The 115,343-nt window shown below is 47.0% G+C and carries 103 protein-coding genes, 1 other RNA gene and 1 pseudogene (2 of these 105 cut by a window edge); 74 read left to right on the top strand and 31 right to left on the bottom strand.

Annotation, left to right across the window (positions count from 1 at the left end):
• The 9 genes from gap to RCO25_RS11110 all read left to right on the top strand — a co-directional run.
• On the top strand, nt 1–435 hold the 3' end of the coding sequence (gene gap / locus RCO25_RS11150; protein ID WP_308996226.1) for a type I glyceraldehyde-3-phosphate dehydrogenase. Its footprint begins 570 nt before the window's first position; only the last 435 of its 1,005 coding nucleotides appear in the window; its start codon lies off the left edge, out of view; the stop codon is at nt 433–435.
• Between the two features lie 174 nt (nt 436–609).
• Entirely contained in the window at nt 610–1,794 is a 1,185-nt protein-coding gene (locus RCO25_RS11145; protein ID WP_308996225.1) for a phosphoglycerate kinase, read from the top strand.
• A 40-nt stretch (nt 1,795–1,834) separates the two neighbouring features.
• Nucleotides 1,835–2,593 carry a triose-phosphate isomerase gene (gene tpiA, locus RCO25_RS11140; protein ID WP_308996224.1) on the top strand — a complete coding sequence of 253 codons (759 nt, stop codon included), beginning with the start codon at nt 1,835–1,837 and terminating at the stop codon, nt 2,591–2,593.
• Nucleotide 2,594: 1 nt separating this feature from the next.
• Nucleotides 2,595–4,136 carry a 2,3-bisphosphoglycerate-independent phosphoglycerate mutase gene (gpmI, locus tag RCO25_RS11135; protein ID WP_308996223.1) on the top strand — a complete coding sequence of 514 codons (1,542 nt, stop codon included), beginning with the start codon at nt 2,595–2,597 and terminating at the stop codon, nt 4,134–4,136.
• 31 nt (nt 4,137–4,167) lie between these two features.
• Nucleotides 4,168–5,460: a phosphopyruvate hydratase gene (gene eno / locus RCO25_RS11130; RefSeq protein ID WP_308996222.1), complete on the top strand. Its 1,293-nt coding sequence runs from the start codon at nt 4,168–4,170 to the stop codon at nt 5,458–5,460.
• A 141-nt stretch (nt 5,461–5,601) separates the two neighbouring features.
• Nucleotides 5,602–6,369 carry a sugar phosphate isomerase/epimerase family protein gene (locus RCO25_RS11125; RefSeq protein WP_308996221.1) on the top strand — a complete coding sequence of 256 codons (768 nt, stop codon included), beginning with the start codon at nt 5,602–5,604 and terminating at the stop codon, nt 6,367–6,369.
• Nucleotides 6,370–6,468: 99 nt separating this feature from the next.
• On the top strand, nt 6,469–6,705 hold the full coding sequence (gene secG / locus RCO25_RS11120; RefSeq protein WP_308996220.1) for a preprotein translocase subunit SecG: 237 nt from the start codon (nt 6,469–6,471) through the stop codon (nt 6,703–6,705).
• A gap of 170 nt (nt 6,706–6,875) precedes the next feature.
• The gene (gene rnr, locus RCO25_RS11115) at nt 6,876–9,845 is read left to right on the top strand and encodes a ribonuclease R (RefSeq protein WP_374992095.1); all 2,970 of its coding nucleotides are present in this window, start codon (nt 6,876–6,878) and stop codon (nt 9,843–9,845) included.
• A 259-nt stretch (nt 9,846–10,104) separates the two neighbouring features.
• Nucleotides 10,105–10,305: a cold-shock protein gene (locus RCO25_RS11110; RefSeq protein WP_028609190.1), complete on the top strand. Its 201-nt coding sequence runs from the start codon at nt 10,105–10,107 to the stop codon at nt 10,303–10,305.
• 100 nt (nt 10,306–10,405) lie between these two features.
• Here RCO25_RS11110 and RCO25_RS11105 read toward each other — a convergent pair whose 3' ends face one another.
• On the bottom strand, nt 10,406–11,134 hold the full coding sequence (locus RCO25_RS11105) for a copper homeostasis protein CutC (RefSeq protein WP_308996219.1): 729 nt from the start codon (nt 11,132–11,134) through the stop codon (nt 10,406–10,408).
• 136 nt (nt 11,135–11,270) lie between these two features.
• On the opposite strand from RCO25_RS11105, the gene smpB reads away from it, so the two are divergent.
• The 4 genes from smpB (at nt 11,271) to RCO25_RS11085 (ending at nt 13,242) form a co-directional block, all read left to right on the top strand.
• Nucleotides 11,271–11,750, top strand: coding sequence for an SsrA-binding protein SmpB (gene smpB, locus RCO25_RS11100; RefSeq protein WP_308996218.1), 480 nt, complete (start codon nt 11,271–11,273; stop codon nt 11,748–11,750).
• A gap of 293 nt (nt 11,751–12,043) precedes the next feature.
• Nucleotides 12,044–12,408, top strand: a transfer-messenger RNA (tmRNA) gene (ssrA, locus tag RCO25_RS11095).
• A 146-nt stretch (nt 12,409–12,554) separates the two neighbouring features.
• Entirely contained in the window at nt 12,555–12,848 is a 294-nt protein-coding gene (locus RCO25_RS11090; RefSeq protein WP_308996217.1) for an AbrB/MazE/SpoVT family DNA-binding domain-containing protein, read from the top strand.
• A gap of 1 nt (nt 12,849) precedes the next feature.
• The gene (locus RCO25_RS11085; protein ID WP_308996216.1) at nt 12,850–13,242 is read left to right on the top strand and encodes a type II toxin-antitoxin system death-on-curing family toxin; all 393 of its coding nucleotides are present in this window, start codon (nt 12,850–12,852) and stop codon (nt 13,240–13,242) included.
• 83 nt (nt 13,243–13,325) lie between these two features.
• Here RCO25_RS11085 and RCO25_RS11080 read toward each other — a convergent pair whose 3' ends face one another.
• On the bottom strand, nt 13,326–13,529 hold the full coding sequence (locus tag RCO25_RS11080) for a hypothetical protein (protein WP_308996215.1): 204 nt from the start codon (nt 13,527–13,529) through the stop codon (nt 13,326–13,328).
• Nucleotides 13,530–15,439: 1,910 nt separating this feature from the next.
• On the opposite strand from RCO25_RS11080, the gene RCO25_RS11075 reads away from it, so the two are divergent.
• The 5 genes from RCO25_RS11075 (at nt 15,440) to RCO25_RS11055 (ending at nt 24,969) form a co-directional block, all read left to right on the top strand.
• Nucleotides 15,440–16,984 (top strand): TIGR02677 family protein, encoded by a 1,545-nt coding sequence (locus RCO25_RS11075; RefSeq protein WP_308996214.1) that lies wholly within the window; start codon nt 15,440–15,442, stop codon nt 16,982–16,984.
• Nucleotides 16,985–17,020: 36 nt separating this feature from the next.
• Nucleotides 17,021–18,238, top strand: a complete 1,218-nt coding sequence (locus RCO25_RS11070; RefSeq protein ID WP_308996213.1) for a TIGR02678 family protein — start codon at nt 17,021–17,023, stop codon at nt 18,236–18,238.
• 15 nt (nt 18,239–18,253) lie between these two features.
• Complete coding sequence (locus RCO25_RS11065) at nt 18,254–22,432, top strand: TIGR02680 family protein (protein ID WP_308996212.1); 4,179 nt, start codon at nt 18,254–18,256, stop codon at nt 22,430–22,432.
• A complete protein-coding gene (locus RCO25_RS11060) occupies nt 22,429–23,823 on the top strand; it encodes a TIGR02679 domain-containing protein (RefSeq protein ID WP_308996211.1) in 1,395 nt (464 codons plus the stop codon). The genes RCO25_RS11065 and RCO25_RS11060 overlap by 4 nt, the downstream gene beginning before the upstream one ends.
• 192 nt (nt 23,824–24,015) lie before the next feature.
• Nucleotides 24,016–24,969 carry a DUF3800 domain-containing protein gene (locus tag RCO25_RS11055; protein ID WP_308996210.1) on the top strand — a complete coding sequence of 318 codons (954 nt, stop codon included), beginning with the start codon at nt 24,016–24,018 and terminating at the stop codon, nt 24,967–24,969.
• Between the two features lie 254 nt (nt 24,970–25,223).
• Here the strand turns inward: RCO25_RS11055 and RCO25_RS11050 are convergent, their stop codons facing one another.
• Together RCO25_RS11050 and RCO25_RS11045 are read right to left on the bottom strand one after the other, a co-directional pair.
• Complete coding sequence (locus RCO25_RS11050; RefSeq protein ID WP_308996209.1) at nt 25,224–25,637, bottom strand: type II toxin-antitoxin system death-on-curing family toxin; 414 nt, start codon at nt 25,635–25,637, stop codon at nt 25,224–25,226.
• Nucleotides 25,627–25,890: an AbrB/MazE/SpoVT family DNA-binding domain-containing protein gene (locus tag RCO25_RS11045; protein WP_308996208.1), complete on the bottom strand. Its 264-nt coding sequence runs from the start codon at nt 25,888–25,890 to the stop codon at nt 25,627–25,629. The genes RCO25_RS11050 and RCO25_RS11045 overlap by 11 nt, the downstream gene beginning before the upstream one ends.
• A gap of 189 nt (nt 25,891–26,079) precedes the next feature.
• Here RCO25_RS11045 and RCO25_RS11040 point away from each other — a divergent pair, with 189 nt between their 5' ends.
• Nucleotides 26,080–27,786 carry an SWIM zinc finger family protein gene (locus RCO25_RS11040; RefSeq protein ID WP_308996207.1) on the top strand — a complete coding sequence of 569 codons (1,707 nt, stop codon included), beginning with the start codon at nt 26,080–26,082 and terminating at the stop codon, nt 27,784–27,786.
• Between the two features lie 256 nt (nt 27,787–28,042).
• Nucleotides 28,043–28,999 (top strand): copper amine oxidase N-terminal domain-containing protein, encoded by a 957-nt coding sequence (locus tag RCO25_RS11035; protein ID WP_308996206.1) that lies wholly within the window; start codon nt 28,043–28,045, stop codon nt 28,997–28,999.
• A gap of 359 nt (nt 29,000–29,358) precedes the next feature.
• On the opposite strand, the gene RCO25_RS11030 is transcribed toward RCO25_RS11035, so the two are convergent.
• The 4 genes from RCO25_RS11030 to RCO25_RS11015 all read right to left on the bottom strand — a co-directional run bounded on the left by RCO25_RS11030 (nt 29,359) and on the right by RCO25_RS11015 (nt 35,834).
• A complete protein-coding gene (locus RCO25_RS11030; protein WP_308996205.1) occupies nt 29,359–33,252 on the bottom strand; it encodes an endo-1,4-beta-xylanase in 3,894 nt (1,297 codons plus the stop codon).
• 387 nt (nt 33,253–33,639) lie between these two features.
• Nucleotides 33,640–34,269 (bottom strand): YfbR-like 5'-deoxynucleotidase, encoded by a 630-nt coding sequence (locus tag RCO25_RS11025; RefSeq protein ID WP_308996204.1) that lies wholly within the window; start codon nt 34,267–34,269, stop codon nt 33,640–33,642.
• A 239-nt stretch (nt 34,270–34,508) separates the two neighbouring features.
• Nucleotides 34,509–35,390 (bottom strand): DNA-primase RepB domain-containing protein, encoded by an 882-nt coding sequence (locus RCO25_RS11020; RefSeq protein ID WP_308996203.1) that lies wholly within the window; start codon nt 35,388–35,390, stop codon nt 34,509–34,511.
• 153 nt (nt 35,391–35,543) lie between these two features.
• A complete protein-coding gene (locus tag RCO25_RS11015; protein WP_308996202.1) occupies nt 35,544–35,834 on the bottom strand; it encodes a type 2 periplasmic-binding domain-containing protein in 291 nt (96 codons plus the stop codon).
• Here RCO25_RS11015 and RCO25_RS11010 point away from each other — a divergent pair.
• Nucleotides 35,817–36,983, top strand: a complete 1,167-nt coding sequence (locus tag RCO25_RS11010; protein WP_308996201.1) for an MFS transporter — start codon at nt 35,817–35,819, stop codon at nt 36,981–36,983. The two genes, RCO25_RS11015 and RCO25_RS11010, sit on opposite strands and share 18 nt — an antisense overlap.
• Nucleotides 36,984–37,047: 64 nt before the next feature.
• On the opposite strand, the gene RCO25_RS11005 is transcribed toward RCO25_RS11010, so the two are convergent.
• Together RCO25_RS11005 and RCO25_RS11000 are read right to left on the bottom strand one after the other, a co-directional pair.
• A complete protein-coding gene (locus RCO25_RS11005; RefSeq protein ID WP_308996200.1) occupies nt 37,048–37,758 on the bottom strand; it encodes a DUF4386 domain-containing protein in 711 nt (236 codons plus the stop codon).
• A gap of 165 nt (nt 37,759–37,923) precedes the next feature.
• On the bottom strand, nt 37,924–38,970 hold the full coding sequence (locus tag RCO25_RS11000; protein WP_308996199.1) for a CapA family protein: 1,047 nt from the start codon (nt 38,968–38,970) through the stop codon (nt 37,924–37,926).
• A 192-nt stretch (nt 38,971–39,162) separates the two neighbouring features.
• Here RCO25_RS11000 and RCO25_RS10995 point away from each other — a divergent pair, with 192 nt between their 5' ends.
• From RCO25_RS10995 to RCO25_RS10965, 7 genes are all read left to right on the top strand, one after another.
• Nucleotides 39,163–40,266 carry a UDP-N-acetylmuramoyl-tripeptide--D-alanyl-D-alanine ligase gene (locus RCO25_RS10995; RefSeq protein ID WP_308996198.1) on the top strand — a complete coding sequence of 368 codons (1,104 nt, stop codon included), beginning with the start codon at nt 39,163–39,165 and terminating at the stop codon, nt 40,264–40,266.
• A 188-nt stretch (nt 40,267–40,454) separates the two neighbouring features.
• Nucleotides 40,455–42,272: a cache domain-containing sensor histidine kinase gene (locus RCO25_RS10990; RefSeq protein ID WP_308996197.1), complete on the top strand. Its 1,818-nt coding sequence runs from the start codon at nt 40,455–40,457 to the stop codon at nt 42,270–42,272.
• 33 nt (nt 42,273–42,305) lie between these two features.
• Nucleotides 42,306–43,826 (top strand): response regulator transcription factor, encoded by a 1,521-nt coding sequence (locus RCO25_RS10985; protein ID WP_308996196.1) that lies wholly within the window; start codon nt 42,306–42,308, stop codon nt 43,824–43,826.
• A gap of 115 nt (nt 43,827–43,941) precedes the next feature.
• Complete coding sequence (locus RCO25_RS10980) at nt 43,942–45,231, top strand: ABC transporter substrate-binding protein (RefSeq protein ID WP_308996195.1); 1,290 nt, start codon at nt 43,942–43,944, stop codon at nt 45,229–45,231.
• Between the two features lie 69 nt (nt 45,232–45,300).
• Nucleotides 45,301–46,182: a carbohydrate ABC transporter permease gene (locus RCO25_RS10975; RefSeq protein ID WP_308996194.1), complete on the top strand. Its 882-nt coding sequence runs from the start codon at nt 45,301–45,303 to the stop codon at nt 46,180–46,182.
• Nucleotides 46,179–47,003 (top strand): carbohydrate ABC transporter permease, encoded by an 825-nt coding sequence (locus tag RCO25_RS10970; protein ID WP_308996193.1) that lies wholly within the window; start codon nt 46,179–46,181, stop codon nt 47,001–47,003. The genes RCO25_RS10975 and RCO25_RS10970 overlap by 4 nt, the downstream gene beginning before the upstream one ends.
• A 76-nt stretch (nt 47,004–47,079) precedes the next feature.
• Nucleotides 47,080–48,015: a glycoside hydrolase family protein gene (locus tag RCO25_RS10965; protein WP_308996192.1), complete on the top strand. Its 936-nt coding sequence runs from the start codon at nt 47,080–47,082 to the stop codon at nt 48,013–48,015.
• 92 nt (nt 48,016–48,107) lie between these two features.
• On the opposite strand, the gene RCO25_RS10960 is transcribed toward RCO25_RS10965, so the two are convergent.
• Nucleotides 48,108–48,893 carry a sugar phosphate isomerase/epimerase family protein gene (locus tag RCO25_RS10960; protein WP_308996191.1) on the bottom strand — a complete coding sequence of 262 codons (786 nt, stop codon included), beginning with the start codon at nt 48,891–48,893 and terminating at the stop codon, nt 48,108–48,110.
• Nucleotides 48,894–49,017: 124 nt separating this feature from the next.
• On the opposite strand from RCO25_RS10960, the gene RCO25_RS10955 reads away from it, so the two are divergent.
• A complete protein-coding gene (locus RCO25_RS10955) occupies nt 49,018–49,845 on the top strand; it encodes an AraC family transcriptional regulator (protein ID WP_308996190.1) in 828 nt (275 codons plus the stop codon).
• A gap of 61 nt (nt 49,846–49,906) precedes the next feature.
• Here RCO25_RS10955 and RCO25_RS10950 read toward each other — a convergent pair whose 3' ends face one another.
• Both RCO25_RS10950 and RCO25_RS10945 read right to left on the bottom strand, forming a co-directional pair.
• The gene (locus tag RCO25_RS10950; protein ID WP_308996189.1) at nt 49,907–50,293 is read right to left on the bottom strand and encodes a carboxymuconolactone decarboxylase family protein; all 387 of its coding nucleotides are present in this window, start codon (nt 50,291–50,293) and stop codon (nt 49,907–49,909) included.
• Between the two features lie 75 nt (nt 50,294–50,368).
• Nucleotides 50,369–51,073: a Crp/Fnr family transcriptional regulator gene (locus RCO25_RS10945; protein WP_308996188.1), complete on the bottom strand. Its 705-nt coding sequence runs from the start codon at nt 51,071–51,073 to the stop codon at nt 50,369–50,371.
• A 323-nt stretch (nt 51,074–51,396) separates the two neighbouring features.
• Here RCO25_RS10945 and RCO25_RS10940 point away from each other — a divergent pair, with 323 nt between their 5' ends.
• Nucleotides 51,397–52,020 (top strand): hypothetical protein, encoded by a 624-nt coding sequence (locus RCO25_RS10940; RefSeq protein WP_308996187.1) that lies wholly within the window; start codon nt 51,397–51,399, stop codon nt 52,018–52,020.
• Between the two features lie 70 nt (nt 52,021–52,090).
• On the opposite strand, the gene udk is transcribed toward RCO25_RS10940, so the two are convergent.
• Nucleotides 52,091–52,726, bottom strand: a complete 636-nt coding sequence (udk, locus tag RCO25_RS10935) for a uridine kinase (RefSeq protein ID WP_308996186.1) — start codon at nt 52,724–52,726, stop codon at nt 52,091–52,093.
• A 119-nt stretch (nt 52,727–52,845) separates the two neighbouring features.
• On the opposite strand from udk, the gene msrA reads away from it, so the two are divergent.
• Together msrA and RCO25_RS10925 are read left to right on the top strand one after the other, a co-directional pair.
• Nucleotides 52,846–53,523, top strand: a complete 678-nt coding sequence (msrA, locus tag RCO25_RS10930; RefSeq protein ID WP_308996185.1) for a peptide-methionine (S)-S-oxide reductase MsrA — start codon at nt 52,846–52,848, stop codon at nt 53,521–53,523.
• A gap of 106 nt (nt 53,524–53,629) precedes the next feature.
• Complete coding sequence (locus tag RCO25_RS10925) at nt 53,630–54,550, top strand: aldo/keto reductase (RefSeq protein ID WP_308996184.1); 921 nt, start codon at nt 53,630–53,632, stop codon at nt 54,548–54,550.
• A 116-nt stretch (nt 54,551–54,666) separates the two neighbouring features.
• Here the strand turns inward: RCO25_RS10925 and hflX are convergent, their stop codons facing one another.
• The 3 genes from hflX to RCO25_RS10910 form a co-directional block, all read right to left on the bottom strand.
• Nucleotides 54,667–55,932 (bottom strand): GTPase HflX, encoded by a 1,266-nt coding sequence (gene hflX, locus RCO25_RS10920; RefSeq protein ID WP_308996183.1) that lies wholly within the window; start codon nt 55,930–55,932, stop codon nt 54,667–54,669.
• A 541-nt stretch (nt 55,933–56,473) separates the two neighbouring features.
• Nucleotides 56,474–59,422, bottom strand: a complete 2,949-nt coding sequence (locus tag RCO25_RS10915) for a DEAD/DEAH box helicase (RefSeq protein WP_308996182.1) — start codon at nt 59,420–59,422, stop codon at nt 56,474–56,476.
• Nucleotides 59,419–60,621 (bottom strand): hypothetical protein, encoded by a 1,203-nt coding sequence (locus tag RCO25_RS10910; protein WP_308996181.1) that lies wholly within the window; start codon nt 60,619–60,621, stop codon nt 59,419–59,421. Before RCO25_RS10910 ends, RCO25_RS10915 begins: the two co-directional genes overlap by 4 nt.
• A 231-nt stretch (nt 60,622–60,852) precedes the next feature.
• Here RCO25_RS10910 and RCO25_RS10905 point away from each other — a divergent pair, with 231 nt between their 5' ends.
• From RCO25_RS10905 to RCO25_RS10885, 5 genes are all read left to right on the top strand, one after another.
• Complete coding sequence (locus RCO25_RS10905) at nt 60,853–62,109, top strand: ATP-binding protein (protein WP_308996180.1); 1,257 nt, start codon at nt 60,853–60,855, stop codon at nt 62,107–62,109.
• Between the two features lie 126 nt (nt 62,110–62,235).
• Complete coding sequence (locus RCO25_RS10900) at nt 62,236–62,466, top strand: DNA-binding protein (RefSeq protein WP_308996179.1); 231 nt, start codon at nt 62,236–62,238, stop codon at nt 62,464–62,466.
• Nucleotides 62,467–62,596: 130 nt separating this feature from the next.
• Nucleotides 62,597–62,866 carry a hypothetical protein gene (locus RCO25_RS10895; RefSeq protein WP_308996178.1) on the top strand — a complete coding sequence of 90 codons (270 nt, stop codon included), beginning with the start codon at nt 62,597–62,599 and terminating at the stop codon, nt 62,864–62,866.
• A 347-nt stretch (nt 62,867–63,213) separates the two neighbouring features.
• Nucleotides 63,214–63,399 (top strand): hypothetical protein, encoded by a 186-nt coding sequence (locus RCO25_RS10890; RefSeq protein WP_308996177.1) that lies wholly within the window; start codon nt 63,214–63,216, stop codon nt 63,397–63,399.
• 708 nt (nt 63,400–64,107) lie between these two features.
• Nucleotides 64,108–64,779, top strand: coding sequence for a polysaccharide deacetylase family protein (locus RCO25_RS10885; RefSeq protein WP_308996176.1), 672 nt, complete (start codon nt 64,108–64,110; stop codon nt 64,777–64,779).
• 117 nt (nt 64,780–64,896) lie between these two features.
• On the opposite strand, the gene RCO25_RS10880 is transcribed toward RCO25_RS10885, so the two are convergent.
• Both RCO25_RS10880 and RCO25_RS10875 read right to left on the bottom strand, forming a co-directional pair.
• On the bottom strand, nt 64,897–65,907 hold the full coding sequence (locus RCO25_RS10880; protein ID WP_308996175.1) for a GtrA family protein: 1,011 nt from the start codon (nt 65,905–65,907) through the stop codon (nt 64,897–64,899).
• Between the two features lie 37 nt (nt 65,908–65,944).
• Nucleotides 65,945–66,811 carry a phosphodiester glycosidase family protein gene (locus RCO25_RS10875; RefSeq protein ID WP_308996174.1) on the bottom strand — a complete coding sequence of 289 codons (867 nt, stop codon included), beginning with the start codon at nt 66,809–66,811 and terminating at the stop codon, nt 65,945–65,947.
• Between the two features lie 209 nt (nt 66,812–67,020).
• Between RCO25_RS10875 and RCO25_RS10870 the strand changes: the two genes are divergently transcribed.
• Nucleotides 67,021–67,326, top strand: a complete 306-nt coding sequence (locus tag RCO25_RS10870; protein ID WP_308996173.1) for a hypothetical protein — start codon at nt 67,021–67,023, stop codon at nt 67,324–67,326.
• Nucleotides 67,327–67,538: 212 nt separating this feature from the next.
• Nucleotides 67,539–67,928, top strand: a complete 390-nt coding sequence (locus RCO25_RS10865) for a hypothetical protein (RefSeq protein WP_308996172.1) — start codon at nt 67,539–67,541, stop codon at nt 67,926–67,928.
• Nucleotides 67,929–68,023: 95 nt separating this feature from the next.
• Here RCO25_RS10865 and RCO25_RS10860 read toward each other — a convergent pair whose 3' ends face one another.
• Together RCO25_RS10860 and RCO25_RS10855 are read right to left on the bottom strand one after the other, a co-directional pair.
• Nucleotides 68,024–68,311, bottom strand: a complete 288-nt coding sequence (locus RCO25_RS10860; protein WP_308996171.1) for a helix-turn-helix domain-containing protein — start codon at nt 68,309–68,311, stop codon at nt 68,024–68,026.
• A gap of 27 nt (nt 68,312–68,338) precedes the next feature.
• A complete protein-coding gene (locus RCO25_RS10855) occupies nt 68,339–68,527 on the bottom strand; it encodes a hypothetical protein (RefSeq protein WP_308996170.1) in 189 nt (62 codons plus the stop codon).
• Nucleotides 68,528–68,740: 213 nt separating this feature from the next.
• On the opposite strand from RCO25_RS10855, the gene RCO25_RS10850 reads away from it, so the two are divergent.
• The 7 genes from RCO25_RS10850 to RCO25_RS10820 all read left to right on the top strand — a co-directional run bounded on the left by RCO25_RS10850 (nt 68,741) and on the right by RCO25_RS10820 (nt 73,279).
• Nucleotides 68,741–69,214, top strand: a complete 474-nt coding sequence (locus tag RCO25_RS10850) for a GNAT family N-acetyltransferase (RefSeq protein ID WP_308996169.1) — start codon at nt 68,741–68,743, stop codon at nt 69,212–69,214.
• 44 nt (nt 69,215–69,258) lie between these two features.
• A complete protein-coding gene (locus RCO25_RS10845) occupies nt 69,259–70,215 on the top strand; it encodes a phosphotransferase enzyme family protein (protein ID WP_308996168.1) in 957 nt (318 codons plus the stop codon).
• A gap of 124 nt (nt 70,216–70,339) precedes the next feature.
• Complete coding sequence (locus RCO25_RS10840; RefSeq protein WP_308996167.1) at nt 70,340–70,630, top strand: hypothetical protein; 291 nt, start codon at nt 70,340–70,342, stop codon at nt 70,628–70,630.
• 228 nt (nt 70,631–70,858) lie between these two features.
• Nucleotides 70,859–71,167 (top strand): hypothetical protein, encoded by a 309-nt coding sequence (locus RCO25_RS10835; protein ID WP_308996166.1) that lies wholly within the window; start codon nt 70,859–70,861, stop codon nt 71,165–71,167.
• Nucleotides 71,168–71,442: 275 nt separating this feature from the next.
• Nucleotides 71,443–71,910, top strand: a complete 468-nt coding sequence (locus RCO25_RS10830; RefSeq protein WP_308996165.1) for an NUDIX hydrolase — start codon at nt 71,443–71,445, stop codon at nt 71,908–71,910.
• 145 nt (nt 71,911–72,055) lie between these two features.
• Nucleotides 72,056–72,598, top strand: a complete 543-nt coding sequence (gene pyrE, locus RCO25_RS10825; RefSeq protein WP_308996164.1) for an orotate phosphoribosyltransferase — start codon at nt 72,056–72,058, stop codon at nt 72,596–72,598.
• Between the two features lie 141 nt (nt 72,599–72,739).
• The gene (locus RCO25_RS10820; protein WP_308996163.1) at nt 72,740–73,279 is read left to right on the top strand and encodes a MerR family transcriptional regulator; all 540 of its coding nucleotides are present in this window, start codon (nt 72,740–72,742) and stop codon (nt 73,277–73,279) included.
• 100 nt (nt 73,280–73,379) lie between these two features.
• Here the strand turns inward: RCO25_RS10820 and RCO25_RS10815 are convergent, their stop codons facing one another.
• On the bottom strand, nt 73,380–75,203 hold the full coding sequence (locus RCO25_RS10815; RefSeq protein ID WP_308996162.1) for an APC family permease: 1,824 nt from the start codon (nt 75,201–75,203) through the stop codon (nt 73,380–73,382).
• A gap of 200 nt (nt 75,204–75,403) precedes the next feature.
• Nucleotides 75,404–75,805, bottom strand: a complete 402-nt coding sequence (locus tag RCO25_RS10810) for a LysM peptidoglycan-binding domain-containing protein (protein WP_308996161.1) — start codon at nt 75,803–75,805, stop codon at nt 75,404–75,406.
• 241 nt (nt 75,806–76,046) lie between these two features.
• Here RCO25_RS10810 and RCO25_RS10805 point away from each other — a divergent pair, with 241 nt between their 5' ends.
• The 3 genes from RCO25_RS10805 (at nt 76,047) to RCO25_RS10795 (ending at nt 77,912) form a co-directional block, all read left to right on the top strand.
• Nucleotides 76,047–77,033 (top strand): cation diffusion facilitator family transporter, encoded by a 987-nt coding sequence (locus RCO25_RS10805; RefSeq protein WP_308996160.1) that lies wholly within the window; start codon nt 76,047–76,049, stop codon nt 77,031–77,033.
• Nucleotides 77,034–77,152: 119 nt separating this feature from the next.
• Nucleotides 77,153–77,704 (top strand): uridine kinase family protein, encoded by a 552-nt coding sequence (locus tag RCO25_RS10800; RefSeq protein ID WP_308996159.1) that lies wholly within the window; start codon nt 77,153–77,155, stop codon nt 77,702–77,704.
• A gap of 22 nt (nt 77,705–77,726) precedes the next feature.
• Nucleotides 77,727–77,912: a hypothetical protein gene (locus RCO25_RS10795; protein WP_308996158.1), complete on the top strand. Its 186-nt coding sequence runs from the start codon at nt 77,727–77,729 to the stop codon at nt 77,910–77,912.
• Between the two features lie 43 nt (nt 77,913–77,955).
• On the opposite strand, the gene RCO25_RS10790 is transcribed toward RCO25_RS10795, so the two are convergent.
• The 3 genes from RCO25_RS10790 to pyk all read right to left on the bottom strand — a co-directional run bounded on the left by RCO25_RS10790 (nt 77,956) and on the right by pyk (nt 80,372).
• Entirely contained in the window at nt 77,956–78,330 is a 375-nt protein-coding gene (locus tag RCO25_RS10790) for a hypothetical protein (RefSeq protein WP_308996157.1), read from the bottom strand.
• A 154-nt stretch (nt 78,331–78,484) separates the two neighbouring features.
• Nucleotides 78,485–78,781, bottom strand: a complete 297-nt coding sequence (locus RCO25_RS10785) for a hypothetical protein (protein ID WP_308996156.1) — start codon at nt 78,779–78,781, stop codon at nt 78,485–78,487.
• A gap of 175 nt (nt 78,782–78,956) precedes the next feature.
• Nucleotides 78,957–80,372, bottom strand: coding sequence for a pyruvate kinase (pyk, locus tag RCO25_RS10780; RefSeq protein WP_308996155.1), 1,416 nt, complete (start codon nt 80,370–80,372; stop codon nt 78,957–78,959).
• 105 nt (nt 80,373–80,477) lie between these two features.
• Here pyk and RCO25_RS10775 point away from each other — a divergent pair, with 105 nt between their 5' ends.
• From RCO25_RS10775 to RCO25_RS10750, 5 genes and pseudogenes are all read left to right on the top strand, one after another.
• Nucleotides 80,478–81,260: an AraC family transcriptional regulator gene (locus RCO25_RS10775; protein ID WP_308996154.1), complete on the top strand. Its 783-nt coding sequence runs from the start codon at nt 80,478–80,480 to the stop codon at nt 81,258–81,260.
• Between the two features lie 387 nt (nt 81,261–81,647).
• A complete protein-coding gene (gene thrS, locus RCO25_RS10770) occupies nt 81,648–83,561 on the top strand; it encodes a threonine--tRNA ligase (protein WP_308996153.1) in 1,914 nt (637 codons plus the stop codon).
• 295 nt (nt 83,562–83,856) lie between these two features.
• Nucleotides 83,857–84,681: a MetQ/NlpA family ABC transporter substrate-binding protein gene (locus RCO25_RS10765; protein WP_308996152.1), complete on the top strand. Its 825-nt coding sequence runs from the start codon at nt 83,857–83,859 to the stop codon at nt 84,679–84,681.
• A gap of 73 nt (nt 84,682–84,754) precedes the next feature.
• Nucleotides 84,755–85,791 (top strand): annotated as a pseudogene (locus RCO25_RS10755) (methionine ABC transporter ATP-binding protein).
• Nucleotides 85,781–86,455 carry a methionine ABC transporter permease gene (locus RCO25_RS10750; protein ID WP_308996149.1) on the top strand — a complete coding sequence of 225 codons (675 nt, stop codon included), beginning with the start codon at nt 85,781–85,783 and terminating at the stop codon, nt 86,453–86,455. Before RCO25_RS10755 ends, RCO25_RS10750 begins: the two are co-directional and overlap by 11 nt.
• Before the next feature lie 36 nt (nt 86,456–86,491).
• On the opposite strand, the gene RCO25_RS10745 is transcribed toward RCO25_RS10750, so the two are convergent.
• Complete coding sequence (locus RCO25_RS10745; protein ID WP_308996148.1) at nt 86,492–87,976, bottom strand: DHA2 family efflux MFS transporter permease subunit; 1,485 nt, start codon at nt 87,974–87,976, stop codon at nt 86,492–86,494.
• A gap of 268 nt (nt 87,977–88,244) precedes the next feature.
• Here RCO25_RS10745 and RCO25_RS10740 point away from each other — a divergent pair, with 268 nt between their 5' ends.
• From RCO25_RS10740 to RCO25_RS10725, 4 genes are all read left to right on the top strand, one after another.
• A complete protein-coding gene (locus RCO25_RS10740) occupies nt 88,245–89,168 on the top strand; it encodes a PLP-dependent cysteine synthase family protein (protein WP_308996147.1) in 924 nt (307 codons plus the stop codon).
• A 1-nt stretch (nt 89,169) separates the two neighbouring features.
• The gene (locus tag RCO25_RS10735) at nt 89,170–90,303 is read left to right on the top strand and encodes a bifunctional cystathionine gamma-lyase/homocysteine desulfhydrase (protein WP_308996251.1); all 1,134 of its coding nucleotides are present in this window, start codon (nt 89,170–89,172) and stop codon (nt 90,301–90,303) included.
• A 129-nt stretch (nt 90,304–90,432) separates the two neighbouring features.
• The gene (locus RCO25_RS10730) at nt 90,433–91,560 is read left to right on the top strand and encodes a copper amine oxidase N-terminal domain-containing protein (RefSeq protein WP_308996146.1); all 1,128 of its coding nucleotides are present in this window, start codon (nt 90,433–90,435) and stop codon (nt 91,558–91,560) included.
• 214 nt (nt 91,561–91,774) lie between these two features.
• Entirely contained in the window at nt 91,775–93,352 is a 1,578-nt protein-coding gene (locus RCO25_RS10725) for an ATP-binding protein (protein ID WP_308996145.1), read from the top strand.
• A gap of 237 nt (nt 93,353–93,589) precedes the next feature.
• On the opposite strand, the gene RCO25_RS10720 is transcribed toward RCO25_RS10725, so the two are convergent.
• On the bottom strand, nt 93,590–94,411 hold the full coding sequence (locus RCO25_RS10720) for a hypothetical protein (protein WP_308996144.1): 822 nt from the start codon (nt 94,409–94,411) through the stop codon (nt 93,590–93,592).
• Nucleotides 94,412–94,573: 162 nt separating this feature from the next.
• Nucleotides 94,574–95,380: a DUF6597 domain-containing transcriptional factor gene (locus tag RCO25_RS10715; RefSeq protein ID WP_308996143.1), complete on the bottom strand. Its 807-nt coding sequence runs from the start codon at nt 95,378–95,380 to the stop codon at nt 94,574–94,576.
• Between the two features lie 137 nt (nt 95,381–95,517).
• On the opposite strand from RCO25_RS10715, the gene RCO25_RS10710 reads away from it, so the two are divergent.
• The 6 genes from RCO25_RS10710 to RCO25_RS10685 all read left to right on the top strand — a co-directional run bounded on the left by RCO25_RS10710 (nt 95,518) and on the right by RCO25_RS10685 (nt 100,805).
• The gene (locus tag RCO25_RS10710; protein WP_308996142.1) at nt 95,518–95,967 is read left to right on the top strand and encodes an SRPBCC family protein; all 450 of its coding nucleotides are present in this window, start codon (nt 95,518–95,520) and stop codon (nt 95,965–95,967) included.
• A gap of 152 nt (nt 95,968–96,119) precedes the next feature.
• Nucleotides 96,120–96,899, top strand: a complete 780-nt coding sequence (locus tag RCO25_RS10705; protein ID WP_308996141.1) for a Cof-type HAD-IIB family hydrolase — start codon at nt 96,120–96,122, stop codon at nt 96,897–96,899.
• A 430-nt stretch (nt 96,900–97,329) separates the two neighbouring features.
• The gene (locus RCO25_RS10700) at nt 97,330–98,064 is read left to right on the top strand and encodes an ABC transporter ATP-binding protein (RefSeq protein ID WP_308996140.1); all 735 of its coding nucleotides are present in this window, start codon (nt 97,330–97,332) and stop codon (nt 98,062–98,064) included.
• Nucleotides 98,065–98,077: 13 nt separating this feature from the next.
• On the top strand, nt 98,078–99,307 hold the full coding sequence (locus tag RCO25_RS10695) for an ABC transporter permease (RefSeq protein WP_308996139.1): 1,230 nt from the start codon (nt 98,078–98,080) through the stop codon (nt 99,305–99,307).
• A gap of 112 nt (nt 99,308–99,419) precedes the next feature.
• The gene (locus RCO25_RS10690) at nt 99,420–100,355 is read left to right on the top strand and encodes a DUF5667 domain-containing protein (RefSeq protein WP_308996138.1); all 936 of its coding nucleotides are present in this window, start codon (nt 99,420–99,422) and stop codon (nt 100,353–100,355) included.
• Between the two features lie 189 nt (nt 100,356–100,544).
• Nucleotides 100,545–100,805, top strand: coding sequence for a GNAT family N-acetyltransferase (locus RCO25_RS10685; protein WP_308996137.1), 261 nt, complete (start codon nt 100,545–100,547; stop codon nt 100,803–100,805).
• 155 nt (nt 100,806–100,960) lie between these two features.
• On the opposite strand, the gene RCO25_RS10680 is transcribed toward RCO25_RS10685, so the two are convergent.
• Both RCO25_RS10680 and RCO25_RS10675 read right to left on the bottom strand, forming a co-directional pair.
• On the bottom strand, nt 100,961–101,608 hold the full coding sequence (locus RCO25_RS10680; RefSeq protein WP_308996136.1) for a class F sortase: 648 nt from the start codon (nt 101,606–101,608) through the stop codon (nt 100,961–100,963).
• 168 nt (nt 101,609–101,776) lie between these two features.
• Nucleotides 101,777–103,138: a copper amine oxidase gene (locus RCO25_RS10675; protein WP_308996135.1), complete on the bottom strand. Its 1,362-nt coding sequence runs from the start codon at nt 103,136–103,138 to the stop codon at nt 101,777–101,779.
• Nucleotides 103,139–103,275: 137 nt separating this feature from the next.
• Here RCO25_RS10675 and RCO25_RS10670 point away from each other — a divergent pair, with 137 nt between their 5' ends.
• The 10 genes from RCO25_RS10670 to RCO25_RS10625 all read left to right on the top strand — a co-directional run.
• The gene (locus tag RCO25_RS10670) at nt 103,276–104,094 is read left to right on the top strand and encodes a protein-glutamine gamma-glutamyltransferase (RefSeq protein WP_308996134.1); all 819 of its coding nucleotides are present in this window, start codon (nt 103,276–103,278) and stop codon (nt 104,092–104,094) included.
• A gap of 262 nt (nt 104,095–104,356) precedes the next feature.
• On the top strand, nt 104,357–105,553 hold the full coding sequence (locus RCO25_RS10665) for a copper amine oxidase N-terminal domain-containing protein (protein WP_308996133.1): 1,197 nt from the start codon (nt 104,357–104,359) through the stop codon (nt 105,551–105,553).
• Between the two features lie 26 nt (nt 105,554–105,579).
• A complete protein-coding gene (locus RCO25_RS10660) occupies nt 105,580–106,260 on the top strand; it encodes a response regulator transcription factor (protein WP_308996132.1) in 681 nt (226 codons plus the stop codon).
• A complete protein-coding gene (locus RCO25_RS10655) occupies nt 106,257–107,633 on the top strand; it encodes a sensor histidine kinase (protein WP_308996131.1) in 1,377 nt (458 codons plus the stop codon). Before RCO25_RS10660 ends, RCO25_RS10655 begins: the two co-directional genes overlap by 4 nt.
• A 71-nt stretch (nt 107,634–107,704) precedes the next feature.
• Nucleotides 107,705–109,897 carry an MMPL family transporter gene (locus RCO25_RS10650; RefSeq protein WP_308996130.1) on the top strand — a complete coding sequence of 731 codons (2,193 nt, stop codon included), beginning with the start codon at nt 107,705–107,707 and terminating at the stop codon, nt 109,895–109,897.
• 119 nt (nt 109,898–110,016) lie between these two features.
• Nucleotides 110,017–111,371 (top strand): IS1182 family transposase gene (locus tag RCO25_RS10645; protein ID WP_308996129.1). Its coding sequence is split into 2 segments (ribosomal slippage): nt 110,017–110,584 and nt 110,584–111,371, totalling 1,356 coding nucleotides; the frame shifts between segments, so codons are not numbered across the junction.
• A gap of 682 nt (nt 111,372–112,053) precedes the next feature.
• The gene (locus RCO25_RS10640) at nt 112,054–113,040 is read left to right on the top strand and encodes an oxidoreductase (RefSeq protein WP_308996128.1); all 987 of its coding nucleotides are present in this window, start codon (nt 112,054–112,056) and stop codon (nt 113,038–113,040) included.
• 54 nt (nt 113,041–113,094) lie between these two features.
• On the top strand, nt 113,095–113,901 hold the full coding sequence (locus tag RCO25_RS10635) for a helix-turn-helix domain-containing protein (RefSeq protein WP_308996127.1): 807 nt from the start codon (nt 113,095–113,097) through the stop codon (nt 113,899–113,901).
• Nucleotides 113,902–114,009: 108 nt separating this feature from the next.
• The gene (locus tag RCO25_RS10630; protein WP_308996126.1) at nt 114,010–114,987 is read left to right on the top strand and encodes an ABC transporter substrate-binding protein; all 978 of its coding nucleotides are present in this window, start codon (nt 114,010–114,012) and stop codon (nt 114,985–114,987) included.
• A 4-nt stretch (nt 114,988–114,991) separates the two neighbouring features.
• Nucleotides 114,992–115,343: the beginning of a FecCD family ABC transporter permease gene (locus RCO25_RS10625; protein WP_308996125.1), read on the top strand. The gene runs 677 nt beyond the window's last position; 352 of the gene's 1,029 nt are visible here — the first part of the coding sequence; the start codon lies at nt 114,992–114,994; its stop codon lies off the right edge, out of view.

Below are 115,343 nucleotides of genomic sequence, written 5' to 3'. Positions count from 1 at the left end.
CACAAAGACTTGCGCCGTGCTCGCGCAGCTGCTGAGAACATCATTCCTTCTTCCACAGGCGCAGCAAAAGCTGTTTCACTTGTTCTTCCTGAGCTTAAAGGTAAATTGAACGGTATGGCAATGCGCGTTCCTACGCCTAACGTATCTGTAACTGACCTTGTTGCTGAGCTTAAAGTTAACGTAACAGTAGAAGAAGTTAACGCAGCATTTAAAGAAGCTTCTGAAGGTCCTCTTAAAGGCATCTTGAACTACAACGAATTGCCGCTTGTATCAAGCGACTACAATAGCGACCCTGCTTCTTCCACAATCGATGGTCTTTCGACTATGGTTGTTGAAGGCAACATGGTTAAAGTTATTTCATGGTACGACAACGAGTGGGGCTACTCGAACCGCGTAGTTGATCTTGCTGCTTACATCGCAAGCAAAGGTCTGTAAGCAAAGAAGGCGGACGGACCCGCGGCTTTCGCGCATGCGGAGCACAGGTCTTTGATTTGCGGCTTCTAGGAGACGTAAATCATGGGGGCGTTTCTTCTTTGAAGGAACGCCCTTCTTTTTTTTGTGGTTCAATAGCCATGCCTTTCCATAACACATTTTCGGGAGGTTTCATTGATGAATAAGAAAAGTGTACGTGATGTAGCAGAACTAGCTGGTAAACGGGTATTTGTTCGCGTTGATTTTAACGTGCCGCTTGAGGATGGTAAGATTACGGATGACAAGCGTATTCGTGAAACGCTTCCTACGATTAACTTCCTAATCGAAAAAGGCGCAAAAGTGATTCTTGCAAGCCACCTTGGCCGTCCGAATGGTCAAGTAGTAGAAGAGCTTCGCCATACGGCTTCCGCTGCGCGTTTGTCCGAGCTTCTTGGCAAGCAAGTAACGAAAGCTGATGAAGCTATCGGAGAAGCAGTTGAAGCACAAGTTGCCGCTTTGAACAACGGTGATGTATTGCTGCTTGAAAACGTACGTTTCTACGAAGGCGAAGAGAAAAACGATCCAGAACTCGCTAAAGCATTCGCTAAGCTTGCTGATCTGTTCGTAAACGACGCTTTCGGCGCCGCTCACCGCGCTCACGCATCAACAGAAGGCATCGCACATATCCTGCCTGCGGTATCGGGTCTGCTTATGGAGAGAGAGCTTGAAGTTCTAGGCAAAGCATTGAACAACCCTGAGCGTCCTTTCACAGCAATTGTTGGCGGCTCTAAAGTAAAAGATAAAATCGCAGTTATCGATAAAATGTTAGAAATTGCCGACAACGTTATTATCGGCGGCGGCTTGTCTTATACATTCTTTAAAGCGCAAGGCCATGAAATCGGTAAATCGCTCGTTGATAACAGCAAATTGGATTTGGCGCATGAGTTCATAGAGAAAGCAAAGAAACTCGGCAAAAACTTCTTGATTCCGGTAGATATCGTTGTTACTGACGATTTTAGCGCTAACGCTAACACGCAAATCGTAGACGTTGACAGCATTCCTGCTGATTGGGAAGGCATTGACATCGGTCCGAAAACGCGCGAGATTTATGCGGATGTTATCAAAAACTCGAAATTGGTAGTTTGGAACGGACCAATGGGCGTATTTGAAATCGAGCCATTCTCCCATGGTACAATAGCAGTTGCTAATGCATGCGCAGAGACTACTGGCTACTCCGTGATCGGCGGCGGCGATTCTGCTGCGGCAGCTGAGAAATTCGGTCTTGCTGACAAAATGGATTTCATCTCGACAGGCGGCGGCGCTTCCCTAGAGTTTATGGAAGGTAAAGTACTTCCAGGCGTTGTGGCACTTAACGATAAATAATAATTTTTACAAAAATAAAATGATATGAGGAGGATTACGCATGAGCAACAGAAAACCGATTATCGCAGGTAACTGGAAAATGTTCAAAACAGTATCCGAAGCTGTAACATTTTTCTCCGAAATTAAAGGCAAGGCTGAGGTTGATGGTGTAGAGAGCGTCATTTGCGCGCCTTACACAACGCTACCGGCGCTTGTTGAAGCAGCAAAAGGCACTTCGATCGCAATCGGAGCGCAAAACGTTCACTTTGAGGACAATGGTGCATTCACAGGTGAAATCAGCGGAGTAATGTTGAAGGATCTTGGCGTAAAATACGTTATTATCGGTCATTCCGAGCGCCGCGCTTATTTCGCGGAATCGGATGAGATCGTGAACAAAAAAGTTCATGCTTCCTTCAAAAATGGCTTGCTTCCTATCGTTTGCGTAGGCGAGAAGCTGGAAGAGCGTGAAGCTGGACAAACGAAGGACGTATGTAAAGTGCAAACGGAAGCGGCCTTCCAAGGCGTATCCGCAGCACAAGCGGCAGAAGTCGTTATCGCATACGAGCCAATTTGGGCAATCGGAACAGGCAAATCCTCTACTTCCGAGGACGCGCAGGACGTTATCGGATACATCCGCGGCGTTGTTGCAGGTCTTTATGATCAAGCAACTGCAGATGCGGTTCGCATCCAATACGGCGGCAGCGTAAAGCCTAACAACGTAGCTGAATATATGGGTCAAGCAGACATCGACGGCGCACTTGTCGGCGGCGCGAGTCTTGAGCCTGCATCCTATATCGCACTGGTCGAGGGGGCCAAGTAAGATGGCTGCTCCAAAACCTGTTGCGCTCATTATTCTCGACGGCTTCGGCTTGCGCGATGATGTTACCGGCAACGCCGTTGCACAAGCAAAAAAACCAAATTACGATCGTTATTGGTCGACTTATCCGCATACGACACTAACGGCATCCGGCGAAGCGGTCGGATTGCCTGAAGGGCAAATGGGCAACTCCGAGGTTGGCCACTTGAATATCGGCGCAGGCCGTATCGTATATCAGGATTTGACCCGAATCAGCAAATCGATCCGCGACGGCGAGTTTTACGATAATGAAACTATTCTTGGCGCTGTGCGTCATGTAAAAACAAATAGCAAGAAGCTTCATCTGTACGGTTTGCTTTCGGACGGCGGCGTACACAGCCATATTGAGCATTTGTTCGCTTTGCTGGATCTAGCGAAGAAGGAAGAGCTTGAGGAAGTTTACATCCATGCTTTCTTGGATGGACGCGATGTGTCTCCGGACAGCGCGAAAGGTTACTTAGAACGCCTGCAGGCGAAGATTGAAGAGGTTGGTGTAGGCCGTATTGCAACGGTTCAAGGCCGTTATTATGCAATGGACCGCGACAAACGCTGGGAGCGTACAGAGAAGTCTTACCGTGCAATGGTATACGGCGAAGGCCCTCAATATTTCGATCCGATTCAAGCAGTAGTTGAATCCTACGAGAAATCGGTTTATGATGAATTCGTTATGCCAACGGTTATTGTGGATGGAGAAAACAAGCCGGTTGGTCTTGTGGAATCCGAGGACGCCGTTATTTTCTTTAACTTCCGTCCTGACCGTGCGATTCAATTGTCGCAAGTATTCACAAACGAGGACTTCCGAGGCTTTGACCGCGGCGTGAATCATCCAGTTAATCTGTATTTCGTTTGTTTGACGCTATTCAGTGAAACTGTAGGCGGATTCGTTGCGTATTCACCAAAGAACCTTGATAATACGCTTGGCGAAGTACTCGTGCAAAACAACAAGACACAACTACGCACTGCAGAAACGGAAAAATATCCGCATGTTACGTTTTTCTTTAGCGGCGGACGCGACCATGAGCTTCCTGGCGAAACTCGCGTGCTTATTAATTCCCCTAAGGTCGCAACGTACGACCTGAAGCCGGAAATGAGCGCTTACGAGCTTGCAGAGTCCACGGTACGCGAGATTGAATCAGACAAGCATGACGCGATTATCCTAAACTTCGCTAACCCTGATATGGTTGGTCACTCCGGCATGCTGGAGCCTACGATTAAAGCGGTTGAAGCGACGGATGAATGCCTTGGCAAAGTAGTGGAAGCAGTACTTGCCAAAGGCGGCGTTTGCATCATTACGGCTGACCACGGTAATGCTGATATGGTATTTGACGAGAATGGCCGTCCGTTTACGGCGCATACGACGAATCCTGTTCCGCTTATCGTAACGAAAGCAGGCGAGACGCTTCGCGAGGGTGGCATTCTTGCCGATATCGCTCCGACGCTTCTTGATCTTCTTGAACTGGCGAAGCCAAGTGAAATGACTGGCATTACATTAATCAACAAGAATTAAAAATAAAACTTTAAAAGGAGTGTTTTCTCTCATGTCAATTATCGTTGATGTATATGCACGCGAAGTGCTTGATTCCCGCGGGAATCCAACTGTAGAAGTAGAGGTTTCTCTTGAGTCCGGCGGCAAAGGCCGCGCAATCGTTCCATCCGGCGCTTCCACTGGCGCATACGAGGCTGTTGAGCTTCGTGACGGCGACAAATCCCGTTACCTAGGTAAAGGCGTTTTGAAAGCTGTTGAAAATGTTAACACTGAAATCGCTCCTGAAATCATCGGTTTGGACGCTCTTGACCAAGTAGCAATCGACCGTAAAATGATCGAGCTTGACGGTACGCCTAACAAAGCGAAGCTGGGCGCTAACGCGATTCTAGCTGTATCGATGGCAGTCGCTCGCGCAGCTGCTGACGCGCTTGATGTGCCTCTTTACACTTACCTTGGCGGATTCAACGCTAAAGTGCTTCCAGTTCCAATGATGAACATCATCAACGGCGGCGAGCACGCTGACAACAACATCGACGTTCAAGAATTCATGGTTCTTCCTGTCGGTGCTGAAAGCTTCAAAGAAGCGCTTCGTATCGGCGCTGAAATCTTCCATAACCTGAAAGCTGTATTGCATGACAAAGGTCTTAACACAGCTGTTGGCGACGAAGGCGGCTTCGCTCCTAACCTTGGTTCGAACGAAGAAGCAATTACAACAATCATCTCCGCTATCGAGCGCGCAGGCTACAAGCCAGGCGTTGACGTATTCCTCGGTATGGACGTTGCTTCCACTGAGTTCTTCAAAGACGGTAAATACGTGCTTGCAGGCGAAGGCAAATCGTTTACACCTGCTGAGTTCGTTGACCTTCTTGCTTCATGGGCTGACAAATACCCAATCATTACAATCGAAGATGGCTGCTCCGAAGACGATTGGGATGGTTGGAAATTGCTTACTGAGAAGCTTGGCGGTAAAGTACAGCTTGTTGGTGACGACCTGTTCGTTACGAACACTGAGCGCCTTGCTGACGGTATCGACAAAGGCGTGGGTAACTCGATCCTGGTTAAAGTTAACCAAATCGGTTCGCTTACTGAAACTTTCGATGCAATCGAAATGGCAAAACGCGCAGGCTACACAGCTGTTATCTCTCACCGTTCAGGCGAGAGCGAAGACAGCACAATCGCTGACATCGCTGTAGCTACAAACGCTGGCCAAATCAAAACAGGCGCACCGTCCCGTACGGACCGCGTTGCAAAATACAACCAATTGCTTCGCATTGAGGACCAATTGGGTTCAACTGCTCAATACGCAGGCAAATCAGCATTCTACAACTTGAAAAACTTCAAATAAGACGCATTTTATTTTGCGGCTTATGGAGAAGGGTATGTCCAATCAATCGGGCATGCCCTTCTTTTTTTAACCTGATAGTTCGATTATGGATGTAGGACATAATAAACAAGTAAAGGATTATGAGATTAGGCGGTGTAGAGCGTGGCGAAACCGGTTGTTGGCATACAGATGTACTCTCTTCGGGATCAGACCGAAATTGATTTTTTGGGCACGCTGGAGAAAGTATCCAAGATAGGTTACACGGCTGTCGAATTTGCAGGTTTTTTCAAAACTCCGGCTATCGAGTTAAAAAGCAAGCTAAAGGAGCTCGGGTTAACCGCGCCCTCTGTACATGTGCCATTAAACTTTAGTGATTCCAAGCATATGGAATCTGACTTTGCCGGCCAAATCGAATATGCCAAGGAGCTTGGCGTGTCTTACATTATTACGCCTTGGGCACCGCTCCCCGAACAGCCAAGCAAAGATAACGTGAAGTATTTAATTGATGTGTTTACGAAATGCGCGCAGCAGGTAAGGGCTGCAGGCATGCAGTACGGGTATCACAATCATGAATTCGAGTTTAAGTTAGTGGAAAAACAGCCGATAATCGATCAGCTATTGTCTGGCATACCGACGGAGCTCATGATGATGGAATTCGATTTGGGCTGGGTTCATATCGCGGGTTATAAGCCGGCTGACTATTTGAAGAAATATAAAAGCCGGGTGCCTTTAGTCCATTTGAAGGATTTCTCCAAAGGTTTGAGGGATGCGGAAATCGGCCAAGGTGAGGTAGGCTATTCACAGTTACTTAGTGAATTGGAGCCGGCAGGCGTAGCCTATATGTTTGTTGAGCAGGAGCAGTTTGCATCGAGCTCGCTTGAAAGCGCGGCTAACAATTATAAATTTCTAAAAGAGCATGGGTTTGCATAAAAGGCCGTACAATGGGGTTGTACTATTGTAATTTGTGCCCAGCTATGGTACACTCGATTTACGTGTTTTTACGGAGCTCCTATGCTGGAGGTGGAATGAATGGATATCTTATTGAAGATCGTGCTCGTTATATTTTCTGTCGGCCTGATTGCTGTTGTATTGCTGCAAAAGGGTAAGAGTGCAGGCTTGTCCGGAGCGATTACGGGCGGTGCTGAGCACCTGTTCGGCAAACAGAAAGCGCGCGGTTTGGATTTGTTCTTGCAGCGTTTGACAGTGGCACTGGCAGCTGGCTTCTTCATATTAGCGCTTGTTGTATCTTACTTCGTAAAACAATAACGTACACACACGCAGAAAGCGAGGATATTCCTCGCTTTTTTTGTATTTTCATCATAATCACGGATGCGCGGGTTCCATTTCGTGTATACTACATGGTATATGATAATCTATCAACCTGTTGCAAGCGAAGCTAGAGTATTTGAACAGGTTTCTGAGGAGAATAAATAATAATGACCAATCACGAGCAGGAACTGCTTGATTTTATGAAAGAAACGGCTTATAAGCCGATGACTTACCAAGAGCTTGAGAAGCATTTTGGCATTGAGGGAGCTGCGGAGTTCAAGGAATTCCTTAAGCTGCTCAACAAGCTGGAGGATGAAGGAAAGATCATACGGACACCGAATGACCATTACGGCGTGCCGGAACGGATGAATTTATTGCGCGGCAAGCTGCAGTCGCATGCGAAGGGCTTCGGTTTCCTGATTCCGGATGAGAAAGATCACGGCGACGTGTATCTGCACGCGAATGATCTGAAGAGCGCGATGAACGGCGACATTATTCTCGTTCGGGTCACTTCAAGGAGCGAGCATGGCGGACGTATGGAAGGCGAGGTCGTCCGTATTGTCGAACGGGCTGTAACGCAAATCGTCGGTACGTTCGAGGATCACGAGGTTTATGCTTTCGTCGTGCCGGATGACAAACGGATTAACCGCGATATTTTTATACCTAAAGGCGGTTACCAAGGCGCAGTTTCGGGCCAAAAGGTCGTAGTGAAAATTGTTTCATATCCGGAAGGACGATCTGCGGCTGAAGGGGAAATTGTCGAAATTTTAGGACATAAAAACGACCCGGGCGTCGACATTTTGTCGATTATTCGCAAGCATCAGCTGCCGGAGGGTTTTCCGGATGAAGTAATGGGTGAGGCTGAGGCAGCACCGGATTCCATCACGGATGAAGAAATCGTGCAGCAAGGTAGGCGAGATCTGCGCGGAGAGGTCATTGTTACCATAGACGGCGAGGACGCCAAGGATCTGGATGATGCCGTGCATGTGAAGCGGTTGGAGAACGGCAACTATTTGCTGGGCGTACATATTGCTGACGTAGGCTACTATGTAAAAGAAAATTCAGAGCTTGATCAAGAGGCATACCGCAGGGGCTGCAGCGTTTATTTGGTCGACCGCGTTATTCCGATGCTGCCGCATCGTTTGTCGAATGGGATCTGCTCACTCAATCCGAAAGTTGATCGTCTGACGCTTTCTTGCGAGATGGAGTTTGATGCTGAAACGCTGAAGCGTGTGCGCCATGATGTGTTTACGAGCGTTATCCGTACGAAAGAGCGGATGACCTATACGAATGTGAAAAAAATATTGACGGCGAATGAGGAAGAACCGCAAACAGAGCTCAAGGAGCGTTATGCGGATTTACTGGATATGTTCGGTCTCATGGAGGACCTGGCCATGCGCCTCCGTTCGAAACGGATGAAGCGCGGCGCGATTGACTTCGATTTTCAAGAATCGAAGGTCATTGTGGATGAGAACGGCAAAGCGGTTGATATCATTAAGCGTGAGCGTTCTGTAGCAGAGCAAATCATTGAAGAATTCATGCTAGTTGCGAATGAAACGGTTGCTGAGCATTTCCACTGGCTGCGCGTTCCATTCCTTTACCGGATCCATGAGGACCCGTCGCAGGAGAAGCTGCTTAATTTCGTGCAGTTTGCGGCGAACTTCGGTTATGTCGTGAAGGGTAAAGGCAATTCGATTCATCCTAAAGCGCTGCAGACACTGTTGGAAGACATCCGCGGCACAAAAGAGGCAACCGTGATTTCGACGGTCATGCTTCGATCCATGAAGCAGGCCAAATATGATGCGGAGAGCCTAGGACATTTTGGGCTTGCGGCAGAATTTTATTCCCATTTCACATCGCCGATTCGCCGTTATCCCGATTTGGTTATTCACCGCGTGATTCGCGAGGTGCTGGATGGCAAGGGCCAATTGACCGAGGCGCGTCATGAAGCGTTGACCGCGCGGATGCCGGAAATCGCATCACATTCGTCTGAACGCGAGCGGGTGGCGGTTGATGCGGAGCGCGATACGGAGCAGCTGAAGAAATGTGAATTCATGCTCGATAAGGTCGGCGAGGAATTCGAGGGTATCATCAGCAGCGTAACGAGCTTCGGTATGTTTATTGAGCTGGAAAATTCGGTCGAAGGCTTGATTCGTTTGAGTGATATGTCAGACGACTACTACAACTTCCATGAGCAGCATATGATACTTGTCGGCGAACGCACGTCTAAAATTTATCGGATTGGCGATGAAGTAAAGATTCGCGTTACTCGTGTCAGCATGACGGAGCATACGATCGATTTCGAGCTTGTTGATATGAAGCCGCGCAGCGGCAAAGGCATTCCAAGCAGTTTTGGCGGTGATCGCGGAGGCAAAAAACGTGGCGGCTTCGGTGATCGCGCCGGAAGCGTTGATCGCGGTCGAGGCGGCAAGGGCCGCGGCGGAGCGAGCGATGGCAATCGCGGTGGAAAAGGCGAGAGCGGAGCAAGCAAGGATGGCAGAGGCCGCGGGGGAGCAGGCGATGGAAATCGCGGTGGCAGAGGTTCCGGAGCGGGCAGCCAAGGCGGAACAGGCGAGAGCAATCGCGGCGGCAAGGGCCGCGGCGGCAAAGGTGGCGGCCGCGGGGGATTTGGCGGCGGAGTCGACCGCAGCGTAGTCGGAATTGTCGAGCAAGCCAATCCGTGGCGGATCGATGCGCCTGACAGCGGCCGCGGAGGCGGAAAGCGGCGCGGCCGGGGTGGCGCCGGCGAAGCCGGAGCTGGCGTGAACGACGGCGGGAATTCGCCGGCGGATCGCGGGCCGGGGCAAGAGGCGGATATGTCGCCGGGCCAAGGCAGGGATCAGTCGCGCGGAAGCGGTAGCGGATCGCGGACGGATATGTGGGGCCTGCCCATCCGCAGCGGCGGCGGGCAAGGCGGTAATGGCCGAGGCGGAGCCGGGAAGCGGCGGAGCGAAGGCAGTGGCGATGCGGCGAAGCGGAAGAATACGTCGCCGAGCGGTGTGTTTAATGGCGAGCGAAATGCGGATGCGACAGGCGCGGAAGGCAGCGGCGGCGCTCCAGGAAAGAGCAAGCGGAAGAAGAAAAACGAAGGCGGAGGGAACGCTACGGCTGCGTTCGTTCGCAAGAATCGCAAGTAGAAATTAGGGGCGGCGGTTTCCGATCTATGACATAATTGGAAGCCGCCGTGATCTGGACAATATGGGAAAATATATTTAAGCTCGTCGCTTGCTTTTTAATTCTGGGTATAGTACACTCAAATCAATCGATAATATGAACCTGAATTCACATATTGAAAAGGGTGTCATTATAGTCATGAAACCCTTTCCAATGTGTGAATTTTTTGTTTAAAGACAAACCAGGCGCATATTAATATTATTTTTTTGGAGGTTTTTACACATGCAACAAGGTACAGTTAAATGGTTTAACGCAGAAAAAGGTTTCGGCTTTATCGAAGTTGAAGGCGGCAACGATGTATTCGTACATTTCTCCGCAATCACTGGCGAAGGCTTCAAAACTCTTGAAGAAGGACAACGCGTAGAATTTAACGTTGTTCAAGGCAACCGTGGACCACAAGCAGAAAACGTTGTAAAGCTGTAGTAGCTTACGAACGTTGATAAAACCGCCTTTGACCTTACGGGTTGAAGGCGGTTTTTTTGTATATAAATAAGCTTGTGTTTTTGGGAATAGAGGCTGTGTATTACCGAATTTGATCTAGAATTTGACGCGCCGTCCGGACAAGTGCGCCATCGATGGGTGCCGTGACTCCACCGTTTCTTACACCCGTTCCAAGGTGTACGGCTTGCGATTTCGTTGCTGCCAAGAAAGCAGGTAAGGAAGCAACGGTTAATCCACTTCCTGGCATTATAGTTATAGCATGTCCATAACTTTGATCATTCAACCTAATGATTTGATCGACGGCATCAATCACGCTTGGTTTTCCGCCTGAGGTGAGCAGCCATTTAATTTGCAGGTATTTCATTAACGTAGACAGTGCATCTTCTTGGTCGGCAATTTCGTCAAAAGCACGGTGGAAGGTGATAGGAAGGTCTCCGGCTGCTTCCAGCAGTCGCTCTAAAGCTCCGGTATCAATTTCCCCATCCGGGCGCAGACATCCTAGAACGAATGCATGAATACCTAATCGTCGGGCTTTTCCCATATACGCAATCATGTCACGCAAATCAGCTTCATCATAGACAAAGGACTGGCTGTGTGGTCTCACCATGACATGTATGGGAGTGGTTTTGGGAAAGGGCGTACTGTTTGATTGTTCGAGTCGTTTAAGAGCTTCAACTACCGCAACGATCGTATCTTCATTGGGGCTCAATCCCCCTTGATCAAAGGCTGAGATAAGCTCTACACGGTCCGCACCGTGCAATGAGGCTGTAACCGCTTCATCGGCTGTAGTAGCAATGATTTCAAGCAGCATGGGAATTCTCCTTTTTTGGCAGGGCATTAGAGAAGAATGCTTAACCGCTGCCTTGATTTCCGTTCCTAAAGTTGTTACAATGAACACCAGAATACGTGCACCACTATTTTAGCTTAAATAAGTCGAGGTGACTAGCATGGGTAAGAAGAGTGACGGCAAGCAGCTCGCCCAGAACAAGAAGGCTTCCCATGACTATTTCATTGAGGAAACGTTCGAAGCAGGCATGGTGCTGCTCGGTACAGAAATCAAATCGCTCCGCAACGGTAGGGCGAACATCAGTGATGCTTTTGCTACGATTCGTAACGGTGAGTTGTTCATAAACAATATGCACATCAGCCCGTTCGAACAAGGGAATATCCATAATCCCACCGATCCAACGCGTGCTCGCAAGTTATTGATGCACAAGTCACAGATTCACAAGCTCTTGGGCTTGTCGAAGCAAGAAGGATACGCTATTGTTCCTTTGAAGATCTATGTGCGCAATGGATACGCGAAGCTGTTGATTGGACTAGGTAAAGGTAAGAAGCAATACGATAAACGCGATACGGCAGCTAAGCGTGACGCTCAGCGTGATATCCAGCGTGCCTTGCGCGAGAAACAGAAGGTCGCTCGTTAAGCGGTTATTTCCATGGAAGCAAACAGCCATTGCTGCCAATAACAAATATGCACATATGCTGCGCATTCGTGTTATACTAAGGCAGTAGCAACGGCAAGACAAACAAAGTGAGTAACAAAGTGAGTAATCAAGCAAATGCATTCGTGCTAGACAATCGGAACGGCCTGCCAGATGATCTGATCATTCTGACAGTAACTGCTCCTTAATCCTAAAGCTTCAATCGAGCTAAACGTTAGTGCCGAGCCTATACATGAAAGTCGTGTAGATCTGCAGCTAGCCGTTTATGCAAAATTGGGGGCGTTTATGGATTCGACGGGGATTGTACGAGCGCGGGTTGCGGGTAGCAGGGAGTCGTCTGCTTCATCAACGCTAAAGCCTATTAAACGGCAAACAACAAACAAACTACGCTTTCGCAGCCTAAGAAACTGTGTGCGTGCTTCTACCCAGCATCGTCCATGTGACTGGATTAGGGGCTAACAAGTAGTGGAATACGCTGTCTCATCTCCGCCTGCGGTGAGCTGAAGAAGACAATCAGGCTGACCCAACGTATAGCCGGTTACGGGGCGATACTCGGGTGACATCAAAACTGTGACTACACCCGTAGAAGCCTGTGTGGCGTGATCTTCGGACAGGGGTTCAAATCCCCTCGCCTCCACCAATATGAGAAACCCGACCTCGTGAGGTCGGGTTTTTGCTTTATAAGTGTTGAGAATTTTGATAAGATGTACATACGTTATAAAAGTAATAACCGTTATAAGGTATAACTGGTTGAAGGCCGATCATAATATAGGAAGGAGAATGAATATGAATGGTGTGATCAAAGTGACAAATGATAGGCAGAATATGAAGCGTTATTCACGCAAAATCGGAAGAATGGGCAACAGCTTGGGAGTAAGCTTGCCAAAAAATCTGGCTGAAAAGTTGAATGTCTCACAAGGCGATGAGATTGAATTTATTGAAAATGATCGTGGTGAAGTGGTATTGAAAAAGGTTCGGCAAGTTCAACTCCCCGATAATGTAAGACCAGAAGTTCTTGAAGCGTTCTTTGACGTGTTTGAAGAAGATGAAGGTATCCTTGAGGATTTAAGGGATAGATGAAATGACAACATTCCTAACCAAAGAAGAGGTTATTTCTGCCCACTACTTCATGATGAAGAAAATGAACGACGCAGACCAAGCGGGTGTGAAGGATCACGGCTTGCTGGAATCTGCGGTACATAGACCTCAGCAAAGTGTTTTTGGAGAAGATGCTTATCCAAATTTATTTGACAAAGCCGCTGCCCTACTAGAGTCTCTGGTGAAGAATCATTGCTTCCACAATGGCAATAAACGGACAGCCTATCTGGTTACAAAATCATTCCTTATGTTGAATGGAAAACATCTAAGAATGGAACGTAAATACGCAGTGGAATTTATCGTAGATATTGCAAAAGGAATTCATTCGTTGGAGACTACAGCAAACATTTTAAATGAACATTCTGTCGACAGATGATTCATAGGGGCGTTTGCTCGGGTGACATCAAAACTGTGACTACACCCGTAGAAGCCTGTGTGGCGTGATCTTCGGACAGGGGTTCAAATCCCCTCGCCTCCACCATGTAAATCCACAACCGCATGAGGTTGTGGGTTTTTGCTTTTCCTTAAAAGCTGAAAAGCAACCCTCAGAATTAACACCTCATACTCCTTGTAAACTATCACCTTTTCTACATAGCTGTTAATGAATTTCCTGATCACAGGGATATTGCGATCGGCGACATGATCTTTAAATAATGTAAGCAATGACGGAGCGCATCCTCTGTAATGACCGTTTGTTGCTTTTTCGAAGAATGCTCGAGGATAAACTGCTCCAACTTCAGCTTCTGTGCTTCCAATTCCTCCAGCTTACTTAATAGGGATGCGTTGGACACGCCGCTGGGACAGCGCTCACGATGTTACTATAGCGAGATGGTTATCTGGTTATAACCGTATCCGGCCATGAACATACTTAGCTTGAACACTTGTAGGTAGTAGAGAGGTTTTCCGCTTTCCGCTCGATTGTCAATCAGTTGCCATAGCGCCATTTGCAGCTTGACGCCGATGGCTCGGTCTATGCTGGATCGGAGAACACTCGCTTCCATTCTTCTAATGGTTCGATGGGGTATCTGGAGAATGGGAAGCGGGACGGGTGCTTGTCGATTCGCTCCTGGATGATCGCGGCGACGGCTCGATGTTCTTTTTTATTGAAGCTTATAGACATTTTTGATCACTCCGTTTTTAAAATAAAGCGAAAGTGTCGTCTTATGCAACTTGTTGACGTGAGTGGTCTGGTCAAGGCCCTGATACTCGAATTGTTACTTGGAGCAAGTGAGAATAAGATAGAGGGGCCGAACCCAGGTTCGATCCGCACGTAGAGAGCGATGAGATGCTTCGAAGCGAAGGTACAGCGTCTCGGCCCCCCATCATGTAAATCCATAACCGCATGAGGCTGACTTTAGTTGGCGAATGTGGTAGCAACGAGATGTTTGCTGCATGTTACAATATATCGTTGGGAATAATGAGTCTCAAATTTTCGATTTTTAATTTTTATCAGAAAGTGAAGTTTGACAAGAAATATCTTATAGGCATGCCAATAGGAGAACTCTCAGTTTTTCTCTTGGATTTAACATACGATGATGCTCTAAAAACGATTGCCAGTGCAAATAGCGGTTCAAATAGGGCTGCGCTACGCCTCTCATATTTGTATACATCATATCGAATTTGGATTGAAAATATTGTACGTTCCTGTTATGGTGCAGCACTCGCTGACTCGTCAAGGAGGAGTTGACGTGAGAGAGCCGTCTTCCTTTCAAGGATATGAACGTATCAGTTCTAATGAGCTGTCGCTTGGTTTTTAACGCATCAAGTAGAATTAATGAGACTTGAATGCGGCCACGTCGATCATATTGGAAATAGATTCGCTGCGTATAAGGCACAACAGAGCTGCATCGACTACGCAATCCCTTATGCGAAGGGTTGATTTCGCGAATTGATGTTTCGATTAGGACTTCTGAATCGACGTTTAAGTCAGCGACGAGGTCAGTCATATATCGTTCTATGTATTGAAGCACCAAGTGCCGCCAAGTATGAGCGGTAGTCGGACTAATATGTAGTTCTTTAGCAATTGTTCTTATAGGAGTACCCTCCAGCATCAATCGGAGAAAAGGGATGAAATGATCACGCAACTTCCGATTGTGAAACAATGTTCCGGTTAAATCATTAAAATGCAGATTGCATGGTTTACAGAAATATCGGCGGCGCTGTTTTGCGGAGTCAAAAAATCCATAACTGGTACTTGTTCCGATCTCATTGCATTGAGGGCATACAATATCCCCGGAAAGATGCTTGCGATCCCGGATTTCGTCTACATGAATGGCATGGAGTTCGCTGAATTGTTGAAGTAAACGGCCTTTCTTCTCTTTTGTAGCCGTTATTAACTGTTTCCATAACAGATTTTCTACATTCGATTCATTCAACGTAAGCCCACCCTCCATTTAAATGTATATTAATTCCATAAATTAACTATAATCGATCGAACTGATGTTTGGCAACTACAAATTGTAACATTGTAATAGGACTGTGAACCTTTCCAGGCTTAACCGCTTGCCAAATCACATTAATCTACTCAAGATGGTAATTAGTGAAGAAGTGTTTGATGGGGGAGAGCAATGGACATGAATACACATAACCAAAAGGCAGGCATCTTGGCTCAGTCATTGCGGGGCATCCCGGAATTAAAATATGTTAATGCGGATAATGTCGTTCGATATCGAGCAATTATGAGATATTGTTACCAGGAATATAAGAGGCTGCGCTATTGGCTGAAACCAGAGGATGTGCATGAGGCGCTCGTTGTTTGGCAGGTGTGGCCGGGCTATACACTTGAGATGTGTCAGCATGATCTGGATCAGCTTGTTGAGTGGAACAACCTTACAGCGCGGCATGATGGTGGACGCTCTTCCACGTTGGAAGAATATTTGCGGAAAAAGATGCAATATTTTATGCGGCCCTATTCGATTGAGATCGAGCGGCTTCTGGAGACGCTGGAGAAGGTGACCGGCTTCGGTGGATCGCTCGAGTCTTCCCTATTCGATCGGATTGCGGACGGTTTATTCACGATTCGGCGGGTTGTCGATGAAATCTCCCCAGAGGAAGCTCTTGATATTTGGCAGAATCTCTACCGATCGTTTGTCAGTTTACATGAGAATGCGGCAGACTACATCGCTAGTCTGCAGACAGCAAGGGCAGAAGAGATGATGGTAACGGAGGCTTTTCTTGTGTTTAAGGAGAAGCTAACTGAATATTTGCAGCAATTCGTTCAGGCATTACAGCGTAGCGCCTATAAAATCGAAGGGAATTTGCTGCGCATAAACGACATTATTCGGGAGCTGTTTCTGAAGCGAGTTGCCGAAGGGGAACTGAATAAGCCGCGTCTGGAGGAAGGGCCTGATCAAGAAGAATTGATGGAGGAGCTTCGACAAGGGTTCGCTAACATTCAGCGCTGGTTTATCGGGGAAGGCAACGCGCATAGTGAGTTGACTTTGTTGGAGAGGGCAACGAAGGATGCTATTGCACGGATTGTACGCAGTGCGATTCGAATACAGGAGCGTAAACGTTCCGGTTTGAGCCGTAAAAGAGAGCTGGAGCACCTTGCCCGCTGGTTCTCGGAATCCGAAACAGTAGAGGATGCTCATTGTCTAGCAGCATTCGCGTATGGCTTGTTTGCGACTCGACACTTGCAAGGAGAAGATTTGCGAGAATCGGATCGGTCAGACATGTCCTCCTGGGAGGAAAGACCTATGATTCGATTACTGCGATCACGCAGCCGCAAGCGCGGTGAACGTCAACGAACAGAGCCTGTTGTCAATAACGGGAAACGCAAGCAGCAAGAGCGAGAAGCGTTCAAGCTGCGACAAGCTGAGGAATGGCGAATGATAGAGGGATTGCTGCAGCAAGGGCAGGTGCGGATGTCAGAGTTTGGTGTACTATCGAGCCAGGAACGGATCAGGCTGTTGCAATGGATTAGCCGGTGCATGACAGCCGGAACATCCAGATCATTCATCACGCCGGAGGGCGTACGCATCCGACTGTCGAGACCAAGCGTTGCGAGTGAACGAACGATGTTATATACGGAAGATGGAGAATTGGAGTTGGAAAATTACGAGCTTCACTTTACACTGACTGATGCGTATGTGGAAGCTGCCGCCTCCAGAGAATGACTGTGATTCTTATTAAGCTTTCAGGAGGGAAGAGAGATGGCAACCGGGGCATTGCGAAGAGCAAGCAAGCGGAAGAAGAATGAAGAGCAGGTGGCTGAGCGCAAAAGAGCCGGCATGCACGCGTTGTTGAACCGTCCATGGATTACGAAAGAGGAAGATCCGGACATTTATTATACGATTAAGGATCATTATGAAGAGCTGCGAGGCTGGTTCATGGACAAAGCGGGATTTCCGCTTATTATGACGAGAACGTTGGCCAAGCTGGACAAAACGCCGGTTAAAGCGTCTCCGTGGATGGGATTCGCTGAATTCAGGGAGAAGCAGGACTATATCTTTTTTACCTATAGCTTATGGTACTTGGAAGGAAAGACGGAGTTTGATCAATTTCTGCTATCCGACATCGTGGAGGAAGTGCGGGAGCAGATGCTAAGCGCAGGCCTCGACGCTGATTGGCGTATTTATTCTCATCGATTATCCATGACACGTGCGCTTAAGAAGCTCAGAGCATTAGGGGTTCTTCACAGTGTGGATGGGGATGAGACAAGTTGGGCGCAGGATGCGGAGAAAAATGTGCTCTATGAGTGCTCTCCCGCTTCCCGTTATGTATTGCGGCGGTTTCCACGGGATCTAACAGAATGCAATCGACTAGAGGAGCTTGAGGATCCAATTCCTTATGCAGAAACGCAGGACGGCCAGTCGATGCGTCGAAGACATCGTGTGTATCGAAGGCTGCTTCTGGAACCGGTTATGACGGATCAGGCCTGGGACGAGGAAGATTTGCAGTACGTACTCTGGCAACGCAGAGCTATTATTGACCAAATGGAGAAGACATTCGGCTTTGTGGGCAGACGATACAGGGAGGGGCTCTTGTTCTTTCACCCCGAGTTGACGAGTGAGAGTGAGCTTTTTCCGACGATGTCGGCAGGATCGGATTTAGCTATGCTGCTCGCGGGGGAGCTGCGCAAACAGCTATCCGATACTGCAATGACAAGCAGTAAGCTCTATACAGAAGAGAACGGCACTATTAGAGTGACAAAGGCAGAGATGGAGACGATGTTGTATCGACTTCAGCAGAAACATAAGGAGTATTGGAGCAAAGAAATGCGGGAAAGCGCTTCGCAAGAGTTGGCTGTGTTATGTATGGAACATTTGGCAGAATGGGGGCTTGGACAATGGGAGAGTGATTCCACCTTCCTTGTTTCACCTGTATTAGCCAGATGGAATGCAGAGTACGGAAATGCCGAATTCGATTAATTTGGAGGATAAACAATGGTGTTGATATCGCAAATGGAAGAGCAGACCGAGAAGTCAGCAACCACGGATCGCTGGCAGATGAATCGAGCAGGTATTTTGAATTTCTGGTATTACGATGAGGATGAATTCCAACTGGAGGATGGCCGCTTGATTTTGCGCGGTTCGAATGGATCAGGCAAATCGGTTACGATGCAAAGCTTCCTCCCACTTGTACTGGATGGTGATAAACGAGCGCATCGGCTCGATCCTTTCGGATCCCGTGATCGCAGGATCGAGTACTATTTGCTAGGCGAGGATGACGGAGGCAAGGGAAAGACAGATTCGACAGGCTATTTGTGGATGGAATTCAAGCATACAAGATCAGGTGCATACAAGACGATTGGCATAGGTCTTAGAGCACGAAGAAATGTGTCACAGGTGCAGTTCTGGGGCTTTGTCATAGAGGATGGCCGAAGAGTCGGGCAACAGCTTTGGTTGTATGACCGAAACCGCTGGATCGAGGATGAGGCGCGTGTACCTTATGACCGCAAGGAGTTAGAGGCGATCATTGGTGGTGGCGGAGTCGTTGTCCAAGACCAGAAGTCGTATCAGGATCTAGTGAACAAGCAAATATTTGGATTTGCGGATGTTGATGCATTTCAAGATTTGTTGCAATTGATGATCCAGCTGCGAAGTCCGAAGCTGTCGAAAGATTTTAAACCGTCTGCAATCTATGACATTCTTCATCAAGCACTGCCACCGCTTGTAGAGGATGAGCTCCGGCCGTTGTCGGAAGTGCTCGAGGATATGGATCAGATGACCGATCGACTAGATGAAATTAGACGGCAGCGCAGTGAGATGGCCAAACTGCAAGAACGCTATGAGCTGTATAACAAGCATGTACTCTATACCAAATCGGAGGAAATGCTGGCTGACAAAGTGGAATACGATTCAGTTGCTGCCAAAGTAAGTCAGACCGAAGCGGAGCTGGCACAAGCTGAGCAAGAGAAGGCGGAAGTGGAGGAAGAGCGTACGGTAATTGCACGTAAACTTCAGGAGATGACGGTAGAGCAGTCCGTTCTGGAACAGCATGAAGCAATTGGTAAGCAGAAAGAATATGAGGCTGTGAATGCTGCGCTGAAGGATACGGAGACGCAGTACGAGCGCTCAAATGAGAAGCTCCGTAAGGATCGGATCAATCAGGATCGGTTGAACAATGAACTGGAAGAGGCTCAGTATGCCCAAGCCCAATCGCAGCGCGAGCAATCGGAGCTGCTGGAGGAGCTGGAGGGTGCAGCTGGTGACATGGAGTTTACAGAGCATACGATCTATCATCTCTACTGGGCTACCGGCGTGCCGCAAGACGATGCGTGGAAGGAAGCGTGGCGAAACGATATTCGGTGCCATCGAGAACGGGTGGAGCGGGCATTAGCGAAAGCAGCACAGGAGAGGGAAGCCTCGGCAATGGCCAAAGAACGCGAAATCGAGCTTGGTGAGGCTAGTCTGGCTAGGGATGAGGCAGAGCGCGACAGGAGCGATAAAGACAATCGGTTGGAGGATCAGAAGAATGTGCTGAAGGATGCGCTGCTGTTCTGGCAAAGCAGATTGGTACAATTGCCATTTGTCTCGGAGGATATGAGTGCAGTGTTCTCAGCGATTCGTCAATTCGGTGCGGAGCAAGTCTCGTTCGAGCCATTGCGGGAAACGATGCTGACCCGTTATACGAATAACCGAGAATCGCTAGTGGATCAAAGGCTCGTCATGGAGCAGGAACAGAAGGAGCTGCATGATCGCCGCGATCAGCTCGAGCAGGAAAAGCTTAACTGGGAGCAGAGCAAAGAGCCGGAGCCTGCGCGCATCGAAGCAAGAGCACGTTATCGGGGGAGGAACGTTCAGTCGGGCGCTCCGTTGTATGCGGCGTGCGACTTTCGTCCCCATGTTTCAGAGAATCTGCGAGCTAAAATAGAAGAAGCTCTTGAACGTACGGGGATGCTGGATGCGTGGATTACACCGGATGGCAAGGTTGGCGCTTGTGAAGACGGGGAAGAAGAGTCGTGGGTTATTCCACACCCGATTGAGTTCGGTTACACGCTCGCTGATTTGCTGGCTCCGAACGTACCGGAGAACAGTGCATTAACGAATGAAATGGTCGATCATGTGCTTAGAAGCTTTCTATGGGATGAAGACGGGAGCCTGCTGGATGAGGGTGACTTCAACAGTATTATTACAGGCAGTGGCTCCTATCGTCTTGGAGTGCTGGCTGGCCATGCGGCGGTTAAGCCCCGCGCCGAGTTTATTGGCAAGGAAACGCGAAAGCGGACTCGCATGCTGGAGATAGAACGACTTAAGGCGATTATTGCTCAAATCGATATCCAGCTACAAGAGAGCAATCGATTGATGCATGAACAGCTGGAGCGGGAAAAACAACTAATCGCGGATCGGGATGCTTATCCAGGTGGGCAAGAGCTGCTTAACGCCTTGCAGGAACTGAAGGAGGCAGGCTACCGTCTGCAAGCCGCACAGGGGCAGGAGGTGAAGGCGCTTGAGCGCTATAAAGCCAAATCCGAAGAATGTCGGTTGCTGCAACGCGAGCTGCACGATCTGACGACGAACTGGACGAGACTCAAACGAGAGAAGGAGCTGTCTGAAGCGATTCATGTTATTCGGGATTACGAGAGTGCTTTATCAGATATTTTCTCCGCTTGGCGGCAGTTTATGGATACCCAGGCTGCCGCATTGCGGATGCAGGAGCAATTGCAAACGATCCGACTGGAAATGGAGGACGAGGAGGATTTCGCTGATGTGCTGGATGCGCGGCGTCGGGATCAGCGTGCGAAGTCAGAAGCATTGAGACGTGTTATTGAGGAGCTTGGCTTGGCCGACGTGGCAAGAAGGCTAAATGAGATTAGAGAGGAAAGCGAAATTTGCAGGAATCGCGATAAGCAGCGAGCTCGTGCGCTTGACGACTTGAAGGATCAGGTGTCGCGTGCAGACGCCAGACTTATGTTGCTGCAGGAGCAAGCGGATGGGTTACAGATTCAACTGCAGAAAACGCTTGAAGGGCTTCAGCTAGAGCTGGGCAGAGGGCTTGTGAAGGAATGGCGGGAGAAGCTCGTATCAAATCCGATCACGGAGAGCTCTAAGCCCGTGTCTGCGCAGGAGCCGTTCCAGTTGATCGCGAAGCAGATCAAGTTGGAGTACGAATCGCTATTCTCCAGAAGAAAAGACGAGAATGTATCGAACGCTTTGCTAATGCAGTTTAACGCAGCGCGAATGCTATTGACAGAGTTTGTGCTGCAGACCGTTCTGGACGAATTGACGGGGCGAATTCTCGTTGTATCGATGCGCAATCCGCATCAGCCGTTGCCCCCGCAAGTCATATTGGAGGAACTGGAGGAACAAGAGAAAGAACAAGGTGCGCTCTTGAGCGAGCGTGACCGAGAGTTGTATGAGGACATTATTTTGCGTAGCGTAGGCAAAGCGATTCGGCAAAGGATTCATCGGGCAGAGCAGTGGATTCGCGAGATGAATAAGTTAATGGAAGCAAGGGACACTTCTAGCGGGCTTCGTCTTAAGCTGGAATGGGGGCCTAAGGCAGCGTCCGGTGAGCAACAACTGGATACGAGTGAGCTGGTTGAGCTTCTAAAGCGCGACTCACAGCGATTACGGGAAGATGAAATCGAGGCGATGATTCATCACTTCCGTTCTCAGGTACAAGGGGCCAAGCAATCAGCGATAGACGAGAAGGAGTCGCTTCGATTGCATTTGTACAGTGTACTGGATTATCGGAATTGGTTCCAATTCGAGCTGAAATATAAGAAAGGGGAACAAACCGGCTATAGGCCGCTGACAGATGCGCGCTTTAACGTCATGAGCGGCGGGGAAAAAGCTATGGCAATGTATATTCCGCTGTTTGCCGCTACATCTTCTCGTTATTCGGATGCTAGACATGATGCGCCGCGATTAATCTCGCTTGATGAGGCTTTTGCAGGTGTCGATGAGGAAAATATGCGTGACATGTTCAAGCTGCTTACGGACATGGGATTTGATTATATGATGACTTCCCAGGTGCTGTGGGGCTGCTATGATACAGTTCCGATGCTCGCTATCTATGAGATTTATCGGCCTAAGGATGTTGATTTTGTCACTTTGTTCCGTTACCGTTGGAACGGCAAACGGAAGGAGTATGTCGAAGGGAATAATACAGTGGTATGAGCAGTCAACGGAATTTAGAGAATCGAACAGTAAGTTATTTCTCACAATCTGGTTTCTACCGCCTGCTGCCAGCCATATGGAGGCGTTACGCCAGCCTGGAGAAGACAGGTGGTCATGCTATCGTGCATGATGCTACGCATGATGAATGTGAAGCGATAAACACGTTTATGGGCTGGAACAAAAAAGCGGGGACTACGATTCGAGTGCCGCTGCTGGATTTCGAGAAGGAATTGCGTGAATCTGTGTTCCCATGCGACTCGATCCCTGACTTGCATAAACTCCTTGTAGGAAAGTTATTGTTAACCAAGTCGGACGAAAAGCTTCTGGCCGAAGAAGGCTGGCAGCAACTCTTTTCTAATGTTGAACGGCAGGCGGAAGGAAGCGAACTTGAGCCAGCTTTGCAGTTCTGGCTGAGTGAGCTACAACAAGGAACCGTAACTGCCGGGTATCGGATGCTGCGTGATCTGTGGAAACAGTCCCCTGCAACAGCTGAATTGGAGTTAATGGTTGCGGTTCGTGCATGGATTAATCGCTTTGCGATAGCCCAGCAACTCGGACGTTCGACTCTTCGATTACCTGTGCTAGCTGCATCGGTATCTGGTGATTCGCATGCGCTGGATCGGACGACACCGGCAGGACGTTTGCTGTTCCGGGGCTTGCGATTTGATCAAGAGAGAAGAATGAGAGATAGCCAGAAGGTAGAAGCAGTCGGCCTGAACGATGATGACGGCGCAGTAGATAGTCTGAGAGCAAGAGAGATTTACCGGACAGCGGGAATTCTGGATGACGATTTGTCATCATTGGTTCACGTTTATCTTCCGGGTAATGGGACTGTTGCTCACCCCTATGTAATGACGTTGAGGCAAGTAGAGGTAATGGTGGAAATACCTCTTGTTTCTGATATATATATTGTTGAAAATCCTCCTGTGTTCTCGACACTGGTTGATTGCAGGGGAACGACGATGGGCGGAGAGCGAGAAGAAAAAAGCAATCATCCACCTCCCCCTTTACTTCTATGTACGAGCGGCCCAGCTAGTGCTGCTGCTTTGAGGCTACTGGATCGTTACATCCGAGAGGAGTCATTGGCGGGGAAGCTGTATTACTCCGGTGATTATGACGTAAAAGGATTAGGAATCGGAAACGTATTGGCTAACCGCTACCCGGACCATTTCGTACCATGGCGATTTGATACTGAAAATTATATTAATGTTGCAGCAACCTTACGAACGGTTCCATTCTCGATCGAGGAGTGTGATCGTTTGCAAGAGACAAGAGCTGCATGGGACCCGGAATTGGCCATTGCTCTCAAAGAAAACGGTGAAAAGCTGTACCAAGAACAACTCATTCTGCTCCTGATGGAAGACTGGAATCGTGCTAGAAAGGTTCTTTAAAGTAAAATAACCCAGCTCTGCTAACGAAGCGGAGAAGGGTTATTTACGAATGCAGCCAGCTCTGCTAACGAAGCGGAGAAGACTACATTCAAACGTATTATATGTGTAAAGATAGAATATTATGTGATACGGTCGAAGTCAAGTGAAACTTAAGTTGGATTAATGGGATATCGGAAAGGAGGGGAGTTCTTTATGAGTTTCCTTATTTATTTTGATGAGGCGAATAAAATTGACCAGCCTGGAAAGGACTATTCCTATTATGGCGCATATGGTGGTATGGATACCACATTAGCCAGTATTACCAGGTCAATCAGAGATATACATAGAACCTTAAATACTAGAAGTGAGCTTCACTTCAGGGAATATAACCATGATCAGTACTTAAAGAAGTATTTTAAAGTGTTGCACTATGTTATAAACCAGGATATAAATATCAATATTCTTATTGTAAGCAATACTGAAGCTCAAGCGATTGCTCAACAGATGAACCTATCCATGTTGGAGCTTCGTAGTCTCCTTTACATCAAAATTCCCGAGAGGTTGTTTTATGGCGTAACACGACGCTTATCGCTGCCTAACAACATAGATGTGAAAATAAGTGTTGATCGAAATGACGAATATAGGGTATTAAGATTGTATTCCAAATTAAAAGAGCAAATGAATGCCCACTCTGTCTATAGAAATAAAAGATATAAAATTGAATCGGTGCGTTCCCATGCGTCTCATGAGTCAGTTCCTTTACAAATTATCGATACATTTATGGGGATGATCGTTTTTCTGATGGAACTGGGTTATATGGAAAAGTCGGATGCTTCGATCATAAAGAGTGATCTTGTATATCGTTTTCTAACCGAGGCTGAGAATATCGAACGATTTCAAAAACAGATAAAGTTGTTTAGATGGGAAGGTAGTGAAGCTCTTTCTGAAATACCAGTGAGTAATTTTCTATCCAGATTTATGGTGTACAAAACTCAATTCGATATCAAAGAAATGACGCGATTACAAACCATATTACTAAATCATCCTGATCGAACAACTCGGGATTATAGAGAACTAATGGAATATCCAAACACTAGATTGAGAATGCTGCTTGGGTATAAAGATGAAATAGAAGGAAGAGGAAGAAATTCATTTTTACAAATGTAAATAATAATGTTGTATTGATAAAAAGGCTTAGTTACTTGACTCTTGCATAATCAACAATCTAAGTTAAAGCAGGCGGACTAGTAGCGTGAGAGGTCTTTAGAGCGCGTAATATGTTGAAAAGCGCTTCGATTTAACGTTGTTAAGCCATCACGCCAAACAACCGCATCATCATTCCGCGGCGCATTGTGGTTTTGCACAGCCACGGTTCGCCTCCACCAATATGAGAAACCCGACCTCGTGAGGTCGGGTTTTTGCTATTCCTTTCTATCCACGCAGTGTTCTTTTATAAGAGTAGAGAGTTCTTGAAAAGAATATTTTTGATTCACCATATCAACGGTCATATCTTCAGCGTCTTTCTGATTCATCACAAAACGATATCCATTCAACTGTAGGAAGATAACAAGAGCTGCAAAGGCTGTTCTCTTATTAGCATTTTGGAATGGATGATTCATACCTAATGATTCAAAAAGAGCAGTAGCTTTATCTATTAGTGATGGATAGGCATCATCACCAAAGGCGGATGAATGTGGACGCAGAATAGTTGATTCCATTAAGCCGCTATCTTTGACACCAACGTGTTCACTAGGGCTATATTTTTGAATCAAAGCTACATTAATCGCAATGACTTCTTGGACAGATAAATAACGTATCCCCATACTAGCGATCATTTAGTCCTTTTAAAGTATCGTCATATTGTTCCATTACTTGTGAGAGGGTTTTTAAAAAATCGGCGCCAATACCAGCTGGTAACTCGACTTTATTTGCTTTGCGAATAATAATTTCTCCATCTGTTTCTTTTATATCAATATGCACAGTGTCACCAACATCCAGGCCGATTTGTTTCAATGCTTCTGTCATCGTAATGCCAAGGCTATTGCCGAACTTTGTAACCTTGCGCTCCATTTCCATCACTTTACCCATAGTATTCACTCCTAATTATACTATTCAACTGTTATAACAATTATACATAGGGTTTGAAGAATAATAAAGCTTGTTTTGTAGTAGCAGAATGGTTTTTTCCTCATTTCAAAATTTTGCTATTGCCTGACTCTTGTTCGACTAGATAGTATAGAGTTAGATAATTATAGGTTAGAAAACAGGAGGATTGGCATGAAGCTGAATCAGATTGAGAATATCATAGATCCGATTATTCTTGAGCGAGGAGAAGTATATCGAGAAAACGGTCATATCCTTTCCATTAATGAAATCGAGCCATTGGTTTATCATGCTGAAGTTGAGGGAAATGATCTATACGATGTAGAAATACAGCTTGGTTCACGTGGTGAAGTCATTTATACATTGTGCGAATGTCCTTACGATAAAGGACCAATTTGTAAGCACGCAGCAGCTGTGCTTTTGGAAATCAGAGACGAATCTAGTAAAGAAAAAGTGGTTTCCGCTCCTAAAAACAAGTCTGCTCCTAAAAAGAATATCGCTGACCAATTGTCTAAGCTCAGTAAAGACGAGTTGATTAAGCTGCTTGTCAATTTTTCCAATGAAATCAAGGAAGTAGAGCAAGCACTTTCTTTGAAATTTATTAATGTCGACAATAAAGAGGGATTAAACCAATATAAAAAAGTAATTCGATCGTCTATTAAGCAAAACTCCGATCGCCATGGCTTTGTTGCATATCGTAATGTTCCCTACGCTGTAGCTGGTGCTGAAAAAGTAATGGAGAAAGCGGAGGATGCATTAGAAAGTGGACATCATCTTCGTGCCGTTGAAATTAGTTTTTGCATTATGCATGAGATGGGAGATCTAATGCAGTCGTGTGATGATTCTGACGGATATGTAGGAGGTCTAATTCAGGTATGCTTAAATGTTGTACAGAATACAGCTAGCCAATTTGAATCTAACTCCTTCATGGATAGGCCAGCCCTATTTCAGCTGCTTCTAAAAGAGGCACTTCATCCAAATTTAGAGGGGTGGAATGAGTGGCAATTGTCCCTGATGGAAAGTGCTATTTATTTAATAACGAATGCTTCGGAAAAGGATTTGTGGAGTAATTTAATCGAAAGATTGGAAAGTCATGAAAGAAACAAATCATCATACAGTTCCTATTTTTCTGAGGAAGCAGCCAAGCTTCGGTACCAAGTCATTCAAAAGCTTGAAGGCGACAGCCAAGCATTGAAGTTTTTACAAGCTCATCTCGACATTACTGCTTTTCGCAAAATGGCAATTGAAGACGAGATAAAGAATCTTCAATTCGATAAAGCACTGGAACTAGCCGAGCAAGGAGAACAAAAAGATACCATTAAAGGGCATCTTGGTCTTGTTAATCAATGGAAAAAGTGTCGCTACGAAATTTATGAGCTTACTCATCAAGTGGAGCATCAAATAAAACTTGCAGAGGAATTCGCAGTATCGGGTGATCATAGTTATTACTTGCGTTTAAAAGAATTGTATAGCAAGGATGAATGGGAAGCAGCATACGAGGGGTTTTTATTCAAGCTAGAAACGAATTGCGATAGGAATTGGAATACAGCTTCCTTATACACTCGAGTCCTTATTGAAGAAAAGGAGACGCTGAGACTGCTGAAATATGTTCATAAGCACAAACAAACCTTATTGGACTACTATCCTCATCTCATCGGCGAGCATGCAGAAGAAGTTTTTCTTTTGTTTATACAAATCATATCAGAGGAAACTGCCCGGTCTTCGAATCGAAATGAGTATCGGAAAGTATGCGGTATTATTCGTCATCTCATTAAGGCAGGCGGGGGAGTCCATGCGAAAGAGATCATTGAGCAACTGTGTCTTACTTATCGGAATAGACCTGCTCTCATGGACGAGCTGCAAAAGATTAAACTAATCTAAATCTTCGGGTGACATCAAAACTGTGACTACACCCGTAGAAGCCTGTGTGGCGTGATTTTCGGACAAGGGTTCAAATCCCCTCACTTGTATGAACCCTTGTCCGTGCAAGACCACAACTTGTAATGTTGGACAGGGGTTCAGTACTAAAGTAACGGGTAGTATAATTGCATTTGGCTTCCAATAATTACCATGGTTGAAATCGTAAGTTTTTGCGACAATCAATGTATTGATCACAACATAAAGGAAGTTGAACTGAATGAAAAAGCTTATTGCCGCGTGCGCCGTAATTGGCATGATTTGTTTTAGTTCGTCTGCTCTTGCGGCCGAAAATATCAGTATTAAGGTAAAGAACAAACAGCTGCAAACAGACAGCGCACCTGTTATCGTTCAGGGCAGGGTGCTTGTTCCGCTTCGCGCCGTCTCAGAATCGCTCGGCGCGTCAATCGAGTGGAATCAACAACAGAAAACCGCTATCGTTACGAAGTGGTCAAAGAAAGCTTCGCTGACAGTCGGAAAAAAGACAGCTCGGGTTGAGAATAGTGCCGCTGGTGAGACGTTTGACGTTTCATTGGATGTTACGGTCAGAACCATCAATAGTCGGGTATATGTACCTTTGCGGTTCATTTCAGAGCAACTCGGCTACAAGTTGGACTACAAAAACAATACCATCTCGATTCAATCGCCGTATGCAGGTAGGTACAATGAGAATTACTTCGCTCAGATCCTCTCAGGTGACTTGTCGAGAAGCAGATCCATTTTGGTAGGTAATATGAGTGCATACGGTTTACGCAATTATGAGCACCCGCCTTTAGAAACTACTTACCCTGCTTACAGCGAGGCATTCCTGTTTCCAGAGGGAGAGGCTTTGCGGTTTTTCATGATCGAAAACAATGAAACCATAACATTATTTGAGTATAAGGATGATTTTTTCGTGGCCACTTGGCAGGCTCACGTCGATGAGATAGAAAGCAATGCCATTGAGCAATTATTTGCGGATAAGCTTAAGGACCGCACAGGATCGACACCAAAAATCAACAAGCCCTTTCTTTATTTCTACGTTAAACCTTACGGGAGTACTGTCCATGGATGCGGCCTGATCGATGTCGATGGAAACTATACAGAAACTGGATACAAAGATGCGACGCATTCATTTGGAACGATTTCGCTCGTGCTTCCGAATGAGGTTCGAAAGGAAATCGTACCAATAACGTAAAGTTGATTTACTGCGGACTGGTTTTAATAAAGATGGCATGACTATGTTTCGGTATGCGGAAAGCAAGCTGCTATTTTGCGTTCTCATCTGGCTGATGAATCGACAGATGTTGTGTGGTCTTCGGACGGGGTTCAAATCCCCGTGCCTCTACCATGCCAATCCACAACCGCTCGAGGTTGTGGGTTTTTGCTTATATAGCGTTTGAACCGAAAACAGAAAAGAGCCAGGCCATGTGTAAGATGGCTTGGCTCTTTTGTTGTTTATACTGCAACTAGCGGGATAAAACTTTTTTAAACACTTGCGTGTTTACATAGGTGAGAGGCGGGGCTAAGCGCCCCCTGCAACTCGATCGTCTTTGATTACAAATGCCAGATGCGGTACACGATGACTGCCGCTTCCGCTCGGGTGAGCGAATCATTCGGCGCAATCTTACCGTTTTTGCCGTTCACCACACCGGATTTTACCAGACCAGCAGCGCTGTCTTTCGCGTAATCGGAAATACTCGCCGCGTCAGGATAAGCGTCTAAAGCTCCGCTCGGTTCAAGCTGCTTGCCGGCTGCCTCAAGCGCACGTGTCGTCAGCACCATCATATCTTGTCGGGAGATATCACTGTTTGGTTTAAACGTATGGTCACCAAAGCCGGTGGCGATCCCCAGTTCCTTCGCGATGACCAACTCATCATAATAATAAGCGGTTTCTAAGACATCGCTGAACATTACTTCATTCTTGCCTGTACCTTGCAAACCAAGTGCTCTTACAAGGAGGGCGATGAAATCCGCTCTCTTGATGGAAGCTGCAGGAGAGAAGCTGTTCGCTGAGGTTCCTTTGATGACATCGCGCGCTGCCATTGCGTCAATTGCTTGCTTCGCCCATGGCACGTTCTTCAGGTCTCCGAAGGTTTTGACAACGGAGGCCACAGCATAGGTACTGAAGTGAGTTGTTTGGAAAACAACCGTTCCGGCTGCCGCATCATATTGGCCGTTCGGGATCGATGTCACATCGCCATTTTCAGCGATGTACCAAACCACGATCGAATCCGGATGGCTGAGCTCTGCTGTTGTCGGTGCATAAGGAACAGAGATCGTCACAGGCGTATTCGGGTTGTTCCAAGCGATGACTTTGCCACCGACTACCATGTTCAGATCCAATACCGGATGGTTACCGATCCGTTCGCGGGCAGCTGCATCCAAGTTGTCTGTAGAAGCCTTGGCTACACGGATGGATACTTGCTCAGCGTTGTCCGTCACATTGGACAGCATGTTGCTTGGAATCTCAATCGTTGCATTTTCTGTCTGCATCGAAAGCACGAAGTTTTCTTGACCTTTCAAGCTTTGAGCCGGCAATTGCACTTCATATGAATTCGCGTTTGATTGCTTCGGCACTTCGATTACGACTTGTTTCTTGCCGTTTACTGCTTGCGCGGCTTGCTCAAGTGCCTTCTTCAGAATTTCGTTGGAGACTGTGCCTGTTACGCGGCCGCCCTCGTTTTTCACTTCAGGGTGAATCGTAACATTGCCGTCTTTTACCTCAACGTTTCCTGTCGACGGGTTAGATCCGTTGCCGATGGTTCCGCCGGGATTAACGGCATTACTGGCGAGGGTCAGTACGCCGTACACGGAAGTGTCCATGTAACCATTGCCGGTCGTATCGTTCCATGCGGCAACGCTTTGACGGGCACCGTCTTTGGCGTCATTAATCTGTACATCAAATCCAAGTTTCTTGTCGCTGCCTGGCGTTATCTTTTTAAACGGTATCTTTACTTCAACCGTATAGCTTGTGCCGGAAACTTTAATTGCCGATACGAAACCGTCTGCGATGCTTGCCGGATTGAATGAAGTCTCGTTGTCAAAGTTAACTCTGTACTGTCCATCGTCATCTTGATAGAATGATGTTTTTGCATTGTTTTCGTCCAAGAAGATTTCTACGGAATCCTGTTCCCATGCATTACCGTTACTTAGGTTAAGCTGTGCGTCGCTAACTTGTACCAAAACATACAAGTTTTGATTATCCCAGAGTGCTTTTGCTACGCCGGTCGCTCCTTGCCATGCCATCTGAAAGCGATTAACCGGTATTTCTGTCGCTCCGCTCCAAACAGCGTCAACGGTACCGTCGATTGAAGGCGTAGCAAAATTAGCGGTTGATTGTTTGGCATCTGCCGAAACAGGCGCATGCTCTTCCATAAATTTATCCGGATCGATTACACTGTAGTAAGCTGGTTTGGCCTGCAGATTCTTATCGAACAACAACGGATTGTTAGCGGCCCTCCAGCTCGAACTGTCATTCAGTCCCCAGAAGGTCACGCGCTTGATATTTGCTGCATGAGCCTTGTAGATCTCAAACAGCTGCGCGTATAAGTAACCCTGAGCATTCGCAAGCTGCTCGGGGAGCTGATAGCTGCTTCCGGTCTGAATATCAAGCTCAGTTATGCTTACTTCTACGCCTAAGGAAATAAACTTCTCTAAGGACAGTTTAACATTGTCCGGGTTCGTGTTTACATTGTAATGCGCCTGCATGCCGACGCCGTCGATGAGGAGTTTGCCAGGGTGAGTCAGCGCATACTTATCGTTGATTTCTTTTACCATGCTGTAAATGGCTTGAGCTTTATTTTGATTATCTTCGTTATAATCATTGTAATAAAGCTTGATATCCCATTCTGGATGAGCGTCCAGCACTTCTCTTGCCGCCAAAAACGCCTGCTCTACGTAATCTGATCCAATGGCACTTAACCAAGGGGATTGACGCAGTGACGCTTTCCAATCCGATGGGTTAGACGGGTTATCGTTCATCGCTTCGTTGACGACGTCCCACGAGATCATCTTGCTGCCGTAATGCTCCATAACCGTTTCGATGTGGGTCCTCATATTGACGAGAGCTTCATCCCGTTCCAAGGGGGAACCGTTTGACGTATTCATCCACGCAGGCGTCTGCTGATGCCATACCAGCACATGCCCATGCATCTGAAGTCCATCAGCCAGAGCCTTATCCACAAGCGCATCCGCAGCGGTAAAGGTAAAGTTGCCTTTCGCAGGCTGCATCTGATCCGGTTTCATTACATTTTCTGCCGTAGCGACATTGTGATGCATCTTGAGAAGCTCAAGCCTAACGCCTTCCAGATCTCCTAACGATATTGCGTTTCCGATCAGGAACTCGTCCTGATAAGCATTTTTGAGCGGAGTTAGATCTTTCTGAATGGCGATGGGGCCCGAGCCTGTGCTTTCAAAGCTGATATCGTCGATATAGAAAGATGCTGTTTTATTATTAGAACTTTCCACATAGATGGTCAAAAATTCGTTGCCTACATTGGTGTAACGGTATGTTCCTTCGAACAAAACCCAGCCGTCGCTGGTGCTGATTGTTTTTGAGGCAAGGTTAACATAACTAGGGCTGCTTTCACCAACCTGCGTAGACAGCTGTAGCTGCGAGCTAGCGGGTGCGATCAGCTTGACCCAGAACGAAATTTTATATTCGGAGCCCTTATCCACATATTTCTCCACGTGCAAGGTCGGCCCATGCCAGCTATCTGATCTGTTCTCTACTTTCAAAGCGTATGAACCGTCGTCGGTATGATTGGCTTCGTTGGTAACGGTGAGTGTTTCAGTTCCTTTCCTGCCTACAAATCCGTTATCCGTTTGATCCTCGAAGGTGATTGCAGCGAAGTCGAGTGCTGGCGGTCTAGGTGTTTCCTCTTCACCGCCGCCAGAAGCCGCCTTTTCGGTAATCAATACATCTCCAATGTAAAACGGAACAGTGGCCCCAGCAGCGTTGGATTGAACGCGTAAGCTCGTATCTTTGCTGGTATCAACCGTGAACTCTTTCGTTAGAGTAAAAGCTTGTCCGGCTGCAAAATCCGCGCCTGCCAACCAGCCGTAGCTGCTCACCGTTTGAAGATAAGCTTGCGCGCCGGTAGGCACAACCACATCAGCGTTTACATAGCCTGCAACGGTCACCGTGTAGGTTTTTCCGTTTGCCAGACCGATGTCGGCGAATTTGAAATCAACCGCATCATAGTCGTTGTTTCTGTTGCTAACAGATAAAGCTGCTCCGTCAGCATTGCCAGCAAATACTTTATCAGTGGATTGCGTCAGGCTGGCGTTGCCTGATTGCGCTGCAGCACCTTTGCCGCTTGCAAAGGATTCATGGTAAACAGGTATTTCCGGCTCTGCAGCTTCCGAGACCGGCGCGAGCCAGCCTGAAGGGATGAGCAAAGTGGCTGCGAGTAAGATCGAGAAAACCTGTTTGAGCGTTCTACTCATTTGTTGCATTCCCCCTAATATAATTTGGTAAAGCAAGTAAAGCGCTTACATAATTTTGGCTTAATTCTCCTTTCCAGAGCTTAATTATAACGTGTATCAAAAAAACGTTTGACTAGAAGAACTATAGAACATACTGTATTTTTTAAATATTGCGTCGAAAGGTTTTATAAAATATGGCGAATTCACACAAGTCACACTATTAATTCTATGAAACGGTGATTATCTATTCTTTAATTGAGAAAAGCATTTCATGCAAAATACGTTCCTAATGATCTAATCGATCTCTAGGAACGTTTCACGAAAAGAAGGCAATGAAGCAGGTAGGTAAGTAGAATTAGTTGAAGAGGGAGTGGAGGTTGGAAGTAGTGATGAGGTTTGAAATGGAAGTTAAAGCTCTAAAGCTTCCTTTGTAATTTTTTTGATATCAATAGGACAATTTGAGCTTTCCTTAACGATGTCAGGTAAAATATGCTTTAAAAAATAATCCACGCAATGCAGTTTTATTTTTTTGATTTTGATAAGCGCTTCGCGGTACATAATTACAAATTCCTTCTCTGTGTTGCCTCTTTGCAATTCCGAAAGGGCCTCGTACACTTGATCAAGTTTATCGGCCACTTCGAGAATGAGGCCTTCGACAGAATCGTCTTTACCCTCGCGCAGTTGCCTGAAAAAAGTAGGCTTGAGCTCCTCAGGAATATTTTCCTCTATAAAAAGAGTAATCATGCCTTCCTCGACCTGCTGGAGCATGCCGCGCAGTTCCAGTGAGTAATGCTTAACGGGTGTTTTAATATCGCCGATAAATATTTCACCGTAATCATGGCTGCTAGTAATTTCGTAAAGCTTTTTCCAATCTATCGTGACGCCATTGCGTTCCTCAATATCTGCCAATGTTTTGGCGTATTGCACAACCTTCCATGAATGAGCGGCTACGCTGTGCTCTTCAAACTTAAACTTGCCTGGACAGCGAATAATACGTTCGAGATCGTTAAGCGATTGAAAGTACGTATGGATTCCCATGACATGTTATTCCTCTCCATATGGTATTAAGTGATGCGTTACAGTTAGTATAGAGATGATTTGTTATTGGACGATTAATTTAATTATGTAAGATATGGAAACTTAAGCGTCGGGATATATTTTTTGGACTGTGGCATATTCCTGATTTCACCAACCATAAAAAACCCGACCGCATGAGGTCGGGTTCATAGCTATTTTCCAAAAGGTGAATCAGATAATAATATTCGAAGAATGAAGTCTTACCGAGGCTTTTGCCTGGATTTCGCTGTGAAAAGAGGTTTTAATGCTAATGAACGAATGAGTTCATTTTGTGTGAACGGTTTTTTTCTGCCCCATTGTATGGCCCTAACCATATAGGGACTTTCAGGATTTTTCATATGGTAGAAGCCTGGTATACGCATGACTCTTGATAGATTTGTAATCATGGGATCAGAACTGAACTTTTGAGCTAAAGCTTTTTGAATGGGAACGAATTTGTTGATAGACCCGCCTTGCAGGACCCAATAGATGTGATATCCGTTTTTAGTTTCGATAATCATCGTATCCTTAATTCGCCGCCTATATTTTTTTATAAACTCTTTTTTCAAAATCGCTACTCTCTCTTTTGTTCGCTGAGCTAGGAGATGATATAGACCTTGTTTATTTCTTTTGATTGTAATGGATAGAATCTGCTCTGAAGGGTCGGATTGGAGTGATTCAATTCTCTGCTGGACTTGTTCACTTGTGTGAAAATGTTCTGAAATCTTGTTTAAGTCAACGTCGATGAATTGTGCTCTAATTTTCTTAAAATCACTTTTTCTAGTTTCGCGATAATTAATCTCCAAAAAAACCGCATAGCCTTTTTTATTTTGGCTGAATACATGGATCAGATCGTTGTTCTTGGAAAAGAGTGTGATGCGAGGCGTAAGTTTTTCTAGCAGTTTTAGAGGTTTATGCAGCGTCATCGCTGGGTAATTTGAAGAAGGACTAAAGCCTAGATTTTTCTGCTTAGCATCATGGACTAAAATAAAATGCAGGTTTTCGTTCTGCTTGCAGCCTAGTTTTTTAATGAAATTGCGTGCATGACTAGAGAACTGTCGCAAAGGTTTGGAATATCTCGTTGAACTTAATCTTCGTGTCACTAAACCACATCCCCTTCAAAACTTGCGTTACATTCTCGGTTCTTATCTAAACAATCATATTCTGGCGAGATGTCGCAAGTGTGAAGGATAGGACCCATTTTTCAACAGGGGATATGGTGTCGTAGGTATTACTTTGTGACACTTGATAATTTCTTAAAGTTTACTAAAAAAATTAATGGCAAACAGGCGAAATTGAATGGCAGCTTGTGATAAAAAATGATTCTTATTCCATGCGATACCGAATGTTCGCTGACAATGCGGTTCCGTTATTCTTAATTGAGCGGTCGCCGGGTTTGAGGCCTTTCTCCCTAAAGAGAGGGGAAGGGTGAAGGTGATGCCGAGTCCCAAGACAGGAGAGAGACTCTGTTGGTTAGAGAGAGAATCTGGACGCGGAATTTTTTTGTTGTATGTATGAGCAGTTTTTTCATGTTTCTTACTTTCCATATCCTCGCGACAGCATTTCCGTTATATGTGAAAGACAGCTTGAATGGGAATCAACAACAGATGGGATTGGTCATTACCATCTATGTTCTCGGAAGTGTTTTGATCAGGCCTTTTTCGGGTCAATGGGTAGATCGGTTTGGGAAAAAGAAAATGGCTGTAATCGGGCTGGTCATTTTTCTTATCGCCTGTATCTGTTATTTCGGCTCTAAGGGGATTTTCCTATTCCTAGTTATTCGCCTTATTCACGGAATGAGCTATGCGGTAGCCTCGACGGCTACGAGCACGGTTGCTTCCGCGCTGGTCCCGGATTCACGTCAAGGCGAAGGCATGGGGTACTTCAGTATGTTTATGAGCATTGCCATGGTTGTCGGACCTGCTCTCGGTCTGTTTCTGTGGAAAGATAAGAACATAAATGTACTACTGTTGGCCGTTTGTGCCATTGCAGCGCTTTCTCTCCTATTTACGATGGTTATGCGGATGCCTCAGGAGAAGCGGGATACTGCCGAGCCTGTTCTGATCGCAGCGCCTATAAAAAGGAAGCGGGGCATAAGCTGGAGTGACTTTATCGAACCAAAGGCGCTGCCGATTTCGTTGGTTGGGTTTTTTCTTGCCTTTTCTTACAGTTCGTTATCTGGATTTATTTCTTCTTTCACGGCTGAGATTCATTTATCCCATGTCACGGGTTATTTTTTTGTAACCTTTGCAATCATGATTGTCTTGTTCCGTCCTATGATCGGCAAAGTATTCGATAAATACAAAGAACATTATCTTTATTATCCAGGGATTTTATTGTTTGCCATCGGCATGCTCTTATTAAGCCAAGCTCATTCCGGAACAATGGTTTTGGCGTCCGGCGTCATCATGGGAATAGGTTATGGGGCCCTCTTGCCTTGCTTTCAAACGCTTGCTTTGAAGCTGGCCCCCGAACATCGCAGGGGGAGCGCTGCGGGAACCTTTTTCTTATTGTTTGACTTAGGCTACGGATTGGGCTCTTATTTTATGGGACTGATTGCTTCCTTTACGGATTACAGAATGATGTATGTTGTCGCGGGGCTCATTACTTTGTTATCCGTTGCCGCTTACTACCTGCTTCATCATCGTCCTCGAGCTAAGCTGCCTATTCAAAACCACAAGGCTAATATAGCTTAACTGCGGTAAGCTGGCACCGATACTCTATCGGTGTCAGCTTGTTTAGCTTTAATTGATAAAAGCCTCATTGAACCTTTACACCCTTGATCAGAAGCCAAAAAGCTAATGACAGCTCTCCAATCACGCCAGGTATGGCTACAATCAATAGGAATATCGTTTTATAGTCGTCATAGTTGGGTAGAAGAAAATGCGCAAAACTATCGATTAAATACCCAGCAGCGGAGAGGATTAAGAAGATCCCAATCAGCTTCGGAATGTAGCCTCCTGACTTGATTATTAAATAACCGACAACCAACAAATGAAATCCGAAAAATACTAATCCAATAAGCCATCCATTGTTAAATGCATTGATCAGCAGCATCACCTGTGCGTGTAACTGCTCTGTAGTGAATACCTTCAAGTATTCAGCACCGCTTAGAAGCTGAAGCACATTCAAAAAATGATACAAGGCGACTCCAAAAATGGCGGTGTATACCAACCTGAACAACGCCGCAAGCATGGCTAGATTTTTATTAACGGGTTTGAGCAGAACATAGAGTGCCCACGTTATCAGCACATCGAGCATAAGCACGATGACAAAGCTAACAATTCCACTCCGAAATAACAGCTCATTGGTTATGATGTTATTTGCAGTTGTTGCTGCATCATCCGGAATAATAAGACCATTTAGAACTGAAAAATTAGAAAACATAGCGAGTACAGCCATAAGCAGCAGTCCGAAACCTGCAATTCTTGCATAATAAATCGGTGAAGCCTCCGTGTTAAGGTTTGTCATTTTCAACCCCTCCATTGCTTGTTAATATTTATAAAAAAGTAAAACATTTCATACATAGTGTATTGTTAACTTAACTAAATGTAAAGTATTATTTACATTAAAGTCCGAAAGAGAGCTGTGAGCCAGCTCATGCTTACATTTAGCTATTCGTATAACAAGCTCTTCTCAAGACGAAGAGTGCCTGACGGCTAACAGCGGCCTCATTTGTTTCCACACTTTTTGCATCAATTTCCAATCCGAGACGGATTGGCCGGGCTCCGGCTTCAATAGGGTTTGATTAATCTGCAGAATGCGGTATTTTATTCCGCTCGCTGTTTTAAGCCGGGTTGACCAGGTAGGGATTAGGTTGGACTCCGTCACGGTAACCCTTCCGTCGGTTTCTTTTTTGACCGTTAATTGGAGGACGACACCGATGTTGGTAGCTGGATTATGGTATAGGCGGGTAGAGATAAAATTGCCAAGCGAGTAGATGGCAAAGCGGTTATCTTTGGTGGCAAAGGACGGCTGAATGACATGCGGATGATGGCCGAGTATGATATGCGCGCCATTATCCAGCAGCAAGTTCACCAGCTTTTGTGATTGCTTCAAGGGGACATGGCGGCACTCCTTTCCGATATGGAGGCAGGCGACGACAACATCGACTTTGCTCGCGAGTCTGCGTACATGCTCGGCAGTTTTCCTATGATTCGAAGGATCGATTTGATTGACCATCCATGCTTTATCGGAAGGCAAGGGGATTTTGTTTGTTCCTTTCGAATAGCTGGCTATGCCGACTTTGAGACCTTTTACATCCAAAATCAGATGGTTCTCGGTTCCAGGATCAGATGAATACGTACCGGTGTGCGCAAGACCGTGATCGTCCAGAACCTGCAGCGTGCGAACTAGCCCCTTCGTGCCGCGATCCATGCAGTGGTTATTGGCTGTGGTCAAGACTTGGAAGCCTGTTTCTTTTAAAGCGGGGGCCAATTCGTCGGGGCAATTGAACATGGTGAAGCCTGTGCGGGGATTCGACTGCGTATAATGGGCTTCCGTTCCTGCGAGCGGCGTCTCCAGATTGCCAATCACCAAATCGGCTTGTTTAAACAGGGGAGCGACGTTTTGAAATATGGATTCAAATGAATAGCTGTTTTTATTTAAATGTTTGGCTGTTCTTAGGATGGGACCTATCATTAAAATATCTCCGGCGGCAGCCAGCTTGAATTCCGTGGACAAGTTATCTGTATCCTTTCCCAGAAAAAAGATTTTGCCTTATTTTATGATGTGCTGGTGTACCTGGTGCGTAACCCCTATGAGATGAATGGGCAGCCAAATTGGTCAAACAACCAAATCGTTCTTTGTTTCTTTAACATAAAATATAGAGCGGCAATAACCAAAGGAAGACATTATGTGTTAGGGGGCAGTATTTTGGAGCAAACAACCATGCGGCAAAGGCCCGTCATCGCGGTTACCGGAAGTGCCGGTAAGACGACTACTAAAGAAATGATTGCATCCATATTGAAAAGGCGTTGGAAAATTTTTAAGTCTCCACGCAATCACAATGCTCCCAGCGCGACAAGACGGCATGCTCGGATGCTTCGTTCTTTTCACCGGGCTGTGGTGGTAGAGTACGGCATGCAATTTTATGGAAACATAAAAAGGCATTGTCAATATTTGCAACCGAATATCGGCGTGATTACGAATGTAGGAAGGGCTCACGTAGGCAACTTTGGCGGGCGCATTGCCGGGGTAGCCAAGGCGAAATCAGAGCTGATCCATTTCATGAAACCGAGCGGTACTTTATTGCTGAACGCAGACGATCCTTCTTCGGATTTGCTCCATACCAAAAGGTTCAAAGGTAAAATCATTACGGTAGGCATTCGGAATAAAGCGGATTTTAAAGCCACCCATGTCTATTATAAAAACGGCGGGATGAGCTTTAAGGTTGAGCTGGACGGCGTGGAGCATTCTTTTTATATCCCTATCCTTGGAGAGCACAATATTTACAACGCCTTGTTTGCCATAGCGATTGCCCATGGTTTGGGTTTTACGCAGCAGCAAATACAAGGCGGGCTTAAATCGTTCATCAGATCAAAGAGCCGATTAATTGTTCATCGTTTGGGCAGAAACGTAAAAGTAATCGATGATGCATACAGTTCGAATCCCGATGCATCCAAAGCAGCTATCAATGTGCTTTCGACCATAGGGGCAAATTCCAAAATAGCCGTACTCGGCTCTATGCTCGAATTAGGCAAGCATACATCCAAGGGCCATCAAGAGGTTGGAAGGTATGCCGCCGCTAAAAATGTCAGTCATCTGTATACGCTGGGCGGTGCAGCGAAGCAGATTGCGGTCGGTGCCAGGGGAGCGGGTTTTCCTGCGAATCGAATAAAGAGCTTCGCGAGCAAGCATCAGCTGCAAAAGGCTTTGCTTCGGAAGCTGGAGCCAGGCACCACGATTTTGATCAAGGGGTCAAACCGTTTACGAATGAGTACGATGGTGAAGTACTTAAAACGTAATGCCGGAAAATGAAAATGACGATAAAAAAACCTTAGTGGCCTGTGAAACGGCGTGCTTCCTTGCGAAGCAGCGAATCACAGGTCTTTATTTTATCGCAGCCTTCAGGCTCCTCCGAAGTTGAACGTGAACAAACTCATGCTATAATACCCTCTAAGAAAACACGGAAGACGAGAAGCCGATTGCGGGGCGAGGGAGACATCATGAACAAAGTCATTTTATTTCTGCGGCACAATTTTCTAGACCGAACGATTATGCGAACGATTCTGATATCGTACCTGCTGGTTAATGTGCTCTTATTGCTGCTGCTGGGCTATTTGTCCATTCGGGATTCCACGAAAATGATTACCGAAGAAATCGTAAACTCCAGCAATAAGGTCATGGAACAGGCGGCGCTCGGCCTTAGCTTTAATCTGGAGGAATCGAAGCGCTCGCTCGTCATGCTGGCCGGGAACTATTCGGTGATCACGATGATGAAGGAGCATCATACGATTGGCATCCGAAACAGGCTTCAGCATGAGCGGAATATCGCGGAAATCGCACAGGGAGTAAGCTCCTATCAAACGTTAATCAGCGACGTTCTCATGCTCGGCAAGACTGGTTATATCAATAATTTGGATGGGAGAAAAACGCTGCAATGGGATTATCCGTTTCAGTCGCAGAATTGGGTAAAAGAAACGTTCCAGACGAATCCGCAGGGCAGCTTTTTCAGCATCGGCGTACACAAACAGGACTATTACCTCTCCACGAATATTACCCGCTATAATCAGCCGGCATTATCCGTTGTTTTACAGGTTAAGGGCTATCAGGGCCAAACGCTCGGAGCCGTTATCGGGAATTTGGATCTTCGCAAAATTAACGGCATGTTCGAGCAGAGCACCTATCAAAATAAAGGCAGCATTTTTCTAATTGACGAGAATCGCCGGATTATCGTTCACAAGGACAGCAGCCAGATTGGCCAAACCTTGAATTTTCCGGGCGAAGAGAAGTTGTATGAGCAGCCTTCGGGACATTTTAAAGAAACGATTAACGGCATTGAAACGCTGGTTATCTTTCAACCTACAGCCATCAGCGGTTGGAAAATGCTCTCGACCGTTCCGATGTCCGACATTACAGACCAATCGCAGCCGCTCAAATCAAATCTTGGCCGCATTCTTTATTTATGCCTAATCGCCAATACGCTGATCAGCCTGCTTATTACGCTCCGCATATCACTGCCGGTGAGAAGGCTGCTTGCCGCGCTTGATCGCATGGGCGAGGACGATTCGCTGTACGTTAAACCCCGCGATTACCGCTACCGGGAGCTTAATCATATTGGGAACAAATTCAAAGACTTAATGGGTCGCATTGATCTGCTGATCAAGCAAAACTATTTAACCCAAATCAGTCTGAAGGAAGAGGAGCTTAAGACGCTCCAAGCGCAGATTAATCCGCATTTTCTTTTTAATACGCTGCAGCAGCTGCAGACGGAAATCGTGTGCGGAAATACGGCAGAGTCGAATCATATCGTCTTATCGCTCAGCAACCTGTTCCGGTATTCCATGAAACGCTCAGAGGAGGAGGTCGAGCTGGAGCGGGAGCGGGAGATGAGCAATGTATCCGACTATTTATACATACTCAACAAGAAATACAATGACGGCATTGCCGTTTCCTTCCTCATACCGAACCGTGAGGTGCTGCGCTGCAAAATTCCGAAGCTGACGCTTCAGCCTATCGTGGAAAATTCGATTCGTCACGGTTTTGGCGATCATATTCGAGAGGGTGCGATTCAAATTAAAGCCGTTGCCGGACGCAAAGGGCTGCTGATCGTGATCGCAGACAATGGGCAAGGCATTGCCAGTTCGCAGGTAGATACACTGAACCGACATATCAATAGTCCGACCCAAAAAATGGATAATATTGGATTATACAATGTGAGCCAGCGAATAAAGCTGAAATATGGAAATGAATATGGGATCCACATTCGCAGCAGACAAACGGCGGGTACGAAGATTTCCATCTTGCTGCCGCTTATTTATTAAATTAAGAAGGCCTCGACGAAAGGAGACACCTTTATGAAGTTGCTAATTGCGGACGATCAACAATCACTCCATACTTTTTTGGATAAAATGATGAACTGGGAGTCGCTTGGCATAACGGAAGTCAAGCATGCTTACGATGGGCGGGAAGCAGCAGAAATGGCTGCAGATTTTTTGCCGGATCTGCTCATTATTGATATTCAAATGCCTCATCTAAACGGGATTGAGGCATTAAAGCAGCTGCAGCAGCTGCCTCATAAACCGAAAGCTATTATATTAAGCGCTTATGACGAATTTGAATATGCCCGTGAAGCGCTCCGCCTAAGCGTATCGCAATATTTGCTTAAGCCGGTAGATACCAATCTGCTGGAGGCGGCGGTTAAGGAGCTCATAGAAGAGACGCAAAGCGATCACGAAAAAAAACTGGAGGCCGTGCTCGCAGGCTTGCTGAGGCAAGATTCCTTGCATGAAGAATGGCTGACGGTTGCCCAGACAGCATTCCATACATTAGGAATTCATCGCTATATCATGCTGACGCTGACAGGCGAGATTTTGAGCAAGGAGGCCTTAGCCTCAGTATTTCAACAGGTTGAGCCCGCCGTCATTTCCGTCATATGCCAACTAAATAAACAGCACTATTCAGCACTGCTGGGCCTATCGGTTAATGAGCGGACGGACCAGCTGACGCTTCTTGGCGAGAGAATAGCTGCAGCATGGCAGGCCAAACAACCGGAAAGCCATATGAGAATAGGGAGCAGCGCAGCTGGGGAGCAGCCGGAGCAGCCGGAGCAGCTGCAGCAGCTGCTTATTCAGAGTAAACAAGCGGCAGCTAATGGCTTTTATGCCGCGGGCACTTTCTATTTGCAATCGGAGCCGCAGCACTCGGAGCAATGGTCACTGCAGCACTATCAGCAATTCGATAAAGCGTTCGAGGAGAAATTTTCGCTAGTCTTCTCGCAAGGGGCATTGAAGGAGCTTGTTGACAGTCTTTTTCATGTGTTTAGACAGCTGAAGCTGGATCCTGACAAGGTGTACAGCTTATGCGTGCACTATTTATCCATAGCCGAACAGATGATGAGGCGTTCAAAGCGGCTCGTCGCCGAATATGAAACGATTACGCTGGACAGGCTGAGAAAATACGGCTCAGCAGATAAGCTGGATGAGTTCTTCCATTCCCTAATTTCCAGCATGGTTGAACAGTCAGATCCCGCTGCCGACCGGACAGAAGAAACGATCAGCAGAATCAAATCGCATGTTGAGCTGCATTATGCGGAGGATTTGTCGCTTCAGTGCGTCTCTGATGCCTTTGGCCTCGACAAGTATCAGCTTAGCCGGATATTCAAGCAGCAATTTGGAATCAACTACTGGCAGTATGTGACGCAGATTCGGATGGACAAGGCCGCTGAGCTGCTTGCAGGCACGAGTTTGAAAAATAGCGCGATTGCAGAGATGACGGGTTTTGTGGATGAAAGCCATTTTAGCAAAACCTTTAAAAAGCATAATGGGGTTTCTCCGAAGGAGTTTCGAGTGGGCAAGCAAGCTCCCTCCTCTATGTAAGCGTGCAACAATGTACAATAAATCACGCAACGATGTAAATTCTCGAGCCCCCGGTAAAGCGTTATCATAATGGTGAAAGTGCTTACAAAAAAATGAAATACAGGGGGAACACAGCATGCGTAAATCAAGCTACATGCTTCTAATTGCAATGATGGCCGTTACACTTATTCTGTCCGCTTGCGGCGGAAACGGGAACAATGGCAACCAAGCCGGCAGCGCAGACGGCGAGGGAACGGGTTCAGAGAAAAAGATAAAACTAAGCCTGCTTTCGTGGAACAACGAAACCGAGATGAAGCCGGTTATTGACGGCTTTACGGCAAAGTACCCGAATATCACGATCGATTTCCAGACGGCACCACCAGTTAAGGATTATATCGCCAAGCTGCAAACGATGCTGCTCTCCAATTCGGCGACGGACGTATTTATTATGGCAGCGGAAAATCGGAATGAGCTGATCGACGGCGGCTACGCGCTTGATCTGACGGACCAAGCATTTATGTCGAAAATGACCGATGCGAGCAAAGGCATGTTCACCCGCGATGGCAAAACGTATGCATTCTCCCAAGCGGGCTGGGTAGGCGGCATTTATTACAATAAGGATTTGTTCGCTAAGGTCGGCGTAACGACGGAGCCAAAAACCTGGCAGGAATTTATCGACCTTTGCATCAAGCTGAAGGATGCAGGCATAGTGCCTCTCTATGACAACGCTGGCGATATTTCTACCATTCAAGGGGCATTGGTTGCGAGCATGACCTTGTCGAAGGATCCTGAATATGATTCCAAGCTGTTTGCGGGCGAAGCCACCTTTGCTGACGGATGGGCAGAGCCGCTTAAGCTCTGGAAGGAAGGCTTGATCGATAATAAAATCATCACTTCAAACATGATCGGTCTTACCGGCGACCAAATGGTTAATGAATTTGCGGTAGGCAATGTGGCCATGATCCAAGGCGGACCGTGGAATATCCCGGCTATTGAGAAAGCAAACCCGGAATTGAAGTTTAGCATGATGGCGGTTCCCGGCGCTGGGGAAGGACAGGAATATTATGCAGGCGCTCCAAACGTAGGTTTTGCCGTTAATAGCAAACCCAAAAACCAGGATGCAGCCATTAAGTTCGTTGAATACCTCTCAACGCCGGAAGGCTTGCAGCAATTTGAGCAGGGTACAGGCCAAATCATTACGATTCCCGGCTACGAAAGCAAGGTGCATCCTGCTCTAGAGAATGCATACAAAGACGGTTTGCTTGCAGGGAAATTTTATCTCCCAATGGTTTCTTGGCCTAGACATCAGGAAGCTCTAAGAAATCAACTAGTCGTGTCTGTTCAGGATTTGCTTGTTGGCAAAGGAACGGTAGAGGACGTAACGAAGGCGATGGATCAGAAGCTTAAAGAGATGGAAAGCAAATAAAAAGAGACGGTAAGCGGCAGCGAGGGGGCAATCCCCTCCTGCTGTTTTACAAAGGAGGGAGCATACGGGATGAAACTGCTGAGATCTTTCCAATACCAAGTTTTTCTCATACCGATTTTACTTTTTTATACGATATTCACGATTTACCCGCTTATCAAATCTTTCTTCTTCAGCTTGACGGACTTTAACGGTTATTCCAAAGATTACGATTTCGTAGGGTTAACGAATTATATTAAAATTTTCAAGGATGCCGCTATCGTATCGGGTATATCCTATACCTTGCTTTTTGCCATATCGACAACGATTCTGACCACGCTGCTTGCCATCGTGCTCGCGTTAGTGTTGGATCGGAATTTTTATACAAAAAATATTCATCGTGCCATCTTCTTCTTTCCGTCCATACCGAGCGGTCTGATACTGGCTTACGTATGGGGCTTCATCCTGTCGCCAATTGGATCCGGCGTGTTGAACAGCGTACTCCATGATCTGTTTGGCGCCGGTCCGCAGCCTTGGCTGTCCGATCCTATGCTTGCCAAGCTTTCCACTATTCTCGTCGCGGTATGGGCAGGGGCAGGCTGGCATGCCGTTCTCTATCTGGCATTCCTGCAGGGCATCTCCAAGGATTATTACGAGGCGGCTTCGATTGACGGAGCGACGCGCTGGCAGCAAATTCGTAATATTACGCTGCCGCTGCTTGCTCCGGCTATGACGATTAGCGTGATGCTGCTCTTAACGGGAGGGCTTAAAGTATTTGAAATTCCGTTCGCGCTTACGAAGGGCGGACCGGGCTTCGAGACGCATACGATTACCCAAGTTATCGTGCTGCGCGGTATTTCCGAGGTACAGTTCGGACTGGCTTCTGCCATGTCCATCGTCTTCTTCCTTATTGTGCTGGCGCTCACCTATTTCCAAGTGACCGTCATGCAGCGCCGAGAGGAGAAAATGCTATGACAGAAACGAACCGTAAAAATTGGCTGCTTGATATTCTGATGCTGCCTGTTGGGCTCATTACGTTTTTTCCTTTTTACTTGATCATCGTGAACACCTTAAAGACGCCTGCTCAAACAGCGATGAATCCAATGAGCTTGCCGACAACGCTTAATTTCGATAATTATGTCCGCGTGTTTAAAGAGGTACCGCTTCTGCAGAGCTTCGGGAACAGCTTGCTCATCACGGTCGTTTCCGTACTGCTTATGGTGCTGATTGGGGCTATGGCTGCTTATCCTGTTGTATTTAATCCGGGAAAAACCAATAAGATCATTATGGGTTATTTGCTCGCCGGCTTCCTGATTCCGTTCCAAACGACGCTTATTCCGCTCTTTGAGCTGATGACGCAGTTTCAACTAATTGACAAGCTGTACGGGCTGATGTTTATTTATATGGGAGGCTCAGTTTTTGTCTTCTTTCTAATGATGGGTTATATGAGGACCATACCGAAGGAGCTGCCGGAAGCGGCCATTATTGACGGCTGCACGATATGGGGTATCTTCTGGCGGATCATTTTCCCGCTGCTTAAGCCGATTACCGTCACGGCTATTATTTATCAGACGATGTGGGTGTGGAATGATTTTCTTGCGCCGATGCTGTTTCTTAATTCATCTGATAATGCCACTCTTGTCCTGCAGGTTTACAAAGCAAAGGGAGAGTTCGCAGTCGACTGGCCATTGTTCATGACACTGACGGTTATCGTCCTTATTCCGATCTTTATTTTCTTTATTCTCATGCAAAAGCAAATCGTTAAAGGCATAGTCGGCGGCGCTGTGAAGGGTTAAGCTCAGCTTACTTGTCCCGCTGCCGGCATGTCGGTACGCTGGAATGAATACTCAATCTAGGGAGACGATGATAATCATGGACGCACCTTTATTTCGAGATCCGATCTATGACGGCGCCGCTGATCCGGTTGTCATATGGAACCGTGAGGCCAAAGAATGGTGGATGATCTATACGAATCGCAGAGCAACGGCGGAAGGACCAAAATTCGCTTGGGTACACGGAACCGATTTAGGTGTGGCCTCTTCGCGTGATGGCGGGAAAACCTGGCTTTACCGGGGCATGATTCAGGGACTCGACATTGAATGGGGCCGGAATACGTTCTGGGCGCCGGAGATTTACTGGCATGACGGCCTATACCACATGTATGTCAGCTACATTCAAGGCGTACCCGTTGATTGGCCTGACCATCGACGCGATATTATGCATTATACCAGCACGAATTTGCTTGACTGGACTTTCCGCTCCAAGCTTGCGTTAAGCTCAAGCCGGGTCATTGATTCCTGTATCCACGAACTTCCAGGCGGCGGCTTCCGTATGTGGTACAAGGATGAAGGCAATCATTCCTTTACTTATGCGGCAGACAGCAAGGATTTATTCGAGTGGAACGTGGTTGGTCCAGTTATTACGGGCCGCGGCCATGAAGGTCCGAATGTGTTTTGGTTAAAAGGTGCCTATTGGATGATCGTAGACGAGTGGAGGGGGCAAGGCGTGTACCGGTCCGAGGATTTGGATACCTGGGAGCGCAACGGCCTCATTCTGGATCAGCCGGGAACGCGCGAGGATGACGGGACCATCGGGCTGCATGCCGACGTAGTTGTGCAAGGTGACAACGCATATATTTTCTATTTTACGCATCCTGGCAGAGACGGGGCGCTTGACCATGAAGGTCAGGAGAAACGTTATGAAAGCAGGCGCTCTTCCGTGCAAGCGGCAAGATTGGACGTGATTGACGGCGTGCTGGTATGCGACCGCAACGAGCTATTTGAGCTCAGCTTATTGCCTGAAGAATAATCGTGATAATCAAAAAGACAAGCTGACGGATGCGATATCCCTGGCTTGTCTTTCTTTTCATGTGTGGCGGCGGATACCTGCTTTCCTCTTACCTATCCGGCATCCGATTGTATAGCATTACTCATTTTTTGCATAAAATCAAAGCTTTCCTCTAGTTCTTTGTTTGTTTCGAGGAGAGTGCATTCCGCAGAAATCATTCCCGTATAGTTTATTGCTCGCAGCATCTCGGTAAACCGTTTATAGGGATACGTGCCCGTCCCGGGCGCCAGCCTTCCGGTATCCGCAATATGAATGTGGGCAATCCAGTCTTTATATTCCATTAATGTTTCCAGCGGTTCATTTTCTTCGTCCATATGATAAAAATCAGCCAGCGCTTGCACAATCGGGCTATTGATTTGTTTTACCAGCTGCACAGCATCGTGCACGCTGTTGATGAAATTGGATTCCTTGCGGTTTAGCGGCTCGAGCGCCAAAGTAACGCCATTTCCGGGCCATTCCTCCGAAATCCATTGCAGTGCTTCCAGCATCTGCTCTTCCGCCTTCTGTCTTGCCCATTCCTCTGGAATCATACGCTGCCTGCCGCTGCCAAGCACGACTATCTTCGCGCCGATCTGGCTTGCTGCTTCGCCTGCCCTGTGTACATATCGGCGAATCCGCTCCCGATCGGCTTGCGGGCCGACGACCATCATACCCTGCGGGAAGAACAGGTTCATGGCCTGCACCCGTAACGGGGAGTCCAGAAACTGCGGCAGTTTCTCTTTTAGAGCATGCTCGTCTTCAAGCGGCAGGGAAGATAAGGGGCATTCGATATAATCGAAGCCTTTGCTTGCCAGCAGCCCCGCCTGTTCAATGCCCATGCACCAGCCTATTTTATTCATAGCCTATGCCTCCTATACAGCGATTTGAAAATTGATTTCATTGTACAAAGAGGCTGGATCAAATAAAATGGTTACAAGTATGGTTTGATGGCTGTGAGTAATCCTTACTAAGGAATGATTGCCGATGCTGGATCGAAATATCATGGACGCATTAATCGAAGATGTCGAGCTGAGGTTTAACAACAGCGGGTATTCCGATCATGAAATTGGCTGGTCGGAGAAGAAGAAGCACCCGGACTATGATTTATGGTATGTGACAAGCGGTGAAGTCACAATTGACTACGAGGGCGGGAGATCCTCGGCTCGTGAAGGCGATATCGTATTCTTCAATCCTGGCGTTACCTATTCCGCCTATTGCATAGATTCGCCCTGCAGCCATATTTTTACCCATTTTGACTTCCCTTTAGGCCAGAGGATCAATTTTTTGAACGATTTCGATTTAATGGGTACGATTCCTCAGCATTATTTTAAGACGGAAGGACCGTTATTTCGCAGCACCTTCGACGCCTACAAGAATAAAGAACCGATGTCTGCATTGCTGCTGAAAGGCTATTTCCTCGTGCTGCTTGCAAAGCTGCTAGCTATCCCAAAAGATAATTCTTTAGTCGCCGATATGTCCGTAGAGCGGACCGTGCATTACGCCAAGCTGAAGCCGGTGCTTCAATATATCAACGAGCATCTAGGCGAGCCTATTCCGGCATCGCTTTTGGCTGACATGATCAGCATGTCTCCGAAGTATTTTTATGCATTTTTCAAATCCAATATCGGATTAACGCCGCAAAGCTACATCACCAAAATGAGAATGAACCGGGCTCGGGAGCTGCTTATGGATAGGAAGCTGACGGTCAAAGAAATCGCTTATCAGCTAGGCTTTTCCGATCCCTATACGTTTTCGAAAATATTTAAACGCTTTCATAAAATTTCACCTTCCCGATTTTCAAATCATACGTAGGCGTGGTTAGCTTCATGGCCGTAATCCCACCCATGCGGTAATGCTTCCGGCATCGCGCCCATCAGCAAAAACAATCAGGCCGAGACGATTGCTGCTCGGTTTCTTTTATAGGTGGTTGTTGCGTATCCTCGATCGATGAAAGGGCATGCGTTGCATGGCTGAGAACGGCACCTGCCCGGGTAGAAGCAGCAACGAGAACGGCTTCGAACATTTCTTCGCGAGTTCCTCCGATTTCCGTATATCTCTTCACATGTACATCAATGCAGTAGGGGCATCCGGTGACGTGGGCAACGGCTATGGCAATGAGCTCCTTCGTTTTTAACGGCAGCACTTCCGAGGAATGATAAATCTCCTTTTCAAAGGTTAAAAAAGCGGCAGCGGCTTGCGGAGAAAGCTTCATAAGTTCGGGAATGCGATTAAGATTTGAGCGGTCGTAATAATGATTCACCTGTATCCTCTCCCTTTCATCCTAATGGATCTACATTCATCTTAGGCTTATTGGGGAGAAGGTTCAGTGACAATGTCACATGTGCATTTCTAAAAAGGTTTTTAAAATCCCATGATTCATTATAGTGATATGTCCTCTGCTAAGAGAGACTGCTCCTTTATTGGCAAAGTTTTTTAGAATGCGGCTTACCACTTCGCGGGAAGTGCCTATTTCGACGGCTAATTGCTCATGGGTTATTCGCAGGGACGAAGGCAGCGGGAAAGTTGATTTTGAAATTAAGTAATCCGCAATGCGCGAAGGCACGGAGTTAAACGCGACGTTTTCCAGAAGAACGGTGACCCCCGTCATACGTTCAATAATCTGTTTGTAAATGAATTGCCTAATCGGCTTGAAGGCGGCCATCCAGTCTTTGAATAGCTCGACAGGGAGCAGCAGCACCTCCGTTTCTGCTTCGATGGACACGGAGGCCTCGTATTCCATTTCTCCCAAAATACTTGCCATCATCAGCACGCAGCATTCGCCGCTTTGCACGCGGTACAAGGTTATTTCCCTGCCCGAAGGGCTAATTTTGTAGACGCGAATCCATCCGCTGACGATAAACATAGCATGTTGAAATAGATGTCCTTCACGAATGGCATGCGGCGTGGCGGGTGTGACAGCAACGAGCTCAGCAGCATTCCACTGTTCATCGGGTACGCAGGAGAAACAGGGGAATAGTTGATGAATTTGTTCTATATGGCGGGATTTTATGGCTAAACTCCTCCTGTCGAGAGCTTTCACTTGCTTGTCCGTACGTACATGATCTGATATATTCAATAAGAAATTATAATATTTTACATTATATATTAAGCAAAGACGAATTAGAATGACATTGAACCGGCGTATGGATAAGGCTAGCCGTGTAACGATTTTGGAGGGTAACAATGGCTCAACAGGAAAACGAAAGCGTAGGACTGTTTATGACCATTGTTTCACTCGCTCATTTTCTTTCCTTGATTCCAAGGCCGACATCATAAGATCCTAATGAGCGGGAAAACGCATAAGGGAAAACCCGACCGGTCAGGAGCGGACAGTCGGCATCGCAAGCGAAAGAGGTTTTCGGAATGAATGTATTTTTATTGAATCCAGATCATCATGGATTAAGGCATATCCCGATGTTTTTAAAGGATAATTACGTGGGCTTTTCTTGGCCGGGTATTGCAGACTTGGAGGATGTAAGCCAAGCCGACTGGCATAATAAAGCCGTTCAAGCCTACAAGGATGAGGGCCAGGTGCTGCTTGAACGCTTAGCGGAGATCGGCTGTTTCGTCTACGGGATGCAGGATGGGGATTATCTCTTTGCAACGGATGGGGAATATGTTCATCTTGGGGATTTGGGTGACTATTACTATGTAGAGAGCTCAGAAACGGACGAGGACAGCCTTAGTCATCGACGCGGCGTTACTTGGTTGAAGAGCATGCTAAAGGCAGATGTTCAACCAGAGCTGAAGTCATTTCTCAATCGCCAGGTGAAGATCGCGAAGCTTGAACAGTCCGTAACGCAGGAGCAAATGGAGTATTGGATGACCAACGCTGTCAAGCAGGAGCAGGGAGCGGTTCAATCTGTACTTGTTGACGAAGAGACGATAGCGAGAGCGCTGGATATATTAAATGAAGCGATGAGCAGCGGAGATACGGAACGAAGGGAAAGGGCTGCGATAGCCATTCTCCAGTTTGCAAAAACATAAATAGGGGTTCAAAAGAAATGAAGAAGAGCGCCGCGAAGGGTGCTCTTCTTGATTATGCAAGACACAGACGTTACAAATCGAATGGACCCGGGCCGTCCGTCAAGTATTTCTCCGTCAATATAGACAGAAGCTGAATACCCACCTCGTTATGCCCACCTTCAGGGATGATCAAGTCGGCGTATTTTTTGGAGGGCTCGATAAACGCTTCGTGCATGGGCTTTACGGTGTTCAGGTATTGGTCATGTACGGATTGAATGGTCCGCCCGCGCTCCTCGATATCTCGGAGCACTCTGCGCAGAATACGCACATCGGGATCCGTATCAACAAATACCTTAATATCGAGCACCTGCCGGATGCTTTCCTCGGACAGCACATGAAGTCCTTCAAGAATAACGATCTTATTCGGCTTAAGTTCCACCGTCTTGTCCGATGAGCGAGCATGGATGGTAAAGTCGTAGACCGGTGCGTATGCCGTTTTTCCTGCTTTGAGCAAAAGAAGATCACTTGCAAGAAGATCAATGTCGAAAGCAAGCGGATGATCGTAATTGATAAGCTCACGTTCTGCAAAGCTAAGATGTGTGGGATTTTTATAATAATTATCCTGGGATATGAAAGTCACTTTGTCTGATCCAAGACGATCTATGACGGAGCGGGCAACCGTTGTTTTGCCGGATCCGGTGCCGCCGGCGATTCCAATAATAAGCATGGCGCTGCAGTAAACCTCCCTATGTTGTTGCCTGTGCAATTTTAGTATTGTAGCATAGCATTCACATTTTTTCATCTCGTCAGTAAAATTATTCCTATATTTAGAAGGGAGGCGTCAAGGTGGACCTTCAAGTCAATCAAGTCACCTCGATTGAACCGTCTTATTCCGAAGGAGAGCTTCAGCTTGCCGCGTTTGGCATGGGGTGTTTTTGGGGCCCGGAGGCCTTATTCGGCCATTTGCCCGGCGTCATCAAAACATGCGTCGGTTATGCGGGCGGCACAGCTCCCAATCCGACTTATCGGCAGATGGGCGATCATACGGAAACGGTCCAACTTGTATTTAACCCGGGCCGCATTACCTTTGAAGAAGTTTTGGACATGTTTTGGAACAGCCATAACCCGTTTAATATCAATGATTATAAAGGACAGCAGTACAAGTCGCTGTTGTTCTATTCCGATGAGCGGCAAAAAGATACGATACAGCATGTTCTGAAAAAACGGAAGGAGCAAGGGAAGGGCGAGCCATCGACTGAAATTGTCCCTTCCGCTCCCTTCACTCTTGCCGAGGATAAGCATCAAAAATATTATCTCAAGAGGTTTCCCGATGCGATTGAAAAGCTAAGCATCCTATACCAGACGGAAGCGGATTTAAGGAACTCCACTCTGGCAGCGCGATTGAACGGATTGGCGAAGGGGTATACGAATTTGGAGCGTATTTCTCAGGAAGTGTCTCAGTGGCCAATCGAACAAAACAATAAGCAGTTCTTGATCGACCTGATCAAGAAAATACGGTGGTAAATATACAAGCGGAGTGCAAGAGGGCTGATGAGCTATTTCCTATTTATGGTTTCAAAAGGTAAAATGAAGTAGACAAGCGATAACGCAATTGGAAGGAGTGTTGATCATGAAATATCGGAGACTTGGAAGCACGGAGCTGAATGTATCGGTAATCGGTCTTGGAACCTGGCAATTTGGAGGCGAGTGGGGAAGAGAGTATACGCAGGAGGAAGCGGATGCGGTTCTCGACAAGGGCCAAGAGCTCGGCATTAATCTGATCGATACTGCGGAATGCTACGGCGATCATCTCTCGGAGTCCCTCATCGGAGATTATATCAGCCGCCGCAACCGTGAAGATTGGATCATTGCGACGAAGTTCGGCCATCATTTCCATGAACGCTTCACGCGTACCGATGTATTCGACGCTCAAGACGTTGTGGCGCAGCTTGATGCTTCGCTGAAAGCACTGAAGACCGAATACATCGATCTTTATCAATTCCATTCGGGTCCGGATCAAGCATTTGACAACGATGAGCTTTGGACGACGCTGGATAAGCAAATCGCGGCGGGCAAAATCCGTTTTTTAGGCACCTCAATCGGAAGTAATGACAATCTTCATCAAACCGAAGCATCATCGAAGGTAAATTCATGTGCCATTCAGGTTGTCTATAACCGGCTCGATCGCGCGCCGGAGGAGCGGGTGTTCCCTTCCTGTCAGCAGCAGGATCTGGGCGTACTGGCACGTGTTCCTTTGGCAAGCGGCTACCTAAGCGGAAAATATAAGCCGGGAGCTGTCTTTAGCGATAACGATGTGCGCCATCGGCATGATAAGGAAATCACGCGGCTTAGACTGCTGGAGGTGGAGCATATTCAACGCGAGGAGGTCCCGCAAGGGGTAACGATGGCAAGCTGGGCGCTGGCGTGGTGCTTGAAGCATCCTGCGGTAACGGCAGTCATTCCCGGATGCAAGGATCCCGAACAGGTCGAAGCAAACGCAAAAGCGGCGGAGCTGGTTACAGAGCCTCATCCGCAGGACATAACCCGGTAAGGAAGCAAGACAGGGAAGATAACATGCAATAAAAAGCGGCAGCCTAGGACTGTAATTACAAGTCCCAAGCTGCCGTTTATGCTTGTGCTGATGCATCTTTTCGGCATTTTACCGAGTTACAGCACGGTTACATCCTCGCGGTATTTCTCAAAATCAGACACGCGGCATTCCAGTTTCATTCGCGTGCCCTCCGGTTCATATTCCGTCGTTTCAACATGAGCATGCTCATTAAAGTAGGCGACAAGGCGCCCTTGGCTAAATGGAATCAGCAGCTCGCATTTCATATAATCATCGAAGATATGATCGCGTATGACCTGGATCAGCTCATCCAATCCGCTTCTATTTCTCGCTGACAGGTAGACATCGTCACCCGTTACCGCAGGATAGGGATGCTCCGTCAAATCGCATTTATTGTAAGCATAAATCGTCGGAATGTCATAAGCGCGCAGCTCCTTCAAGGTATCATTCGTCACGGAAACGAGCTGCTCATACTCTTCATGGGAGTAATCGACGACATGAACCAGCAAATCAGCCTCGGTTACTTCCTCCAAGGTGGAACGAAAGGCTTTTACGAGATGATGGGGTAGCTGGCTTACGAAGCCGACGGTATCCGTCAGCAAAAATGATTTTTTGTCGGGCAGATCAATGCTTCTAACCGACGTCTCCAGCGTCGCAAACAGCATATCCTGCGCAAACACCTGCTTCGTCGTCTCGGGATTGTATTTCTCGAGCAAAGCGTTCATCAAGCTGGACTTCCCCGTGTTGGTATAGCCTACTAGACAGACGACGGGGACTTCATTCTTTTGACGCTGTTTCCGCTGAATTTGGCGCCTCGCCACAAGCTTATCCAGCTCGGCTTGCAAGGCGGTTATTCTTTCCTCAATCCGTCTCCGATCGAGCTCGAGCTTTGTCTCGCCGGCGCCTCTGTTCTTGAGGCCGGCACCGCCGCCCTGCCTGCCTAATGATGCGCGCAGGCCGACGAGCCGGGGCAGCATATATTGGAGCCGAGCGACTTCGACCTGCAGCTGGGCTTCTCTTGTTTTGGCGCGTTCCGCGAAGATATCCAAGATCAGAATCGTCCGGTCAATGACCGTTCGCTCCAATGCGGCCTCCAGATTTCGAATTTGGGAAGGAGACAGCTCATCATTGAAAATAACGACCTGCGCGTCATGCGCTTCGAGCAGCGCGAGCAGCTCTTGAATTTTCCCGGTCCCAATATAATGGGAAGGGTTTATCCGTGAAGCCTTTTGACTCAGCTCATCTGCCACCTCGATATAGCAGGCGGCCGCAAGGTTGCGAAGCTCCTCCATGGAGTACGCAAAGTCGGTTTGATTTTGAAGCTGAACACCTACGATGACCGCTTTTTGCTTCGGTTGTTCCATTATTCATCATCCTCTAAAGGTTATTTATAAAACAAAAAAACACAGGCAGCGCTGCCTGTGTTTACCGTTATAGGTAAGAGGATATCAGAAAAATCCATAAGGAACAGAGTTCCTTATATTCACCGCGAGACGAGCTTTTGCCGCCAATGGATGGCGACAGCCGTTTACGCTTGATGGATTGATGGTCTTCCTAAGGCAAAGAAAGCGGATCCGTTATGAAGAGATGAGACATAGCCCATCCGACATAATAGCTGCAATATCCGTTCCTATGCACTTATGGAGCTTCCGTTCTAAAGGTGAATACGCGAGAAGGGTTCATTCTAACCCTGCCGCCGTATTCGTTCAATTATGGGTTACCTTCAAAATGGCAGACCTATCCTGAGTCCTCTGCACACAGGCAGAGCTTTGGCGCTATTCAATTAGCAGCTGCGCAAAGACCTAACTCGGATAAAGTCTATCACACGTAACCCTCCGTTCCTCTAAATTAGCACCAGTGTAGCACAACATCGCTTCTTCCGGCAAGTCGCAAAAATGTAAAAGCTTAGGATTGGCTAAAGTCATGCCGCAGGGTAAAAAGCTCCTTCAGCGCTTCCGTGGAAAGCTCCGTGATCCAGCCTTCCGAGCTGGAAATCACATTTTCGCTAAGCTGCTGCTTATTTTCCAGCATCTCATCGATACGCTCCTCCAACGTGCCAAGCGAAATGAATTTATGCACCTGCACGTCGCGGGTCTGCCCCATTCGGTACGCGCGGTCCGTTGCTTGGTTCTCGACAGCCGGGTTCCACCAGCGGTCAAAATGAAAGACATGATTAGCCGCGGTCAAATTCAAGCCGACCCCGCCGGCTTTGATCGACAAAATAAACACATTAGGCTGCTCTTCAGGAGGCAGCTCATTCGATTGAAATTTATCGATCATGCGGTCGCGCGCCAGCTTGGACGTACTGCCGTTCAAGTAGAGGACAGGCTCCTGAAGCTCCTGCTGCAGCACAGACTGGAGCAGCTGCCCCATGCCGATATACTGCGTGAAAATCAGGCAGCGCTCGCCTTCGTCGCGCAGCTCCTTCACCATCGCGAGCAGACGCTCCAGCTTAGCGGACCGGTTAATGAGCGGCTCTGTATCCAAAGGTTCACCATCCGCGGCTGCCATGCCCGGAATCGGCTCCTTCGACAGTAACATCGGATGATCGCAAATTTGCTTAAGCTGCATAATAGCGGACAAGATGGCGCCTTTGCGTTCGATGCCTTCGAGCTTTTGCATACGATCCATGAGCTGGTTGACGGTTTGATTATAGAGCGCACCCTGCTCGGCAGTCAGATGGATGTAGGTTTTCATTTCGTTCTTATCCGGCAAGTCGAGCTGGATCGCCGGATCTTTCTTCTTGCGGCGGAGCATAAACGGCTTCACCAGCTTTTGCAAATCAGCCGTGCGCTTTTTATCCTGTTCTTTCTCGATCGGATTGCTGAATCGGTGCTGGAAGCCATGGGCCGTTCCGAGGAATCCGGGATTCATAAAATCGTAAATGGACCAAAGCTCCGACAATCGGTTCTCGATAGGCGTGCCGGTTAAGGCAATACGGTGCTTCGCCGAGAAGCTGCGCACCGCTGCGGATTGCTTGGTTTGCGCGTTCTTAATATTCTGGGCTTCATCCAAGCAGATCGCTGCCCAGGTGAAATCCTGCAGCAGCTCCTGATCCAGCGTCGCCGTTGCGAACGAGGTCAGAATGACGTCTGCCTGTTTGACTGCTGCATGAAAAGTTTCGCCTTCCAAACGCTTGCTGCCGTAATGAAGCATGACGCTAAGCGACGGCGCAAACCGGCTGATCTCCTTCTGCCAGTTGCCGAGAACCGAGGTTGGGCAAATGATGAGCGCGGCAGATTGGTCCTCCGTATTTGCAGAACTCTCTTTCAGGTTCAATAAATAAGCGATCAGCTGGACGGTTTTGCCGAGCCCCATATCATCGGCCAGACAGGCGCCAAGCCCGAAGCGTCTTAAGAAGGACAACCAAGCATAGCCTTCATGCTGATAGTTGCGAAGCTCGGCTTTTAGACTTCCCGGCACGGGAAGGAGCGGCCATTCCGACCGCTGGCTGAGCTGGCTGACGAGCTTCATCAGATGCTCGTTCAGCTCGACCTCCAGCTGAATGCGCTGTGCTTGTTCAGCGTCCTGCTCGGCCTGTTCATCTTCCGGGCTATCTCCGCTTCCGAGCAGGTGGAGCTGAAGTACATCTTGAAAGGAGAGACCCTGAGAGCGGTCAATGCCTGACATCGCTTTGCGAATTTGAGCCAGTAAGGCGGGATCGAGCGAAATCCACTGGCCTCTGAAGCGGACCAGCCGCTCATTGCGGGCCACGAGTTCATTGAACTCGGATTCGGTAAGGTCGGTCTCGCCGATCGCGATTCGCCAATCAAAGTCGATCAGCGTATCCAATCCGAACAAAGATTCGCCGGAGCTTTCCGCACGCGAGCTGACCTTGGCGCGCAGCTTAGGCTTCTTGCGGCTGGCCGTTTCCCACCATGCGGGAAGCAGCACCTGCCAGCCTGCGTCTAATAAGCGGGGGCTGTCTACGGCTAGGAAGCGCCATGCCGCATCATTGCCCAAGGGGGCGTCTAAAATATCCTCGCGGGGGCCGGCGAATCGCTCCGGCGATAAGCAAGCGCGCAGGCGTTCCAGCCAGCCGGCTGACCGCTCACGGACGGGAGCAGACCAAGAAGCGGGCCAAGAGCCTAACGCTTCGCCTGACTCCGTTAGTCTCACATTCGTTAGCACTGCCTGATCAAGCTTGTCCTGCAAAATAAGCTTAAGCTGCCAGGATTCATCCATCTCCGCAGGCTCCACCAGCTGCAGCATTGGACGGAAGGGGGCCTGATCGGCCTTCCATCCGGTTGCGATCAGCCATGCCTGTGCATCCATGCCTGCAGCCGTTGCGTGCTCCTTCGTAAATAGGAGCGGATATTCCCTCCGCAAATCGGCAGACGTTTCTTCGGTTCCATAATAGACATCGAACACGGCAGCGGAGAAGGCGGATTGCAGGCCGTTTAGGAAGCCGGTATCCGCGTCTAAAGCGGTAAGCTCAGCTTGAATTTGCTTATGCAGCTGGGGGTTATCCCATGTCCATTGCAGCTTACCGGCCGTGAAGGAGGAGAAGCTTGGCATATAATGCTTGGCTTCAATTTCAGCCGCAAGCAGGGGAGCCAGCTTAACCAGCAGTCCGGCTTGCTCCCCCCAAAGCCAAGCAATATGCTCAAGCACTTTATTTTCGGCAAAAAACGGAATGACCTGCTCGGCGGGAAGCAGCACAAGCTCCAGTCCCTGCACCTGCTGGATTTCCAGTTCTGTCCCGTAGAAGGAAGCCTCATGCCAGGCAAATAAGCTATGCTTCAAGCTGATGCCGCTTAAGTAATCGTCCGTGCTGTTAACCCCGTATAGCAGGGCGTCGCCATGAGTCGTTAAAGTAACATGTACCGTGAAGGATTTTATATGCTTGTTCATGGGATTAACTTTCCTTTCCGAAGTTCCTCGTGCAGTGCGCGAAGCCGGCTATGGCGTGAAACGAAGGCAGCTATAAACGCATCCCAACGTTCCTCGTCCTTTCTTTTTTTATACAGCTTAGCGAGCCGTTTCAGCAGCTTCACCGCTGATTTGTAGCCGTCTCTATTTTTGAGCAGCACGTAGGATTCGGCAGCCTGATGGTAGAAAGGAAGCAGCAGCTCAGGCGCATGTTTCTCAATAGGCGCAAAAACGCTGACGCGATAAGCGAAAGGATTGGTTCCCGTGCTCAGTTGATAGTCCATCCATTGCTGCCATTTGCCATGAATGAGCAGTTTTTTCTCGTAAATGGAGGGGGACAGCTGGAAAAGAGGCTCCCACATTTGCTGCTCTGCTTGGGGAATATGGGCAATGACTATGTCCCAATAGTCATAAAATAATTTTAGGCTGTTCGGCTTCTGCCGTTCCATTAGCGGCGTCGTTTCTGCAAGCCATTCCGATAGACGCTGCCACTGCTCTGCTTCAGTCATCGCGGAAAAGATCGGGAAGAGATCGCCGGAGCGAAGCCCAAAGCGGTTGTTTATTTCGGTGAGCCACGCACGGGCTTCTTGATCAAGGTTCAGAAAGAAGCTCATCCAAGCTTGAGCAAGCAGCCAAGGGTAGCGGGAAAGTGAGGAGCCGAGCTGATTAGGCGCAGCTTGCAGGTGCTGAAGCTCCTCCAAATATAAACGTGTATCCTGTTGACTGGGAACAATCCAGCTGTGCCAAAACCAAAAATAGGGTTCGGAAAAATACGCTCTGTCTCCCGCCTCTATCAGCATTTGCCGGCGTAAAAAGGAAATCGTCTCGCTGATGAGCTGCCGGTAGTCCGTCACGTCGGCTGTTTCAGGTTTATTTTGCAAAATACTCGTGATCTTCAGCTGAACCTCGGAAATCGCGGTATGCGTGTGAAAACCGATAAAAGCTCCTGGGCGCAGTGCCTGATTTGGTGAAAGCTTAAGCAGCAGCAATAAGAGATGAAGATGCGCATGCAGCTCGAACAAGCGGCCGCGCTCAGGCGTAAGCTCTGGTTTTATTTGATGAATCGCTGCAAGGGCGGCCTGTACGAAAGCTGAGTTTCGGATATGATCGGACAAGAATGCGGTGCGTGATCCAAAAAGGGCATGCCACTCCGCGATATTCATGGTTTCTATTGATTTCATCAAGAAGAAGTCTCCCGTGCGAATAAAGTCTATTTTCGAATCAGCTTATTATATCATTTATCGAGGGCTTCGCTCCGTTGTTTTCATTGCATTTCTGTGGAAGCGGCTTGATGGATATCAATTGTTTTTTATGTCTTTTATATTCTTAATTATGATATATTAATGGGGATATGCAGCTCATATGATATAAAAGTTACATAGCATGATATCCAATCGTTGGGGGCAGACAGGATGGAATATTTAAAGGATTTACTGCTGAATATTTTCATTATTTGTTCTCCGTTAGCTCTGTACCCCTATATCTACAAAGCCAAGAACAACACACTTTTGTATCGCTTGTGTTTAGCTATCCCTTTCTCGCTCGCCATCATAACGACGATGTCGTTTCCGATCAGCATAAATGGTTTAATCTATGATTTCCGTTCGATTCCTTTGGCGATTGGCTCTCTTTTCGGGGGCATCCAGGTTTCTATTTTCCTGTATGCCACTCTTCTTCTGTACCGTTATTTTCAAGACAGTCCAAATGATTTGTTATATGTTCTATCGATTTTGCCAAGTTTTGCATTCTTCGTCTTTTTTCACAAAAGCTATAGCTCGCTAAGCTTATCGCGAAAAATAACCGTAGCGATTATTTATTGCACGCTCATTAAAATGGTGACCTTTGGCATCTACTTGTCCTTTACGGGGTTATTGGAACTTCTCATGTATAAACCATGGGCCACTGTGCAAACTTATGTTTTGCAAGGGTTCATTGTCGGTGTATCCGTGTATGTAATCGAAATGCAGCATCGGTTCTTTATGATGCAAGAGGAGATCGTAAGAAGCGAGAAAATGAAAATCGTCGGTGATATGGCGGCTTCCGTAGCGCATGAAATACGAAATCCGCTTACAACCTTAAAAGGCTTTATTCAACTATTTGCTACGGCTGATCTCGATAAGGACAAGAGGATACTTTACCAAAAAGTTTGCTTTGAGGAATTAGATCGTGCGGAGTCAATCATTGCGGATTACCTCTCGCTCGCCAAGCCCGATCCTGAGATCGTTGAAGCGATTGATATCCATCAGGAAATGCATTATTTAGCGAACGTGCTTATGACTTATGCGAATTACAATAATATTCAAATCCAGGTCATGACGGAGGAAGAGCAGGTTTTTCATATTCAAGGAGACCGATACAAATTTCGCCAGGCATTAATCAACATCGGCAAAAATGCCATTGAAGCGATGCAAAATGGAGGTCTGCTAGAGCTTAAGACGATTATTCGCGATAATCATGCGTGGGTGATCTTGAGTGATAACGGCAGCGGCATGTCTACCGAGCAAATGAAGAGGCTGGGTACGCCGTATTATTCCACGAAGGAAAAAGGGACAGGCCTTGGAACGATGGTATCTTTCGGCATTATCAAGAAGATGAATGGCAAAATAACGATCAAGAGTGAGCTTGGGGAGGGAACGGAGTTTAATCTTATTTTCCCGAAGGCGAACTGAACATTCGTCATTTATTAATTTATTTCCCTTAAATTTTTTGTCAGGTTAAGATTATACGGCTGTTCGTGTTATAATTAAGAGGTGCAGTCAATAACGATCATTGACTATGATAAAGGAGTCGGAAATATGCAGGTAGTATTTGAAGACTGGGATCAAAAGGTGAAGAAGACGTTTAATGCGACGAGTAAGCAGGAGGTATTAACGGTTACCGAAGCCGGCGATCTTTTAGGCCTAACAAAGGACCAGATGAAGGTATATGTGCTAAAGCATAACCTGACCAAGGTTGCGATTAATCGCAGTGTCCACAGATATCTATTACTGAAAAGCGAAATAGATGAGATCTTAGGTAAAGCTTAATCTTTACGATAAACCACAGCCCTGAAGAGGGTTGTGGTTTTTTGCTGTCCGTCATTTCTTACATATTTCCAGCCGTAAACGTGAAAAGTATTAAAGGTAAATAAATGAATGAGAAACGGAGCTGTTCAAAATGACGACTATAGGCGTTTTAGCAGTTTCTATTTTGTCATCGCTGCTTTTTGCTCTGTTAGATATGGATGTTTTTAAAGAAAATTTTGGAGCTGCTCTCGGCAAGCAGTCGCTGAATGATAATGGCTGGCCAACCTATCTCATGATTGCAGCTGCCTTTATTATGGCTTTATTTCAGGATTTGCGCAGCTTGAAACGAGCCCGGATCCGTAAAAGGTCACGGCTCGCAAGCAGTGGACGCTCAGCAATAGGAACAAGCGATGGCGAATAAAATGACTGCGTTTCAAATCTATAGCCTCATGATGGTTTTGCTCTTAGGGACGTCTATTATCTTTGGTACACCAAAGATAGTGCCGGATGTTTGGCTGGTTCCCCTCATTACGATCCTCAAGAATGAAGGAATTGGGCCGTAACCGGCTCAAGAATGACCTGCCAAGAAATGATAAGGGAGTTAAATGGAGGATACGGCAGGATGTTTCCGAACGGGCAGGGGTGGTTTCCGCTCAATCCTCCTTAGACGGAATTACCCGAAATAGCGCAGCCTGCTGCTGTTTTTCAATCGATTTACTATTCGTTATACTTAAATAGACCGATTGGAAAACATAAGCTGGAGGGTGAATGACATTGACTTACATGGACATGTTAGGACGTCGGAGTATTATTTTGAAACGGAATATTGGAAATTTGATCATTAAGGGAAACAAGCAAGGGCTAAGCTCGCAGGAGAGCAGCTTCTATCAAAGCATGCTGAAGGAATGGCATCAAAACGAGAATGAATTGAACTCCGCAAGAAAGCTTTCTTGAGGAATTCTTGAGAAGACCATATAAACGGGCGGCCGTTCAAGCAGTGATAGCGCTGCTCGGGCGGCCGCCCGTTTTAAAAAGCAGCGGTTCGGAGAAGGGCATGCGTTTCTCTCCGTCCCGGTAGCCGTCCCACTGCTGAAGAGCGGCTTGGGATAAAACAGAAAGAGGTCATATACCGTAAATTTTCGCGCAGAGTCCACGTAGCCGACCTGTTCTATGAAGGGAAGCACTTCTGCTTTCGGTAAAATAGTTTGCAGAATATTCGATAACCTAGTAGACTTTTTCATGAGGTCGCCTCGTTTCGGATGTTTGTAGGGGTACAAACAGTTTACCGAATAGGCGGCCTTTTTTCATCCCATTTTTTGGTTAATCAACAGGCCTGCAGTTTGTGCAACGTAAACCCTCAGAAAGGGTGGCCATTTAAGCTACGTTGTAGTTTATACAATAGAAACCCCGGATTAGGGCTCATTTTCGCATCGGAGGCTGTTTCTGTTGTATTTTCTGCAATGTAGCCTGTACGGATGTGTGTAATGTGAGCTTTCTATTGTATTTTCTGCAGTGGAATTTTGTGGTTGGTGAAAAATAGTTACTGTAGAAGCCTGTAAAAGGTGGAGTGGGAGTATTGTTGATAGAACATAAATTCAAATATAAGGTATAATACATAGATGATGATTATTGGCAGTAAAAGATAAACGGAGGTTTCTGGTTATGTTAGCGGTGGAAACAGCGGCGTACCTTACGATTGATGAAGGTCCTGCCGAGGATTTTATGCAAAAAGTCAATTATTTGAACGGAAAAGGCATTCGGGCGATTTGGTTTTGTCTTGGCGAAACACTGGAGAGATTTTCGGAAGAGGCATTATATGCTATCCAAACGGGCCATGTTATCGGAAATCGAGGCTATGACCATGCAGACTTCTCGGCAATATCCTTAATGGACGCGCGAGGACAGATTGAGCAAACGGACCGCATTATAGATAACCTTTACACTAGGGCGGATATCGTCAGGCCCATTAAGGTTTTTCGTTTTCCTTTTATGGAGAACGAGACCAATCAGGAGCATTTTGCCGGCATTCAGCTTGTTTTGGAACAGCTGGGCTATCAGCAGCCCGTCTTTGAAAATATTCATTACGCTGCGCAGGACGAAGCGGATCTGAAGCGGGGTCTCCATGTGGCATGCACGCTGGATACGTTCGATTTGGGTGTGGAAGCCTCTTCAAGCGAGGAGAATCAAGAACGGAACCCTGCGGGTAATGAGATTATTTTGATCCACGATTGGATCGCAATTGCACCTTTCAAAGCTCTCCTGGACAGGCTGTTAACGAAGGGGATTGGCTTTCAGCTTCCAAGGGAAATGAGTCAACCTGCCGCAGCGGTCTAGTCTAATCCTATGCCCAAAAAGAAACCGGGCGCCGCCCATCGCAATGTAATCATCGCGGTGGGCGGCGCCCGGTTTTTCTTTGAAATATAAGAAAGTATAATTGTTATCCTGATACACTCAGTAAACGAATTTACGCTGCGCCCAGTAACTGAACACAAATAACGCGGCCTCCGTAAACAGCTTGGCTATAAGCAAAGGCACGCCCAAGCGTTCATTGAAAACATGCATGAGACCATAGTTTAATGAAAAAATGACAATGACGAGCGCGAAATATTTTGGCATAGAGGTGCGGATGGCGGAGGGCTTGCCTCTGTCGAATACGAACCTTTTATTCATTGTATAGTTGAAGATCGAGCTCGTAAGCCTTGCCCCCATGACAGCGAGCAGGAGGCTTGAGCTAAAGAAATGAATCAGTGCGAGCAGCAGGATGTCAATGACCGCAGATGACAAAGAGGAAATGCTGAACTTAAGAAAAGGAGCATAGATTCTGGCGGAATCGATAATCGGCCGAAAATGCGATGATTTGTTATGATCGAGATAGACGGTATCAATGGCCACCTCATGAAAAGAGAAGCCTGCCGCGGGCGCTTCCAGCAGCAGGTTCATCTCATATTCGAAGCGCTCCCCCGGAATTCGGCACAGCCAGTCCAGCATATCGGCGGAATAGCCGCGCAGTCCGGTCTGCGTATCATAAATGCGTTTGCCGGTCGCAAAAGTATAGACGAGTCTCGTGGCAGCATTGCCGAAACGGCTGCGGAGCGGCACCTTCCCCGTAAATCGTCTGCATCCGAGCACGATGGAATGGTTATGCTCCTCTATGCTGCTTGCGATTTTCATAATATCCTGCGGAAGATGCTGTCCGTCGCTGTCGGCGCATACGATGCCGTCGATTACGCTATTTTGCATAAAATAGCGGAAGCCGGATTTCAAGGCATGTCCTTTCCCTCTATTTTCGCTATGGGTAATGACAGTGCAGCCTAATTCTCTTGCTGCAATAAACAGCTGGCTGTAAGCTTCTCCGCTTCCATCATCGACAACGACGATTGGGAATGAGCCGATATCCCTCAACTGCTTGATGAGCATGAGAAGCCGCTCGTCCGGTTCATAAGAAGGAATTAATATATTCATGGCGGTGAGCCTCCTTTGTAAAAGTTAAAAAAGCTTGTTACTCTGCGATGTAAAGGATGTCGCTGACGCCGCGTTCTTGTTGTCTGCCTTGCGGGTTGTTTACGACTCTTCCCATGAAATACATCGTGGAGGAGCCGCCGCCATCGAGGTTGTAGGCCTCGGTTGCGCCCAGATCTTGAAATACCTGAGCAAATTCGGATAGGGTCATCCCTTTGCTGTAATTTTCTTTGCGTCCGTCAACGACGACGAATACGTAGTGATTAGGGGCAAGCATCCCAATGCCTGTGCGGGGATTAGAGCCTTGAATGGAGCGATTGCCGAAATTCGTGTCGATAACGACTTTGTCGAAATCGTCGGCAATGGCTCCGTCCTTCACGAGAGTAGGGCCAAACGAATACGTCTGGGTCACGCCTTCAGCGAGCAGACCCGAGGAGGAAAGCTGCTCTTCGTTATACGATTTCATGGTGCCGTCAGAGAGCAGCGCGAGAGCGTCGCGTGTGGGCTCATCCCGGTATAAAGTACCGTTACGAATAATGACGCCATCGTCGCGAAAACCGTAATAGTCCCCATTGATGGCAAATATGGCATTGTTCGCTTCTGCGATTGTCGATGTGTTTTCCGTAATGTTTCGTCCGAATGCATTTTTAGCAAAAGCGGATTGCAGCAGGCTAGCCTGTTCCAGCTGAACATCCGCGACGTAATAAGTGATTTTATCGCTTCCTGAGCCTGTTTCTACTTTCGTAATTTGAATAGAGGTATCTGCGCTGCTGTAATTCCAGTCATCCTGCTGTACTTGTTCGGTATCGATTGTGGAATTATTCGTATCGGCAGCGGGTGTTTCCTCAGCGGTAATCTTGACTTCGACATGCTCGATGAGATAACGGTCAGCAAGTGAGTACAGCACCCCGCCGATTATTAGAAACAGCAGGGTCAGGACAAACCGGATTTTTTTTCTTTTCGTTAGATTTATAATGTTGATCAGCTCCTATAAAGGGAATAAGTATTAAGTAGGCGTCGAGGAGTATCGCAAAGTCTCATTCGAATATTGCTATTGTCTTATCGTAACGTTAAGGCGATATGAAGCTGGACTGAACGTTTACTGAAAGCCATGAAGTGGGAAAGGGAGAGAGGAAGCGGACCTTAGCGCGATTTGTTTTTGACGGGGAAATGATGGATTTGTTTCTTCAAACGAAGCATACGCTTAAGGCGATTGACGATCTTGCTGATCAGCACAGGAAATTCCAGTCCATTCAGGCGATTAGCGTCGTCAAAATCGTAGGCACCGAAGAGGCCTTGTTCTATGACACGCTGACACAGGTCAAGGAAGAAATCGTGGCCACACTGGAGAAGACGCTGAACGACCTTGAGCACAAAGGCGATAAAAACTATAATAAAAACTTCAAGGACGGCGTAGAGTAAATTACGCATGCCCGATGTGAAAAACAAGAAGAGAGCACCTCGACGGGTGCTCTCTTTTGGTGCTATTGAACCGGCTTTCACTTAAGCCTGTTAAGACAGACGTCGTTCCGAATCGCCTATCTTTTACCCTACATCGTTAATCAAAGAAACAAAGTAAGCGCTTAATGCGTTTATATAAGCAAGAAGGTTTTAGAAGAGAGGGGTTATCTTACATGCGCTTTATTCCCGAAGAAAGAAGCGCCCACTGGTGGCTGTTAGCCGGAGCGTCCTCATTGTTATTCAGCGTTTTGTTATGGATCATACGTTTTCTTGTTCTAGGCCAGCCGTTTACCGGCATGCACGCTTTTCGCTTTATGGTGCTTGCTACTGTGCTGTCCTTTTTATTCAGCTTTACGGGCTGGGTCGGGGCGAAGAGACTTTGGCTGCTTTCAAACCTCGGCACGGTAATAGGTCTTCTGTTGATGGCCGTTAATTCGCGGGATGTGACGGGCTGGGAGGACTTGGTCAGCTTCCTTGTCTTTTTAGAAGCAGTGGCGGCAGGCTTTATCATAGGTTTGATCGTTGAAGGGGTATTCCTCGTCATGAGGCTGACAAAAAAATGAAATGATCCGGGCTCCCGCCTGGATGGAGAACGGAAGCCTTAGCCGCTGCTGCCCGGCAGCGGCTGAGATTTTTGAAGTTTGATTGAACCTAATGCTCAATTTTTCTTCTGGTATTCAACCGGCGTCATGCCGGTATGCTCTTTGAAGACGCGGCAAAAATATTTCGAATCCGCATAGCCGACCCGGATGCTTACCTCGAAGGCTTTCAACTCGCCGGCAAGCAGCAGCTCCTTGGCACGGGAGATTCTCATTTCCTTCAGGTGCGCGGTGAATGTTTTGCCGGTCTCCTTGTTAACTAGAGTACTTAAATATTCGGGCGTAATGTTCAAAGCCGCGGCCGATTCCTCGAGTGTAATTCCTTGCGCATAGCGTTCTCGTACCATGTGCAGCGCCTTGGTAACGAACAATCCTTAGGTTTCCGCAGCCGGACCTTCGGATGCGACTTTGGCCGCGAGCGTGACATCCTCCGCTTTGTCTTCTGCTGCGTTCTTGTTACCGTTACTTTCGTTTGCCGTTCCCTCATTGTTGGCAGAACCGCATGCGGACAAAACGCCGAATGTGAGCATAAGCGCCAATGTAGTAATCAACCATTTTTTCATAGGACCCCTCCTGGGTGGACTTTATAATTACCGGCGACTAGTCCGGCGATTGGAACAGTTCAATCATATCGAACTGAAAGCGCTTTATAAATTCTAATAATTTAAAATAGGGTGGACAGATTTCAACTTAAATATCGGAATAGCATGATGAAGGGTGGCAGAGAGGGGAGAGATATAGATTGGTGTTATTTTGCCATAAAGGGAGGCCGATTGATGTTCGAAGTGTTTGAATTAAAGGATAAGATGGATTACTTTGATAAAGCCGTTCATGTGTTTTGGACGCAATGGGGAAGCTCTGCGAATTATAGATTTTATTATGATTGCATGCTGCATTCTTGTGAACCGGCAAGTGATCTTCCCCGGTTTTATATAGCTATCCGGAATGACACTATTATTGGTACTTATACATTATTACGAAATGATTTAATCAGTCGCCAGGATTTATTTCCTTGGCTGGCTTGTTTGTATGTTACCCCTCAGCAAAGAGGAAATAAAATAGGATCAAAATTGCTCAGGCATGCTGCCCAAGAGGCTGGAAAGAAAGGCTTTCAAAAGCTTTATTTGTGCACAGATATAGACGGCTACTATGAGAAAAATGGTTGGTCGCATGCAGCGACAGGTTACATTTTTAATGATGACGCGACTAAGATTTACGAGATACCGCTAAATGAAATGGACCAGAAATAAGAATTGTTCAAAGCGTTCTATTGCTTAGGAAGGGGAAGCCCGGAATGACAGATGAATCCATTTGCGATGTTCTCTCCAAATATGGAATTGAGCAACCCGATATTAAGTTTATTAGACATAATGAAAATAGGACTTTCAAAGTCAATGATTTAGCCAAAGGAAAGTCATTTTTGTTTCGAATCCATCAACCCGTTACGGAAAATATGGCTGGGCTGCAGCATACCCGCGAGGGGTTATTAAGCGAGCTGCAGCTTTTAGAGGAAATTGCAGACCAAACGGAGCTTACCGTTCAACAACCTGTAAGAAACGGCAACGGAGATTATATTACAAAAATAGAGCTTGATGGGAAGGGTATGAATTGTACGTTGCTTTCATGGGTAGAAGGAGCGGATTTGCAAAAGGAAAACGTATCTACCGAGAAATTTGCCATGAAACTAGGTGTCCAAATGGCAGAGCTTCACCGATTTTTCCGCAATTATAATAATCGCATCGATCCTAACACCCGACCCCAGCAAGGGATTGAAAGAAATAATCAAATGCTTTTGCAAATTCAACGCGGTGTTGGGAAGGGATTAATTTTCCATTCAGATTTTCGTATTGTTGAGAAAACGATCCAGCTGATTAACTCTCGCCTCGAAAGCAGCAGCATGGCAAAAGATTCTTGGGGAATCATTCACGGGGATTTAAACATGGGCAATTTGATCTTAACTAGTGAGGGAGAAATATGCTTTCTAGATTATGGTTTATTCGGATTTGGTTATTATTTATTGGATGTTGCAATGGGGGCTTTAATGATACCGTCGGAGCATAGAAGATCATTTCTTGTAGGGTATTACGGTCCTGGTGAAGTGCTTGAGGATGTTTTTGCCACATTGGAGGGATTTATGTTAGTGGCTATATTCGGATATTACGCTTTTCATATGGAAAATGAGGAGGTACATCCTTGGATTCAAGAACGGATGCCGGGATTATGTGCAAAGTACTGCCTACCTTTTTTGTAGGGGAATCATATATTTTACAGTGTATAAGAATAAGGTTTCATATCATAAGGCAATGGAATCGGCCCTTGTATCATGGTTTTCTATAAGCATAGAACATAAAGCTGTCTAATGGGGGGTTGATGGTTTGAAAACATTTAATCGAATGGTTCTGTCTTTACTTATTGTTTCAGCAATCATTATGATTATTGGTTATGTGCAATTGAATAACTCCGTTCTGTGGGGAACAGAAAAAGCAAGCATCTACGTGAGAGAGCAAATGGGCGGGAGCATGGGAACGGATCAATATCATATTCTATTACAAAGTTTTATAGATCAATTGAAATGGAGCGGCAGCATTTTACTTAGCCTTAGTGGAATTGTAGTGATCATCTGTATATTTAGTTTATTGTTTAAAAATAGTTCGAGATTAAGCTGACGGGTAGGTTATTTGTAAATAAACAACTATGAGGAAGTGGTTTCAATGGGTTATGATCTTCATATTACCAAGGCGGATCATTGGATACCTACGCATGGTCACAGAATTAGACATCAATAAGTCTGATACTAATATTTCTGATAACGCACCATTGTTGAAGTAACGGATAATTTTAGTTCAACAACCTGAGACAAGCTTCGACAAAATTAAAATATTGGAGGCATTTAAATGAGTCAACGCTATCGAATTACAAGAACACTACAGGAAAATGGAGATTCGGCGCAAACCATTTCATTAGAAGAGTGCAAACGGTATTTCATGTCTAAGCCTGATTTTTCCTATACATCAGTTTTTACGGTTACAGGCTCTACCAGCATGTCCATTGAGGGTGATTTTTTTATGTGGAGTTACGGTGATATAAAGATTCCATTCAGGCATTATCAGGGGGATATTTACGTATCCGGCACCAATGAAGCTGTGATCCCTAAGATGTTTGAGGTTGCGAGCGAATTAGAGGCGGATGTGCTGGAAGGGTAATTAACAAGTAACGGGAGTTTAGTGGAAAACAGAAAAAGGCAGTCGGCCGAATGGGTCGGCTGCTTTTTTTCAATCGTGGGCAAGTAGCATATGAGTTATCATCCAGTTCTTAATAGCATTCAAGTAACCGACGATAGTATACGCGAAAATGAAGGTGTTAAGCGTTTCTATATAAACGATCCATTTGGAAATCGTCTGGAGTTTCTTGAGCGGCTTTAGCGTAAGCAAAATCATAGCGAATTTATATTACAGGGTTAAACAGAGGAGCGATATTCGTGGGCTACATTATGGAATTAAGAAAATGGATAGGGAAATCTCCCATTATTATGGCTGGTGCTTGTGTATTATTATCAGATGATAAGAATCGGCTTTTACTACAACGTAGAACCGACAATGGCTTATGGGGATTGCCTGGCGGCTCATTAGAGCCGGGAGAGAGTTTGCAAGAGGTAGCTAAAAGAGAGTTGTTTGAAGAGACTGGCTTAATCGCCAATTCATTAAAATTATTTGATGTGTTCTCAGGCAACGAGTTATATTACAAATATCCTCATGGTGATGAAGTATATAATGTTGTGACCGCATATGTGTGTAATGATTATATTGGAACATTAGAAAACGATATGGATGAGGTAATAGAATTACGGTTTTTTGATTTTAAGGAAATTCCATCTGAAATCAATCCTCCCGACTTGCCAGTTATCAAGCAATACCTGTTAAGCGGACAAGGAACTAAACCTGAATAATCTTTAGAATAAAGGAACCCATATCATCGGCTGCCTTTCCCTGCTAATTGGAAGTAACAGATAGAGAAAATAAGTAGAATTTATTGGAATTTTTATCCTATAGTACTTATGGTAAAATTAAGGAAAAATTAGAGGCGGTTAAAATATGGATAGAGTCGCATTAGCAAATGAAATTTATAAAAAGGCGCATTTAACAGGGACTTTTAAATTAAGGTCAGGAAAAGTATCTAACGATTATTTTGATAAATATTTGTTTGAATCCGATCCGAAGCTGTTAAACGAGGTCGCTGAACATTTATCGAAATTAATCCCGGCAGGTACGGAAATATTGGCGGGGCTCGAAATGGGAGGTATCCCTATTGCAACAGCATTATCGCTAAAAACAGGCATACCCGTTGCCTTTGTTAGAAAAAAGGCCAAAGAATATGGTACAGGTAAACTGGCTGAAGGGATTGAGATAAGGGGAAGAAATGTTTGTATTATTGAGGATGTTGTCACAACGGGTGGACAAATATTATTGAGTGCAAAAGATTTGAGTGATTTTGGAGCTAATGTAAACCATGTTTTAAGTGTAATAGAGCGGGAACAGCAAGGAAGAGATAATCTTGAAAACGCAGGCTTGACGTTTGTTTCATTGTTTAAAATGGAGGAACTCATTGAGGCAAGTTTCAATAGCTCATTAAGGTAGCATTTTGACAGTGATCAGCCGCATGATTACTCGTAAAAACACTTTGTTTATCGAATCAGCACTACCTTTGTCACCCGTGCAGGGAGTCACTTATTAACAGCGAATTATCCATAATAGAACACCTGAAGCGGAGGGATCGATATGGGTATTTCGAAAACGAAGGATGCCGCAGATCTGCTTTCTGTCAGCCAAACAACGATCAAACGTTGGGCTTCAGCTTTTCCGGATTTTTTTCAAAAAGACCGATTTGGTCACTATATATTCTCGGAGCAGGATCTTGGCCTGCTCAATCACATTAAAGACCGAATCAATAATGGGGAAACATTGGATCGCATTGTTCTCATGACTAACAAGCAGTCATCAGAACCTCTGCAAGATGAGTCTCTCCTGCACGCACATGATCCATCTATGGAAGATATGCTGGCCCGCGTCGAGCATGTCGAACGCTCACTTGATCAGAAAGCCGACGAAGTTGTCTCGATACAGCTGCTCCAGCAGCGTGAGGAAATTGAGGAGCTGCGCCAAATGATCGTACAATTAGCCGCGTCCTTTGAATCTATTCAGATTTCAAGCAGCAAAATCTACCCGCCACGCGATGAAATTCACCCGGCTGCCGTCGCCAAACTTCAAGCTCCATCAGAGAAGAAAAGCCGTTTGCGTTCTTTTTTCTCATTCTTGTAAGTGAAGAAATCGAGGGCTGTCCCTAAATCAGCAATGATCTTAGGGACAGCCTCGATTTCTTTTCTATTTTCACCGATAACTATATAACAAATTAGCTAAATCATTTCTTTAAATGGTACGGTACTGTCGTGATAATCACATTTCTCCGATATAGCAAGTGTGCATGGATCAGTAAACTGGATTGGTTGTGCAGGATGTTATGCCAACCTTTCTTTGGAATGAACTGCGGGATAACAACAGTAACCTGGTAATTGGATTCACTCGCTTTGCGTTGAACGGTATCAATAAATTTAGTCAGCGGATGAATGATGCTTCTATAAGGAGAATGTAGTGTCACCAGCCTCACGTCAGGCTGCCACTGGCTCCATTTTTCTTGAAACAACTCTTCATCTTCTCTTTCAAAAGGAATATGAACCGCAATAATCTGGTGGGCGGACAGCGATTTTGCATAATTCAATGAGTTCTCCACCACATGCGTTATTCCGGCCACAGGAAGAATGATTACATTCCCCTCAATCGGAACGGCTGGCTCACAAGTTGTTATTCTTAGTTGGTCGGCTATCGCTTCATAATGCTTTCTAATTCGATGAAAAGCATAAATGATAAGCGGTAAAAAGATGAGAACCGACCAAACCTGTACGAATTTTGTTAAGAAAAACATCAGGGTGACGATAAAGCTTATAAGAGCCCCTGTTGCATTAATGATCAGTTTTGAAATCCATCCTTTAGGCTTTTGGCGAATCCATTTTAATATCATTCCTGTCTGGGACAGGGTGAAGGGAATGAAAACGCCGACAGCATAAAGCGGGATTAAATGCTCGGTTTGACCTTTAAACACAATAATTAAGATGATGGATAAAATGCCTAGTATGATAATGCCGTTGGAATAACCAAGCCGATCTCCTCTAATCGTAAACATTCTTGGTATGAACTTATCGTTGGCAAGATTTACGGCAAGCAAAGGGAAAGCCGAATATCCCGTATTAGCGGCTAGGATAAGGATCAAAGCTGTTGTTCCTTGAATAAAGAAGTACATAATATTTCGCCCAAAGGTCTGTTCGGCGATTTGGGAAACTACGGTTACCTCGTGGTTCGGCGTTATCCCGTAATAATAAGCTAAATAGACGATTCCCGAAAATAACAAAGCAAGCAAGATTCCCATCGCGGATAAGGTTTTAGCGGCGTTATTAGGAGCTGGATTTTTAAAGTTCGGGATTGCATTCGAAATGGCCTCGACTCCTGTTAATGCAGAGCTGCCCGAAGCAAATGCTTTTAAGAGCAAAAATAAGCTGATACCTGCTACTGGCGTACCGATTGGAGTATGTAATTCAGGAGAAACATAACCGGTTATTATGTTATAGAGGCCTGCACCGATTAAAATGAATAAGGCTATAACAAACAAATATACCGGATAAGCCAAAATCGAAGCGGACTCCGTAACACCCCGCAGGTTCAGAATGGTTATGAAAATGACAAATAGTACAGCTATAATTACCGTATGTTCATGCAAATTTGGAAAAGCGGAAGTTATGGCATCCGTTCCGGCGGAAACACTTACTGCCACAGTTAAAATATAATCAACCAACAAGGATCCTCCGGCTACTAAGCCAGGGTACTTGCCTAGATTTTCTTTTGACACCACATAAGCGCCTCCGCCATGCGGATATGCAAAAATAATTTGCCTATAAGATAAAATAAGCGCTAATAATAAGATCAATACTCCAATTGCGATCGGTATCGAATACCAAAATGCTGCGGCACTGACTGTAATTAAAACGATCAAGATTTGCTCAGGACCATAGGCCACCGAAGATAAGGCATCTGAAGAAAGAATGGCAAGAGCTTTCTTTTTATTAAGTTTCTGCTCGCCTAGTTCATTTGATTTTAATGGTCGGCCGATTAAAAATCTTTTTAAAGAAGTCATTGGTTTCACTCCGTTCTCTCCGCATTTATTGTTATTAAACTACCTGTTCCATTAAATTACCCTGTAAATGAAATAAAAAACATGAACCTTAGTGACAGTTTTTTTGGAGAAAAATAAATGAAATCGGCAGCCCAGGACATGATTTCCATATCCTGGGCTGCCGATTTTGTTTTTATAGGATCCGTTTAATAAGATGCTTATTAATACGGCATTTGTTGACCTGGGTACCTAGGTGCCTGTGTCTCTACTTCATTTTCCATATATGTCTTGTGACAATACATATGGGAGATGCGCGGAATGTAGACGGTTGAACCTGGCTGCATTTGTTGTGGATTTATGTGCGGATTTGCCTCCTCAAGAATAGGGAGGGGCATATTATACATGTGAGCGACCTTATCCATGGTATCTCCTGCCTGCGTTTGGTGTTGAGCAAAGTACATGTCGTTACGATCCCCTTCACCATCCTCCCGGAAAAAAGGAAAGAAAAAGGGGGAAAAGAAGAAAAACGGAAATAAAAAACGTCGTGGGAAAAATGGATGAGGGATCGGTCGGAAAGGTCGACGGAATCCAGCCCCGCCCTGTGGAATAAATGCGCGATTCATAATAAACCTCCAATTGTGTATGGTCATTTGACTATATAAATTATGAACGTAAGAAAAAAAGGTGCCTATTGCTCCTTAATTTAGGCTTGTTTGGTGCTTCTGAACAGCTATTGCTGCGCAGCATGAAGCTTGGAATAAGGCAGGTGGAAAGCAGAAAAAGCCTGTTTTATTTACATGAAGTGAATCAAAGTTGGATAATGGTGGTAAGGTAACAATAAAAACTGTACCTCAGGAGGAGCATATGGAGTCTAAACTAGAGCGACAAGGTCTTATGGCATTAATCAAGAAGGGCAATAAGTCTTCCGCAATTGCGATGATAGGCAATGCGATTATTGCTGCTATCAAAGCATTCGCAGCTGCATTCAGCGGCAGCGGCGCTATGTTCGCCTCTGCCATGCATTCCTTGGCGGATGCGATCAATCAGGGGTTTGTTTTTGTTGGAAGCATTCTCTCCGAGAAGAGACCCACCCCGCGATTTCCAACCGGCTTTGGACGTGTCATCAATATTTTTTGCATGGTTGCCGTTATTGTCGTAACCATAATGGCTTATGAAACTATACATGAAGGCTGGCATTTAATTAATCATCCTGCTGAAAGTGAAGGGATTTGGCTTAATATCATTGTGTTAATTGTTAATTTGATTGTGGACGGATTCATATTAATAAAAGCGATGAAAGAAATTTTGCATGAAGCAAAAGCTGAAGCGCAGGGGTTTAAGCTTTTTTCGGCTGCTTTTAAAAATGTAGGACGTTCAGCGCCGGCCACTCGACTAGTCTTTTACGAGGATATCGTGGCCGTAACGGGAGCGCTTCTAGCTATGATTGCAGTCATCGTTGTCTCATTTACGGCATTCAATCAGATGGATGGCGTCGTAACGGTGCTGATTGGGCTGTTGATGGTCGGTGTCGCTTTTCGGGTGGGGTATGATAACATGATCGGTCTTATCGGCGTTTCCGCTCCGAAAGAAGTGGAAGAAAAGGTTTCGAAAATCATTTTTTCCGAGCCGCTCGTTACCGATATTTATCAAATGCGTATTTTGCAAGAAGGGCGTTATTATCATGTAGAAGCTCTGATGGAATTAAGGCAAGGTTTATCGCTTGCAGATGCGGACGACATTAAATTTAAAGTGCGAGACATGCTTCTTCGGGACACGGATATTACCGATGCCATTCTCGGGATTATTGAGGATGACGGGGTGAAAAGCTGGGTCCCGATAAATAAGCGATAACAAAATCACAAAATCAGAACCGCCAAAATATGTGGCGGTTTTTTAGAGGGGATTTTACCCAAATGAACGAAATATACTAAAAAGTAAATCATAGAATAGAAAGGCTGGTCATACGTTCTATGCTTTCAATCGGCATCGCTGGCGGGTCGGGCAGCGGCAAAACGACATTAAGCAAATTTTTGGCAAGTGGACTGAGCGGGCATAAGGTGAAATCCATTCATATGGACAAGTATTATAAGACGATTCGTCCGATAACGACAGATCCGTTCTCCGGGAAGGAATATGAAGATTTTAATCATCCGGATGCTATAGACATGGATAAGCTGATGGATGATTTTAATCAGGCTATCTTAACGGAAGACATTGTAATCATTGAAGGTTTCTTGCTGTTTCATCTCTCTGGGCTTAGAGAACGACTCGACTATAAAGTATATGTGGATTGCCCGTCGGACGAAAGGCTCGCAAGGAGATTGAGCAAATTTAAAGCCGGCCGTTACTCGCAAGAAGAAGTGGTAAACGAATATTTGGATCTAGTTAGACATAGGCATGATATGTACGTGGAACCCACCAGGTGGTATGCGGATATGGTGGTCAACGGCTCTCTGCGCTCGGAAAAGGGCAGCCAAATGCTGCTGGACTGGGTTTTGCAGAAGCTGAAAGCCAATTTATAAAAGCTCTATCGATCCCGCTGATATGAGCTTGTTCAGCTCGATATTGTCAGCGCAGACGATTGCCCATTTGGCGGAGGGGAACGTGTCCCAAACGGTTGCTTTGTCACTTAGCGTACAGGATGTCTTTCATGTGGGGACGATGATTATCATCGTTTCTTTACCGCTCACCCTGCTGCTTCGGAAACCGAAAGCAGTTGCGACAACATAAGAAAGAGCGCCCATTGCGGCGCTCTTTCCGTTTTTATTCACGATTAAAATACATGTACGCCTTCGAGTGCTACCTTGATTTTTCCGTTCGTCTCCAGCACTTTCACCTTTACTTTGCGGCCCGGCTGATACTGGGGGATATTGACCATAAACACGACGGCCTTAATAATGGTGCGGTAGGGCTCCGCATGCTCTCTCGGAATCGTTAAGCCTATGAAAACCTCGGGATGACCGTTAATCTCGGTATTGGTTTGCCGAATAGAGCTTACGGTCGCATCAAAAGGTACACCGTTCTTTAAAATATGTTTGATTTCCCGATTATCCTGGAACGATTGCCGAATGACGATGAAGGCGAGCAGGAAAAGAGGCAAGGATATAAGAATGACGACCACTAATGAGATGCTCTCGCCTGTACTCACAAATCACCAACTTTCATGGATCTTAATGAACATATTTGCTTGCTGCTTTTACATTTTATTAATTCTATAAAAAGCATAGCACAATGCATTCATTAAGAAAATATTTCCAAGGTCTTATTAGTGAATAGGTACTTTAGCAGCTGTTATATCCTAATTAAAGGAATGGCGTTCTTTTTACGAAGCTTTGAGCCAGATGGTCGGCATGTAAATCTTTGTCGTTTTTTTTGTATTTTTCAAGCACGTCGATAATGTAATCGTTATTCGGATCGTTGGAGCGGAAAATAAATTGCTCAGGATTCTCGATATGTACATCATGCCCGCACTGCTTCAGGCAAGCTTCATAATCCTGAAGGGTAGGCTGCGTATTCTCTTCCAGATAGATAAGGCCGGTCAGCAGCCTCGTTTCCGTGCCATGAATAATTTTGAAATGGACTGTATGTTCCTTTTTCATTGCAATTCCTCCCGTACTTCCAAGTGAATGATTGTTATTATTATAATATGACCCAAAAGCGATGCGAAAGCATGCCTATTGTGAAACCTTCTTGAAAAAATCCGGCAAAATTGAACAAAAGCTGCACCGTCCGATGACGGTGCAGCTTTTGTGATTTTCCGTATGTTGAAAATGCTTAAACCACCGTCACCTTGATCAGGTTGGTTGCGCCGGCTTGGCCGATTGGAACGCCAGCGGAAAGTACGATAATGTCGCCTGTGTCGATAAGCCCAGTCAGCTTCGCATTGCGCGTAGCGGATTCGAACATTTCGTCGGTAGTGGTAACGGCATCGCCCTTCACCGGAATAACGCCGGAGAGCAAGCAAATTTTCGGCAGCACATGATCATGCTGGGTAATCGCAATAATCGGCGCTTTCGGACGGTATTTGGATACCATGCGTGCCGTAAAGCCGCTTTCCGTCGACGTAAGGATCGCTCTGGCATTCAGCTCAAGCGAGGAGCTCACAACGCCTTGGCTGATCACCTCGGTAATGTTTGTGCTTTGCTGCGCTCTTCTCTTATCGAATTGCTCTTTGTAATCGATCATGGATTCCGCTTTTTTCGCAATAGAAGCCATGGTCTGTACGGATGCGATCGGATATTTACCGGCTGCAGTCTCGCCTGAGAGCATGACCACGTCCGCTCCTTGGATAACGGCATTTGCTACGTCGCTTACCTCTGCTCTCGTAGGACGCGGGTTGACCTGCATCGACTCCAGCATATGGGTAGCAACGATAACCGGCTTGCCTACAAGGTTGCATTTGTTGATCATTTCGCGCTGCATCATCGGCACATCCTCAATCGGCACCTCTACGCCAAGATCGCCGCGCGCGACCATAATACCGTCGGACGCTTCGATAATTGCATCGAGATTGAGCATGCCCTCTTCATTTTCGATCTTGGAAATGATTTGTACTTGGCTTGCGTTTGCTTCTTCCAGGATGTTGCGGATTTCCAAAATATCCTCCGCTTTGCGCACGAAGGAAGCGGCAATAATTTCCACATTATGCTTAATGCCGAAATGGATATGCACGACATCGCGTTCCGTTACGCCTGGCAGCGTCGTTTTGATGCCTGGCAGATTAACGCCTTTGCGCGGCTTCAGCGTACCGCCGCTGATGATTTTACAACGGATATCGGCTCCTTCTACGGAAAGCACCGTAAGATCGACGAGCCCATCGTCAATAAGAATACGGTCGCCTGGTTTTACGACCAAAGGAAGCTCGTTATAGTTAACAGGCAGACGGGTCGCATCGCCCAGCACATCTTCAGTGGTCAGAATAAGCTCCTCGCCGATAACAAGCTCGCAGGAAGCTTCCTTTAGCTTGCCGATCCGCACTTCTGGGCCTTTAATGTCCATCATAATCGGCACGAAAGTGTTTAGCTCGCGCGCAGCCTGCCGTATATTATTCATTCGCATGACGTGATCTTCTAATTCGCCGTGAGCCATATTCAGTCTACCAACGGTCATTCCTGCCTGGATCATTTCTTTTATCGTCGAAACGGAGTCGCAAGCGGGACCCATTGTACAAATAATTTTTGTTTTTAGCATGTTGTAGGCCTCCTCGTTTTTTTCATTGTAACGCGGAAGGTCGAAACGTGATGAGAACTATAGTACAATAGATGTACAATAGTACAGCGTTAAGGGGCGTTCATTATGCTGGCAATTTTGGATGTGCATCAGGACAACGGGGCGGGTTGGTACGAGGAGGGAGAGGGGCGAAAGCTAACCTTTCACCTCTTGCTGGTTACCTACGGGAAATGTGTATATTGGGTGAACGAGGAGAAGGTCATTTTGGAAAAAGGCGATATGCTCCTCATACCTGGACATATCCCATATTATGGCAAAAGCATTCCCACGGTCGTGCATACAAAATACGTGATCAACTTTAGAAAAACCGCAGCAGAGTGCGCGCTTCCGCTCCTTCGGCTGCAAGAGCCGCTGCGGCGGAGGCTCGGCTGCTTCGAGGTTATACAGGAGCGGCTTCGGGCGATTTTGACGCAGTACAAGGAGCGGCCGGCCTATTACGAATTAATGGCCGAGGCGCTGCTGACGGAAGCGTTAATCTTCATCAATCAAGAGACGGACCGAGGGATCATAACCTCCGAGAAGCATCGGCGGGTGGACAGCATGAAGCAGTATATTTCGACGCATTATCGTGAGAGGGTGACGAAGGAGGAACTGGGCGATGTCATCAACACGACGCCTAATTACGCGGCAACGCTGTTCAAAGCCGTCACCAATCAAACCATCAGCGAATATGTTCATAATCAACGGATGAAAACGGCGGTTTATATGCTGACGGAATCACAGCTGATGATCAGTGAGATCGCCGACTATTTGGGCTACAATGACGTCTCTTATTTCTATCGCATTTTTAAACGCAGTACGGGCAGCTCGCCTTCGGATTTTTTACATGAGCGTTCTTCAACGGTTTAAAGCGGAGATTGGCTGCGGTTGACTATTTGGCAAGTTCGATTTACAATTTACCCAGAAATAGGCTTTGACCAAAGACATGGTTATCAATACGGGCTGTCCAGAGAGAGAGGCGATTGCTGAGAGCCTCCCCAGTAACCGATTGTATAATTACCCCTTTGCAGCCGTGCTGTTGAACCCGCAGTTTGATTATGCGGTTGTAAATAGCACCGTTTCATCCCCGTTACCGGATGCTCAATAAGGATCTTGCATGAGCTAAAATGTCTGGCATTCAGCCGGCAGATAGAGCAGCAGATCGAATGAGGGTGGAACCACGAGCTGAACGCACTCGTCCCTTGGTGGGAGAGATGTGTTTTTTTGCGTTCAATCCATTCGATCGGAGGCTGCATAATGAGTATTGCATTGACATTACCAGATGGAACAGTGAAGGAGTATCCGCAGGGCACGACCATGGAGCAAATCGCGCAATCGCTCAGCATCGGCCTCAGCAAAAAGGCTGTCGCCGGCAAATGGAATGGTAATCTCGTCGGTTTGCGCGAGGCGATTCAAGCAAACGGCGAGGTGGAGATCGTGACGCTTGACGGAGCAGACGGGCTGGAGATTTACAGGCACAGCACAGCCCATGTCATGGCACAAGCCATGAAGCGGATTTACGGGAATAAGGCAGTTAAGCTGGGAATCGGCCCGGTCATCGAAGACGGCTTTTATTATGACATCGATATCGAAAAGCCGTTATCCCTTGACGATCTTGCCAGCATTGAAGCGGAAATGAACCGGATCATTCAAGAAGATCTGCCGATCCAGCGCCGTGAAGTGAGCCGGGAGGAAGCGGCTGCGTTTTTTGCGCAGCAGGAAGAGCCGCTCAAGCTGGAGCTGATCCGCGATCTGCCGAAGGAAGCCGTCATCACGCTCTATGAGCAAGGGGAGTTTGTTGATCTTTGCCGAGGTCCGCATTTACCGTCCACTGGACGCATCAAGGCGTTTAAGCTGCAAAATGCAGCAGGGGCTTATTGGCGAGGGAATTCCGACAACAAAATGCTGCAGCGGATATACGGTACGTCATTTCCGAAGAAAGCGCAGCTGGAAGAGCATCTTCATCTGCTTGAGGAAGCGAAGAAACGCGATCACCGCAAGCTCGGCAAAGAGCTTGGGCTATTTATGTTCTCCGAGGAAGCGCCGGGCATGCCGTTCTATTTGCCTAACGGCATGACTGTCCGCACGGAGCTGGAGAATCTGATCCGCGAGCTTCAGCGGCAGCGGGATTACGAGGAAGTACGCACGCCCTTCATGATGAACAGGCGGTTATGGGAGCAATCGGGACACTGGGATCACTATAAGGACAACATGTATTTTACGGATGTTGACGATACGCCTTATGCGCTTAAACCAATGAACTGTCCGGGTCATATGCTTATTTTCAAAAACAGTCTGCATTCCTACAGGGAGCTGCCGATCCGTATGGCGGAATTCGGCCAGGTGCACCGGCATGAGTATTCAGGGGCGCTGAACGGGATGATGCGTGTCCGTACATTCTGCCAGGACGATGCTCATATTTTCGTCAGACCGGATCAAATCGAGGAGGAAATCAGCCGGGCCATCGCGCTGATTGACTATATTTACAAGGTTTTTGGCTTCGAGTTCAAAATCGAGCTGTCGACAAGGCCGGAGGATTCCATGGGCTCGGAGGAGCTTTGGCATGAAGCGGAGCAATCGCTGCGCAGCGTGCTGGAGAGCCGAAATATTCAATATCGCGTGAATGAGGGCGACGGCGCTTTTTATGGTCCGAAAATTGACTTCCACATTCTCGATGCTCTTAAGCGAAGCTGGCAATGCGGGACGATTCAGCTGGACTTTCAAATGCCGGAGAAGTTTGATTTGTCCTACATCGGCGAGGACAACCAGAAGCATCGTCCCGTCGTCATCCACCGCGCGGTTTACGGATCGATTGACCGCTTTATCGGGATTTTGACAGAGCATTTCTCGGGTGCGTTTCCGCTCTGGCTGGCTCCAATCCAGGTGAAGCTGCTGCCTGTGTCGGAGAAGTATATCGACTATGAATTACAGGTAAAGCAAGAGCTGGCCGAATCGGGCATACGCACGCAGGTTGATGTACGCAATGAAAAGCTGGGCTATAAAATCCGTGAAGCCGGGCTGGAGAAAGTCCCTTACATGCTGGTACTCGGCGAGAACGAGAAAAATGCGGGTACGGCCGCCATTCGGAAGAGGGGCGGGGGAGACCTCGGTTCGGAAGCCATCCGTGAAATCATACGGCGGCTAAAGGAAGAGATTTCGGCAAAGTCATAAGCGAATAATAAGAAGAGGGCTATGTTCATTTTCATGATGACATAGCCTTTCTTTTTGATTGGTCATTCATGGGGATGCTGGCATTGCAATGACAAATAAAATCGTTGACAGAATGCTGAAATTTAATCTATAGTAATTTCATCGGAATTATATGCTATTGAGCTGATTAGACGACTAAAAGCTCTTATTTTACGGAACGGCGGCGCAGGAGGCCGTTTTCTGTAGAGTAAGGGCTTTTCTTTGTTCTTAGCCGTTCATGAGCTGGAAAAAAACCATCAAGCAGGAGGAAATGAAAATGAAGCAAAAATTCGTGTTGATTGTGCTGACACTGGTATTATCAGCCGCACTTGCGGCATGCAGCAGCAAACCAGCCTCCACTGAAGCAGAAGGAGATGGAGAGAAGGAGAAGCTGAAGGTAGGAATATCGGCGGGTGTTGAGGAGGAGATCTGGAAGCAAGTGCAGGAGGTCGCGGCAAAGGATGGCCTTGATATCGAGCTGGTCGTATTCAACGACTATGTACAGCCGAATAAGGTGCTGGCGGAAGGCGAGTTAGATGCTAACGCGTTCCAGCATGAGCCCTATCTCGATCAATTCAAGAAGGATAACAATCTTGATATCGTAAAGATCGCCAATACGCTTAATTTTCCGATCGGCTTCTATTCCGAGAAAATTAAAGAGGTTTCCGAAATAAAGGAAGGCGACGTTATTGGCTTGCCTAACGATCCGACGAATGGCGCCAGAGCATTAATTCTGTTCGAAAATGCGGGCCTCATCAAGCTGAAGGAAGGCGTGGGCATCAAAGCGACCGTACGCGATATCGCGGAAAATAAGCTCAATTTGAAATTCGAGGAGCTCGATGCGGCGTTTATTCCGAAAGCGCTTGGCGATTTGACGGCAGCGGTCATTAACACCAATTATGCGGTGGAAGCAGGCTTCGTGCCGACAAAGGACGCCATTTTTATCGAGCCTAAGGATTCTCCTTGGGTTAACATTATCGCGGTAAGAACAGAAGACAAGGATAAGCCGGTATTCCAACGGCTGATTAAAGCGTATCATTCCGATCAAGTTAAGAAATTCGTGGAGGAAAAATACGGTACTTATATTGTTGCATCTTGGTAATTGGATAAAAGCTTAGGTCTCTTCTTAGATGAAGGGACCTTTTTAACATTTTAGCAGAGGCGGCGGTTTTAGAGTGATCTGGATCGAAAACGTAAGCAAAACGTATCAACAGGGCAAGCAGGAAGTCCATGCGGTAAAAGACGCTAATCTTCACATCCGCAAAGGTGAAATATTCGGTATTATCGGCTACAGCGGCGCAGGAAAGAGCTCGCTGCTGCGGTGCATCAACTATTTGGAGCGGCCTTCAGCAGGTACGGTAAGGGTGAATGGAACGGAGCTTGCAGCGCTGAACGAGCAGCAGCTTCGAATGATGCGGCGTAGCGGCGTAAAATCGGCATGATTTTTCAGAACTTCAATTTGCTGATGTCGAGTACCGTTTATCAAAATATTGCATCGCCGCTCGTGCTGGCAGGCCTTCCAAAAAAACAAATCGAGGCGAGGGTAAATGAGTTATTGTCGCTCGTCGGCCTTGAGAAGAAGAGAGGAGCGTTTCCCGCTCAATTGTCGGGAGGCCAGAAGCAGCGCGTGGCTATTGCAAGGGCGCTTGCCAATGAACCGGAAATTTTATTATGCGATGAGGCAACATCGGCGCTTGATCCGCAAACGACCGATTCGATATTGAACCTGCTGCTCGACATTCACCGTACCTATGGGATTACGATCGTGCTCATTACCCATGAGATGAATGTTGTGAAAAAAATCTGTGATCGGGTCGCCGTCATGGAGGATGGCGTCATAGTAGAGCAAGGCACCATTCTGGAGCTGTTTATAAATCCGCGCACGGTTACGACGAAAAATTTTACAAAAAGCGTGTTTGATATCGATTTGCCGCCGGAGCTGCTTGAAAGAGGGGGGCACCAAGCTGGCGAAGGGCAGCTGCTTCGCATTTCATTCGTTGGAGAAACGGTAAGCGAGCCGATTCTAGCGGACTTAACGCTGCGCTACCAGCTGCGGCCAAGTATTCTGTACGGGAATATTACAAAAATAAAAGACACCGTGTTTGGCTTCCTCATTATCAGCCTGCCTGACAATTCGGGGGTCATCCAGCAAGGAATTGCGTATATGATTCAAAACGGCATGCAGGTGGAGGTGCTTGATCATGCTGGATAGCTTCTTAGACAGCCTAATTGAAAATCGTGTGCTTTATACGGAGGCTCTGGGAGAAACGGCAGCCATGGTAGGCTGGTCATTGCTCTTCTCGACCTTAATCGGACTATTTCTTGGCATCTGCTTAGTTGTGCTGCGCCCAAACCATATCTACGCCAGCCTTACGCTGTACCATTTGCTCAACACGGTCATAAACATCCTTCGCTCGGTCCCTTTTATTATTATATTAATTGCTATTATTCCGATTACGAAATGGATCGTGCATACGACAATCGGGGTAAAAGGAGCTATCGTACCGCTTGTATTCTATACGGCGCCTTATATTGCGAGACTGATTGAATCGGCCTTGCTCGAAGTGAATCCCGGTGTCATTGAGGCTTTTCAAGCGATGGGCGCATCAAGGCGGCAAATCATTTGGCAGGTCATTCTGAAGGAGGCGAGACCAGGCATCGTGCTCAGTCTTACCATTGCCACAATCGGCTTGATTGGAGCGACTGCGATGGCAGGCGTAATGGGGGCCGGCGGTCTCGGGGATGTGGCCATCCGTTACGGATATCAGCGCTGGGAGCCCGAAGTCATGTACGTATGTGTCATTATTCTTATTTTACTCGTGCAGCTGATGCAATCCATCGGGAATTGGGTTTCAAAAAAGCTGCGAAAGCATTGAAAGGATGGGCATCAAAAAAGACTGCTCCAACAGGAATTACCCTTCTGTCGGGACAGTCTTTTTGAGTTTGGCCGGGTTAGCTTCCTTGCTGCCAACATACCGTTTCCGCAGCAGCATGGCGAGCGGCAGCGCGGTTAAAATGCACACAGCGGAGATTAAGAACGCATCATTAATGCTCATTGTATAAGCCTTTGGAAAAACCTCCTCCCCCTCACCGATGCGGGTTTGATGAACGGCAAGCCTTGCATAGAACAAGGAGGTAAACAAGCCTAAAGCCATCGAACTGAAAATTTGCCTGAGCCAATTAATGAGCGCAGAGGCATGGCCGCTCAGCTCTTTGGGGATGGCCATCATTCCCGCATTGGTAACGGGAGTTAGGGCCAGGCCGGTTCCGGTATTTCGGACCGCAATGATGATCATAATCGTCAGCAGGCTTGTGCTGAGCTGCAAACGGCTGAACAGATAGGTTGTGGCAATGAGAATAATGCAGCCCGTAATAGCGAGCGCTGCGGGACCCAGCTTATTGTAATAGCGCCCGGAGAAGAAGGTTGCGCAGGTCAGGCATGCCGCCCCCGGCAAAAACAAAAGAGCGATATGGAACGAGCTAAGGGCATGAATTTCTGCTAAGTAAAGAGGGATGAAATAAATACCCGAATACAGCGCAACGGAGAGAATGAGCGATATGACCAGGCTTATTGCAAACGTTCGATTGCGGAACAGACGCAGCTGCAGCAGGGGCGCATCCGAGCGCAGCTGATGGATGACGAACAGGGCCGCGCATGCAAGGCCTGCGACCAGACATACCCAAAAAGCCGCCGAACGCCAGCCCCAAGCATAACTATTTCCAAACAGCAGCAATAGCGAAAGGCTGCCCACAGCTGCCAGCGCAAGTCCTTTGCGGTCCAGCTTGGTTTCCTTATTGACCGGGCTGGATGGAAGGATTCGAATACCGATAAGGAATGCTAATATCCCAATTGGCACGGTGACAAGAAATATCCAATGCCAATCATAGCCCTGCAGCCAGCCGCTTACGGAAGGAGCCAGCGCCGTTCCGAGTATGGTTGAAAACGACCAGATACTCACTGCCATCGGCTGCTTTTCAGCTGGGACGGTCCGATAAATAAAGGCTAGGGATACCGGCTGGATGAGTCCGCAGAACAAGCCCTGCAAGATGCGAAATGCAATGAGCGCATAAATATTCCAAGACAGCGCGCAAAGCAAGGAAGTGACTGTAATCCCGATCAGGCACGATAAAAAAACCTTTTTTCCGCCGAAGCGATTTTCCGCATAGCCGGCGGCAGGAGCGATAACGCCGCATGCAAGTGAAAACCCGGTAACGATCCATTGCACCCTACCAAGATCGGTATGAAAAATGCCCATAAAACCCGGCAAGGATACGTTAAGCGAAACAACATGGTACATGCCTACAAATGAACCGAAAAAGAGGGTCGCTAGAGCAGGCCAGAATGACGTTTTAGATAAAAGGGGCTTGCTTAATTTTTCTGTCCATCCGGCTAACAAGCGTAAACCTCCTTTATCCATGACGGGAAACCTGATTTAAAGGGCTTAAAAACATAAAACCAGCATATCACATGGGAATTGTCAGTTATTATTGAATAATTGTATTAAACGATAGAACTATTTTTAATAGTAGAGATACATGCCCATACTATGGGAATAATCACGGAACAACGAAACACATGCAGAAGCAGCTTCATATGATGAAGGGTATGGATCCATAAACCGACTGGCATGAGAAGAGAATGGAATGTCGTAGGAGGGACTGCGGATGGCTTTGTATCAAAATATTCATGAGCTGATTGGCAATACGCCCCTGGTTGAGCTTACGGGTTATACCCTTCCACAAGGCGTAAAGCTTTACGCCAAGCTAGAGTACAAAAATCCGGGCGGGAGCGTCAAGGACCGACTCGGTATTGAGCTGTTGAATCACGCATTCGCAACCGGGCAGCTGGCGCCTGGAGGCACCATAATAGAAGCAACGGCCGGCAATACAGGCATCGGACTCGCCCTTGCGGCAATCGGGCGCGGAGTATCCGCCGTATTTGTCGTGCCAAGCAAGTTTAGCACCGAGAAGCAGCAGCTTATGCGGGCACTTGGCGCGCAAATCGTAAATACGCCTACTGAGCTGGGTATAACAGGCGCGGTTCAGAAGGCGGAAGAGCTGTTGAAGGAAATACCGGGCTCATACTCCCCTAGGCAATTCTCTAATGAAGCTAACCCGGTAACTTATTATAAAACGCTGGGGCCGGAGCTGTGGCATGAATTGAATGGCGCCATTGACGTATTTGTGGCCGGCGCAGGCTCTGGCGGTACCTTTATGGGAACGGCGCGATACTTGAAGGAGAAAAACCCGGCTGTAAAAACGGTTATTGTCGAGCCGGAGGGCTCCATACTCGGCGGCGGAATGCCAGGACCCCATCGCACGGAAGGCATCGGCGTGGAGAAGCTGGCGCCATTTATGGATTGCTCGTATTTCGATGCCATCCATACCATATCGGATGATCATGCTTTTGCAAGGGTGAAGGAGCTGGCGCAGCTTGAAGGCATGCTTGTCGGAAGCTCTTCGGGCGCAGCGCTGCATGCGGCTTTGCTGGAGGCGGAGGTTGCCGCGCCAGGCAGCCGTATCGTTACCATTTTTCCGGATGGCAGCGAGCGGTATTTAAGCAAACAGATCTATAATGGGGGTGAGTAAGCTGAAGCGAAAAACAAAGCTTATTCATGGAGGCATTCCATTTGATCCCCATACAGGCGCTGTAAGCGTTCCGATTTATCAGGTCAGCACCTATAAGCAGGAGGATATCGGCGTTCACAAGGGCTATGAATACTCGCGCACCGGCAACCCAACGCGTCATGCGCTGGAGCAGTACATTGCTGATTTGGAGGAGGGTGCGAGAGGTTTTGCTTTCAGCTCGGGTATGGCTGCAATTCATGCTGTATTCTCCTTGCTGAGCTCTGGCGACCATATTATTTTGACCGATGACGTTTATGGAGGAACGTATCGCATCGTCACGAAGGTGCTGAGCCGGCTCGGTATTGAGGCCACCTTTGCAGATACGACAAGCCTGGAGGAAATGGAAAAGGCGCTCCAGCCCAATACAAAAGCGCTGTTTGTAGAAACACCGACAAATCCGCTGCTTAAGGTTACTGATATTGCGGCGGTAGCGGCATGGGCCAAAACCAAGCAGCTGCTCTTTATCGTAGATAATACGTTCAGCACGCCCTATTGGCAGACGCCGCTGGCGCTCGGAGCGGATATCGTGCTCCATTCGGCTACGAAGTACATTGGCGGACATAGCGACGTGGTTGCGGGGCTTGCAGTCGTGAATAACGATAAGCTGGGCGAAGAGCTGCATTTTGTGCAAAATGCAATCGGCGGCGTGCTTGCTCCCCAGGATTCATGGCTGCTCATCCGCGGATTAAAGACGCTGGGCCTGCGAATGGAAGCCCATGAAGAAAATGCACGGGCGATCGTCACTTATTTATCGGGGAAGGCAGCCATTCATAATATTCATTATCCCGGATTGCCGAGCCATCCACAGCATGAGCTGGCCAAACGGCAGGCACGCGGATTCGGGGGCATTATTTCGTTTGACGTTGGGAGCGGGGAGAAAGCGGCTGAGGTCATCAAAAAGCTGAAATACTTCACGCTTGCCGAAAGCCTGGGCGCTGTGGAAAGCCTCATTTCCGTGCCCGCGCGAATGACGCATGCATCGATACCAAGCGAAAGGCGAGCATTACTCGGTATTACCGACGGATTAATCCGTATTTCGGTAGGCATCGAGGATAGCGAGGACCTGATTGAAGACTTGGAGCAGAGCTTGATCTAGCGCCACTCACCCGACTAACCCTCACCGAGTTCAGATTGGATTAAGGATCATTTTCTCCGCAACATATATCGTCCAAGTTACGTTAGTAGAGTATAATAAAATGACTGACGAAAAAAGGATGGTAGACTAATGACCTTAAAACAATTGCTGAACAGAAAAATAGTCGTGGCTTCACTTACGACAGCCATACTTCTAAGCGCCATAGCTCCGGGAGGGATTTCATACAGCGCTGCAGGTAATCCTTCCACCTCTCTTCAATTTCAAATCGGCAGCAACAAATCGATAGATTATCGCGGAGAGCATACGTTAGCTGCAGCTCCTTATGTTCTAAACGGCGTAACCATGGTTCCGGTGAGAGCTTTGGCGGAGGGATTGCAAGCTGCCATTCATTTGGATGCGGCAACGAAAAAAATTACTTTGAGCCGCGACGGATTAACCGTAAGCTTGACGATCAACAGCGATGCGGTTGTTGGCACTTATATAAAAAATGTGAAGCTGCCTGCAAAGGTAGCTGTCGTGAAAGGCACAACCTTTGTTCCCGCAAAAATGGTAGCTCAGCTGCTTGGAGCGGAAACGACCTGGGACGCGAAGAAAAAAATAATTACGATGCAGGCGAGCGAGGCGGGGCTATCGTTCCATTATACCTTTGACCAAGGCGAAGAAGGCTGGAAGGGTGCCTTTGCCGATTTGCCTGTAGACTATAATGCGTATATCTATGATTTGAAATATGCAAGAGAATTGCTGCCTACGGCAAAAAATAAAACAAACTACGGTTTAAAGCTAAGCGGAATGAATCGCAGCGACGACTTGTTTATGTTTGTGACGAAGAAAATCGAAGGCCTTGAACCGCATACCATGTATCAAGCATCATTATCCTTCCAGCTTTATACGGACCAAGCCGGCGGCATGGTGGGAGTTGGCGGAGCGCCTGGGGAAGCGGTAAGCATTAAAGCGGGCTTCGTGAGCAAAGAGCCTAGAACCTTCCAGTCGGATACCGAAGGGCAGACGTACTACCGCATGAATATTGATAAAGGCAACCAGCAAACAGAAGGCGATGATATGAAAATCGTCGGAAATATGGTACAGCCCAATAGTTCGCTTAAAGGTTTTCAGCCGGTAGCAATGCAATACAGCACAACGCTCCAATCCAATGAGCAAGGCGAGATTTATGTCATTGTCGGAAGCGACTCCGGCTACGAAGGATTGACGACCTTTTATCTCGATGATATGAAGATTAAGCTTTTGCCTAAAGCGTAATAGAAATGGTCATAGAAAAGCGATTGCTTAAGGGTTCCTTACCGTTAAGCATCGCTTTTTTTTGTTGTTCCCGATACGAAATTGCATGAATTCGGAAATTATAAGCGATTTTTAATAAATATGGGAAGGATTGTGAACAGTTAAGCTAGAATATTGGATAATGTCCAACAATATGGAAGCAAGAGGTCCTGGAAAGGTTAGTTGGTAAAACAAAATGATAAATAATAATATGGTCCTAGAATCACATGAACAATGCCGGTTGCGGGGCTTAAACCCGGACGAGCTTCCTAAATATACAGAATGGTTTTCTAAAGAGGAGCTGGAATCCCGGCAAGCCCACTACAAAGACGTTATCGAGGTTATCAGCCTATTTGTAGATAAGTTTTTATCCTCTGTCCCTGGCGATCCTTTTTTAGTTGCTATCACGGATGACAAGGGTTTTATTCTTGAATTCAAAGGGAACCCGTCTATTATAAGCAAGGTGCGTCAATTGGGAATAACGGAGGGAGTTCGTTTCTCGGAAGAGTTGAGTACGAACGCGATTGATTTATGCTTGCGTAACGATCTCCCGGTTCAGCTTGTAGGAGAGGACCACTACCATAAGGTATTGCACCAGCTTGCATGCTACACGGCTCCTATTCACGCGGAAGACAATGGCCAGCTGCTCGGAACGCTTTCGCTCATGACAGACATACAATCCGCTCATCCCCATTTACTTGCCCTCTTATGTACAATCGTTGATTCGATTGAGCGTGAGCTGTTGTTACACAAACAGAACACCCAGCTTCAAATCCTGAATCAGGTGCTGCTCGAGACTAATTATTACGGCGTCATTATTACCGATGCAAGGGGATCCATCCTAGAAATAAATGATAACAGCACATTCATACTGGGCATGGCAATCCATGAGAAACGTTTCATCGTAGGTACAAGCGTTTTTCACATGAGCAGGATTGGGCCGTATTTTGAAAGAGTAATCCTGCACGGCGAGTCATGCGTGGGTGAAGAAGTTTCTATTATGGTAGAAGATAAGCTGAATTATTACATGCTTGATGTAGTACCTATCTATGACAATGAGCAGCTTATTCGGGTCGTTGGCAGCCTGAGGGACATTACCGAAATGAAGATGACGGAAGAGCTGCTGCGCAATAGCGAGAAGTTAGGGTTTGCCGGTCAACTCGCGGTAAGCATCGCACATGAAATCCGTAATCCGATGACTACGGTAAAGGGCATACTCCAATTATCAAGCAAGACAACCAATCCTCATTATTACAACCTGATGATGTCGGAGCTGGAGCGAATGAATGCCATTGTGGGCGAGTTTTTAATATTAGGGAGACCGCAGGCGATACAATACAAGGATGAGCAATGCGCTGTAATTCTGCAAGAGGTCTTGTCCGTATTAGAAATGCAATTCGAGATGAACGGGATTGTAATCCGTACACAATTTATTGAATCGACGACGATTCCATGCGATCGTGACCAAGTGAAGCAAGTGTTTTTGAATATTTTGAAAAATGCGATGGAGGCTTTGCCATTCGGAGGCGAGATAAATGTCCTGCTGGATATCGTCGATCATTATCAACGGATTCAGTTTATGGATAACGGCGTTGGCATGACAGAAGAAGTAAAGCAGCGCATCGGGCAGCCCTTTCATACGACAAGACGTGACGGGAACGGACTAGGCATGATGATGGTGGATAAAATAGTATCCTCTCATAATGGGCGTCTAGTCGTATCCAGCGAGCTGGGTATAGGGACGATCGTCGAGGTTTGGTTTCCTGCTTCATGAAAGAAGAGACGGCTCTAATCGGCATTCAGCCGACGGGCTGTCTTTTTTTAATATATAAGAATTTATATGTTTTCACATATAAATGTGCTTATATATCTCCGCGAAACGACTGCTTTTGCCACAGAGGACGGCGACAGCCGTTTACGCTTGTGCTGCTGTGAGTGAGAATCGTTAAGTCTTTAAGTTGCAAGCGGGAGCGCGCTTCGGAATCCGAGGCGCACTTTTGCTTTCATCCGATTACTTGTAGCTGGAAATCTGAGCATCGACCTTGGCAATGATAATCGTCGTTTGCTGCTCATAGGCATAGGTTTTTTGCTTATGCTCGTTAATTTGCTTGATATGGGCAAGCATTCTTGTTAAAGAGCTGGATGACGCGGCCGCATCTCCTTTTTTCACCGCTTGCTTTAAGATGGAGGTTTCGGTTGTGAAATATTTCTTGATGCTGCTGATCGAGCTTTTGGATGCTTTTATTTTCACTTTGATTGCATCGATACCGCTCAACTGGTCGCGAAGCTTTTTTATCGACTTAGCCGTATTCGCTTTGGCCTCCTTAAGCGCTGCTTCCTTGCTTCGAATATCCAACTTGGCAAACTGAACGGCTGCTCTTGTCGTTTCAACCTGCGGCTTCAAGAGGCTCGTAGCGAGTTTATCCTTAAATGATTTCGCAATGCTTAGCTGCTGATTCAATGAGTCGTAGAGTCTGAATAAAGGCTCGTATTTCTTCTTGGTTTGCGTGACGGCGGACTCAAGCTGCAGCAGCTTATTCGCGTCAATTTCCTTTATTCGTTTGCGGGTTGCGAGCACGGCCTCCTCGTTTTGATAATGAAGCTTGTCGATGCGGCTATCCCAGTCGATGGTCTGCTTCTGCACGCTTTGAAGCTCGGCATACTGCGAGGTTAACTTGGCGGCTGTCGTCTTATCTGCCGCGCTTTTCATTTTGTCAAAAGCAGTCTTGGCGGTTGCGCTAAATTCAAACGATGCGGCTGAAAGGACGGACGGAACGGCTAGCAGGAACAAGAGGACGAGACCGAATACGGCTAACCTTGAAGCGGTTTTCATGAACAATGGAGCCTCCTTTGGTTTCGGCAATACAACGCAAAAAAGCACCAGCAAGATTGGCGGTATACGCCATCTCTTACGGGTGCTTCCATCGTAAGCCGAACTTATTTCGTTGATTCCATTAATATACAGTAAGCTTCCGAATACCGTCAAGCGCTTGATCTACAAGACAGCCGGCTTCGCATACTCATCTGGCGTTTTGCCGATAATGGATTTGAAATCCTTAATGAAATGCGATTGATCATAATATCCGAGATCGACAGAGAGCTTGAGCGTGTCATATTGTTTGCCGGTGTCCATAGCCTCTGCCGCGTTTTGCAGCCGATAAAGCTTGATGACCCATTTCGGGCTTATCCCGACATATTGGTTAAATAAGCGCTGCAGCTTTCTTTTGTTGAGATGAAAAGAATCGCAAATCTGCTCTACTTTAGTCAGCTCGGGATCGATTAGGATTCGGTCGATAATCTGATTGATGAGGGTAATCGATCCATCCTGCTGTGGAAGATGCTTTACTAACAAAGCGTCGGTAAGTGCGATCCTGTCCGCGGGGTCAGTCTCAGCGTTCATCTGCTGCTCATATTCGGCCGCATCCGCGCCAAATATCTCTTCGATAGCTAGCGATTGATCCGTCAGGTTGGAGAGCGCCGTGCGTATAAAGGGATAAAAACCGCCAGGGTGAAATTTAATGCCGAATACTTGTCCCTTGCCTTCAATTTTCTTCGTATACATTCGGCTGGCAACGCCATAAATACCGCTCCTGTGGTCCTCCATCACCAAGTTGACACATGGATTAGGGATCACATCCTGCAAAAAAGGAGGCTGGCCGGTCAAATCCCACCTTACGACCCAGTAGTGTTTTACAAAATGTCGGAGCGGCTCTGAGGGAGCGAAGCGGGAAAGCTGGAATTTTTTTTCGCCTTCACTTAGCTGAAGTATACCCATGCTGCGTTTTTGCGTTGTATTCGGCATCTATAAATCTCTCCTATTGATCGATTTGTCGCGTTTTTACAATACCGGCCAGTTGGACAACGTTATACTTAGCAAAGAAAGCGCCAGCCGTTAACAGCGGCAAACCCTATATTATATGATGAGAAGGAGTGTATCGCATGGAGTTTAAATATGAGTATTATATCGGTGCAGCGCCCGAGAAGGTGTGGGCTGCGTTTGTATCGCCGGAAGGCACGCGGGCTACTTTTTTCGGCTGCGTCATCGATTCTACATTTGAAGAAGGCTCTTCCTTCCGCTATGTCGGCCCGGGTACGGATGGTGATGAGACGGTGCATATTTATGGTACTATTCTAGCATATGAGGAGAATAAAATATTTAGCGTTTTAGAGCATCCAGGTCCTTCGTATCGCCCCAATCATGCGGAGCTGGAATCGACTATTACCTTTACGCTTGAGCCTGTTGGCGAAACGACCAAGCTTGTCCTGACTAATAACCAGTTTACCGAGAACCACCCGTCTTTGGAAACGGTGGACAGCCAGTGGTGGATGATCCTCAGCAATTTGAAAACCTATATCGAGACAGGCAAAGGTTTAGCGTTTGGCTGGTAGGCACAGCCGGATTCGCGAGGGCATCAGCAGCAGCGGATGCTCTTTTTTTTGCTGCATAAAGGGTGTAACGATTTCTTTTCTGGGCTCGATTCTTTATACTGTAAAAAAGGACAGGCGTAAAACGTCTGCGACAACGGACAGGAGAGAGCAGAATGAGCTATAAAATTGTTTTTTTCGACATTGACGGCACGTTGATCAACGAGCAAAAGGAAATCCCTGCGGATACAGTCAAGGCCATTGCGGAGCTGAAGGAAAGCGGAGTTGAACCGGTAATTGCTACGGGGCGCGCGCCTTATTTTATTAAACCGCTTGCTGAGCAGCTCGGCATTGAATCGTTCGTCTGTTTGAACGGGGGGTATGTCGTCTACAAGGGAGTGCCGCTCTATAAACGCGAGATCGAAAAGCACCGTCTGGAAGCGCTTGTTAAGGTTGCTGCCGAGCATAACCACGGCCTTGTCTTTGAGGGCGAGCATAACTTCTTCGCGGATAAAGAGGATCATCCTTTTATTATAGAGTCCGTTAACTCTTTAAAGGTTGATTTGCCTGGTTTCAATCCGGAGTTTTGGAAAACAGATGGCATTTATCAAGTCTTCCTTCACTGCGAGAGCCACGAGGAGCATCTCTATGAGGGTCTGCATTCTGAATTAAAGCTGATCCGCTGGCATCCGCAGGCTATTGATGTCCTTCCGGCTGGGGGCTCAAAGGCGCAAGGTATCGAAGCACTGCTTGATAAGCTGGGCTTAACGACTGCCGATGCCGTTGCATTCGGGGATGGTCTGAATGACAAAGAAATGCTGGAGACGGTTGGCTTTGGCATTGCTATGGGCAACTCGCATCCCGAGCTGCTTCCCTTTGCCGACTATGTGACGACGCATGTTGACGAGCAGGGTATACGCAACGGCCTTGTGGAAGCGGGCCTTTTAGAGCGATAAGCGGCGTCTGTATTTTGTGTGAAAATATGCAAAAATATAAATTAAAAAAAGCTGATACCGCATGCTGCGGTGTCAGCTTTTTTTGAAATATAAGAAAGTATAAAAATCAACCTTATACGTTGCTTATATTTCACCGCGAAACGAGCTTTTGCCGCCAAGGACGGCGTCAGCCGTTTACGCTTGACTAACGGACAGCGGATTTCAATTCCTAATGTTTCCGTGATACAATGTTTATTGGAATTATTATACAAAACTCTTTCTGATTGCATTCTGAGGTTATGAGTATGGCAATGCCACTCCATATTAGCTAGCACGCCATAAAACATCGGCAGTCTGTGACTTTATTATCAAGTCCAAGACTGCCGATTGTCTTTTAATAAGTCAGCTTAATTCTTAATTTTCTTTGTATAGGAAAGGCGGTCGATTACGGGTGGATTATCAAAAGGAAAATACAAGCTTGCCAAGCTATGTGCTGCGGGCTGCGATAACGGAGGCCGGCTACGAGGAAGGCAAACCGATCATTCGTCAGATCTTGCTGGAGGTAGCGCCGGGAGAGCTTGTGGGATTAATCGGGCCCAACGGAGCGGGCAAGAGTACGACGATCAAAACGATACTCGGCTTAATGGCGCATGTGAACGGAGAAATTGTGTTTGGCGGTAAAAACAAACGTTATGCCTATGTTCCGGAGCAGCCGGTTTTTTATGAATATATGACGCTGTGGGAGCATTTGCATTTAGCGGCATCGGCATTTGGTATTGAAGAGCGGCAGTTTGCAAACAAAGCGGATGAGCTTCTGGAGCGCTTTCGTTTGCTGGAAGAGAAGCATCATTACCCTGCTCATTTCTCCAAGGGAATGCAGCAAAAGCTGATGCTTATTATCGCATTTCTGCTGGAACCGGATGTTTATATTGTGGACGAGCCATTCGTCGGACTTGATCCGCGTGCCACAACTGATTTTCTAAAGCTGCTTGAGGGCGAGCGGGAGCGAGGGGCAGGTGTTCTCATGAGCACTCACGTGCTGGACACCGCTGAACGTATCTGCAATCGTTTCGTTCTCATTAACAATGGCTCAGTGGTTGCGCGAGGCGGCTTGGAGCAGGTAAGAGATGATGCTGGCTGCGCGGATGACGCGACATTGTTCGAGTGCTTTCACGCATTGACCTAGGGGGCGGGACGTGATGATGACACCGCGTCAATTATTTTGGATACGATTAAAACGTAATCAAAGAGAGCAAGTCCGCGCCTGGAGCAGCGTGCTTGACTGGACGGTATGGCTCTACTTGCTTATACCGGGACTATTTATTGGGGGCGGCCTATACCGCGAGGCGCTGCTTGATATGCCGGAGTGGGCCAGCAAGCTGCCTTGGACCGCGTTATATCCGTTTTTGCTGCTTTTCCTTTTGTTATTCGGTCAGATTCGTGTTTTTGTGGAGGAAGCTGACCGGTTATTTTTGCTTCAGCGTCCGGAGTGGCTGCAGACGTTAAAGCAGTATGGAATTGGCTACACGCTGGTAACAAAAATAATTGTAATCGCAATTCCCTATCTGCTGCTGCTACCTTTCTTAATCAGGGTGGAGGAGCAATCATGGCTTCAGCTTGGATTGGCCTTTGGCTTTACGATTGTGATGGGGATGATTTTGGCGCTTAGCTTACAGCTGCTAAATGGCAGGCTAATGGGCATGCGAAAGCGGTCACTTGAAACATTGATCACGTTGCTGTTTATAGCAGCCTATTTGATTCCGATGATTACGTGGGCGAGAGACATAGGTTTGCTGAGTATGTCCTTGGCTGCGGGCACTGTCGTTTTTATCTTGCTGCTGCGCTTCGGACTGCGAATGCCTATTCAATTCGAAGCAGAAGTAAAAATAGAGAACGCGGCGCGTCTTCGCAGCACGGAGCTATTAATGAGCCAGGTTATCGAATCGAAGCCGCTTCTTCGCGTGAAACGGCCGTATATGTTCCGTTTTTCCCAGCGTATATTCCGTAAGTCTGATGCGGGGACGATACTGGCGGAAATGAGGCTGAAAGCCTTCTTGCGAGGCATGACGCATATTCGCGTCTGGCTTGGCTTTATTTCGGCGGCTACGTTTGCGGTATCGCTTGTCCCTGGGCTGATTGCAGCCTTTCTAGTGCTTGCTTTAACGGTAATCGGAATGTCTTGGCTGCATCTCCAGTGGAAGCAATGGTTTGCGGAAGAATTTATCACGCAATTTCCCTGGTCTAGGAATGCCGCTCAGAAAGGGGCTGTTCTATCGCGGTTCTGGCTGCTATTGCCGCCAATGCTCGTTTGGTCGGCTATTGCAGGACATAAAATCGCGGGCCCGGTTGGTTTGCCGGCTGCCGCTTTAATCTGCGCCGCCGTATGGATGGCTGTGAGCAGGTACGACAATCGAATTAGAATCAAATAGGAGACTGCTTGCCAAACGGGTGTGATCCGTCTACCCCCCTAAAACATCTCACGATGTCGTATTGTTTACACATAGCTGCAGCTAAGAAAATTATACGAGGGTGGTAAGCAAATTGAATATAAAACGAATAACGGGATCAAAAAGAAATGCCTTTGTTGCAAAGAGCGCTTTAATTGGCATGCTTGTAATAGGCTTCGGGACAGGTAGTGTATTTGCATCGGGGGAGGCCTCCGCTCCGATATCCTCTTCTGCGGTGGCAATAGATTTGCCGGTTGAGAAGGCCGTTTCGGAAAGCAAAGAAAAAACGCCAACCCTTTTGCCGGGTGATTTCTTTTATTTTATAAAAGTCGTCTATGAGAACATCAGACTATCAATTGAGGCTGACGATGTAAAGGATGCCGGATTGCTTGCGGAATTCGCTCAGGAGCGTCTTTCCGAAGCGGCTGCCTTGCATGCTAAGGGAGAAACGGCGAAGTCGGAGCAAGCCCTTCAGAAGTCTTTTGAAAACCAACAGAATGCAATAGAATTGGTTGCTTCTGAGGCGGAAGATGAAAATGAAGAAAAAGATATACAACAGGCGGTAGGGGTGAAATCCGACCTGCAGCATAATATTTTAGCTCTAACTGCAGCGCTGGAAAAGGTTGAAAACCCGCAAGCCCAGAAATCGCTTTTGAAAAATATTATAAAGTCTTTCGGCAAGTTGGAGAAAAAGCTTGCGAAGCTCGAAAACAAGGCTCCAGAAGAGCAAGCCTCTGAGACCATGACTAAGCAGGCGGAAGACTCTTCTCAATCAAAAACGGATACCGTTGTTTCCAGTGACGCCAAGGTAAACACAACAATTAAAAGCGAAACGAAACAAAAGACGGTTCTAGACAAGAAAACAAAGCTGGAAAAGGACACCAAGAACAGCGAATCGAAAATTAAGGAAGCAAAGAGTAACGCAGCGAAGGCAGAAAAGAAAGAAGAGATCAATAAAGAGCGGAACGTCCATAACGAGCGGAACGGCCATAATAATAAACGTAATGAAAAAAATCATGATAGCAAGTAAGTCCGGAGTCCGGGAATGATTAGCTTGTCTTTCGATTGGCGACTAGTCATTTTACTTTTTCCGCCATTGAACTAAGGAAGCTTGCTTCGCCTAAGGAGGTTCATAGCTGGCTCATTGGGGTAAGTAATAATAAACCCCATGCTTGACCGAAGAGGGTTTTCAATAACTTTCATGGAGGTGCAAGCAGCTATGAGTACAGACAGGGACATGTATGGCGCGGTGGAAGAGGAAATTAGGGCGCGAAAGCAAGGAAACAGTTATATTCTAACAACTACAAAGGGAACGATCGGCAAGATTACTTATACGCTTGTTGACGTGGACACGTGGGTAATTGACCATACGTATGTAGATGGAGAATACCGCGGACGGGATTTGGGAAAACAATTGCTTGGTTTCGTTGTTGATGAGGCTAGAGAAAAGGGAAGAAAAATTATTCCTTCCTGCTCGTAAGCTTTGGCGCAATTCAAGCGGAATTCCGCTTTTGAGGATGTATGGGAGAAAACAAATACGGAGTACTCCGATACGTATAGCTCTGGCGGAACAGGTACCACAAGCGGGAATATGCGTAAATAATAGGTCATTAGAAATGAAGAGAGCCGCACACCCTAGGGTTGGCGGCTCTCTTCTTTTTTCAGTTCCGTATAGATAACCAAACGCTCTTCATGCGTCTTGGCTTTGTCGTTAAATTCCCCGGTGCATGTAATCAAGTTCAAATGGCTTTGATAGGAGAAGCCGAAAATATCCTCAAGCGGCGCCTCCTTGCGAGGGTAACGCTGCTTATCCATGACAATAAAACGGCGAGTGGTTCCTTCTTTATCCGATACGATAACCTCATCACCGACCTTTAGACGGTCCAGCTTATAAAATACGGCAGGTCCCGTTAAGCTGTCTACATGCCCGGCCATGACCGCATTGCCCTTTGCGCCGGGCTTCGTGCCAGGCTCGAACCATCCGACCCCGTCAATATCCTGAGGCACGCCCATCTGGCCGTTTTCCATCGTTCCGACATTTTCAATTGCGGCTTTGACGCCAATAGCAGGGATGGAGATGCTTGTCGGCACGATGCCGAGATCCTCCTCCTTGAGTTGATCCGGGGGTACAAGCACAGGCGAAGAAGGAGAAGGCGGTGCAGATGCCGCCTCAGAGCCGCTTGTGTTTTGCGGCTTTACCTCCTTGCTCGCTTCTGTGCTTGAACAAGCGGAAGCCAATCCGATAAGCAGGAGCAGGATGGCCATGCTCATTATATGCTTCATGATGTCCGGCACCTCCCTGATGTAAGGTAGTAAAAAAGAAAGGAGGGGGAAACCCTCCTTTCCTCAAAATATAACAATTTTTCATCTCACCGGGATCGGGATTCTTATATTTCACCGCGAAACGGGCTTTGCCGCTAAAGGAAGGCTACAGCCGTTTACGTTAGAAAGTTACTTCACGTCTTTACGGCGTGCAATAAAGAATGGGATAAGTGAGGCTAAAGCCAAAACCGCAAGGGATAACATGATAATGTCTGTCATTGAAGACTTGTTGTGGCTCATGCCGCCCATGCCGGTTTGTGGCATCTCAGACGGCATTTTGGCCGCGAATTGGTCTGGGAACTGATCGACAACGGCACTGGTAACACCAAGCCCTACTTCAAACATATGCGAGTAGGCTTCGCGAATGGTCGGGTACGCGGTTGCATAGTCCATTTCGGAGTAGCTGTTGAACGCTTTTAGCAGTTCATCGACATGCATCTTAAGGCCAGCTTCCATGTCGGAAGCTTTTAAACGGCCCTCCGTTGCGGCATCGAGGAAGGCGGCTTGCTCTACGCGGTATTGGTCAAGCTCCGCAAGCGCTTTTGATTTTGCGGCTTCATCTTTGGCGCCAGTCGCCTTAACATAGTCAACAAAATATCCGATATGTGAGCTCCAAATTTTCTTGAAGGCTTCTCCGCCTTCTTTCCCGTAAACGGAAGCGATAGCGGCGGACAAGTCATCCGTATTTTCATTTAATGCAGCTGCCGCGGCGTCAAAATCCTTGGCGCCGTCGATCCCTTTTTGCATTGCTAGAATAGCGAGCGCAGCATGCTCGGAGAACAAATGATTGAGATTTGCACGAAGCTCGGCGGCCGGCGTATCGACGGTTTTATGATCGAATTGATCCGGGAATTGGTCTTTAATTGCCCAAGACAGCCCTTTGCCTACGCCGTACATATGATGAACCGATTCTCTGAGACTATCATATGTCTTATCAAAATCGCCGGCAACGTAATTATCGAATGCCCAGACGAGCTGATTAATGTGAACCTTTAGGCCTTCCTCAAGCTCCTTCGCTTTTAATCGGCTGCCCGTAGCCGAATCCAGAAATGCGGCTTGTTTTACGCGGTATCCATCAAGCTCTGCCAGCGCTTTTTTCTTGGATGCATCATCCTTGGCGCCTGTCGCCTTCACATAATCGACAAAATAACCAATGTGGCTGCTCCAAATTTCCTTGAATGCCGCTCCGCCTTCTTCTCCGTAAACAGATGCGACCGCTTTGCTTAAATCATCTGTATTTTGCGCCAATGCGCCTGCTGCGGCATCAAAGTCGCCTTTGCCATCGATTCCTTTTTGCATGGCGACAACCGCGAGAAACGCATGCTCAGACAACAAGGAATCGAGAGCCGCGCGTAAATCGACCGCTTTGTTCGTCACCTCGGCGGCTCCTGCAGGCATGGCAGTGTGCGTATGTGCGCTTGCAAGACCTGCTGCCGGCAGCATCAAGGCTAGGCTAAGCGGGACGGCTAAAAAGTACTTTTTCATATTCATTGGTTAAACACTCCTCTTCATTTTTGTTTCTTGTCTAGTAACACGAAGAGCAGCTGAAATTGGATCACTACTCACAAAAATTTTTTTTGCACGTACAATAACCCAATAGATGTGGGATGAAAGGGAGGAACATCAGGGTGATAATTGTATCGGGCAGTCCGGAGTTTTCGATGAATCCGCTGACGCTTACGGAGCTGGAGAGAAGAATGCTGCAAGCTAAGCGGAACAGCCAGGTCGTTTATCGGTATCCATCCGTTGACGCACTGGAATTTGAGCTCAAGATGCGAACGCATATCGTTGAAGCGGCCAAAGCGCTTTATGCCAGCGGCGTAAGCTTTGCAACCTTTGAAGGGTCCAAATGCAATGAGCAATACTGGACGCGTACGGAAAACGGCGGGTTTCAGCTTAATGGGGGCGTGCTGCCTTCCGTTGGGATAAACGATATTTTTGAAAATGGGCATTTGTACGGCTTTGAATGCGCGGGCGCCATCATCATTATTTTGTATAAAGCGGTGCTTGAGACGGTTGGCGACGCGGTATTTAACGCTTATTTTAAAAACCTGTTCCTGCGGTCTTGGCAATATGACCGCGATTTGAACTTAATTACGACCTATAATAAAAACGAAGCATACCCGGGAGATGTGCTGTATTTCAAAAACCCCGAGCATGACCCGGAAACACCTGAGTGGCAGGGGGAAAACGTCATAATGCTGGATGATAATTTATATTTTGGACACGGCATCGGCATTGAATCCGGCCAGGGAATTATCAACGCGTTGAACCGGATGAGAAGAGATAACAGCACCATCTCGGCTTATTTGCAGGACTTGGTTGTACACCCCGACTTCGAGTATTTGCGGGGGCTTTCGATGAGGGATGCGTGGTGGGAAGAGGAAAGCGCGGCCGAGCAAATCGGAATCGCGGGGAGAATCGGATCAGGTACAATAAGATATTAAGCAAAGCGACAAGGTCAGATTTGTGCAATAAGCACCTGTAGGTGAGGCGGGGACCGCTTCAATTACGGGTGTTTTGCTTGATATATAAGAATTTATAAGTTTTCACTTATAAATGTCCTTATATATCTCCGCGAAACGATAGCTTTTGCCACTGAGGACGGCGACAGCCGTTTACGCTTGCCTTCTTGATTAGTCATATACTTTTCAAAGATAGGGTGAAATGGTATAACTTGAGTAGTTTATACATACGGGAGAGGTGAATATGAATAAGATTAGCAAGATTGCATTAACGGCTATTATTGTGTTTTTATGCGGTATAGCTCCAGTTTACGGAGAAACGGCTTCTAATGAAAATATGCAGGTTGTCGTCAATGGAGCGAAGCTTCCAAATGCCAAAGCGATGTTAAAGAACGGTGAAACCTTGCTGCCATTTCGCGCATTTATTGAAGGGCTTGGCGGCAAAGTGGGCAGTGACCCGGAAACAGACGCACTGATTGGCGAGCTGAACGGAGAGACGCTGAAGGTATGGGCTGGGGAAAAGATAATGGAGTACAAGCAGAGAGGCTACTATTTATCAAGCCCGGTTAGAATTATTCAGAACCGGACATACCTGCCGATTCGGTCCGCAGCAGAGGTACTTGGCTTCGAGGTGGTTTTCGAGAAGAAGAACCGAACGGTTACTTTGACGAAATACGGCTTTGGACAGGATAAGAGTATCGTGCGGCTTCTGGAAGGTTATATGGAACGCAGCCTGAAGCAGCCATTGCAGGATGTTTTTATTGACGGTTATGAGGAGCTTATTTACTTGGATGAACAACTGTACGAGGGGTATGGTCCTTATCAAAGCTTTGAAACATGGGTTGGGGTAATCGAATACCCTTCAAGCACGAGAGCGGTTGTCACTGCGGGCTACCGTTCAGAAACGCAGGTGCTGCATGAATCCGTTGAAACCGAATATTCTCTTATTAAAATCGGTACAGCTTGGAAAATATACAAGGTTAATCCTATGCATTTTCAAATGGAGCTGCCGGGTGATGTGGATAATACGGTTAAAGAGCTAGAGGAGAGTAAGCCTGCAGCCGTGCAGAATGTTTTACAGGATTTACATGTTTATTATAAAGCAATGAATGAAGAGAATTATGATCAGGCTATGTCGTTTACATCACCTTTGTATATAGTGGATTGGAACAGCAGAGCACAGGAATGGTATAAATTTGAAAAGATTTTAAAAAACCGGTTTGAGAATACAACGACTAAGGAAGAACTGCTAGAAGCAAGAGTTCTCTATATAGATGATTCCTATGCCGCTGTTCATGCACGAATTCTTTACAGTGAACAGCTGGACGGGGAGGACGAAGTAGAAGAGCCTTATGAATACGAACTCATCATCAGTATGGATTTAATCGATGGTAAAAGGTGGACTTACAATAGCGAGCTTGATATTAATAGTGATTATTAATTTGGTCATTTGCAGGGAGAAAGTCGATGAGAATGCATGTATTGGTCGTGGATGATGATCCGTCTATTCGTGAGCTGCTGCGGTTTGTGCTGCGAAAGGACGGGTATGTCGTGCTTGAAGCGGAAAATGGACAAGCTGCATCAAAGCTGCTGGAGAATGAGCAGGTCCATTTGGCAGTCGTAGATATTATGATGCCGGGGAAAGATGGTTTCGAACTTTGCCAGGAGATTAGGCTTCATTATGATATTCCGGTCATAATGCTGACAGCGAGGGCAGAGATGGAGGATAAGGAGAAGGGCTTCGATGCCGGAACGGATGACTATATCGTAAAGCCGTTTGAGCCGAAGGAGCTGCTCTTCCGCATGAAAGCTTTGCTGCGCAGATATCGGCTTGTGTCCTCGGAGGTAATTCAGCTGGGCAGCGTTGTGATCGACCGAAGAGGCTATGAGATTAAAATAGGCGAAGCCGTTCTTACGCTGCCGCTGCGCGAATTTGAGCTGTTATCCCAATTAGCCAGCCATCCGGGCCGTATTTATACGCGCGAGCAGCTGATTCAGCTGATATGGAGCGCGGACTTTCAGGGCGACAGCCGCACCGTCGATGTTCATATCAAAAGGCTACGCGAGCGTTTTGCAGACCGGCAGGACGACTTCACCATCACGACGATTCGGGGTCTTGGCTATAAGCTGGAGGTGCGTGAAGGATGAAATCGTTATATGTGCGTATTGTTTTCACGTTTGTGATGGTCGCGATGATCAGCGGCCTGCTGGGGTTGCTGTTAACGAGCTTGTATTATCAATATAAGCAGCAATCCGGCAATGAGCAAAAGATGCTCGCAACTGCGCAAAGCATTCGCGATCAATATGAGCAGAATCCGCAATTGGATCTGGATACTTATTTGGCGCATACGGCTAAGCTTGGTTACCAGATTTATTATGTGAACAGGGACGGGATGGGCCGGAATTACGGTTCGCCATTCAAGCATGGACAGCTGAACGAGCAGCAAATAAAGGCTGTTCAAGACGGAGAAGTATTCCTCGGCATGGAGAAACAGAAGGACAGGCTGCAGCTGTTCTCCTATTTTAAAAATAGTATCCTGAATACGGTTGGTTTGCCTATTCAGACGGATGAGGGCGAAGCGGCCTTATTTATTCGGCCGGATCTGCAGCAGCAGATTGGAGAGGTTCGCATTATTGCCGGCATACTAATCGGCATGACCTTTGTGATTAGTCTCGTGCTAATCATTATTTTATCGCGGCTGATCGTTAAACCGGTTAATGAGCTGACGAGAGCGACCCAGCAGATGGTTGCCGGTAATTTTGATGCGGGCCTTCAGCTCTCAAGAGGGGATGAAATAGGCGAGTTGGCGCGCAATTTCTCTGCAATGACGCTTGCGATCAAGCAGCTGGACCAGATGCGCCAAGAATTTGTGGCTAACGTGTCGCATGAATTTCAAACGCCGCTAACTTCGATGCAGGGCTTGGCACGGGCCGTGCTCGATAAGGAGACCACGCCGGAGCAAACGGATAGCTATCTATCCATAATCGAAATGGAAAGCAAGCGCCTATCCGGCTTAAGCAAGCAGCTGCTGATGCTGGCAGCGCTGGATAAAGAGAGTAAGCCGCTGCATAAAACGGCTTTTCGTTTGGATGAACAAATTCGCCAAATCTTAATTACGCTGGAATGGCAATGGACGGAAAAGTCTCTCCAATTGGAGCTTGAATTGCCGGACACGTCCGTTCATGCGGATCAGCAGCTGCTTTATGAGGTATGGTTGAACCTAATTGCCAATAGCATTAAGTTTTCGCAGCCGGGAGAAGCCATTTCTATATCCATCGCAGAATCGGATGTTATTGAAGTAAAGATAAGCGATAAGGGAGTCGGCATTCCAGCGGAGGATCTCCCGTATATTTTTGACCGTTTTTATAAGGCGGATAAAGCTCGGAGTCACAAGTCGGCAGGCAGTGGACTCGGGCTCTCGATCGTGCATAAAATAGTGGCTCTCCATCAAGGGAGCATCACGGTTCACAGCCGGCCTGAAGAGGGTACCTCGGTTATCGTAACGCTTCCGCGTTTGTAATGTTCTGTTCATCGTTCGTTCATCTTCCTGTTCGATAATGCGGGAGAAGGACAGAACAGGAGGACAAGAACATGAATGTAAAGCCGTTGCAAAAGGTAATTCAATATGTGTGCAGCCCGCGCGGGGCCAAAATAAGTTTGCTTTGCTGGGTGCTGCTTGCGATTGCGCTCAGCCTGGCAGCTCCGGGCGCGAAGGAGTATGCGATAAGTGCGGGAGAAGGCAATGCCGGCGGCAGCAATCCGGCTGCGCAAGCGCAGCGTTTGCTGGATGAGCAATTTCCCTCCTCGGACGGGATGCCGGTGCTGCTCGTGTTCCATAACGAACAAGCAATCACAGCCGAGCAACGAAAGAGCATCTCGCTGCTCAGCGAGTGGCTTGCCTCGGATTCGAAGCCTGTACAGGTGGATAAAGCAATGCCTTTCCATGACATGCCAGAGCCTGTGCAAATCAAGCAGCTATCCGAGGATCGGACGACGCTGCTGCTGCCTGTTTCGCTGAAGGCACACACGGAATCGGATCAGGTGTTGACAACCTTGGAGGCGATAAGAGAGAATTGGGAGAATGTTGGGACTGCGGAGGTGCGGCTTGAGCTAACCGGTCCGGCAGCGATAGCCGCTGATACGCTTACGCTCTTTCGGAATGCGGATATGGTGTTGATGTTCTCGACGGTTGTTCTTATTCTTATTTTGCTCATCGCGATCTACCGTTCGCCGCTGCTCGCGATTATACCGCTAGCGGCTGCAGGCCTCGTTTATGCGGTGGTGGACCGATTGATTGGACTCGCGGGCAAAGCGGGCTTGTTCGTTATCGATAAGCAATCATTATCGATTATGATGATCCTGTTATTCGCCGTGATCACCGATTATTGCTTATTCGTATTTTCACGCTACCGCGAGGAGCTGCTCCAAGCAGAAAGCAAGCACCAGGCGATGGGAGTGGCCATGAAGCATGTTGCGGAGCCTATTTTATTCAGCGGGGGGACCGTTCTGCTGGCGATGCTGGCTTTGTTTGCTGCAACCTTTCAGCCTTATAGGGGCTTTGCACCGGTATTCTCGGCTGCGGTGGCCGTTATTTTGCTGGCTGGCCTTACGCTTGTACCCGCTGTATTTGCCCTGCTTGGCCGCAAAGCCTTCTGGCCCTTCGTGCCGAAAGCGCAGACACAGCCTTTGGGAACGAGGACTCGCACTCGCTTATGGACCCGCGTGGGAAGCTTTGTTACGAGTAAGCCGAAGCAGGTTGCGGGAATTCTGCTCGTGCTGCTGCTGTTAGCGGCATGTAACAGCATTGGGGTCAGCTTTTCTTTTAATCTCATGGAATCCTTCCCTGAGAAGCTGGCCTCACGCCAAGGATTTGAGCTGTTGGAGCAGCATTATCCGCCGGGGGAGCTGGCCCCCGTCACACTGCTCGTAAACAATGGAGCTGATATTGAAGCGGATGGCTCCTTCGCGAATAAGCTGCATGCCTTGATGGAAAAAATGAAAGGACAAGGGAGCATAGCTTCCGTAAATCCGGATGTGCTTCTTGGAGAGCCATTGCCTGCAGAGGCCATATCAAAGGATAAGCGCACGGCGCGGCTTCAGCTGGTATTGCGAACGAATCCCTATGAGAATAAGGCGCTGGATACGGTAGAGCAGTGGAAAAAGGACAGCAGCTCATTACTCCGCGAGAGCGGTTTTGACCCGTCGCTCCAATCGCTGCAGTTCGCCGGTCAAACAGCGGCACAGGTTGATGTGCGGGCAATGAACAAGCAGGATACGGCGGTTGTGTTCACGCTTATTATTCTCTTCATCACCATAATGCTCGCTTGGCAAACGGGCTCTGTTAAGCTGGCCTTCTATATGATGATTACGATTTTGTTATCTTACGTGGCGACGCTGGGAATGAGCTGGGGCGTGTTCCACAGTCTGCTTGGCTATGAATCAATCAGCTATCGGCTGCCGATGTACAGCTTTGTCTTTATGGTTGCCTTGGGCGTCGATTATAATATTATGCTCGTCTCGCGCGTGCAGGAGGAAGCGACTCGCCATCCGTGGCGAAAGGCGATTCAGCTTGCGGTGGCATCGACGGGCGGCGTCATCTCATCAGCAGGAATTATTCTTGCGGCGACTTTTGCCGTGCTGATGACGCAGCCGCTGCAGGAGCTGTTTCTCTTCGGCTTTATGATGGCGGCAGGCATTTTGCTGGATACATTCCTCGTTAGAGGGATGCTGCTGCCAGCATTAATGAGCTTACTTATCCATAAAAACAAGAATGAAGCATCCTAGCGGATGCTTCAGGCTGTCGAGAAAGTCTCGACAGCCTTGTTTATATTCAATTAATTTAATACGACACCGCGTTAATATAGTATAATTATATTAACCCATTCGATCGGAAGGTGTTAGATATGCTGCGTTCTAATCGCGATAAACAACAACATTTTGAATTGGTTTCTATTGAGGATTTAGTGCCTGCCGATCATATGCTTCGCAAGATCGATAAGTACATCGACTTCTCCTTTATTGATGAAAAGGTTCGTCATCTTTACTCCCAGGATAATGGACGTCCTGCCATTGATCCACTTGTACTCTTTAAAATGATCTTTTTAGGCTATTTTTACGGCATTCGTTCGGAGCGCCAACTGGAACGCGAGGTTCAAACCAACCTGGCTTATCGCTGGTTTTTGGGATTGGGATTAACGGATCGTGTGCCGGACCACACGACCATTAGCTGGAACCGCCGGACTCGCTTCAAGGATACGTCTGTCTTTCAAGACATCTTTGATGAAATTGTGATGCAAGCGATCTCTCATCGCATGGTAGGCGGTCGTGTGCTGGTTTCCGATTCTACACACGTAAAAGCGAATGCTAATAAAAAGAAGTACACGAAAGAACAGGTACAACAGAACACCCGAGGCTATTTGGATGAGCTGAATGCTACCATCGAAGCTGACCGGAAAGCACATGGAAAAAAGCTTTAAAACCACGAGAGGAGGTGAACGAAGAAAAAGAAGTGAAGGTAAGTACGACGGACCAAGACAGCGGCTATATGATGCGAGATGGGAAACCGGAGGGCTTTTTTTATCTGGATCACCGTACCGTCGATGTGAAGTACAATCTCATAACCGATGTTTTCGTCACAGCAGGAAATGTACATGATTCTGTGCCATACCTCTCTCGCTTAGATCGACAAAGTGAACGATTTGGTTTTCATGTAGAAGCGGTTGCTTTAGATTCAGGTTATTTGACAGCACCTATCTGTAAAGGTCTTGAAACGCGTAAAATCTTTGGGGTTATTGCACATCGTCGTTTCCATTCCACACAAGGTTTGTACCACAAGTGGCAATTTACATACGATAAAGAACGAGATTTGTATGTCTGTCCACAAAAACAAGAGCTTCACTACCGAACTACGGACCGGAAAGGCTACCGGCACTATGCCTCGGATCCTGGGCAGTGTGCGAGTTGCCCGATGTTGGCAAAGTGCACGCGTTCACAGAACCACCGAAAAGTGGTAACACGACATATTTGGGAAGAGAGCAAGGAGCAAGTGCGGTTGAACCGATTGAGTAAATCCGGTAAACGACTGTACAAAAAAAGAAAAGAAACAATTGAGCGAAGCTTCGCGGATGCCAAACAGCTCCACGGGTTTCGCTATTGCCGTTTGCGGGGGTTACGGAATGCGACTGAGCAAGCGCTCATGACCGCAGACGTTCAGAACATGAAAAAGATTGCCCTTCTCCTAGAAAGGAGGACAATCTAGAAGAAACCCTTTCTAGCCCTCTTCAAACCGTGTCTCAGAACAAAAAGAGAAACCCATCGCTTCGGAAAAAGCGTGGGTTTCTCGACATTCTGAGCATCCTAGCGGATGCTCTTTTTTGTTTATAGGCTCTGGATTTCATTAGGACGCGCAAAAATCAACGGAAAACGTACTGCTAGACGGACCGTTTGTTAATACGGCTTCGTTTAACGGGATTTTCTACCGATAAAATAACCGATTTGACGTTCGGGCTTGAATTAACAGGATTCGTTACCGTTAATTCAGCCCGTTTCCCGTTGAGACGGTGGTTTGCCCGAAATTAAAGGGAGAATTTCCTGTTAAATATAACCGTGATGCCATTTGCACCAAATTAACGGGAGAATTTCCAGTTATTTAGAATGAACAAAAGAGAGGAGCTGCTTAGCAGATGTTTGGAGTGTATCGTAAATTGAGGATGTCTCGCGGCATAAGAGCTGCGGGCATCCTTTTTACGTTTAGGAGTCCATATCGCAATTCGAAGGAAAAACTGCTACTGTAGAAGATGAACCCTTTCATTTAGGACGCAGCAATACTCTGCCTTCATGGGCGCTAATTGGTACTGAGAGATAAGCTAATTACTTCAGAAAGTGAAGTAAACCGTTGTATTCCAAGACCTAATAATGGGGGAATGAATGGAGGAATGTGCATGTCATCCTTTAAAGCGTTTATGATCAATAAAATAGATGGCCAAATCCTTGGTGAAACGAAGCGGATGGAGGCAGCTGGTCTGCCGGAGGGCGAGCTGCTCATTCAGGTGTCGTATTCCAGCGTAAACTACAAGGATGCGTTAGCTTGCTTGGCAAACGGCGGAATCGTAAAAAGCTATCCGTTTATTCCAGGCATTGATTTGGCAGGTACCATCGTTTCCAGTGAAAATGAGCGGTTTCGGCCGGGAGATCAAGTAGTGGTGACCGGCTATAGATTGGGAGTCAGCCATTTCGGCGGCTACAGCGAGTATGCAAGAGTACCCGCGGAGTGGGCGCTTAAGCTGCCTCCGGGGTTATCGATGAAAGAGGCAATGATTCTTGGAACAGCGGGCTTTACGGCTGCTTTATCCATTTATGAGCTGCAGCAAAATGGCGTGCGTCCGGAGGATGGCCCTGTTCTGGTTACCGGGGCGACGGGCGGCGTAGGCAGCGTGGCTGCCGCTATTGCCGCGAAGCTTGGCTATGAGGTGGCGGCAAGCACCGGAAAGCCGGACAAGCATGCGTATTTACGCGAGCTTGGCGTGAAGCGGATCCTCTCCAGAGAGGAGCTTGCGGCAGGCACGAAGCGGGCGCTGGACAAGCAGCTTTGGGCAGGGGCTATCGATTGTGTCGGCGGTGAGACGCTGGCAGCGCTGCTTCCGCAAATGCAATACGGCGGCGTGGTCGCGGCATGCGGTTTAACGGGCGGCTCTGAGCTTTCGCTTACGGTATTTCCGTTTATTATCAGAGGGGTCCGGCTCATCGGCATTGATTCGGTTATGGTTGGCATGGAGAAGCGGAGCAAGGTTTGGGAGCTGTTAGCAGGTTCTTATAAGCCGCAAATCCTAAATGAATTATGCAACGAAATTGGGCTGGAGCAGGTGATGGAGCAGACGGCGCTGCTTTTGAAGGGACAGTCCAAGGGCAGGACGGTCGTGAAGCTTTAGGGGAGTTGTAGAAGAAGGTATAGAAGACGCTGTAGAAGAAAGGATTAGAGAAAATTGGATTTTCAGCAACTCATTATGCTTATTCCCAGCATGGAGCAAGTACAGCTCTATCAGACATCGCAGCAATTGAAGCTTCAAGCCGGCCAGTATGCACTGGTTATCGTTCGGAAGGGGCATGTTACGGTGAAAACGGACGGGGCGGATGCTGTCATCTGCTCGCAAGGCTATGCATGCCATCCTCAACAGAGCAGCTATAGCATTGAAGTGCCAAAGACAAGGGAAGCGGAGTACGGCATCATTGTTTACCGCATGATTCCCGAGGATAAGGAGTGGACGCTCGCGGGTCCGCTCAGTACGTTCAGCGAGGTGAAAATTCATTATATGCTGGATGAAATGCTGCGCATAACCGTACCGGATTTGCCTGCTGCCGAGGAGGAGCCGGATGTCACTTTGCGGTTTCGGCTGCGTCTTATGCTGGAGCGGATTTTGTACATCTATTTGTACGAATCGGGAATGAAGAAGGAAGATAAATCAGCGGAGCAGGCGCTGGAGGATACGATCTCTTATATGAACGAGCACTATATGCTGATGCTGACCCTGCCGATGCTCGCAAAGCGCGCGGGCATAAGCGAAGGCCATTTTACTGTCTTGTTCAAAAAATATACGGGGGAGACGATGACCGTTTACATGCGCCGTCTTCGCATCGAGAAGGCTAAGCAGCTTTTTCAGCAAACGGACTTAACGGCCAAAGAGATTGCCCAAAAATCAGGCTTTACGGATTACTTTTACTTTAGCCGGATGTTCAAGAAGGAAGTAGGCTGCTCCCCTATGGCCTTCAAAAAAGGTCTAGCAGAAATCTAAAAATAAGACATGCCCAATCTTAAAATAAGATATGTTCGAATGGGAGGGTTACCTTTAGAATGTAAATGAGAATAATAATCATATTCATCTATAGGGGGCACAATCATTATGTTTCAAGGTTTTAAGCGGGTACTTGGATTTACGGTTTTAAGCATCGTCCTATTAAGCCTGATCGCTTGCGGCAACGCGGCTAACAATGATTCACAATCAGCGGCGGAAGCAGAGCAGGCTTCGAATACGCCGGCGAATGCGCCAGCGGCATCCAAGACGGTATTCGAGCATGCGCTTGGCAAAATTGAACTGGACAAAACACCTGAGCGGGTTATCGTACTGGAGTTTAGCTATACAGATGCGCTAATGACGCTGGGCGTACAGCCGGTCGGTGTTGCTGATGATGACGACAGCTCTTTGTTTATGGATGCCGTAAAGGAGCAATTGAAGGATTACACTTCAATCGGTTCCCGTTATGAGCCCAATATCGAGTTGATCAGCTCGCTGAAGCCTGACTTGATTATTGCGGATTTAAATCATCACAAAACGGTGTATGATCAGTTGAATGCCATAGCGCCAACGCTTGTGCTGGATGACCATCAGGCGGATTACAATCAAATGCTGGAGAACTATAAGACCATTGCGAAGGTGCTTGGCAAGGAAGCGGAAGGCGAGAAGCGCTTGGAGGAGCATACGGCGAAAATGGCCGAAGCCAAAGCGAAAATCAAAGATTTAAGCCTGACCGTCCTTCCTGCAGTCGTGAATCCTAAAGGATTCTATGCCCATTCTGACCACTCGTATACGGGTTCATTTTTGGCAAGCCTTGGCTTTACCGATCCGGTAAAAAGCGAGGATTCTTATCCGCAGCTGAGCCTGGAGCAGCTTGTTGAGACCAACCCGCAAGCGATTTTCCTGCTGCCGGCAACGGAAGAGACGATTATCAGCCAGTGGGAAGTAAATCCGCTCTGGAAAGAACTTGACGCTGTGAAGAACGAACATGTCTTTACTGTGGAAAGACGTAATTGGGCTTTGTCACGCGGCCTGATCGGATCGGAGAAAATGGCCGAGGATATCGTTCAATATTTAGGGGAGTAAGGACATGAACAAGCGACCCAGCCTCAAACAGCAGAACCGCAAGCCGGTTCTGCTCTTCCTTTTTTGTTTGTCGTTTATTATTTTAGCCATTGGTTTTTTTAGCAGCTTAAAATGGGGGCAAGCCCATACTTCATGGAAGGTGCTATGGGAAGCGCTAACCTGGCAAGGAAACGACAAAACACATCTATATATTCAAACGCTGCGCTTGCCGCGAACGCTAACCGCTCTTTTTATTGGCGTGCAATTGGCGTTAGCGGGCTTGCTGACCCAGTTAATTACTAGAAATCCGCTGGCATCGCCGCATTTATTAGGGATTCATGCGGGTGCTTCGTTGGCTGTGGTTATTGCGTTGATTA

Source organism: Paenibacillus sp. LHD-38 (genome assembly GCF_031157315.1).
GTDB lineage: Bacteria > Bacillota > Bacilli > Paenibacillales > Paenibacillaceae > Pristimantibacillus.
This window is presented reverse-complemented; position numbering and strand designations above follow the sequence as displayed.

What these genes read in the sequence shown, in the direction of transcription:
- RCO25_RS11145 (WP_308996225.1), top strand. Translation starts at nt 610, where the DNA reads ATGAATAAGAAAAGTGTACGTGATGTAGCAGAACTAGCTGGTAAACGG.
- tpiA (WP_308996224.1), top strand. Translation starts at nt 1,835, where the DNA reads ATGAGCAACAGAAAACCGATTATCGCAGGTAACTGGAAAATGTTCAAA.
- gpmI (WP_308996223.1), top strand. Translation starts at nt 2,595, where the DNA reads ATGGCTGCTCCAAAACCTGTTGCGCTCATTATTCTCGACGGCTTCGGC.
- eno (WP_308996222.1), top strand. Translation starts at nt 4,168, where the DNA reads ATGTCAATTATCGTTGATGTATATGCACGCGAAGTGCTTGATTCCCGC.
- secG (WP_308996220.1), top strand. Translation starts at nt 6,469, where the DNA reads ATGGATATCTTATTGAAGATCGTGCTCGTTATATTTTCTGTCGGCCTG.
- rnr (WP_374992095.1), top strand. Translation starts at nt 6,876, where the DNA reads ATGACCAATCACGAGCAGGAACTGCTTGATTTTATGAAAGAAACGGCT.
- RCO25_RS11110 (WP_028609190.1), top strand. Translation starts at nt 10,105, where the DNA reads ATGCAACAAGGTACAGTTAAATGGTTTAACGCAGAAAAAGGTTTCGGC.
- RCO25_RS11105 (WP_308996219.1), bottom strand. Translation starts at nt 11,134, where the DNA reads ATGCTGCTTGAAATCATTGCTACTACAGCCGATGAAGCGGTTACAGCC.
- smpB (WP_308996218.1), top strand. Translation starts at nt 11,271, where the DNA reads ATGGGTAAGAAGAGTGACGGCAAGCAGCTCGCCCAGAACAAGAAGGCT.
- RCO25_RS11090 (WP_308996217.1), top strand. Translation starts at nt 12,555, where the DNA reads ATGAATGGTGTGATCAAAGTGACAAATGATAGGCAGAATATGAAGCGT.
- RCO25_RS11085 (WP_308996216.1), top strand. Translation starts at nt 12,850, where the DNA reads ATGACAACATTCCTAACCAAAGAAGAGGTTATTTCTGCCCACTACTTC.
- RCO25_RS11075 (WP_308996214.1), top strand. Translation starts at nt 15,440, where the DNA reads ATGAATACACATAACCAAAAGGCAGGCATCTTGGCTCAGTCATTGCGG.
- RCO25_RS11070 (WP_308996213.1), top strand. Translation starts at nt 17,021, where the DNA reads ATGGCAACCGGGGCATTGCGAAGAGCAAGCAAGCGGAAGAAGAATGAA.
- RCO25_RS11065 (WP_308996212.1), top strand. Translation starts at nt 18,254, where the DNA reads ATGGTGTTGATATCGCAAATGGAAGAGCAGACCGAGAAGTCAGCAACC.
- RCO25_RS11060 (WP_308996211.1), top strand. Translation starts at nt 22,429, where the DNA reads ATGAGCAGTCAACGGAATTTAGAGAATCGAACAGTAAGTTATTTCTCA.
- RCO25_RS11055 (WP_308996210.1), top strand. Translation starts at nt 24,016, where the DNA reads ATGAGTTTCCTTATTTATTTTGATGAGGCGAATAAAATTGACCAGCCT.
- RCO25_RS11050 (WP_308996209.1), bottom strand. Translation starts at nt 25,637, where the DNA reads ATGATCGCTAGTATGGGGATACGTTATTTATCTGTCCAAGAAGTCATT.
- RCO25_RS11045 (WP_308996208.1), bottom strand. Translation starts at nt 25,890, where the DNA reads ATGGGTAAAGTGATGGAAATGGAGCGCAAGGTTACAAAGTTCGGCAAT.
- RCO25_RS11040 (WP_308996207.1), top strand. Translation starts at nt 26,080, where the DNA reads ATGAAGCTGAATCAGATTGAGAATATCATAGATCCGATTATTCTTGAG.
- RCO25_RS11035 (WP_308996206.1), top strand. Translation starts at nt 28,043, where the DNA reads ATGAAAAAGCTTATTGCCGCGTGCGCCGTAATTGGCATGATTTGTTTT.
- RCO25_RS11030 (WP_308996205.1), bottom strand. Translation starts at nt 33,252, where the DNA reads ATGAGTAGAACGCTCAAACAGGTTTTCTCGATCTTACTCGCAGCCACT.
- RCO25_RS11025 (WP_308996204.1), bottom strand. Translation starts at nt 34,269, where the DNA reads ATGGGAATCCATACGTACTTTCAATCGCTTAACGATCTCGAACGTATT.
- RCO25_RS11010 (WP_308996201.1), top strand. Translation starts at nt 35,817, where the DNA reads ATGTTTCTTACTTTCCATATCCTCGCGACAGCATTTCCGTTATATGTG.
- RCO25_RS11015 (WP_308996202.1), bottom strand. Translation starts at nt 35,834, where the DNA reads ATGGAAAGTAAGAAACATGAAAAAACTGCTCATACATACAACAAAAAA.
- RCO25_RS11005 (WP_308996200.1), bottom strand. Translation starts at nt 37,758, where the DNA reads ATGACAAACCTTAACACGGAGGCTTCACCGATTTATTATGCAAGAATT.
- RCO25_RS10990 (WP_308996197.1), top strand. Translation starts at nt 40,455, where the DNA reads ATGAACAAAGTCATTTTATTTCTGCGGCACAATTTTCTAGACCGAACG.
- RCO25_RS10985 (WP_308996196.1), top strand. Translation starts at nt 42,306, where the DNA reads ATGAAGTTGCTAATTGCGGACGATCAACAATCACTCCATACTTTTTTG.
- RCO25_RS10980 (WP_308996195.1), top strand. Translation starts at nt 43,942, where the DNA reads ATGCGTAAATCAAGCTACATGCTTCTAATTGCAATGATGGCCGTTACA.
- RCO25_RS10975 (WP_308996194.1), top strand. Translation starts at nt 45,301, where the DNA reads ATGAAACTGCTGAGATCTTTCCAATACCAAGTTTTTCTCATACCGATT.
- RCO25_RS10970 (WP_308996193.1), top strand. Translation starts at nt 46,179, where the DNA reads ATGACAGAAACGAACCGTAAAAATTGGCTGCTTGATATTCTGATGCTG.
- RCO25_RS10965 (WP_308996192.1), top strand. Translation starts at nt 47,080, where the DNA reads ATGGACGCACCTTTATTTCGAGATCCGATCTATGACGGCGCCGCTGAT.
- RCO25_RS10960 (WP_308996191.1), bottom strand. Translation starts at nt 48,893, where the DNA reads ATGAATAAAATAGGCTGGTGCATGGGCATTGAACAGGCGGGGCTGCTG.
- RCO25_RS10955 (WP_308996190.1), top strand. Translation starts at nt 49,018, where the DNA reads ATGCTGGATCGAAATATCATGGACGCATTAATCGAAGATGTCGAGCTG.
- RCO25_RS10940 (WP_308996187.1), top strand. Translation starts at nt 51,397, where the DNA reads ATGAATGTATTTTTATTGAATCCAGATCATCATGGATTAAGGCATATC.
- udk (WP_308996186.1), bottom strand. Translation starts at nt 52,726, where the DNA reads ATGCTTATTATTGGAATCGCCGGCGGCACCGGATCCGGCAAAACAACG.
- RCO25_RS10925 (WP_308996184.1), top strand. Translation starts at nt 53,630, where the DNA reads ATGAAATATCGGAGACTTGGAAGCACGGAGCTGAATGTATCGGTAATC.
- hflX (WP_308996183.1), bottom strand. Translation starts at nt 55,932, where the DNA reads ATGGAACAACCGAAGCAAAAAGCGGTCATCGTAGGTGTTCAGCTTCAA.
- RCO25_RS10915 (WP_308996182.1), bottom strand. Translation starts at nt 59,422, where the DNA reads ATGAACAAGCATATAAAATCCTTCACGGTACATGTTACTTTAACGACT.
- RCO25_RS10910 (WP_308996181.1), bottom strand. Translation starts at nt 60,621, where the DNA reads ATGAAATCAATAGAAACCATGAATATCGCGGAGTGGCATGCCCTTTTT.
- RCO25_RS10905 (WP_308996180.1), top strand. Translation starts at nt 60,853, where the DNA reads ATGGAATATTTAAAGGATTTACTGCTGAATATTTTCATTATTTGTTCT.
- RCO25_RS10900 (WP_308996179.1), top strand. Translation starts at nt 62,236, where the DNA reads ATGCAGGTAGTATTTGAAGACTGGGATCAAAAGGTGAAGAAGACGTTT.
- RCO25_RS10895 (WP_308996178.1), top strand. Translation starts at nt 62,597, where the DNA reads ATGACGACTATAGGCGTTTTAGCAGTTTCTATTTTGTCATCGCTGCTT.
- RCO25_RS10890 (WP_308996177.1), top strand. Translation starts at nt 63,214, where the DNA reads ATGACATTGACTTACATGGACATGTTAGGACGTCGGAGTATTATTTTG.
- RCO25_RS10885 (WP_308996176.1), top strand. Translation starts at nt 64,108, where the DNA reads ATGTTAGCGGTGGAAACAGCGGCGTACCTTACGATTGATGAAGGTCCT.
- RCO25_RS10880 (WP_308996175.1), bottom strand. Translation starts at nt 65,907, where the DNA reads ATGAATATATTAATTCCTTCTTATGAACCGGACGAGCGGCTTCTCATG.
- RCO25_RS10865 (WP_308996172.1), top strand. Translation starts at nt 67,539, where the DNA reads ATGCGCTTTATTCCCGAAGAAAGAAGCGCCCACTGGTGGCTGTTAGCC.
- RCO25_RS10860 (WP_308996171.1), bottom strand. Translation starts at nt 68,311, where the DNA reads ATGGTACGAGAACGCTATGCGCAAGGAATTACACTCGAGGAATCGGCC.
- RCO25_RS10855 (WP_308996170.1), bottom strand. Translation starts at nt 68,527, where the DNA reads ATGAAAAAATGGTTGATTACTACATTGGCGCTTATGCTCACATTCGGC.
- RCO25_RS10850 (WP_308996169.1), top strand. Translation starts at nt 68,741, where the DNA reads ATGTTCGAAGTGTTTGAATTAAAGGATAAGATGGATTACTTTGATAAA.
- RCO25_RS10845 (WP_308996168.1), top strand. Translation starts at nt 69,259, where the DNA reads ATGACAGATGAATCCATTTGCGATGTTCTCTCCAAATATGGAATTGAG.
- RCO25_RS10835 (WP_308996166.1), top strand. Translation starts at nt 70,859, where the DNA reads ATGAGTCAACGCTATCGAATTACAAGAACACTACAGGAAAATGGAGAT.
- pyrE (WP_308996164.1), top strand. Translation starts at nt 72,056, where the DNA reads ATGGATAGAGTCGCATTAGCAAATGAAATTTATAAAAAGGCGCATTTA.
- RCO25_RS10820 (WP_308996163.1), top strand. Translation starts at nt 72,740, where the DNA reads ATGGGTATTTCGAAAACGAAGGATGCCGCAGATCTGCTTTCTGTCAGC.
- RCO25_RS10815 (WP_308996162.1), bottom strand. Translation starts at nt 75,203, where the DNA reads ATGACTTCTTTAAAAAGATTTTTAATCGGCCGACCATTAAAATCAAAT.
- RCO25_RS10810 (WP_308996161.1), bottom strand. Translation starts at nt 75,805, where the DNA reads ATGAATCGCGCATTTATTCCACAGGGCGGGGCTGGATTCCGTCGACCT.
- RCO25_RS10805 (WP_308996160.1), top strand. Translation starts at nt 76,047, where the DNA reads ATGGAGTCTAAACTAGAGCGACAAGGTCTTATGGCATTAATCAAGAAG.
- RCO25_RS10800 (WP_308996159.1), top strand. Translation starts at nt 77,153, where the DNA reads ATGCTTTCAATCGGCATCGCTGGCGGGTCGGGCAGCGGCAAAACGACA.
- RCO25_RS10795 (WP_308996158.1), top strand. Translation starts at nt 77,727, where the DNA reads ATGAGCTTGTTCAGCTCGATATTGTCAGCGCAGACGATTGCCCATTTG.
- RCO25_RS10785 (WP_308996156.1), bottom strand. Translation starts at nt 78,781, where the DNA reads ATGAAAAAGGAACATACAGTCCATTTCAAAATTATTCATGGCACGGAA.
- pyk (WP_308996155.1), bottom strand. Translation starts at nt 80,372, where the DNA reads ATGCTAAAAACAAAAATTATTTGTACAATGGGTCCCGCTTGCGACTCC.
- RCO25_RS10775 (WP_308996154.1), top strand. Translation starts at nt 80,478, where the DNA reads ATGCTGGCAATTTTGGATGTGCATCAGGACAACGGGGCGGGTTGGTAC.
- thrS (WP_308996153.1), top strand. Translation starts at nt 81,648, where the DNA reads ATGAGTATTGCATTGACATTACCAGATGGAACAGTGAAGGAGTATCCG.
- RCO25_RS10765 (WP_308996152.1), top strand. Translation starts at nt 83,857, where the DNA reads ATGAAGCAAAAATTCGTGTTGATTGTGCTGACACTGGTATTATCAGCC.
- RCO25_RS10750 (WP_308996149.1), top strand. Translation starts at nt 85,781, where the DNA reads ATGCTGGATAGCTTCTTAGACAGCCTAATTGAAAATCGTGTGCTTTAT.
- RCO25_RS10740 (WP_308996147.1), top strand. Translation starts at nt 88,245, where the DNA reads ATGGCTTTGTATCAAAATATTCATGAGCTGATTGGCAATACGCCCCTG.
- RCO25_RS10730 (WP_308996146.1), top strand. Translation starts at nt 90,433, where the DNA reads ATGACCTTAAAACAATTGCTGAACAGAAAAATAGTCGTGGCTTCACTT.
- RCO25_RS10725 (WP_308996145.1), top strand. Translation starts at nt 91,775, where the DNA reads ATGATAAATAATAATATGGTCCTAGAATCACATGAACAATGCCGGTTG.
- RCO25_RS10720 (WP_308996144.1), bottom strand. Translation starts at nt 94,411, where the DNA reads ATGAAAACCGCTTCAAGGTTAGCCGTATTCGGTCTCGTCCTCTTGTTC.
- RCO25_RS10715 (WP_308996143.1), bottom strand. Translation starts at nt 95,380, where the DNA reads ATGCCGAATACAACGCAAAAACGCAGCATGGGTATACTTCAGCTAAGT.
- RCO25_RS10710 (WP_308996142.1), top strand. Translation starts at nt 95,518, where the DNA reads ATGGAGTTTAAATATGAGTATTATATCGGTGCAGCGCCCGAGAAGGTG.
- RCO25_RS10705 (WP_308996141.1), top strand. Translation starts at nt 96,120, where the DNA reads ATGAGCTATAAAATTGTTTTTTTCGACATTGACGGCACGTTGATCAAC.
- RCO25_RS10695 (WP_308996139.1), top strand. Translation starts at nt 98,078, where the DNA reads ATGATGACACCGCGTCAATTATTTTGGATACGATTAAAACGTAATCAA.
- RCO25_RS10685 (WP_308996137.1), top strand. Translation starts at nt 100,545, where the DNA reads ATGAGTACAGACAGGGACATGTATGGCGCGGTGGAAGAGGAAATTAGG.
- RCO25_RS10680 (WP_308996136.1), bottom strand. Translation starts at nt 101,608, where the DNA reads ATGAAGCATATAATGAGCATGGCCATCCTGCTCCTGCTTATCGGATTG.
- RCO25_RS10675 (WP_308996135.1), bottom strand. Translation starts at nt 103,138, where the DNA reads ATGAATATGAAAAAGTACTTTTTAGCCGTCCCGCTTAGCCTAGCCTTG.
- RCO25_RS10665 (WP_308996133.1), top strand. Translation starts at nt 104,357, where the DNA reads ATGAATAAGATTAGCAAGATTGCATTAACGGCTATTATTGTGTTTTTA.
- RCO25_RS10660 (WP_308996132.1), top strand. Translation starts at nt 105,580, where the DNA reads ATGAGAATGCATGTATTGGTCGTGGATGATGATCCGTCTATTCGTGAG.
- RCO25_RS10655 (WP_308996131.1), top strand. Translation starts at nt 106,257, where the DNA reads ATGAAATCGTTATATGTGCGTATTGTTTTCACGTTTGTGATGGTCGCG.
- RCO25_RS10650 (WP_308996130.1), top strand. Translation starts at nt 107,705, where the DNA reads ATGAATGTAAAGCCGTTGCAAAAGGTAATTCAATATGTGTGCAGCCCG.
- RCO25_RS10640 (WP_308996128.1), top strand. Translation starts at nt 112,054, where the DNA reads ATGTCATCCTTTAAAGCGTTTATGATCAATAAAATAGATGGCCAAATC.
- RCO25_RS10630 (WP_308996126.1), top strand. Translation starts at nt 114,010, where the DNA reads ATGTTTCAAGGTTTTAAGCGGGTACTTGGATTTACGGTTTTAAGCATC.